103 protein-coding genes and 1 riboswitch (1 of these 104 cut by a window edge) are annotated in these 113,854 nt (G+C 73.3%); of the genes, 47 read left to right on the top strand and 56 right to left on the bottom strand.

Going from position 1 to position 113,854, the window contains the following annotated elements:
* From ACZ6N8_RS17545 to ACZ6N8_RS17535, 3 genes are all read left to right on the top strand, one after another.
* On the top strand, window positions 1–1,649 hold the 3' portion of the coding sequence (locus ACZ6N8_RS17545) for an NAD(P)/FAD-dependent oxidoreductase (RefSeq protein ID WP_466011066.1). The gene continues 19 nt to the left of window position 1, outside the view; the window shows 1,649 of its 1,668 coding nt (coding positions 20–1,668); the start codon falls outside the window, past its left edge; the stop codon is at window positions 1,647–1,649.
* Between the two features lie 232 nt (window positions 1,650–1,881).
* Window positions 1,882–3,339 (top strand): ATP-binding protein, encoded by a 1,458-nt coding sequence (locus tag ACZ6N8_RS17540; protein ID WP_466011064.1) that lies wholly within the window; start codon window positions 1,882–1,884, stop codon window positions 3,337–3,339.
* 75 nt (window positions 3,340–3,414) lie between these two features.
* On the top strand, window positions 3,415–5,355 hold the full coding sequence (locus tag ACZ6N8_RS17535) for an ABC transporter ATP-binding protein (protein ID WP_466011404.1): 1,941 nt from the start codon (window positions 3,415–3,417) through the stop codon (window positions 5,353–5,355).
* A 28-nt stretch (window positions 5,356–5,383) separates the two neighbouring features.
* Here the strand turns inward: ACZ6N8_RS17535 and ACZ6N8_RS17530 are convergent, their stop codons facing one another.
* Genes ACZ6N8_RS17530 through ACZ6N8_RS17505 form a run of 6 tightly spaced genes read right to left on the bottom strand, consistent with a single transcriptional unit; the run spans window position 5,384 to window position 10,532 of the window.
* Window positions 5,384–5,899 (bottom strand): NUDIX domain-containing protein, encoded by a 516-nt coding sequence (locus tag ACZ6N8_RS17530; RefSeq protein ID WP_466011063.1) that lies wholly within the window; start codon window positions 5,897–5,899, stop codon window positions 5,384–5,386.
* A 33-nt stretch (window positions 5,900–5,932) separates the two neighbouring features.
* The gene (locus ACZ6N8_RS17525) at window positions 5,933–6,574 is read right to left on the bottom strand and encodes an SRPBCC family protein (protein WP_466011062.1); all 642 of its coding nucleotides are present in this window, start codon (window positions 6,572–6,574) and stop codon (window positions 5,933–5,935) included.
* Window positions 6,574–6,939 carry an ArsR/SmtB family transcription factor gene (locus ACZ6N8_RS17520; protein ID WP_466011061.1) on the bottom strand — a complete coding sequence of 122 codons (366 nt, stop codon included), beginning with the start codon at window positions 6,937–6,939 and terminating at the stop codon, window positions 6,574–6,576. The genes ACZ6N8_RS17525 and ACZ6N8_RS17520 overlap by 1 nt, the downstream gene beginning before the upstream one ends.
* A 28-nt stretch (window positions 6,940–6,967) precedes the next feature.
* Window positions 6,968–9,058 carry a xanthine dehydrogenase family protein molybdopterin-binding subunit gene (locus tag ACZ6N8_RS17515; protein ID WP_466011060.1) on the bottom strand — a complete coding sequence of 697 codons (2,091 nt, stop codon included), beginning with the start codon at window positions 9,056–9,058 and terminating at the stop codon, window positions 6,968–6,970.
* Entirely contained in the window at window positions 9,055–10,038 is a 984-nt protein-coding gene (locus ACZ6N8_RS17510; RefSeq protein ID WP_466011058.1) for an FAD binding domain-containing protein, read from the bottom strand. The genes ACZ6N8_RS17515 and ACZ6N8_RS17510 overlap by 4 nt, the downstream gene beginning before the upstream one ends.
* Window positions 10,035–10,532, bottom strand: coding sequence for a 2Fe-2S iron-sulfur cluster-binding protein (locus ACZ6N8_RS17505; protein WP_466011403.1), 498 nt, complete (start codon window positions 10,530–10,532; stop codon window positions 10,035–10,037). The genes ACZ6N8_RS17510 and ACZ6N8_RS17505 overlap by 4 nt, the downstream gene beginning before the upstream one ends.
* 126 nt (window positions 10,533–10,658) lie before the next feature.
* On the opposite strand from ACZ6N8_RS17505, the gene ACZ6N8_RS17500 reads away from it, so the two are divergent.
* Window positions 10,659–11,240 (top strand): nucleotidyltransferase family protein, encoded by a 582-nt coding sequence (locus tag ACZ6N8_RS17500; protein ID WP_466011057.1) that lies wholly within the window; start codon window positions 10,659–10,661, stop codon window positions 11,238–11,240.
* On the opposite strand, the gene ACZ6N8_RS17495 is transcribed toward ACZ6N8_RS17500, so the two are convergent.
* From ACZ6N8_RS17495 to ACZ6N8_RS17475, 5 genes are all read right to left on the bottom strand, one after another.
* Entirely contained in the window at window positions 11,227–11,895 is a 669-nt protein-coding gene (locus ACZ6N8_RS17495; RefSeq protein WP_466011055.1) for a TMEM175 family protein, read from the bottom strand. The two genes, ACZ6N8_RS17500 and ACZ6N8_RS17495, sit on opposite strands and share 14 nt — an antisense overlap.
* Window positions 11,896–12,001: 106 nt before the next feature.
* Complete coding sequence (locus ACZ6N8_RS17490) at window positions 12,002–13,378, bottom strand: GH1 family beta-glucosidase (protein ID WP_466011053.1); 1,377 nt, start codon at window positions 13,376–13,378, stop codon at window positions 12,002–12,004.
* Window positions 13,379–13,407: 29 nt separating this feature from the next.
* Complete coding sequence (locus ACZ6N8_RS17485) at window positions 13,408–14,247, bottom strand: carbohydrate ABC transporter permease (protein WP_357981638.1); 840 nt, start codon at window positions 14,245–14,247, stop codon at window positions 13,408–13,410.
* A complete protein-coding gene (locus ACZ6N8_RS17480) occupies window positions 14,240–15,232 on the bottom strand; it encodes a carbohydrate ABC transporter permease (RefSeq protein ID WP_466011051.1) in 993 nt (330 codons plus the stop codon). The genes ACZ6N8_RS17485 and ACZ6N8_RS17480 overlap by 8 nt, the downstream gene beginning before the upstream one ends.
* A 70-nt stretch (window positions 15,233–15,302) precedes the next feature.
* Window positions 15,303–16,601 carry an ABC transporter substrate-binding protein gene (locus ACZ6N8_RS17475; RefSeq protein ID WP_466011049.1) on the bottom strand — a complete coding sequence of 433 codons (1,299 nt, stop codon included), beginning with the start codon at window positions 16,599–16,601 and terminating at the stop codon, window positions 15,303–15,305.
* Window positions 16,602–16,835: 234 nt separating this feature from the next.
* Between ACZ6N8_RS17475 and ACZ6N8_RS17470 the strand changes: the two genes are divergently transcribed.
* Entirely contained in the window at window positions 16,836–18,035 is a 1,200-nt protein-coding gene (locus tag ACZ6N8_RS17470; protein ID WP_466011047.1) for an ROK family transcriptional regulator, read from the top strand.
* Between the two features lie 229 nt (window positions 18,036–18,264).
* Window positions 18,265–20,898 carry a discoidin domain-containing protein gene (locus tag ACZ6N8_RS17465; protein ID WP_466011045.1) on the top strand — a complete coding sequence of 878 codons (2,634 nt, stop codon included), beginning with the start codon at window positions 18,265–18,267 and terminating at the stop codon, window positions 20,896–20,898.
* Window positions 20,899–21,009: 111 nt separating this feature from the next.
* Here the strand turns inward: ACZ6N8_RS17465 and ACZ6N8_RS17460 are convergent, their stop codons facing one another.
* The gene (locus ACZ6N8_RS17460; protein WP_466011043.1) at window positions 21,010–22,332 is read right to left on the bottom strand and encodes a flavin monoamine oxidase family protein; all 1,323 of its coding nucleotides are present in this window, start codon (window positions 22,330–22,332) and stop codon (window positions 21,010–21,012) included.
* 179 nt (window positions 22,333–22,511) lie between these two features.
* Between ACZ6N8_RS17460 and ACZ6N8_RS17455 the strand changes: the two genes are divergently transcribed.
* The 3 genes from ACZ6N8_RS17455 (at window position 22,512) to ACZ6N8_RS17445 (ending at window position 25,279) form a co-directional block, all read left to right on the top strand.
* Entirely contained in the window at window positions 22,512–22,868 is a 357-nt protein-coding gene (locus ACZ6N8_RS17455; RefSeq protein ID WP_466011042.1) for a YciI family protein, read from the top strand.
* A gap of 2 nt (window positions 22,869–22,870) precedes the next feature.
* Window positions 22,871–24,079 (top strand): RNA polymerase sigma factor, encoded by a 1,209-nt coding sequence (locus tag ACZ6N8_RS17450; RefSeq protein WP_466011040.1) that lies wholly within the window; start codon window positions 22,871–22,873, stop codon window positions 24,077–24,079.
* A 66-nt stretch (window positions 24,080–24,145) separates the two neighbouring features.
* Entirely contained in the window at window positions 24,146–25,279 is a 1,134-nt protein-coding gene (locus ACZ6N8_RS17445) for a carboxylate-amine ligase (RefSeq protein ID WP_466011038.1), read from the top strand.
* Window positions 25,280–25,291: 12 nt separating this feature from the next.
* On the opposite strand, the gene ACZ6N8_RS17440 is transcribed toward ACZ6N8_RS17445, so the two are convergent.
* Window positions 25,292–27,076, bottom strand: a complete 1,785-nt coding sequence (locus ACZ6N8_RS17440; RefSeq protein WP_466011036.1) for an N-acetylglutaminylglutamine amidotransferase — start codon at window positions 27,074–27,076, stop codon at window positions 25,292–25,294.
* A gap of 118 nt (window positions 27,077–27,194) precedes the next feature.
* Entirely contained in the window at window positions 27,195–27,626 is a 432-nt protein-coding gene (locus ACZ6N8_RS17435; RefSeq protein WP_364364406.1) for a MarR family winged helix-turn-helix transcriptional regulator, read from the bottom strand.
* Between the two features lie 96 nt (window positions 27,627–27,722).
* Between ACZ6N8_RS17435 and ACZ6N8_RS17430 the strand changes: the two genes are divergently transcribed.
* The 4 genes from ACZ6N8_RS17430 to ACZ6N8_RS17415 all read left to right on the top strand — a co-directional run bounded on the left by ACZ6N8_RS17430 (window position 27,723) and on the right by ACZ6N8_RS17415 (window position 33,004).
* Window positions 27,723–29,501 (top strand): ABC transporter ATP-binding protein, encoded by a 1,779-nt coding sequence (locus ACZ6N8_RS17430; protein WP_466011034.1) that lies wholly within the window; start codon window positions 27,723–27,725, stop codon window positions 29,499–29,501.
* A gap of 213 nt (window positions 29,502–29,714) precedes the next feature.
* Window positions 29,715–30,668 carry an endonuclease domain-containing protein gene (locus ACZ6N8_RS17425; RefSeq protein ID WP_466011032.1) on the top strand — a complete coding sequence of 318 codons (954 nt, stop codon included), beginning with the start codon at window positions 29,715–29,717 and terminating at the stop codon, window positions 30,666–30,668.
* A gap of 57 nt (window positions 30,669–30,725) precedes the next feature.
* Window positions 30,726–31,310: a hypothetical protein gene (locus ACZ6N8_RS17420; RefSeq protein ID WP_466011031.1), complete on the top strand. Its 585-nt coding sequence runs from the start codon at window positions 30,726–30,728 to the stop codon at window positions 31,308–31,310.
* 149 nt (window positions 31,311–31,459) lie between these two features.
* Complete coding sequence (locus ACZ6N8_RS17415) at window positions 31,460–33,004, top strand: NAD(P)-binding domain-containing protein (protein ID WP_466011029.1); 1,545 nt, start codon at window positions 31,460–31,462, stop codon at window positions 33,002–33,004.
* Here ACZ6N8_RS17415 and ACZ6N8_RS17410 read toward each other — a convergent pair.
* From ACZ6N8_RS17410 to ACZ6N8_RS17390, 5 genes are all read right to left on the bottom strand, one after another.
* Window positions 32,988–33,587, bottom strand: a complete 600-nt coding sequence (locus ACZ6N8_RS17410; RefSeq protein ID WP_466011401.1) for a nitroreductase family protein — start codon at window positions 33,585–33,587, stop codon at window positions 32,988–32,990. The genes ACZ6N8_RS17415 and ACZ6N8_RS17410 overlap by 17 nt on opposite strands.
* A 150-nt stretch (window positions 33,588–33,737) precedes the next feature.
* Window positions 33,738–34,889 carry a carboxylate-amine ligase gene (locus ACZ6N8_RS17405; protein ID WP_466011027.1) on the bottom strand — a complete coding sequence of 384 codons (1,152 nt, stop codon included), beginning with the start codon at window positions 34,887–34,889 and terminating at the stop codon, window positions 33,738–33,740.
* 47 nt (window positions 34,890–34,936) lie between these two features.
* The gene (locus ACZ6N8_RS17400; protein ID WP_466011025.1) at window positions 34,937–36,100 is read right to left on the bottom strand and encodes a M20 family metallopeptidase; all 1,164 of its coding nucleotides are present in this window, start codon (window positions 36,098–36,100) and stop codon (window positions 34,937–34,939) included.
* A 91-nt stretch (window positions 36,101–36,191) separates the two neighbouring features.
* On the bottom strand, window positions 36,192–36,755 hold the full coding sequence (locus tag ACZ6N8_RS17395) for a carboxymuconolactone decarboxylase family protein (protein ID WP_357989748.1): 564 nt from the start codon (window positions 36,753–36,755) through the stop codon (window positions 36,192–36,194).
* A gap of 230 nt (window positions 36,756–36,985) precedes the next feature.
* Window positions 36,986–37,792 (bottom strand): hypothetical protein, encoded by an 807-nt coding sequence (locus tag ACZ6N8_RS17390; protein ID WP_466011024.1) that lies wholly within the window; start codon window positions 37,790–37,792, stop codon window positions 36,986–36,988.
* Window positions 37,793–37,837: 45 nt separating this feature from the next.
* Here ACZ6N8_RS17390 and ACZ6N8_RS17385 point away from each other — a divergent pair, with 45 nt between their 5' ends.
* The 4 genes from ACZ6N8_RS17385 to ACZ6N8_RS17370 are packed head-to-tail and all read left to right on the top strand — an operon-like array spanning window position 37,838 to window position 40,038.
* Complete coding sequence (locus tag ACZ6N8_RS17385) at window positions 37,838–37,960, top strand: hypothetical protein (protein ID WP_466011022.1); 123 nt, start codon at window positions 37,838–37,840, stop codon at window positions 37,958–37,960.
* Window positions 37,957–39,186: a glycosyltransferase 87 family protein gene (locus ACZ6N8_RS17380; protein ID WP_466011020.1), complete on the top strand. Its 1,230-nt coding sequence runs from the start codon at window positions 37,957–37,959 to the stop codon at window positions 39,184–39,186. Before ACZ6N8_RS17385 ends, ACZ6N8_RS17380 begins: the two co-directional genes overlap by 4 nt.
* Before the next feature lie 59 nt (window positions 39,187–39,245).
* Window positions 39,246–39,695: a ribonuclease domain-containing protein gene (locus ACZ6N8_RS17375; RefSeq protein WP_466011019.1), complete on the top strand. Its 450-nt coding sequence runs from the start codon at window positions 39,246–39,248 to the stop codon at window positions 39,693–39,695.
* 34 nt (window positions 39,696–39,729) lie between these two features.
* Window positions 39,730–40,038 carry a barstar family protein gene (locus ACZ6N8_RS17370; RefSeq protein WP_466011018.1) on the top strand — a complete coding sequence of 103 codons (309 nt, stop codon included), beginning with the start codon at window positions 39,730–39,732 and terminating at the stop codon, window positions 40,036–40,038.
* Window positions 40,039–40,319: 281 nt separating this feature from the next.
* On the opposite strand, the gene ACZ6N8_RS17365 is transcribed toward ACZ6N8_RS17370, so the two are convergent.
* The 7 genes from ACZ6N8_RS17365 to ACZ6N8_RS17335 are packed head-to-tail and all read right to left on the bottom strand — an operon-like array spanning window position 40,320 to window position 49,255.
* A complete protein-coding gene (locus ACZ6N8_RS17365; protein WP_466011017.1) occupies window positions 40,320–41,048 on the bottom strand; it encodes an HD domain-containing protein in 729 nt (242 codons plus the stop codon).
* Between the two features lie 59 nt (window positions 41,049–41,107).
* The gene (locus ACZ6N8_RS17360) at window positions 41,108–42,448 is read right to left on the bottom strand and encodes a pectate lyase family protein (RefSeq protein WP_466011015.1); all 1,341 of its coding nucleotides are present in this window, start codon (window positions 42,446–42,448) and stop codon (window positions 41,108–41,110) included.
* Between the two features lie 14 nt (window positions 42,449–42,462).
* On the bottom strand, window positions 42,463–43,656 hold the full coding sequence (locus ACZ6N8_RS17355) for a Gfo/Idh/MocA family protein (RefSeq protein ID WP_466011013.1): 1,194 nt from the start codon (window positions 43,654–43,656) through the stop codon (window positions 42,463–42,465).
* A 28-nt stretch (window positions 43,657–43,684) separates the two neighbouring features.
* Window positions 43,685–45,178: a mannitol dehydrogenase family protein gene (locus ACZ6N8_RS17350; protein WP_466011011.1), complete on the bottom strand. Its 1,494-nt coding sequence runs from the start codon at window positions 45,176–45,178 to the stop codon at window positions 43,685–43,687.
* Window positions 45,169–46,473 (bottom strand): enolase C-terminal domain-like protein, encoded by a 1,305-nt coding sequence (locus ACZ6N8_RS17345; protein ID WP_466011009.1) that lies wholly within the window; start codon window positions 46,471–46,473, stop codon window positions 45,169–45,171. The genes ACZ6N8_RS17350 and ACZ6N8_RS17345 overlap by 10 nt, the downstream gene beginning before the upstream one ends.
* Entirely contained in the window at window positions 46,470–47,903 is a 1,434-nt protein-coding gene (gene uxaC, locus ACZ6N8_RS17340) for a glucuronate isomerase (protein ID WP_466011007.1), read from the bottom strand. Before uxaC ends, ACZ6N8_RS17345 begins: the two co-directional genes overlap by 4 nt.
* 23 nt (window positions 47,904–47,926) lie before the next feature.
* Window positions 47,927–49,255: a Gfo/Idh/MocA family oxidoreductase gene (locus tag ACZ6N8_RS17335; protein WP_466011005.1), complete on the bottom strand. Its 1,329-nt coding sequence runs from the start codon at window positions 49,253–49,255 to the stop codon at window positions 47,927–47,929.
* A gap of 237 nt (window positions 49,256–49,492) precedes the next feature.
* On the opposite strand from ACZ6N8_RS17335, the gene ACZ6N8_RS17330 reads away from it, so the two are divergent.
* Genes ACZ6N8_RS17330 through ACZ6N8_RS17305 form a run of 6 tightly spaced genes read left to right on the top strand, consistent with a single transcriptional unit; the run spans window position 49,493 to window position 55,466 of the window.
* Window positions 49,493–50,623, top strand: a complete 1,131-nt coding sequence (locus ACZ6N8_RS17330; protein WP_364364466.1) for a LacI family DNA-binding transcriptional regulator — start codon at window positions 49,493–49,495, stop codon at window positions 50,621–50,623.
* Between the two features lie 19 nt (window positions 50,624–50,642).
* Window positions 50,643–51,989, top strand: coding sequence for an ABC transporter substrate-binding protein (locus ACZ6N8_RS17325; protein WP_466011004.1), 1,347 nt, complete (start codon window positions 50,643–50,645; stop codon window positions 51,987–51,989).
* A gap of 31 nt (window positions 51,990–52,020) precedes the next feature.
* Window positions 52,021–53,001: a carbohydrate ABC transporter permease gene (locus ACZ6N8_RS17320; RefSeq protein WP_466011002.1), complete on the top strand. Its 981-nt coding sequence runs from the start codon at window positions 52,021–52,023 to the stop codon at window positions 52,999–53,001.
* Window positions 53,001–53,876, top strand: a complete 876-nt coding sequence (locus tag ACZ6N8_RS17315; protein WP_466011001.1) for a carbohydrate ABC transporter permease — start codon at window positions 53,001–53,003, stop codon at window positions 53,874–53,876. Before ACZ6N8_RS17320 ends, ACZ6N8_RS17315 begins: the two co-directional genes overlap by 1 nt.
* Window positions 53,860–54,576, top strand: a complete 717-nt coding sequence (locus tag ACZ6N8_RS17310; RefSeq protein WP_466010999.1) for a hypothetical protein — start codon at window positions 53,860–53,862, stop codon at window positions 54,574–54,576. Before ACZ6N8_RS17315 ends, ACZ6N8_RS17310 begins: the two co-directional genes overlap by 17 nt.
* Window positions 54,573–55,466: a DUF6807 domain-containing protein gene (locus tag ACZ6N8_RS17305; protein ID WP_466010997.1), complete on the top strand. Its 894-nt coding sequence runs from the start codon at window positions 54,573–54,575 to the stop codon at window positions 55,464–55,466. Before ACZ6N8_RS17310 ends, ACZ6N8_RS17305 begins: the two co-directional genes overlap by 4 nt.
* Here the strand turns inward: ACZ6N8_RS17305 and ACZ6N8_RS17300 are convergent.
* From ACZ6N8_RS17300 to ACZ6N8_RS17220, 17 genes are all read right to left on the bottom strand, one after another.
* Window positions 55,441–56,196, bottom strand: a complete 756-nt coding sequence (locus tag ACZ6N8_RS17300) for a hypothetical protein (protein ID WP_466010995.1) — start codon at window positions 56,194–56,196, stop codon at window positions 55,441–55,443. The genes ACZ6N8_RS17305 and ACZ6N8_RS17300 overlap by 26 nt on opposite strands.
* A gap of 21 nt (window positions 56,197–56,217) precedes the next feature.
* Window positions 56,218–56,679 (bottom strand): hypothetical protein, encoded by a 462-nt coding sequence (locus ACZ6N8_RS17295; protein WP_377598569.1) that lies wholly within the window; start codon window positions 56,677–56,679, stop codon window positions 56,218–56,220.
* Entirely contained in the window at window positions 56,676–57,605 is a 930-nt protein-coding gene (locus ACZ6N8_RS17290; RefSeq protein ID WP_466010994.1) for a carbohydrate-binding protein, read from the bottom strand. The genes ACZ6N8_RS17295 and ACZ6N8_RS17290 overlap by 4 nt, the downstream gene beginning before the upstream one ends.
* Complete coding sequence (locus ACZ6N8_RS17285; RefSeq protein ID WP_466010993.1) at window positions 57,602–58,117, bottom strand: phage tail protein; 516 nt, start codon at window positions 58,115–58,117, stop codon at window positions 57,602–57,604. The genes ACZ6N8_RS17290 and ACZ6N8_RS17285 overlap by 4 nt, the downstream gene beginning before the upstream one ends.
* A complete protein-coding gene (locus tag ACZ6N8_RS17280; protein WP_466010991.1) occupies window positions 58,098–60,746 on the bottom strand; it encodes a putative baseplate assembly protein in 2,649 nt (882 codons plus the stop codon). The genes ACZ6N8_RS17285 and ACZ6N8_RS17280 overlap by 20 nt, the downstream gene beginning before the upstream one ends.
* Complete coding sequence (locus ACZ6N8_RS17275) at window positions 60,743–61,177, bottom strand: GPW/gp25 family protein (protein WP_466010989.1); 435 nt, start codon at window positions 61,175–61,177, stop codon at window positions 60,743–60,745. The genes ACZ6N8_RS17280 and ACZ6N8_RS17275 overlap by 4 nt, the downstream gene beginning before the upstream one ends.
* Window positions 61,174–61,512, bottom strand: coding sequence for a hypothetical protein (locus ACZ6N8_RS17270; protein ID WP_466010987.1), 339 nt, complete (start codon window positions 61,510–61,512; stop codon window positions 61,174–61,176). Before ACZ6N8_RS17270 ends, ACZ6N8_RS17275 begins: the two co-directional genes overlap by 4 nt.
* Window positions 61,512–63,104 carry a contractile injection system protein, VgrG/Pvc8 family gene (locus ACZ6N8_RS17265; RefSeq protein ID WP_466010986.1) on the bottom strand — a complete coding sequence of 531 codons (1,593 nt, stop codon included), beginning with the start codon at window positions 63,102–63,104 and terminating at the stop codon, window positions 61,512–61,514. The genes ACZ6N8_RS17270 and ACZ6N8_RS17265 overlap by 1 nt, the downstream gene beginning before the upstream one ends.
* The gene (locus ACZ6N8_RS17260; RefSeq protein ID WP_466010984.1) at window positions 63,101–63,988 is read right to left on the bottom strand and encodes a CIS tube protein; all 888 of its coding nucleotides are present in this window, start codon (window positions 63,986–63,988) and stop codon (window positions 63,101–63,103) included. The genes ACZ6N8_RS17265 and ACZ6N8_RS17260 overlap by 4 nt, the downstream gene beginning before the upstream one ends.
* Complete coding sequence (locus ACZ6N8_RS17255) at window positions 63,988–65,424, bottom strand: hypothetical protein (RefSeq protein WP_466010983.1); 1,437 nt, start codon at window positions 65,422–65,424, stop codon at window positions 63,988–63,990. The genes ACZ6N8_RS17260 and ACZ6N8_RS17255 overlap by 1 nt, the downstream gene beginning before the upstream one ends.
* Entirely contained in the window at window positions 65,399–65,881 is a 483-nt protein-coding gene (locus ACZ6N8_RS17250) for a phage tail protein (RefSeq protein WP_357989723.1), read from the bottom strand. The genes ACZ6N8_RS17255 and ACZ6N8_RS17250 overlap by 26 nt, the downstream gene beginning before the upstream one ends.
* 1 nt (window position 65,882) lies before the next feature.
* On the bottom strand, window positions 65,883–67,112 hold the full coding sequence (locus ACZ6N8_RS17245) for a phage tail sheath family protein (RefSeq protein ID WP_357989722.1): 1,230 nt from the start codon (window positions 67,110–67,112) through the stop codon (window positions 65,883–65,885).
* 23 nt (window positions 67,113–67,135) lie between these two features.
* The gene (locus ACZ6N8_RS17240; protein ID WP_466010981.1) at window positions 67,136–67,834 is read right to left on the bottom strand and encodes a carboxypeptidase-like regulatory domain-containing protein; all 699 of its coding nucleotides are present in this window, start codon (window positions 67,832–67,834) and stop codon (window positions 67,136–67,138) included.
* Window positions 67,831–68,439, bottom strand: a complete 609-nt coding sequence (locus tag ACZ6N8_RS17235; protein ID WP_466010980.1) for a glycine zipper family protein — start codon at window positions 68,437–68,439, stop codon at window positions 67,831–67,833. Before ACZ6N8_RS17235 ends, ACZ6N8_RS17240 begins: the two co-directional genes overlap by 4 nt.
* Before the next feature lie 13 nt (window positions 68,440–68,452).
* The gene (locus ACZ6N8_RS17230; RefSeq protein ID WP_387118629.1) at window positions 68,453–68,788 is read right to left on the bottom strand and encodes a hypothetical protein; all 336 of its coding nucleotides are present in this window, start codon (window positions 68,786–68,788) and stop codon (window positions 68,453–68,455) included.
* Window positions 68,789–68,932: 144 nt separating this feature from the next.
* On the bottom strand, window positions 68,933–69,706 hold the full coding sequence (locus ACZ6N8_RS17225) for an LppM family (lipo)protein (protein ID WP_466010978.1): 774 nt from the start codon (window positions 69,704–69,706) through the stop codon (window positions 68,933–68,935).
* A 149-nt stretch (window positions 69,707–69,855) separates the two neighbouring features.
* The gene (locus ACZ6N8_RS17220; RefSeq protein ID WP_466010977.1) at window positions 69,856–71,019 is read right to left on the bottom strand and encodes an FAD-dependent oxidoreductase; all 1,164 of its coding nucleotides are present in this window, start codon (window positions 71,017–71,019) and stop codon (window positions 69,856–69,858) included.
* 68 nt (window positions 71,020–71,087) lie between these two features.
* On the opposite strand from ACZ6N8_RS17220, the gene ACZ6N8_RS17215 reads away from it, so the two are divergent.
* Window positions 71,088–71,717: a TetR/AcrR family transcriptional regulator gene (locus ACZ6N8_RS17215; RefSeq protein WP_466010976.1), complete on the top strand. Its 630-nt coding sequence runs from the start codon at window positions 71,088–71,090 to the stop codon at window positions 71,715–71,717.
* Between the two features lie 157 nt (window positions 71,718–71,874).
* Window positions 71,875–72,999, top strand: coding sequence for an FUSC family protein (locus ACZ6N8_RS17210; RefSeq protein ID WP_466010974.1), 1,125 nt, complete (start codon window positions 71,875–71,877; stop codon window positions 72,997–72,999).
* A gap of 9 nt (window positions 73,000–73,008) precedes the next feature.
* Here the strand turns inward: ACZ6N8_RS17210 and ACZ6N8_RS17205 are convergent, their stop codons facing one another.
* Window positions 73,009–73,998 carry a LacI family DNA-binding transcriptional regulator gene (locus ACZ6N8_RS17205; protein ID WP_466010972.1) on the bottom strand — a complete coding sequence of 330 codons (990 nt, stop codon included), beginning with the start codon at window positions 73,996–73,998 and terminating at the stop codon, window positions 73,009–73,011.
* A 163-nt stretch (window positions 73,999–74,161) separates the two neighbouring features.
* Here ACZ6N8_RS17205 and ACZ6N8_RS17200 point away from each other — a divergent pair, with 163 nt between their 5' ends.
* Window positions 74,162–75,427, top strand: coding sequence for an MFS transporter (locus tag ACZ6N8_RS17200; RefSeq protein ID WP_466010970.1), 1,266 nt, complete (start codon window positions 74,162–74,164; stop codon window positions 75,425–75,427).
* A gap of 73 nt (window positions 75,428–75,500) precedes the next feature.
* The gene (locus ACZ6N8_RS17195) at window positions 75,501–76,397 is read left to right on the top strand and encodes an aldo/keto reductase (RefSeq protein WP_466010968.1); all 897 of its coding nucleotides are present in this window, start codon (window positions 75,501–75,503) and stop codon (window positions 76,395–76,397) included.
* Window positions 76,398–76,408: 11 nt separating this feature from the next.
* Here ACZ6N8_RS17195 and ACZ6N8_RS17190 read toward each other — a convergent pair whose 3' ends face one another.
* The 5 genes from ACZ6N8_RS17190 to ACZ6N8_RS17170 form a co-directional block, all read right to left on the bottom strand.
* Complete coding sequence (locus tag ACZ6N8_RS17190; RefSeq protein WP_466010967.1) at window positions 76,409–77,074, bottom strand: hypothetical protein; 666 nt, start codon at window positions 77,072–77,074, stop codon at window positions 76,409–76,411.
* A gap of 17 nt (window positions 77,075–77,091) precedes the next feature.
* Complete coding sequence (gene helR, locus ACZ6N8_RS17185; RefSeq protein WP_466010965.1) at window positions 77,092–79,242, bottom strand: RNA polymerase recycling motor ATPase HelR; 2,151 nt, start codon at window positions 79,240–79,242, stop codon at window positions 77,092–77,094.
* Between the two features lie 140 nt (window positions 79,243–79,382).
* Complete coding sequence (locus tag ACZ6N8_RS17180) at window positions 79,383–79,868, bottom strand: hypothetical protein (protein ID WP_466010963.1); 486 nt, start codon at window positions 79,866–79,868, stop codon at window positions 79,383–79,385.
* Between the two features lie 74 nt (window positions 79,869–79,942).
* A complete protein-coding gene (locus tag ACZ6N8_RS17175) occupies window positions 79,943–80,650 on the bottom strand; it encodes a hypothetical protein (protein WP_466010961.1) in 708 nt (235 codons plus the stop codon).
* Window positions 80,643–81,224: an RNA polymerase sigma factor gene (locus tag ACZ6N8_RS17170; protein ID WP_466010959.1), complete on the bottom strand. Its 582-nt coding sequence runs from the start codon at window positions 81,222–81,224 to the stop codon at window positions 80,643–80,645. The genes ACZ6N8_RS17175 and ACZ6N8_RS17170 overlap by 8 nt, the downstream gene beginning before the upstream one ends.
* A gap of 121 nt (window positions 81,225–81,345) precedes the next feature.
* Between ACZ6N8_RS17170 and ACZ6N8_RS17165 the strand changes: the two genes are divergently transcribed.
* The 13 genes from ACZ6N8_RS17165 to cobA all read left to right on the top strand — a co-directional run bounded on the left by ACZ6N8_RS17165 (window position 81,346) and on the right by cobA (window position 98,354).
* Entirely contained in the window at window positions 81,346–81,681 is a 336-nt protein-coding gene (locus ACZ6N8_RS17165; RefSeq protein WP_364364542.1) for a hypothetical protein, read from the top strand.
* A gap of 260 nt (window positions 81,682–81,941) precedes the next feature.
* Window positions 81,942–82,118, top strand: a riboswitch (cobalamin riboswitch).
* A 264-nt stretch (window positions 82,119–82,382) separates the two neighbouring features.
* Window positions 82,383–86,051 (top strand): cobaltochelatase subunit CobN, encoded by a 3,669-nt coding sequence (gene cobN, locus ACZ6N8_RS17160; protein ID WP_466010957.1) that lies wholly within the window; start codon window positions 82,383–82,385, stop codon window positions 86,049–86,051.
* Window positions 86,048–88,246 carry a VWA domain-containing protein gene (locus ACZ6N8_RS17155; RefSeq protein WP_466010955.1) on the top strand — a complete coding sequence of 733 codons (2,199 nt, stop codon included), beginning with the start codon at window positions 86,048–86,050 and terminating at the stop codon, window positions 88,244–88,246. The genes cobN and ACZ6N8_RS17155 overlap by 4 nt, the downstream gene beginning before the upstream one ends.
* A gap of 91 nt (window positions 88,247–88,337) precedes the next feature.
* Window positions 88,338–88,949, top strand: coding sequence for a cob(I)yrinic acid a,c-diamide adenosyltransferase (gene cobO, locus ACZ6N8_RS17150; protein ID WP_466010954.1), 612 nt, complete (start codon window positions 88,338–88,340; stop codon window positions 88,947–88,949).
* Window positions 88,943–90,301, top strand: coding sequence for a cobyrinate a,c-diamide synthase (locus ACZ6N8_RS17145; RefSeq protein ID WP_466010952.1), 1,359 nt, complete (start codon window positions 88,943–88,945; stop codon window positions 90,299–90,301). Before cobO ends, ACZ6N8_RS17145 begins: the two co-directional genes overlap by 7 nt.
* Window positions 90,298–91,032 carry a precorrin-2 C(20)-methyltransferase gene (gene cobI / locus ACZ6N8_RS17140; protein WP_466010950.1) on the top strand — a complete coding sequence of 245 codons (735 nt, stop codon included), beginning with the start codon at window positions 90,298–90,300 and terminating at the stop codon, window positions 91,030–91,032. The genes ACZ6N8_RS17145 and cobI overlap by 4 nt, the downstream gene beginning before the upstream one ends.
* Complete coding sequence (gene cobM, locus ACZ6N8_RS17135; protein ID WP_466010948.1) at window positions 91,029–91,862, top strand: precorrin-4 C(11)-methyltransferase; 834 nt, start codon at window positions 91,029–91,031, stop codon at window positions 91,860–91,862. Before cobI ends, cobM begins: the two co-directional genes overlap by 4 nt.
* Window positions 91,859–93,010 carry a cobalt-precorrin-5B (C(1))-methyltransferase gene (locus ACZ6N8_RS17130; RefSeq protein WP_466010947.1) on the top strand — a complete coding sequence of 384 codons (1,152 nt, stop codon included), beginning with the start codon at window positions 91,859–91,861 and terminating at the stop codon, window positions 93,008–93,010. Before cobM ends, ACZ6N8_RS17130 begins: the two co-directional genes overlap by 4 nt.
* Window positions 93,007–94,224, top strand: a complete 1,218-nt coding sequence (gene cbiE, locus ACZ6N8_RS17125; protein WP_466010945.1) for a precorrin-6y C5,15-methyltransferase (decarboxylating) subunit CbiE — start codon at window positions 93,007–93,009, stop codon at window positions 94,222–94,224. Before ACZ6N8_RS17130 ends, cbiE begins: the two co-directional genes overlap by 4 nt.
* Window positions 94,221–95,948, top strand: coding sequence for a precorrin-3B C(17)-methyltransferase (gene cobJ / locus ACZ6N8_RS17120; RefSeq protein WP_466010944.1), 1,728 nt, complete (start codon window positions 94,221–94,223; stop codon window positions 95,946–95,948). The genes cbiE and cobJ overlap by 4 nt, the downstream gene beginning before the upstream one ends.
* Window positions 95,936–96,133, top strand: coding sequence for a DUF362 domain-containing protein (locus tag ACZ6N8_RS17115; RefSeq protein ID WP_466010942.1), 198 nt, complete (start codon window positions 95,936–95,938; stop codon window positions 96,131–96,133). Before cobJ ends, ACZ6N8_RS17115 begins: the two co-directional genes overlap by 13 nt.
* Window positions 96,130–96,726, top strand: a complete 597-nt coding sequence (locus ACZ6N8_RS17110; RefSeq protein WP_466010941.1) for a precorrin-8X methylmutase — start codon at window positions 96,130–96,132, stop codon at window positions 96,724–96,726. Before ACZ6N8_RS17115 ends, ACZ6N8_RS17110 begins: the two co-directional genes overlap by 4 nt.
* The gene (gene cobA, locus ACZ6N8_RS17105; protein WP_466010939.1) at window positions 96,723–98,354 is read left to right on the top strand and encodes a uroporphyrinogen-III C-methyltransferase; all 1,632 of its coding nucleotides are present in this window, start codon (window positions 96,723–96,725) and stop codon (window positions 98,352–98,354) included. Before ACZ6N8_RS17110 ends, cobA begins: the two co-directional genes overlap by 4 nt.
* Before the next feature lie 3 nt (window positions 98,355–98,357).
* On the opposite strand, the gene ACZ6N8_RS17100 is transcribed toward cobA, so the two are convergent.
* The 6 genes from ACZ6N8_RS17100 to ACZ6N8_RS17075 are packed head-to-tail and all read right to left on the bottom strand — an operon-like array spanning window position 98,358 to window position 103,363.
* On the bottom strand, window positions 98,358–100,514 hold the full coding sequence (locus tag ACZ6N8_RS17100) for an ABC transporter permease (protein ID WP_466010938.1): 2,157 nt from the start codon (window positions 100,512–100,514) through the stop codon (window positions 98,358–98,360).
* The gene (locus ACZ6N8_RS17095) at window positions 100,511–101,191 is read right to left on the bottom strand and encodes an ABC transporter ATP-binding protein (protein ID WP_466010936.1); all 681 of its coding nucleotides are present in this window, start codon (window positions 101,189–101,191) and stop codon (window positions 100,511–100,513) included. The genes ACZ6N8_RS17100 and ACZ6N8_RS17095 overlap by 4 nt, the downstream gene beginning before the upstream one ends.
* The gene (locus ACZ6N8_RS17090) at window positions 101,188–101,712 is read right to left on the bottom strand and encodes a PadR family transcriptional regulator (protein ID WP_357989655.1); all 525 of its coding nucleotides are present in this window, start codon (window positions 101,710–101,712) and stop codon (window positions 101,188–101,190) included. The genes ACZ6N8_RS17095 and ACZ6N8_RS17090 overlap by 4 nt, the downstream gene beginning before the upstream one ends.
* Window positions 101,713–101,762: 50 nt before the next feature.
* A complete protein-coding gene (gene crcB / locus ACZ6N8_RS17085; RefSeq protein ID WP_466010935.1) occupies window positions 101,763–102,125 on the bottom strand; it encodes a fluoride efflux transporter CrcB in 363 nt (120 codons plus the stop codon).
* Complete coding sequence (locus tag ACZ6N8_RS17080) at window positions 102,122–102,598, bottom strand: fluoride efflux transporter FluC (RefSeq protein ID WP_466010933.1); 477 nt, start codon at window positions 102,596–102,598, stop codon at window positions 102,122–102,124. Before ACZ6N8_RS17080 ends, crcB begins: the two co-directional genes overlap by 4 nt.
* Before the next feature lie 6 nt (window positions 102,599–102,604).
* Entirely contained in the window at window positions 102,605–103,363 is a 759-nt protein-coding gene (locus ACZ6N8_RS17075) for a class I SAM-dependent methyltransferase (RefSeq protein WP_466010932.1), read from the bottom strand.
* 243 nt (window positions 103,364–103,606) lie between these two features.
* On the opposite strand from ACZ6N8_RS17075, the gene paaK reads away from it, so the two are divergent.
* The 5 genes from paaK (at window position 103,607) to ACZ6N8_RS17050 (ending at window position 107,589) form a co-directional block, all read left to right on the top strand.
* The gene (paaK, locus tag ACZ6N8_RS17070) at window positions 103,607–104,914 is read left to right on the top strand and encodes a phenylacetate--CoA ligase PaaK (protein WP_466010930.1); all 1,308 of its coding nucleotides are present in this window, start codon (window positions 103,607–103,609) and stop codon (window positions 104,912–104,914) included.
* A gap of 50 nt (window positions 104,915–104,964) precedes the next feature.
* Window positions 104,965–106,071 (top strand): nucleotide disphospho-sugar-binding domain-containing protein, encoded by a 1,107-nt coding sequence (locus ACZ6N8_RS17065; RefSeq protein WP_466010929.1) that lies wholly within the window; start codon window positions 104,965–104,967, stop codon window positions 106,069–106,071.
* Between the two features lie 55 nt (window positions 106,072–106,126).
* The gene (locus ACZ6N8_RS17060) at window positions 106,127–106,693 is read left to right on the top strand and encodes a dienelactone hydrolase family protein (protein ID WP_466010928.1); all 567 of its coding nucleotides are present in this window, start codon (window positions 106,127–106,129) and stop codon (window positions 106,691–106,693) included.
* An 83-nt stretch (window positions 106,694–106,776) separates the two neighbouring features.
* Window positions 106,777–106,983 (top strand): hypothetical protein, encoded by a 207-nt coding sequence (locus ACZ6N8_RS17055; protein WP_466010927.1) that lies wholly within the window; start codon window positions 106,777–106,779, stop codon window positions 106,981–106,983.
* Between the two features lie 60 nt (window positions 106,984–107,043).
* Window positions 107,044–107,589 (top strand): YciI family protein, encoded by a 546-nt coding sequence (locus ACZ6N8_RS17050; protein WP_466010925.1) that lies wholly within the window; start codon window positions 107,044–107,046, stop codon window positions 107,587–107,589.
* Window positions 107,590–107,670: 81 nt separating this feature from the next.
* On the opposite strand, the gene ACZ6N8_RS17045 is transcribed toward ACZ6N8_RS17050, so the two are convergent.
* A complete protein-coding gene (locus tag ACZ6N8_RS17045) occupies window positions 107,671–109,689 on the bottom strand; it encodes an AAA family ATPase (RefSeq protein WP_466010924.1) in 2,019 nt (672 codons plus the stop codon).
* A 192-nt stretch (window positions 109,690–109,881) separates the two neighbouring features.
* On the opposite strand from ACZ6N8_RS17045, the gene ACZ6N8_RS17040 reads away from it, so the two are divergent.
* Complete coding sequence (locus ACZ6N8_RS17040) at window positions 109,882–112,782, top strand: helix-turn-helix transcriptional regulator (protein WP_466010923.1); 2,901 nt, start codon at window positions 109,882–109,884, stop codon at window positions 112,780–112,782.
* Window positions 112,783–112,919: 137 nt separating this feature from the next.
* A complete protein-coding gene (locus ACZ6N8_RS17035) occupies window positions 112,920–113,690 on the top strand; it encodes a DUF5995 family protein (RefSeq protein ID WP_139582057.1) in 771 nt (256 codons plus the stop codon).
* The last annotated feature ends 164 nt before the right edge of the window (window positions 113,691–113,854 follow it).

The raw sequence follows: 113,854 nt of genomic DNA, 5'->3' as shown, positions 1-113,854 counted from the left end.
CGGTGATCCTGACCGTCGACGACGACCCCGTGGTGTCCCGGGCCGTGGCTCGGGACATCAGGCGCCGCTACGGCGACCGCTACCGGGTGCTGCGCGCCTCGTCCGGCCCGGAGGCGTTGGACGCGCTGCGCGAGGTGAAGCTGCGCGGCGAACAGGTGGCGCTGCTGCTGGCCGACCACCGGATGCCGGAGATGACAGGCGTCGAGTTCCTGGAAGCGGCGATGGACATCTTCCCGGCCGCCCGCCGGGTGCTGCTCACGGCGTACACGGACACCGACGCCGCGATCGAGGCGATCAACGTGGTGGACCTGGACCACTATCTGCTCAAGCCCTGGCACCCGCCGGAGGAGAAGCTGTACCCGGTGGTGGACACCCTGCTGGAGGCGTGGTCGGTCACCCCGGACGCGGCGAGCGCCGAGATCCGGGTCGTCGGGCACCGCTGGTCCGCCCCGTCGTTCAAGGTCCGTGACTTCCTGGCCCGCAACCTGGTGCCGTACCGGTGGCTGCTGGCCGACGATCCGGAGGGTGCCCGGCTGCTCGACGCCGCCGGTGCCACCGAGGCGGACGTGCCGCTTGTGGTGACCGCCGAGGGCAAGGCGCTCGTCGCACCCAGCGAGGCCGAGTTGGCCGCCCTGGCCGGGTTGACTGTCGTGCCGGCGTCGGACTTCTACGACCTCGTGGTGATCGGCGGCGGCCCGGCCGGCCTGGGCTCGGCGGTGTACGGCGCCTCGGAGGGGCTGCGTACGGTGCTCGTCGAGCGCCGCGCCACCGGAGGGCAGGCCGGTCAGAGCAGCCGGATCGAGAACTACCTGGGTTTCCCCGACGGCGTCTCCGGCGCGCAGCTGACCGACCGGGCCCGGCGGCAGGCGGTGAAGTTCGGCGCCGAGCTGCTCAGCGCCCGGGAGGTGGTCGGGCTCAGCGAGGCGGGCGGCGCCCGGCTGCTGCGCTTCGGCGACGGCACCGAGATCGCCGCGCACACGGTGGTGCTGGCCACCGGTGTCTCGTACCGGGTGCTCGACGCGCCCGGGTTGGCCGACTTCACCGGCCGGGGCGTCTTCTACGGCGCCGCCGCGACGGAGGCGCCGAGCTGCGTCGACCAGGACGTCTACATCGTGGGCGGGGCCAACTCGGCGGGCCAGGCCGCGGTGCACTTCTCCAGGTACGCGGCCCGGGTGCACCTGCTGATCCGCGGCGCGGACCTGACCGCGTCGATGTCGCGGTACCTGATCGACCAGCTGGAGCGGATCGACCGGATCACCGTGCACCCGCACACGGCGGTGACCGGCGCGGCGGGGGAGGGGCATCTGCAACAGCTCACCCTCTGCGACACCCGTACCGGTCAGTCCCGCTCGGTGGACACGTCCTGGCTGTTCATCTTCATCGGGGCGGAGCCCCGCACCGACTGGCTCGACGGTGTGCTGGTCCGCGACGGGCGCGGGTTCATCGTCACCGGCCCGGATCTGCTGGCCGGGGGGAGGCGGCCGCCCGGCTGGTCGCTGTCGCGTGACCCGTACCACCTGGAGACGAGTGTGCCGGGGGTGTTCGCCGCCGGTGACGTACGGGCCGAGTCGGTCAAGCGGGTCGCCTCGGCCGTCGGCGAGGGCGCGATGGCCGTCTCTCTCGTGCACCGCTATTTGGAGGCCCAGTGAGTGCGAGGAGTGAGCCGGGTTTGCGAGCCCCGCAGTCGCGAACGAAGGAGGCCCGGTGAGTGCGAGGAGTGAGCCGGGTTTGCGAGCCCCGCAGTCGCGAACGAAGGAGGCCCGGTGAGTGCGAGGAGTGAGCCGGGTTTGCGAGCCCCGCAGTCGCGAACGAAGGAGGCCCAGTGAGTGCGAGGAGTGAGCCGGGTTTGCGAGCCCCGCAGTCGCGAACGAAGGAGGTCCAGTGAGCGGTCAGTCGGACCGGTTGACGCCGGCGCAGCTGCGTACCCTGTTCCTGTTCGAAGCTCTGGACGACGGTCAGCTCGACTGGCTGGCCGAGCGTGGCCGCGTCGAGCAGCGTGGCGGCGGCACCCTCGTGTACGGCGAGGGTGAGCCGGCGACGTGCTTCTTCGTGCTGCTGCGCGGTGCGGTGGCCCTGAGTCGGCAGGTGCGCGGCGACGATGTGGAGGTCTCCCGGACCGACCAGCGTGGCGTGTACGGCGGGGCCACTCAGGCGTACCTGGGCGACCAGGTCGATCAGACCTACCGCAACAGCCTGCGGGCGGTGACCGACGCGGATTTCTTCGTGCTGCCGGCTGAGGACTTCGCCTATGCCCTGCGGACCTGGTTCCCGATGCCCATGCACCTGTTGGAGGGGCTGTTCTTCGGCATGCGGGACTCGCAGACCATCGTCGGGGAGCGGGAGCGGCTGCTGGCTCTCGGTTCGCTCTCGGCGGGGCTGACCCACGAGCTGAACAATCCGGCGGCGGCGGCGGTGCGGGCCACCTCGGTGCTGCGTGACCGGGTCGCCGGTATGCGTCACAAACTCGCCATGATCGCTGACGGCCGGCTCGACGGCAGTGCCCTGCACGGCCTCGTCTCGTTGCAGGAGGAGGCGGTCGCCCGGGTGGCCACCGCGCCGAAGTTGACGCCGATGGCCACTGCCGACGCCGAGGACACGCTCACCGACTGGCTCCAGGAGCACGGGGTCGACGGCGCCTGGGATCTGGCGCCGATCCTGGTCGGCGGTGGGCTCGACTCGGCCTGGCTGGCGCAGGTGAAGGCGGCGGTCGGTCCGGCCGACCTGGAGGCGGCGGTGCGGTGGCTCACCTACACGGTCGACACCGAGCTGCTGATGCGCGAGATCGGCGACGCGGTCACCCGGATCTCCGGCCTGGTGGGGGCCGCCAAGCAGTACTCGCAGTTGGACCGCGCGCCGCACCGGGTGGTGGACGTGCACGATCTGCTCGACGCCACCCTGGTGATGTTCAAGGGCAAGATCCCCGCTGAGGTCAAGCTGGTCCGGGAGTATGACCGGAGCCTGCCGCAGGTGCCGGCGTACGCGGCCGAGCTGAACCAGGTGTGGACCAACCTGATCGACAACGCGCTGGGTGCGATGGGGGAGAAGGGCGTGTTGACCGTCCGCACCGGACGCGTCGACGACCTGCTGACCGTGGAGATCATCGACACCGGGCCGGGCATTCCGCCGGAGGTGCGTCCGCGCATCTTCGAACCGTTCTTCACCACCAAGCCGGTCGGCTCGGGCACGGGGCTGGGGCTGGACATCTCGTACCGGATCGTGGTGCACAAGCATCACGGCGACATCCGGGTGGAGACCGAGCCCGGGCGCACGACGTTCCGGGTGCTGCTCCCGGTCGCCGGGGGCGCACCGGACGCGCCGCACGACGCGCCGATCACCTAGAGACAGCACCTGGTTGCTGGCAGTAGTCTCGGCGCGATCGTGATGCCCGCCCCCCGAGGAGGGTCCGTGGAGTCGATGGCCCGCCAGCGCACCCCCGTCGAGGACGACGCCAACCTGGACGATCCACCGGACACGATGCTCCCGGAGCTGGAGGATCGCGAGTGGCTGCACCACGCCCAGGAGTTCGCGCACACCAGCTTCTGGGCGGTGGCCCGCCGGCTGCCCCGGCTGGTCCGCGAGGCGGTCGGGCTGGCCTGGTCCACCAACCGCCGCGACACGGTCGCCTCGATCGGCCTGAACATCGCGGCCGGGGTGATGACCACGTTCGGCCTGCTCGCCACGACGAGCGTGCTGCGGGAGCTGTTCGCCGCCGGTCCCACCCCGGACCGCGTCCGATCGGCCCTGCCGGCGCTGATCGTGGCCGCGTCGGCGGTGTCGGCGCGGGGCGGCCTCACCATCGCGGCGGGCTGGGCGCAGGCACGGCTGACCCCGCAGATCAACTACCAGGTGGAGCTGCGGCTGTTCGAGGCCACCACGGCGGTGGACCTCGCCGCGTTCGACGACGCCGGTTTCGCCGAGGAGATGGACCGCGCCCGTGACCGGGGGATGGCCGAGGCCGCGTGGATCGTCGACCACACGGTCAACCTGGTCACCGGCGTGGTCGGGATGCTCGCCACCGCCGTCGCGGTGACAGTCATCCAGCCGCTGCTGCTGCCGTGCCTGCTGCTCGCGGCGGTGCCCCAGGCGGCCACTGCGGTACGGATGGCCCGCCGGGAGTACCTGGCGATGCTGGCCCGGATCACCAGGCGCCGCCGGATGTGGATGCTGGCCCACCTGATGGCGAACAGGCGTACCGCGGCCGAGGTGCGCGCGTACCAGATGCGTGACTTCCTGCTCGCCGAGTACCGCGGGGTGATGGCCGTCGAGACCCGGGCCGAGCTGCGGCTGGTCCGTTCGCAGACCGGCACCCGGGTCGTCGGCGCGACGATGGCGGGGCTCGCCACCTTCGGGGTGTACGCGGTCCTCGGCGGGCTGCTGCTGGCCGGGATGGTCGCCCTGGCCGCCGCCGCGACCGCCCTGCTCGCCCTGCAGTCCGCGCGCACCAGCATGGGCGTCGCGGTGGTCGCCACCAACTCGCTGTACGAGGACGCCCTCTACTACCAGGACTACCGGGACTTCCTGGCTCGTGCCCACGCCCGGGTGCCGGTCGGCGGCGACCTGTCGACGGACGGTGTCGACGTGATCGAGCTGGACGAGGTGAGCCTGCGCTACCCGGACACCGACACCCCGGCGGTGGTCCGGGTAAGCCTCACCATCCGGCGGGGCGAGGTGGTGGCGCTGGTCGGCGAGAACGGCTCGGGCAAGACCACCCTGGCCAAACTGATCGCGGGGTTGTACCAGCCGACCGGCGGGGTGATCCGGTGGGACGGCGTGGACGCCGCCGAACTGGACCCGCGTGCTCTCGGCGCGCAGGTGGCCGTGATGACCCAGGAGTGGTGGAAGTTCCCGTTCACGGCCGGGCAGAACATCCGGGTCGGCCGGCACGACCGTCCGCCGGACCGACCCGGCCCGAGCGTGCAGGAGGCGGCCGGGGCGGCAGCCGCCCACGACATGATCGTCGGCCTGCCGCACGGCTACGACACGCTGCTCGACCGGGAGTTCAAGGACGGCCACGAGCTGTCCGGTGGCCAGTGGCAACGGTTGGTCGCCGCGCGCGGCCTCTACCGCGACGCGGCCCTGCTGATCTGCGACGAGCCGTCGGCCGCCCTGGACGCCCGCGCGGAGCACGCCCTGTTCCAGCACCTGCGCCGCCACCCCGACCGGGCGGTCGTGCTGATCACCCACCGGCTGGCGAACGTGCGGCACGCCGACCGGATCTTCGTGCTCGACCAGGGACGCCTCATCCAGCAGGGCAGCCACGACGAGCTGATGGCCGCCGGCGGCCTCTACCGCGAGCTGTTCGAGCTGCAGGCCGCCGGCTACCGGGCCGGGACCGACGAGGCCCTGCCCCGCTGACCCGTGGCCGTGCCGATGTCGGGCGGGATCAGGCCGGGTGGTCGGGGCGCAGGAAGTCGGCCAGGACCCGGGTGTGCGTGGAGAACGCCAGTTCGACCGGGTGGGTGAGCACCAGCCACTCGGTCGCCTCGTCGGTGGGCGCCGAGGGCGGCAGGTCCTCCGCCACCTGCTCGGGCAGCACCCCGAAGACCATCATGGTGCCGCCCGCCGGTGCGCCGTGCACCGCGAACAGGCGCGCGTCCCCGGCGGCGGCCACCAGCCCGGTCTCCTCGCGCAGCTCCCGCACGAGCGCGTCGGACCACTCCTCGCCGTACTCGATGAAGCCGCCGGGCAGCGCGAGCTGCCCACGGGCGGGTTCGATGTCCCGGCGGACCACCACCACGCCCAGGCCGGTGGCGGTGCGGACCGGCAGCACCGCCACCGCGACGGGCAGGGGGTTGCGCCAGACGGTCTCGCCGCAGACCGCGCAGACCCGCGGCCACCCGGCTGCCGCCGGGTAGGCCGCGCCGCAGTAGGAGCAGTGCGAGTACGGCGTACCGGTCATGCCCCAGCACGTTACCCGGCCGGCGGCGGCGCCTCAGGCGGCCGGCGCCCCGGTGTAGAAGGCGGTCGTGCGCTCGGCGGCGGCCCGCGCCTGGTCGGGGTCGGTGCCGGCGGCGACGCTCGCCTCGCCCCACAGTCGGCTGCTCAGCTCCATGGCCCGCCGGCCCTCGTCGGAGGCGATCCATTCGGCGCTGTCCTCCGGCCGGACGCCGCTGCCGTCGCCGGACAGGTGGGTGGCCAGGCCGAGCAGCCCCAGGTCCCAGCCGACGCCGACGGCGCCGGGCCCGAACTGGGCCCACCGGTCCTGGTCGACGTGGGCGATGTGGTCCAGCTCGAAGCGGGTCCGCTCCTCGTCCACCGGGGTGAGTCGCACCTCGATCCAGCTCACCTCGCCGCCGAACTCCCAGGTCGCGGTGAAGCGGTGCGGCGGGTCGCAGCTCTGCACGGTGCCCCCGGCGTTGCCCTCCAGCTGGTACGTGCCGTGCAGTCGCAGGTCGCCGCTGATCGGCAGGAACCAGCGCGGGATGCGTTCGGCGTTGGTGCAGGCGTCCCACAGGTCGTCGAGGGTCGCCTGGTAGGTCTGGCTGATCGTGGCCACCCGGGCCTCGCCGGCCTCCAGGGTGCGGTTGCCGACCTTCCGCTGGACGGCGTTGATCTGCTCGGTCGCGTCGAACATCAGGTGTTCCTCTCGTCGGGTGGGTCGGCCGACCCGCGCAGCCGACGCTCGCGTCGGCCCCGGGCCAGCTCGGTGGCGAGTGCTGCCAGGGGCGGGGTCCAGAACCGGCGGAAGTGCTCCAGCCAGCCGTCGACCTCGCGCAGCGGGCGCGGGTCGACCGCGTACAGCCGCCGGGTGCCTTCCGGTCGTACGGTGGCGAATCCGTTGTCCCGCAACACCTTCAGGTGCTGGGACACGGCGGGCTGGGAGATGCCGAACTCGTCGCGGATGACCGCGCTCACCGCGCCGGCGGTCTGCTCGCCGGCGGCGAGCAGTTCCAGGATGCGGCGCCGGACGGGATCGCCCAGCACGTCGAAGGCGTGCACGACGACAGTTGTATCATTACTGGCTTATTTAAGCCAAGTCTGAAACTCCGACGAGCTTGTCCAGTCGGATCGGCAGGTCCCGGATCCGGACGCCGGTGGCGTGGAACACCGCGTTGGCGACCGCCGCGGCGGAGCCCACGATGCCGATCTCGCCGATGCCCTTCACCCCGGCCGGGTTCAGCTCGCCGTCGTGCTCGTCCAGCCAGTACGCCTCGATGGACTCCACGTCCGCGCAGCCGGTGATGTGGTACGTGGCCAGGTCGTGGTTGACCCAGTCGCCGTAGCGTTCGTCGAGCAGACCCTCCTCGTGCAACGCCATCGACAGCCCCATCGTCATGCCCCCGATGAGCTGGCTGCGGGCCGTCGTCGGATTGACCACCCGGCCCGCCGCGAACACCCCGAGCATCCGGTTGAGCCGTACCTCGCCGGTGGTCGCGTCCACCCGGACCTCGGCGAACTGCGCCCCGTACGCGTACCGCGGCAGGCCGGGCTGTCCGCCGACCTCCTCGGAGGTGTCCGCCTCGGCGCTCACCTCGGCATCGGTCGGCACGCCGTCGCGCAGCTTCCCGCGCAGCGCCTGGCAGGCCCGGATCACCGCCCAACTCCAACTCGCGGTGCCCATCGAGCCGCCGGCCACCGGCGCGTTCGGCAGATCGCTGTCGCCGATGCTGATCCCGACCCGTTCCGGCGGCACCCCCAGCGCGTCGGCGGCCACCTGCCACAGCGCCGTCCGGGCGCCGGTGCCGATGTCGGTGGCGTTGATGCGGACGTGGAAACCGCCGTCGGGCCTCGCGGTGGCCGTGGCGCAGGACGGCCTGGCGCGGGCCGGGTAGCTCGACCCGGCCACACCGGACCCGACGAGCCAGCGCCCGTCGCGCCGCGCCCGGGGCGCGGGATCCCGGTCGGCCCACCCGAACCGCTGGGCCCCCTCGCGCAGGCAGGCCGCCAGGTGGCGGCTGGTGAACGGGCGCCCCTGATCGGGGTCGACAGCCGTGTCGTTGCGGATGCGCAGCTCCACAGGGTCGATACCGACGGCGACGGCCAGTTCGTCCATCGCCGACTCCAGGGCGTACGCACCGGGACACTCGCCAGGCGCCCGCATCCAGAACGGTGTCGGCACGTCGAGACGGACCAGCCGGTGGGTGGTGCGGCGATGCGGTGCGGCGTACATGCTGCGGGTGTAGACGGCGGTCTGCTCGGCGAACTCCAGGATGGTCGAGGACTGGCTCATCGCGTCGTGGCAGATCGCGGTGAGTCGCCCGTCGGCGTCGGCCGCGAGGCGGACACGCTGGATGGTGGGGGTGCGGTAGCCGACCGGCCCGAACAGCTGCTGGCGGGTCAACGCCAGTTTGACCGGACGGTCCACGTGCCGGGCGGCGAGGGCGGCCAGCACCACCGCCGCCTTCGCGTACCCCTTGCTGCCGAAGCCGCCGCCGACGTGCTCGGTGACCACCCGCACCGACTCCCGGGGCAGCTCGAACAACTCGGCCAGCGCCGCTCGCACCGACGACGCGCCCTGGTTGGAGTCGTGCACCAGCAGCCGCCCGTCCTGCCACCGCGCCGTGGTGGCGTGCGGCTCCATCGGGTTGTTGTGGTACGCAGGCGTCCGGTAGGTGGCATCCACCCGCACCGGGGCGGCCGCGTACCCGGCGTCGAAGTCGCCCTCCTCGGTGTCGGTCGGATAGCTGGGGTTGACGTGGTCCGGCTTGTAGAGGCCCGGGTGGTCCTCGGTGAGCGCCGTGCTGTGCGGTCCGGCGTCGTAGTCGATGCGCACCAGCCGGGCGCCCTCCCGGGCCGCCTCCAGACTGGTGGCCACCACGACGGCGACCAGCTCCCCCCGGTAGTGCACAGTCGGTTCCTGGAGCAGCCACAGGTCCGCCTCCAGGCCGGGCGCGAGCCGGGGCGCGTTGCCGTGGTGCACCACGGCCAGCACGCCCGGCGACGCCAGCGCCTCCGCCGTGTCGACCCGCGTGATCCGGCCCCGCACCACGGCCGAGGGCACCGCCCAGCCGTAGGTGACGCCATCGACCGGGTACTCCACCGCGTACCGGGCCGTGCCCGTGACCTTCTCCCGTCCCTCCAGGCGGGGGTACGCCCGGCCGACCGCGTCGGTGCTCATGACGACGCCAGTTCGGTGAGCACCCGTACGGTGATGGACCGGGTCAGCGGCAGCTTGAAGCCGTTGTGCCGCAGGGGACGCGCCGCGGCCAGCTCGGCGTCGGCGGCCGCCGCGGCCAGCTCCGCGTTGAACTGTCGACCGCGCAGTTCCTCCTCGGCCCGGTACGCCCGCCAGGGCCGGTGGGCCACCGCCCCGTACGCCAGCCGCACGTCGCGGACCACCCCGCCGTCCAGGTCCAGCACGGCCGCCACCGAGCCGGCGGCGAAGGCGAACGACGCCCGGTCGCGCACCTTGAGGTACGCCGAACGGCGCGCGGCCGGCAGCGCCGGCAACCGCACGGCAGTGATGAGCGCGCCCCGGGCGAGGATGGTCTCCCGCTCCGGATGGGTGCCGGGTGAGCGGTGCAGGGCGGCGAGCGGGACGTCCCGTGGGCCGTCGGTGTCGTGCACCTCCACCACCGCGTCCAGCGCGGCGAGGGCCACCGCGAGGTCCGACGGGTGGGTGGCGACGCACTGCTCGGACCAGTCCAGCACCGCCAGGTCGCGGTTCTGGCCGTGCAGGGCCGCGCATCCGCTGCCCGGGTCGCGTTTGTTGCACGCCTTGCCGGTGTCCTGGAAGTACACGCAGCGGGTGCGCTGCAACAGGTTGCCGCCGGTGGTGGCCAGGTTGCGCAGCTGCCCGGAGGCGGCGGCGAGCAGGGCGCGGGCCAGCACCGGGTAGTCGCGGCGGACCGCCGGGTGGGCGGCGAGGTCGCTGTTGCGCACCGTCGCGCCGATCCGCAGTCCGCCGTCGGGCAGCTCCTCGACGGTGTCCAGCGGCAGCCGGGTCACGTCCACCAGTACGTCGGGGCGCTGCACCCCGAGCTTCATCAGGTCGACGAGGTTCGTCCCGCCGGCCAGGTACGCCGCCTGCGGCTCGGCCGCGAGCACGGCGACCGCCTCCGCCACGTCGGCGGGCCGGTGGTAGCGAAAGGGCCTCACCGCGCGGCCGCCGTCGCCCGGACGGCCGCGACGATGTGCGGGTACGCGGCGCAGCGGCACAGGTTGCCGGCCATCCGTTCACGGATCTCCGCGTCGGTCAGCTCCGGCGGCGCGGCCAGGTCCTCGGTGACGGCGCTGGGCCAGCCCCGCTCGACCTCGTCGAGCATTCCCCGGGCGGAGCAGAGCTGCCCGGGGGTGCAGTAGCCGCACTGGAACGCGTCCTGCGCGATGAACGCGGCCTGCAACGGTGACAGCTCGTCCGGCCCGGCCAGCCCTTCCACGGTGACCACCGACCGGCCGTCCAGGGTGACGGCGAAGATCAGGCAGCTCTTCACCCGGCGCCCGTCGAGCAGGACCGTGCAGGAGCCGCACTGGCCGTGGTCGCAGCCCTTCTTCGCCCCGGTCAGGTCGAGGTGCTCGCGCAGCGCGTCGAGCAGCGTGGTGCGGTTGTCGAGCGTCACCTCGCGGGGGACGCCGTTGACGTCGAACGCCACCCGGGACGAGTGCCGCTCGTCGGTGGTCGTCGCGTTCTCCGGTCCGGCCTGCACCGGCCCAGACTAGCTTTGTCGGTATATCTCAGGGCGAATAACGCAAAGCACTCGGTACGGGAGGTGAGGCGGGTGACCGCCGGGTTGCTGCTGGCCGCCGGTGCCGGACGGCGGTACGGCCGCCCGAAGGCCCTCGTGGAGTTCGACGGCGAGCCCCTGCTGCGGCGGGCCGTCCGGCTGTTGGGCGACGGCGGGTGCGTACCCGTGCACGTGGTGCTCGGCGCGGGCGCCGACGAGGTGCCCGACGCGCCCGGCGCGGTGCCGGTACGCCACGACGGCTGGGCAGAGGGGCTCGGCTCGTCGCTGCGCCGGGGCCTGGCCTCGCTGGGCGCGGACGTGCCGGCCGCGGTGGTGGCCCTGGTGGACCAGCCGCTGCTCAGTCCGGTCGCGGTGCGCCGGGTGCGCACGGCCCACGCCGGCGGGGCGGTCGTCGCGGTCGCCACCTACGCGGGCCGGCCGGGGCACCCGGTCCTGCTCGGTCGGCAGGCCTGGCCGCTGCTGGACCGGTACGCCGTCGGCGACCGGGGCGCCCGCGACCTGCTGCGCGACCATCCGGACCTGGTGGTCGAGGTGCCCTGCGACGACGTCGGCTCCCCGGTCGACGTGGACACACCGGCCGACCTGCTGCGGCTACGGGCCCTCAGTGACGGGTGAGCCAGCGGGGCAGCCCCTCGCTGGTCACGGCGTGATAAGTGATCATGACGATGACGGCGATCAGACCGAGCAGCGGGTTGACGAACCAGCCGAGCAGGCCGCCCAGCCCGTACAGCACGAGCCCGGTGATCGGTCGCAGGCGCTGCCGGCGCGCGTAGTCGGGGGTGATCCGGCGGTGCAGCAGCGCCGGGTGACGGTGCAGGTAACTGAAGAACGCCAGCCACGGGGCCGACATCAGCGCGGCGCTCAGCGCGTACAGGGCCACGGCCGCGCGCTGGTCGTTGGTGTCGCCGTGGGTGAACGCCGACGCCAGCACCGCTGTGGGAAACGGAATGATCACCGCGCCGAAGAGGACGCCGAGGTTGATCCAGCTCAGCGTGAGGGTGGTGCCGCGGATCAGCCGCAGCAGGGCGTGGTGGTTGAGCCAGAGCACGCCGACGTAGACGAAGGACACCACGAAGGCCAGGTACGAGGCGCCCTCGCCGAGCAGGCCGTCCAGCAGTTCGCCCTCGTGGTACTCCGGCACCCGCAGATCGATGACCAGCAACGTGATGACGATGGCGAAGACGCCGTCGCTGAAGGCCGTCATCCGGTCGATCCCGGACACCCGTGCCCCGGCGTCGGGCTGCTCGACCTCGTCGGGTGCTGCGGACATTGCCGCAGGCTAGCCACTGCGGACGGCGGTCGGCGGCGTTTTTGTCCGATCCGGACGGGAGCGGCCGCCCGGGTCACCCCGGGCGGCCGGCCGAACGGCCCCCGTCTCACGCCACCGGCGCGGCCGCCCCGGTCGTCCCGGCGAGAGCCTGGTGGGCGCGGATCAGCTCGGCGTAGCGCAGACCGCTGGCCTTCACCGTGCGGCGCTGCGTGGCGTAGTCGACGTGCACCAGCCCGAAGCGCTTGTCGTAGCCGTACGCCCACTCGAAGTTGTCGAGCAGCGACCAGACGAAGTAGCCGTCCAGCGGCACGCCCCTCGCCACCGCCGCCGCGCAGGCCGCCAGGTGCTGCTCCAGGTGGTCGGTGCGCTCCTTGTCCTCCACGGCGCCCTCGGCGGTGACCTCGTCCGGCCACGCCGAACCGCTCTCGGTGACGATGATCCGGCCCGGCCGGTACTCCTCGTGCACGTCCACAAGCAGCCGCTCCAGGCCCGCCGGGTACACCTCCCAGCCCATCGCGGTCTCCACCGAGCCGGGCACCGGCACCTGCCTGGCGTACGGCGCCGCGCCGGTCGGGTCGTCGACGACGAGCTGACGGAAGTAGTAGTTCACGCCGAGGAAGTCGGTGGGCGTGGCGATCACCGCAAGGTCGTCGCCGCGTACCGGCGGTTCGACCCCGTACGTGGCCACCATGTCGGCGGGGTAGCCACGCTCGTGGATCGGGTCCAGCCACCACCTGTTGACGTGCCCGTCGGCCCGCCGCGCCGCCGCGACGTCCTCGGGGCGGTCGGTGGCCGGCTCGATCGGGCTGAGGTTGAGCACCAGGCCCACCGAGGCCGGGCGGGCGGCGTTGGCACGGATCGCCTGGGTCGCCAGGCCGTGCCCGAGCAGCACGTGGTGCGAGGTGTGCACCGCCCGGGTCAGGTCCCGTTCGCCGGGGGCCATGTTGCCCTCCAGGTGCCCGATCCAGGACACGCAGAGCGGCTCGTTGACCGTGCACCAGTCGGCCACCCGGTCGCCGAGACGGTCTGCGACCACCGCCGCGTAGTCGGCGAACGCCTCGGCGGTTGCCCGCGCCGGCCAACCACCCCGATCCTGGAGGATCTGTGGCAGGTCCCAGTGGTAGAGGGTGACGAACGGCCGGATCCCGTCGGTGAGCAGCGTGTCGACGAGTCGGTCGTAGAAGTCCAGCCCGGCGGCGTTGACCCGCCCGACGCCGTCGGGCATCACCCGGGGCCAGGCCACCGAGAACCGGTACGCGTCCACGCCGAGCCGGCGCAGCAGCGCCAGGTCCTCCGGCCACCTGTGGTAGTGGTCGCACGCCACCGCACCGGTGTCGCCGTTGTCGACAGTGCCGGGGGTCGCCGAGAAGGTGTCCCAGATGGACGGCGACCGGCCGTCGACGTCGACGGCCCCCTCGATCTGGTACGCCGCGGTGGCCACCCCCCAGAGGAAGTCGGGTGGCAGGTTGGACAGGTCGGGCACGGGACGGTTCTCCTCTGGGGTTGGATGGCTCACTTGACCGCGCCGGCGGTGAGGCCTGCGACGAAGTACCGCTGAAGGGCCAGGAATCCGGCGACGACCGGGATGCTGACCACAAGCGAGGCGGCCATGATCTGGTTCCAGTAGACGTTGAACTGGGTGGAGTAGCCCTGCAGGCCGACGGCCAGGGTGCGGCTGCCCTCGTCGGTCATCACCGAGGCGAAGAGCACCTCACCCCAGGCGGTCATGAACGCGTACACGGTGACCGCGACGACGCCCGGCACGGCGGCCGGCAGGATGACCCGGAACAGGATGCGCAGCGGCCCGGCCCCGTCGACCTGCGCCGCCTCGTCCAGCCCCCGGGGGATCGAGTCGAAGTAGCCGACAAGCATCCAGATCGAGAACGGCAGCGAGAACGTCAGGTACGTGATGATCAGGCCGGTACGGCTGGCGTACAGCTCGATGCCTGTCGCGTTGCCCAGGTTGACGTAGATGAGGAACAGCGGCAGCAGGAACAGGATGCCGGGGAACATCTGGGTGGACAGCACCGTCACCGAGAAGACCCCCCGACCCCGGAACCGGTACCGGCTGACCGCGAACGCGGCGAAGATGGCCACCGCCACCGAGCAGATCGCCGCGATGCTCGACACCACGAGGCTGTTCACCAGGTACCGGGCCAGCGGCACGGTGCTCCACATGTCGACGAACGGTTGCAGGGTGGGTCGACTGGGCCACCAGGTGAAACCGTTCTGCACGTCCTGCAACGGCTTCGCCGCCGAGGTGACCATCACGTACAGCGGGATGACGACGAAGAGGGTGAGCAGGGTCAGCACGATGCGCCGGCCCCAGCGCTCACCGGCGGTCTCACGCATGGTCGTCCCTCCGACGGTTGGTGATCAGCAGGTACGCGGCCGAGACGACGAGCAGGAACAGCAGCAGTGCCACCGACATGGCCGAGCCGGAGCCGAAGTCCCAGGTCTTGAAGGAGCTGCGGTAGATGTGGATGGAGATCAGGTCGGCCTGCTCCGGGGCGGAACCGCCGAACAGCACGAACGGCGTGTTGAAGTCGTTGAACGTCCACAGGAACAGCACCAGCAGCAGCACCAGGTTCACCGGCCGCAGCATGGGCAGGGTGACCGAGCGCAGCCGGCGCCAGAAACCGGCGCCGTCGATGGCGGCGGCCTCGTACAGCTCGCCTGGCACGTTCTGCAGGCCGGCCATCAGGCACAGGAACGCGAACGGCCAGTTGCGCCACACCGACACCACGAGCAGCGACCAGAAGCTGTTGTCGCCGATCAGCCAGAACGGCCGTTCGTTGAGCAGGCCGAGTTGGTCCACGAGGACGTGGTTGACCAGGCCGGTGTCGCGTTGCAGCAGGAAGCTCCAGGTGATCACCGCGGCGTAGACCGGCAGCGCGTACGGGGTGAGGAACAGCGCCCGCAGCAGGGCCCGTCCCCGGAACGGTCGTTGCAGCACCACCGCCGCCGAGATGCCGAGAAGCCAGGCGAACCCGACCGACAGCAGGCTGTACGCCAGGGTGATCCAGAACGAGTGCAGCAGTTCCTTGCCGGCGGCGCTGTTGATGTCGAGCGTCGCCCGGTAGTTGTCCCACCCGACGAAGGGTGCGGTGGACCAGTCGCGGATGTGGAACTGGGTCAGCTCCAGCAGGCTCATCCAGACCCCGACCACCATCGGGATCACGTGGACGGCGAGTTCCAGCACGACGGCCGGTGCGAGCAGCAGGTACGGCAGGAGTGAGCGGCGCGGGCCGCGGGGCCGGCGGGCCGGCTCCCGGGCAGGTTTCCCGGCCCGGGGTTCGCGCCGGCCGGCGTCCGGCGCGGTGGTGCTGGTTGCCATCGGGGTCCTCTCGGAGGCGGTGGCCGTGGCCGGGCTCGACGCCCGACCACGGCCACCTGTGACGCCTGGGTCAGCGCATCTTCTGCTGCGCCTCGGTCAGCTTGGCCTTCACCGATGCCTCGGTGACCGGCTTGCCGCTGGCCGCGTCGGCGAACAGCTCCTTCATCGCGGTGCCGACCAGGGTCTCGAAGGTGCTCTCCTCGGGCACCTGCGGCAGCGGCGCCGCGGTGGTGACCAGGGTCTCCTGGATGGTCTTCTGCTCCGGGGCGGTGAACGCCGGGTCGGAGCCCGCGGTCTTGACCGCCGGCAGCGAGCCGTACGTCTTGTTGAGGATCGTCTGCTCCTCGTCGCTGGTCATGAACTTCACGAAGCTCAGCGCGCCGTCCTTGTTCTTGGTGTGCTTGAAGACCGCCATGTTGATCCCGGCGACCATGCTGTTGACCTTCTTCCCGCCGGCCGGCGGGCTGGCCAGGAACGGCACCGGGGCCACCCCGTACGCGTCGGCGGGCATGTTCTGCGTCTTGAGGTTCGAGCCGGCGGACTGCCAGAGCAGCATGGCGGCCTTGCCGTTGGCGAAGTCGGAGACCGACTGGTTCTGCGCGTACTCGGCGTTGCTCGGGTTGGTGATCTTGTCTGCGGCCATGAAGTCGATGTAGCGCTTGATGGCCGAGACGTTCTGCGGGGTGTCGAAGGTCGGCTTGCCGGCCGAGTCGAACCACTCGCCGCCGTACTGCTGGCTGAAGGTGAAGGCGTGGTGCGCGTTCTCCGACGGGTTGGCCCCCTCGATCGCGAGGCCCCACCTGCCGCCGGTGGAGAGCTTCTTGCCGTACTCGGCGACCTGCTCCCAGGTGGTCGGCGGCGCGGTGATGCCCGCGTCGGCGAACATCTTCTTGTTGTAGTACAGGCTGTACGCCATGCTGTAGAGCGGCACGGCGGCCGGCGGCTTGCCGGGGGCGCCGGCGGCGGCGAGCGCGGCGGGCACGATCCGGTCCTTGCCGCCCACGGCCTGCAGGGTGGCGTCGTCGAACTCGACGAGCGCGCCGGTGGCCTGCAACGACGCCGACCAGGTGTTGCCGATGTTGACCACGTCCGGGCCCTTGCCGGAGGTGGCGGCGGCCAGCAGGCGGTTGAGCAGGTCCGACCAGGGGACCACCTCCACGGTGACCTTGATCCCGGTCTGCTTCTCGAACTTGTCCAGCTCCGGCTGGAGGATGGTCTTGTCCGCCTCCAGGCTGGCGCCCTGGTTGCTGGCCCAGTAGGTGAGCGTCTTGGGCGATGCGGCGGAGTCGTCGCCGGAGCCGCCGCAGGCGGTGAGCGATGCCGCTGCCAGTACGGCGGCGGTGAATATCCCGAGGTGTCGTCTCGACACGGTCTGCCCTTCCGGTGCGTGGTGGGGGTCCGCCGGCCTTCGTCACCGATAGGGGTGGGCGACGGGCGGCCGGCCGCGGACAGGGTTCGGGGGTGCGCCGTCGGGGTCCGTCGGCGTTTCCCGGGAGTTACATCACGGCTTAATTTATGTCGTCATTAAAGTTGCTGGTCGGTGGGTCGTCAAGCACGGGGCGGTTACAGTCGCCTCGAACGGCCGACGGGAACGAGGTGACGAGTGGAGCTGGCGCGTGCCACCAACCGCAGCGTGCGGCTGCGCAACAGGTCCGCCCTGCTGACCAGGCTCTTCCTCGACGGTCCGCTCACCCGTCAGGACCTGGTGCGCAGCACCGGGCTCAGCCAGCCGGCGGTGAGCAACGTGGTGGCCGACCTGATCGACGAGGGGCTGGTCGCCGAGGCGGGAGCCGCCGAGTCCGACGGTGGCCGGCCCAGCATGCTGCTGCGGATCGCGCCCCGCTTCGCGTTCGTGGTCGGCGTGGACGTCGGCGAGACCCGGGTCCGCGTCGAGCTGTTCGACTTCGCGATGACCCTGCTGGCCAGCATCGAGTACCCGCTCGACCCGGCGCGGACCGAGCCGGACGTCGTGGCCGGGCACGTGCTGGCCGGCATCGACGCGGTGACCGGGGAGGCCGGCGTGGCCCCCGCCGACGTGCTCGGCGTCGGCATCGGTGTCTCCGGTGTCGTCGAGCAGGGCGTCGAGGCTGTCGTGCACGCCCAGGCCCTCGGCTGGGACCGGGTGCCGCTGGAACGCCTGATCAGCGCGGGCACCGACCTGCCGCTGCACATCGACAACGGCGCGAAGACCCTCGGTCAGGCCGAGATGTGGTTCGGCGCCGGGCGCGGTGCCCGGCACGCCGTCTTCGCGCTTGTCGGCTCCGGGGTTGGCGCGTCGGTGGTGACCAACGGCGCCACCTACCGGGGGGCGTCCAGCAGCGCGGGGGAGTGGGGACACACCACGCTGGTGTACGGCGGCCGGGCCTGCCGGTGCGGTGCCCGTGGCTGCCTGGAGGCGTACGTGGGCGCGGAGGCGATCATCGAGCGCTACCGGGAGGCGCGTCGGGGGCGAGCGGTGCCGGGCGAGGACGAGGAGTCCCAGCTCGCCGCCCTGGTCGCCGCCGCGGACACCTCGGCCACCGCCCGGCGGGTGCTTGACGAGACAGCCGGCTACCTGGGTGCCGGGGTGGCCAACCTGATCAACCTGTTCAACCCGCAGCGGGTGGTGCTCGGCGGCTGGGCGGCGATGGCGCTGGGCGACCTGCTGCCGGCTGTCCGCGAGGCGGCCGGTCGGCAGGCGCTGCGCCAGCCGTACGAGCAGGCGTCGATCGAGCTGTGCCGGCTCGGCGTGGACGCGGTGGCGCTGGGGGCGGCGACGCTCCCGATCGCCCGCTTCCTCACCGAGGGCGGCGTCCGCCGCTGAGCGGGAGCGACCGCGCGGCCGACCAGCAAATTACACAAAAAAGCATCCTCGGGATAAATAACAAAGTTATAGATCGATGTCTTGACGTCGTCGCAATCTCGCCGCAACACTCCTACGAAAGCGCTCTCCGACCCGCGACGCCGCATCGGCGGCACCACCCACGGCGCCACGGGGCGAGCCGATCCCATCCGCGCGGCACCCCCGTAACCCCCTAGCGACAGGCAATGTCATGACATCTCGTGCTACATCCGTACGTTCGCGTCCCCGGCGTCCCGTCCGGCACCTGCTCGTCGGGCTCACCGTGGCCCTGGTCGCGGCGCTCACGCCGACCGGCGGCACCACCCCGGCGCAGGCCGCCCCCACCCTGCTCTCCCAGGGCCGTCCCGCCACCGCCTCGTCCACCGAGAACGCCGGCACCCCGGCCGGCGCCGCGGTCGACGGCAACACCGGCACCCGCTGGGCCAGCGCCTTCAGCGACCCGCAGTGGCTCCAGGTCGACCTGGGCGCACGGGCCACCATCAGCCAGGTCAACCTGCTCTGGGAGGGCGCCTACGGGCGGGCCTTCCAGCTCCAGACCTCCGACGACGGCGCCACCTGGACCACCATCTACTCGACCACCACCGGCGCCGGCGGCACCCAGAACCTCACCGTCACCGGCGCCGGCCGGTACGTGCGGATGTACGGCACCGCCCGGGGCACCGGCTACGGCTACTCGCTCTGGGAGTTCCAGGTGTACGGCGGGACCGGCGGCAGCACGCCTACCTGCGGCAGCACCAACGTCGCGCAGGGCAGCCCGGCCACCGCCTCGTCCACCCAGGACGCGGGCCTCGCGGCGTCCGCCGCCGTCGACGGCAACCCGGGCACCCGCTGGGCCAGCGCCGCCAGCGACCCGCAGTGGCTGCGCGTCGACCTCGGCAGCACCCGCACCATCTGTCGGGTGACGCTCACCTGGGAGGCCGCGTACGCTCGGGCCTTCCAACTCCAGACCTCGGCCGACGGGACCACCTGGACCACGATCTACTCGACCACCACGGGCACCGGCGGCACGCAGAACCTCACCGTCAGCGGCAGTGGCCGTTACCTGCGGATGTACGGCACCGCCCGGGGCACCACGTACGGCTACTCGCTGTGGGAGCTGGCGGTCAACACCACGGGCGGCACCAGCGAGCCCCCGGTCGGCACCACCGACCCGTACAACCCCAACCTCGGGTCGAACACGTTCGTCTTCGACCCCAGCACGCCGACCTCGACCATCCAGAGTCGACTGAACACCCTCTTCACCCAGCAGGAGACCAACCAGTTCGGCCCGCAGCGGTACGCCGTGCTGTTCAAGCCGGGCACCTACACGGCCGACGTCAACCTCGGCTTCTTCACCCAGGTCGCCGGCCTCGGCATGAGCCCCGACGACGTCAACCTCAACGGCCACGTCCGCACCGAGGCGTTCTGGATGGGCGGCAACGCCACCCAGAACTTCTGGCGGGCCGCCGAGAACCTCTCGGTCACCCTGCCCGCCGGGCAGACCGTGGAACGCTGGGCGGTGTCCCAGGCCGCGCCGTACCGGCGGATGCACCTGCGCGGCGCGCAGAACCAGATCCAGCTCTGGAACGGCGGCGACGGCTGGTCCAGCGGCGGTCTGCTGGCCGACACCCGCGTCGACGGACTGGTCGTCTCCGGCTCGCAGCAGCAGTGGTACTCGCGCAACAGTGAGTTCGGCAACGGCTGGACCGGCTCGGTGTGGAACATGGTCTTCCAGGGCGTCGTCGGCGCTCCGGCGCCGAGCTTCCCCAACCCGTCGCACACAGTCATCGCGCAGACCCCGCAGGTCCGCGAGAAGCCGTTCCTGTACGTCGACGGCAGCGGTGAGTACCGCGTCTTCGTGCCGGCGCTGCGCACCAACTCCACGGGCACGAGCTGGTACAACAAGACCCCGGCCGGCTCGTCCATCTCGCTGTCGCAGTTCTACGTCGTCCAGCCCGGCACCAGCGCCGCCACCATCAACGCGGCCCTCGCCCAGGGACGGCACCTGCTCTTCACCCCGGGCGTGCACCACGTCACCGAGCCGATCCAGGTCAACCGGGCCGACACGGTCATCCTCGGCCTGGGCCTGGCCACCATCCAGGCCGACAACGGCAGCGTCGGGATGCGGGTGGCCGACGTGGACGGCGTCAAGGTCGCCGGGCTGATGTTCGAGGCCGGCACCACGAACTCGCCGGTGCTCATGGAGGTCGGGCCGTCCGGGTCGGCCGCGAGCCACGCCAGCAATCCGACGTCGCTGCACGACGTGTTCTTCCGCATCGGCGGACCCCACGTCGGCAAGGCCACCAACACGTTGACCGTCAACAGCGACAACGTGATCGGCGACCACATGTGGCTGTGGCGGGCCGACCACGCGGCCAGCGGCGTGCCCACCGGGTGGACGCTGAACACCGCCGACACCGGGCTCACCGTCAACGGCGACAACGTCACCATGTACGGCCTCTTCGTCGAGCACTACCAGAAGTACCAGACCATCTGGAACGGCAACGGCGGCCGGACGTACTTCTACCAGAACGAACTGCCGTACGACCCGCCCAACCAGGCGGCCTGGATGAACGGATCGACCCGGGGGTACGCCGCGTACAAGGTTGCCGACTCGGTGACCAGCCACCAGGCGTTCGGACTGGGCAGCTACAGCTACTTCAACGTCAATCCCGCGGTGGTCGAGGAGCGGTCGTTCGAGGTGCCCGTCAACCCGAACGTGCGCTTCACGAACATGGTCACCGTCTCGCTCGGTGGCGTCGGCACCATCAACCGGGTGATCAACAACGCCGGTGGCACCGCGAACGCGGCCAACCAGACGGTGTACCTGACCACCTACCCCTGACCCGGGCGCCCGCGCCGACCTGATCGTCCCACGGACCGGGTCGGCGCCTGTCGCACCGAGGGCCGAGCCGGCCCGGTCCCGCCGAGACCGGGCCGGCCTCGGTCGTGCCGGTCACCGCGTCAGCACCTCGGACGCCGCCCGCTCACCGGCGCGCACCGCGCCCTCCAGGTAGCCGCTCCAACGGGTCGCCGTCTCGGTGCCCGCCCAGTGCACCCGCCCGACGGGTGCCCGCAAGGAGGGGCCGTACGCCCGCCAGGTGCCAGGGGTGAGCGCGCCGCCGAAGCAGCCACGGGTCCACGGGTCGGCCGACCAGTCGTACTCGACGAGGTCCACCGGGTCGGTGGCACGCGGCCCGATGACGGCCGAGAACGCGTCCAGTACGCAGCGTCGACGCTGCTCGGGGGACATCTCGCGCAGCGCGGCGGCATCCGAGGAGTAGCTGAATCCGGTCAGCACCCCGAGTGGCGAGCCCGGGAGGGAGTTGTCGACCGTCTCGGTGAGCGGTCCGGCGCTGCTGGTCGCCACGCCGGAGAGACCGTCGGCACGCCAGAACGGTTCCGGGTAGACGGCGTGCACCTTCAACGCCGACCCCATCGGCATCCGCTGGGTCAGCCCGTCGCGCAGGGCGGGCAGCGGCGGGTCGTACCGGATCCGTCCGGCAAGCGCCGGCGCGACGGCGACGACCACCGCGTCGCCGTCGACGCGTCCGGTGTCCGTGCGCACGGTCACCCCGTCGACGTTCTGCTCGATCGCCCGCACCGGCGTGGCCAGCGACAGCGCCCCCGGCGGCAGGGCGGCGGCCATCCGCTCGGCCAGCAGCGCCGGCCCGCCCACGATCCGGTCCTGCTGGGCACCGCCGGCCATGCCCAGCAGCGGCCCGGTGCCACCGGCGCTGCGCAGGTAGAACAGCAGGTGCAGCAGGGACACCTCGTCCGCGCCGGTGGCCAGCAGCCCGCCGGCGAGCAGCCGCCCCAGGTAGGCGGCGGTGTCGCAGTCCCCGGCAGTGGTGTCCAGCCAGGCGCCGAGGGTGGTCCGGTCCCACCGCGCGGCCTCCGGCGCCTGCCAGGGGGCGGCCGGGTCCAGTCGTGCGGCGTACTCGTCGAGCAGGCCGAGCACCCGAGCGGCCTGCGCCGGCGGCTCGGCCCGACGTCGACCGGCCCAGAGCAGGGTCGGTACGCCGACCGCCGCGGACGCGAAGGTGGTCAGTCCGTGCTCGGCGACCAGGGCGTACATCCGGTCCTGGGTCGGTCCGATCCACTGCGCGCCCAGGTCGAGCTGGGTGCCGTCGGGCAGCCATCGGGTCAGCACCCGTCCGCCGACCCGGTCGCGGGCCTCGACAACCCGCACGTCGGCGCCGGCCCGGGCGAGCGCGAGCGCGGCGGCGAGACCGGAGAAGCCGGCCCCGACCACGACCACCCGGATGCCGTCGGCCACACCGGCTTCTACCCGCAACCGTGGCGGGTATGGCTGGCGGCCGCGGTCGCGGCACCGCGCCACCGGGCTGGGCCGGCCCGGCCGCCGGGAATTTTCCACAGACGTGTCGATTCGGGCGGCGGCCGATCGTGTGGAGGATGAGAGGTCGGCGACGGGCCGGCCGCCCACGAGGAGGACCGATGACGTTGTACCTGCTCAGCCTTCACCAGCCGCAGGGCGAGCTGCCACCGGACCCGGAGTTCCTGGCCGGGGTGATGCGCCAGCTCGGCGAGCTGCGCGACGAGTTGGCGTCCACCGGGTCGTGGGTCTTCGGGCAGGGCCTGCACGGCCCGGAGACGGCCACCGTGCTGCGCCCCCGCGACGGCGAGGTCCTCATCACCGACGGGCCGTTCGTGGAGGGCAAGGAGTACCTGGGCGGCATCACCATCATCGACGTGCCGGACCTGGACGCCGCGCTGCACTGGGGTCGCCGCTATGCGCTGGCCACCACCCTGCCGATCGAGGTCCGCCCCTTCCAGGGTGGGACCGGGAACTGACCGTGCCCGACGTGGAGGCGGTGTTCCGCGCGGAGTACGGCCGCGCGGTCGCCGTCCTGGTGCGCCTCCTCGGCGACATCGACCTTGCCGAGGAGGCCGTCCAGGACGCCTTCACCGTGGCGGTGGCGCAGTGGCCGCGAACCGGCCCGCCGCCCAGCCCCGCCGGGTGGATCATCACCACGGCCCGGAACCGGGCCATCGACAGGCGGCGCCGGGAGGCGACCCGGGCCGACCGGCACACCCAGGCGGCACTGCTGTACGCCGCCGACCCACCCGGCGAGGAGGGACCGGTGCGTGACGACCGGCTACGTCTGATCTTCACCTGCTGCCATCCGGCGCTCGCCCCGACCGCCCGGGTCGCCCTCACCCTGCGCCTGCTCGGCGGCCTGAGCACCGCCGAGATCGCCCGCGCCTTCCTGGTGCCCGAGCCGACGATGGCGCAGCGGCTGGTCCGCGCCAAGTCGAAGATCCGCAACGCGGGCATCCCGTACCGGGTGCCCCGCGACGTCGACCTGCCCGACCGGCTGCACGCCGTCCTCGCGGTGCTCTACCTGATCTTCAACGAGGGGCACACGGCCAGCGGCGGACGGCACCTGGTCCGCGCCGAGCTGTGCGCCGAGGCGATCCGTCTGGCCCGCCTGCTGGTCGAGCTGATGCCCGACGAGCCGGAGGCGCTCGGCCTGCTCGCGCTGATGCTGCTCACCGAATCCCGCCGTCCGGCGCGGACCACCGCCGAGGGCGACCTGGTGCCGCTACCCGAGCAGGACCGAGGCCTGTGGGACACCGCCCTGAGCGCCGAGGGCCGGACACTGGTACGCCGCTGCCTGCGTCGGGGCCGGCCCGGCCCGTACCAGATCCAGGCCGCGATCGCCGCCGTGCACAGCGTCGCCGAGCGCGCCGCCGACACCGACTGGGCGCAGATCCTTGCGCTGTACGACCAGCTCACGGTGGCTGCCCCCGGCCCGGTGGTGGCGCTGAACCGGGCCGTCGCGCTCGCCGAGGTGGCAGGCGCGGCGGTCGCGCTGGCCGAGGTGGACCGCCTCGACCTGGCCGGCTACCACGTGTACCACGCGGTCCGCGCCGACCTGCTGGCCCGGGTCGGCCGCAGCGGGGAGGCCGTCGAGGCGTACCGGACAGCTGCCGCCCGGACGGACAACGCGGCCGAACGGGCCTTCCTCACCGCACGCGCGGCGGCCCTGGCGGGGGTCTGAGCGCGTTTGCCGCGCGGGCGGCCGGGAAACCGAGGCGCCGCCGCAGCAGTGGATGGGGGAGGGGACATGGCGTACCGCTCGACCGTCGTCGCCACCGTGCCGGACCTGTCCACCCTCACGCTCGGCGTCGAGGAGGAGTACCTGCTGATCGACCCGGACAGCGGCCGGAACCTGCCGGTGGCCGACCAGGTGCTCGCCGCACTGCGTGGGCCAGCCCGCGACCAGAGCCGCCAGGAGTTCCGGCACAGCATGGTGGAGATGGTCAGCCCGGTCTGCGCCGACCTCACCGAACTGCGCGCGCACCTGGTGACGCTGCGCCGCTCCGCCGTCGAGGCCGCCCGGTCGGCCGGCGCGCGACTGGTGGCGGTGGGCGCCACCCCGCTGGCCGAGCCGCACCGGACGGTGCCCGACGAGCCGCGCTACCACGCGATGTCGCGCCGGTACGGGCCGGTGGCGCACGACCCGGCGGTCTGCGGCTGCCACGTGCACGTCGGGCTGCCCGACCGGGAGCTGGCCGTGCAGGTCTGCAACCACCTACGGGTGTGGCTGCCCGTGGTGCAGGCGATCACCACCAACTCGCCGCTGCACGACGGGTACGACACCGGTCACGCCAGCTGGCGGTCGATGCAGCTGGAACGCTGGCCCAGCATCGGACCGACGCCGTACTTCGACTCCGCCGCCGACTACGACCGCACCGTGAACGAGCTGATCGCCGCCGGCATCATGCTCGACGCCGCGATGGTCTACTGGTACGCCCGGCCGTCGTCGGCGTACCCGACGGTGGAGGTGCGCGTCGGCGACGTCTGCCCGGACGTGGACGACACGGTGCTTGTCGCCGCGCTGGTCCGGTCCCTCGTCGCGACCCTCGCCGACGACGTACGCGCCGGTGTGACCGCCCCGCCCGTGCGGGACTGCCTGGTCGCCGCGGCGCACTGGCGGGCCGCCCACGACGGCCTCGACGGCGACCTCATCGACCTGCGCGCCGGCGGCGCCCGGCCCGCCTGGGAGCTGGTCGACGACCTGATGGCGGTGATCGCGCCGGCCCTGCTGTGCCACGGCGACCTGGGGTACGTGCTGGCGCAACTGGCCCGGCTGCGCCGCGACGGCACCGGCGCGACCCGGCAGCGTCGGGTGCTGGAGCGCACCGGCGACCTGCGTGCCGTCATCGACGACCTCGCCGCCCGCACCGCCGCCGGCTGACCTTCCCGGCGCTCAGCGAATGTCGTGGGTCTGGAGCCACAGCTCCAGCAGACCCAGCTGCCACAACTTGTTGCTGCCGGCTGCCGCCTCGGCCCGGTCCGGCTCGGCGAGCAACCGCGCCACGTACTCGCCGCGGAACAGCCCGCGCTCGCGGGCCGCCGGCGCCTGCAACGCCTCGGCGACCACCTCGCGGACGGGACCGTCCACGTTGCGCAGCGCCGGCACCGGGAAGTAGCCCTTCGGCCTGTCGATCACCTCGGCCGGCAGGACCTGCCGGGCGACCTCCTTGAGGACGCCCTTTCCGCCCTGGGCCACCTTGTGCTGCGGCGGGCAGTGCGCCGCGAGGGTCACCAGGTCCTGGTCGAGGAACGGGGTGCGCACCTCCAGGCCCCACGCCATGCTCATGCTGTCCACCCTCTTGACCGGGTCGTCGGGCAGCATCAGGTGGGTGTCCAGGCGCAGCACGGCGTCCAGCGCCGTCTGCGCCCCGGGCGCGGCGAGGTGTTCGGTGAGCAGGTCCCGGCTGGCGTCGTGCTCCAGCGCGTACGCCGGGCCGACGATGCGGCGCAGCTCGTCGTGGTCCCGGTCGAAGAACGCGGCGGCGAACGTCTCGGCGGCGCTGTGCCGGGGCGCCTCGATGAGCGGCTGGTGGTAGCCGTAACCGGCGAACACCTCGTCCGCGCCCTGACCCGACTGGGCCACCTTCACGTGCCGCGCCACCTGCTCGGACAGCAGGTGGAAGGCGACCACGTCGTGGCTGCCCATCGGCTCGGTCATCGCCAGCACGGCACGGCGTACGGCGGGCACCAGGTCGTCGTCGGCGAGCCGGATCCGGTGGTGGTCGGTGTCGTACGCCCGGGCCACCAGGTCGGAGTAGTGGAACTCGTCGCCGGACTCGTCGCCCCGGCTGTCGAAGCCGATGCTGAAGGTGCGCAGGTGCTCCTGGCCGGCCTCGGCGAGCAGTGCCACGATGAGGCTGGAGTCCAGCCCGCCGGAGAGCAGCACCCCCACCGGCACGTCGGCGACCAGCCGTCGGCGTACCGAGGTGCGCAGGGCGTCCCCGACGGCGTCCCGCCACTCGGCGGCGTCCATCCCCGCGTCGGCCGGCTCGCGGACGTAGTCGGGCCGCCAGTACACCTCCTCGCGGCTGCGCCCGTCCGCCTCGATCACCCGCAGGGTGGCCGGCGGCAGCTTGCGGACGCCGCGCAGCACGGTCCTCGGCGCGGGGACGATGGAGTGCCAGGACAGGTAGTGGTGCAGGGCCACCGGGTCGATGCCGGTGTCCACGTCGCCGGCACGCAGCAGCGCGGGCAGGGTGGAGGCGAACCGCAGCCGTCCGGGCGTCTCGGCGAGGTAGAGCGGTTTGATGCCGAGCCGGTCGCGGGCCAGGACGAGGCGCCGCCGGTTCCGGTCCACCAGCCCGATCGCGAACATGCCGACCAGGTGGTCGACGAACCGCTCACCCCAGTGCGCGTACGCCACCAGGATCACCTCGGTGTCGCTTGTGGATCCGAAGGTGTACCCGGCGTTCTGGAGCTCCTCGCGCAGTTCCGGGTAGTTGTAGACGCACCCGTTGAAGACCAGCGCCAGACCCAGGTCCTCGCGGACCATGGGCTGTCCGCCCGCGTCGGACAGGTCGATGATGGTGAGCCGGCGGTGCCCGAGGGTCACCCAGCCGTCGGTGAACAACCCCTCGTCGTCCGGGCCGCGCGAGCGCATCGCCTCGGTCATCCGGGTGACCGCCGCCGCGTCGGGTTGCCGGCCGTCGAACCGCGCCTCCCCGCTGATCCCGCACATCAGGTGGTGTGGTGGTGGTTCAGGGCAGACATGAGCGCCTCCTGTCGCGTATCCCCGGCTGGTGGTGGCGGGGGTCCGGCGAACGAACGGGGCGGCTGGCTACCCGCGCGCGGCGCGGTTATGCGCGAAGGGTGCGCAGGATGCGGGCCAGTTCGGCGCGGTCGGCGTCGGGCAGGTGGCCGAAGAAGCGGTCGGCCTCGGCTCGGCGGGCGGCCCGGATGGCGGTGCTGATCCGGTCGCCCTCCTCGGTGAGGGCGACCAGGGTCGCCCGCCGGTCGGCCGGGTCGGGTCGGCGCTCGACGAGCCCTCGGGCCTGGAGGTCGTCGATGACCTCGGTGGCCGAGCGGGGCGCGATGCGCAGGTGCTCGGCGAGGGTGCCGGGGCGTACCTCGCCGTGGCGGGCCAGCACGCCGAGGGCCCGGGACTGGCTGGGCGTGACATCCCAGGGCGCCAGCGAATCCCGCGTCTGACGGCGCAGACGGGACGCGACGGCCCAGAACGTCTCCGCCAGGCTCTCGTCGTCCGCGCTGTCGGCGGTGTCCCCGATCACCGGAATACGGTAGCAGCCGATCCGGTTGTACCCTCATGTTGAGGTAACCTCAGCATGTCACCCACGAAAGGCAGTGCCCCTTTGGAACCCACCCCCATGGGCCGCGACCGCGGCCACCGCACCGTCAGCGACGAAGAGAAGGCCCAGGCCCGCCAGGTGTCCCTGCGCCGCATCGGCCGCCTGTTCACCCCCCACCGACCCGCGCTGGCGGCCGTCACCGCGATCATCGTGCTCTCCTCGATCATCGCGATGGCCAGTCCGTTCCTGCTGCGAGAGACGATCGACACTGCCCTTCCGCAGGGCGACGTGACACTGCTGGTCTGGCTGGTCCTCGGCATGGTCGCCGTCGCGGCGGTGACCTCCGCCCTCGGCGTCGTGCAGACCTGGATCTCCACCCAGGTCGGGCAGCGGGTCATGCACCGGCTGCGCACCGACGTCTTCAGCCACCTCCAGCGCCAGTCGCTCGGCTTCTTCACCCGCACCCGCACCGGCGAGGTGCAGTCCCGGATCACCAACGACATCGGCGGAATGCAGTCGGTGGTCACCTCCACCGCCACCGCCGTCGCGGCCAACCTCACCACAGTTGTCGCCACCGCCGTCGCCATGATCGCCCTGTCCTGGCAGCTCTCCCTGGTCTCCCTCGTCGTGCTCCCACCGGCCATCTGGCTCACCCGCCGGGTCGCCCGGATGCGCCGCGAGATCACCGCCCAGCGCCAGCGCGAACTCGCCGACCTCAACGTCACGGTCGAGGAGGGCCTGTCGATAAGCGGCGTACAGCTCGCCAAGACCCTCGGCACCGGCCCCGCGCTCATCGACCGGTTCACCGCCTCGTCGGAGCGCCTTGTCGACCTGGAGTTGCGCAGCGAGCTGGCCGGCCGCTGGCGGATGGCCTCGATGAGCATCATCTTCGCCGCCGTACCCGCGGTCATCTACCTCGCCGCCGGCCTGCCCGGCGCCGCCGGCACGCTGAGCATCGGCACCCTCGTCGCCTTCACGGCCCTGCAGGGTGGGCTGTTCCGACCGCTGATGGGCCTGCTCAACGTGGGCGTCTCGCTCACCGCGTCGCTGGCGCTGTTCGCCCGGATCTTCGAATACCTCGACCTGCCGGTCGACGTGGCCGACCCCGCCGAGCCGGTCCGCATCGACCCCACCCGGGTCCGGGGGCACCTGCGACTGGAGGACGTCACCTTCGGCTACCCGAGCAGCGACACCGCCGCGCTCGCCGGGATCACCCTCGACGTGCCCGCCGGCACCAGCCTCGCCCTGGTCGGCGAGACCGGCTCGGGCAAGAGCACCCTCGCCGGGCTGATCAGCCGGCTGCACGACCCGAACGCCGGCCGGGTCACCATCGACGGTGTCGACCTGCGGGACCTGCGCCTGGCCGACCTGGCCTCCATCGTCGGCGTGGTCAGCCAGGAGACGTACCTGCTGCACACGACGGTGCGGGAGAACCTGCGCTACGCCCGCCCGGACGCCACCGACGCCGAGATCGAGGACGCGGCCCGCGCCGCCCAGATCCACGAGCTCATCGCCGGGCTGCCCGACGGGTACGACACGGTCGTCGGCTCGCGCGGCCACCGGTTCTCCGGCGGGGAGAAGCAACGCCTGGCCATCGCCCGTACGCTGCTGCGTGACCCGCGCGTCCTGGTCCTCGACGAGGCCACCAGCGCGCTGGACACCGAGACCGAACGCGCCGTGCAACGGGCCTTCGACGCGCTCGCCGAGGGGCGCACCACGATCACCATCGCCCACCGGCTGTCCACGATCCGTGACGCCGACCAGATCGCGGTGCTCGACCACGGCCGCATCGTCGAGACCGGCGACCACGACAGCCTGCTGGACCGCAACGGCCGCTACGCCACACTGGCCGCCTGACCACGCCGCCCCGAGTGATCGCCTCTCTTGATCATTCCGCCCTCTTGATCGTTGGCGGTTGGGCGACACGACAAGCCGGGAGCTGCGCTGCTGAGCTGCCACCGATCGTCGAGGGCTAGCAGAACGTGGTCGCACGTGGGGTTTTCCACATGGGGAGCGCCATCCACAGAAGCCGACGGGGGTCCTTGCGGCCCTCGGGGGCGGAGCCGCACGGTGCGGGGTGTGAACTCGGTGCTGCGGGAACTTGTGACACGGTCCGGAGGGCTGGTGACCCGCGCGGCGGCGACACAGGTGGTGCCGGAGTGGACGCTGGAGCATGCCTGCCGCGGCGGTGAATTGGTACGGGTGCTGCCGGAGGTTTTCGTGGCGGCGCACTTGGTGCACAGTCGGGCGGGCACCCCGGTCCTGATGCGGCTCGACCCGAGCGTCGCCCCGCTCGCGGCTCTCGCATGGGCACGGGGTTGCGCCGCACTCAGCCATGTCAGCGCACTGGCCCGATGGGGCCTGTACGCGCCGACTGCCAACGAGCCACTGCACCTCAGCGCACCGGTCAACGCCGGCATACGGTCGCGCCCGGGAGTGGTGGTGCACCGGCGCAGTGGTCTCATCATCGAGCCGCCGCACGTGGTCGTCCGCAGAGGGCTGACGGTGACCCGCCTGGAGCAGTCCATCATCGACTCGTGGCCGATCCTGCCGCCCGCCGAGCGACGGGCGCCGGTGATCCGGGCGGTGAACGACTGGCTGACCACCCCCGATCGGCTGACGATCGCCCTCACCAACGTGCCCAAGCTGACCGACCGGGCAGCGTTGCGGATCCTGCTGACCAGGCTCGGCGAGGGATGTCGCAGCCCGCTGGAGATCTGGGGCCACGAGCACGTCTTCACCGGCCCGACCATGCCGGAGTTCCGCCGGCAGGTGCGCGTGCGTATCGAGCGGCGCACGGTGTACCTCGACATGTTCGCAGAGCGGGAACGGGTCAACATCGAACTCGACGGCGCCACCACCCATGGCGACTCCCGCCAACGGGAGGCCGACCTGCGCCGGGACGCTCTGTTGGCGACCGTCGGAATCCTGGTGGTCCGCTTCGCTCATCGCCGCCTGGTCAACGAGGCGGACGACGTACGCCGGGAGACCTTGGCGATCCTCGCGACGCGCCGTGCGGTCTGACGGACGGCGCGTCGCGCGGGGTGGTTGGGTTTGCGCGGTCCTGGCAGCCTCGGCGGGGTGGGCACGCTTCTGACGCAGCTTCCGGCGCTCCTCGGCGTGCTGGTCGGCACCTTGGGGACGATCCTCGCCACCTCGCTCGCCGATCGCGCCCGGTGGCGGCGTAGCCAGAGCGTGCGCTGGGACGAGCGACGCCTCGACGCGTACGTCGAGTACGCGCACGCCCTGAAGAAGAGCCATGCGGTGGCGCTGCGGATGACCGCCCATCTGCGGCCCGGGTCCTACAGCCACCCGATCGACCGGGAGGAAGGCCTCGCCCAGCTCGCCGAGTCGGACGCGCGACGCACCATCGTGTGGGAAAACCTGCTGCTTCTCGGCGACGAGTCGACGGTCCTGGCCGCCGCGAACTGGCGCGACGCGATCTGGCGGCTGGAGCGGATTGCCCGCGGGATCGCCAAGGCGCCAAAGGACATCTCGGAGCAACTCGCCCACGTCGACGAGGCGCGGGACGGCTACTACCGGGCGGCCCGCCAGAGCCTCGGCGTCCGAGGTGGGTCGGTCGAGCAGTCCGCCGCGCTGCGTCGGGCGCTCACGGGCCGGACAGCCGCGGGGTCCGCTGGCAGGATGATCACCGATGACGGCTGACGTATCCACCTGGGTTGCGGCTCTACCCTGCCTGCCGGCAGACGGTGTGTGGGTGCGGGGTTGGCGGTCCTCGTCCGGCGAACGGGATTGACATAGATCGCTTGGCATCCCATGGTCGATGGATCATCACTCCGTCGAAGGGCCGCAGGATGGTCAGCAGCGAACACCGGTACGTCATCGTCGGCGCGGGACCTGCCGGACTCCAACTGAGCTACTACCTCCAGCAGCAGGGTGCCGACTACCTGACCCTCGAACGCGGCGACCAGCCCGGTGACTTCTTCCGGCGGTTCCCCCGACACCGCCGGCTCATCTCGCTGAACAAGGTCCACACCGACAGCGACGACCCGGAGATCCGCCTGCGCTGGGACTGGAACTCGCTGCTCAACGACGACCCGGACCTGCTGTTCCCGCGATTCAGCAAGGAGTACCTGCCGGGCGCCGACGACCTGGTCCGCTACCTCGCCCAGTTCCAACGCGTGCACCAGCTCAACATCCGCTTCGGCACGACAGTCGAGCGGATCACCCGTACCGGCGACGGTTTCACGGTGAGCACCGACCAGGGGGAGGTGCGGGCGCGCTGCCTCGTCGTCGCGACCGGCTGGGGCAAGCCGTTCGTGCCGGCCATCAAGGGCATCGAACACGCCATCGGGTACGAGGACATGGTCGTCGACCCCGCCGCGTACGAGGACCAGCGTGTGCTGATCATCGGCAAGGGCAACTCCGCCTTCGAGACCGCGTCGTCAATCCTCGGCCGTGCGTCCATGGTGCACCTCGCCAGCCGGCAGCCCCTGCGCCTCGCCTGGAACACCAAACACCCCGGCGACGTGCGGGGCCAGTACGGCGCGATCCTCGACAGCTACCAGTTCAAGACCCTGCACTCGGTGCTGGACTGCACCATCGACGAGATCCGACCCGTCGACGGGCGGTTCCGGGTGTCGATCACGTACACCCACGCGCAGGGTGAGACCGCCGAACTCGACTACCACACGGTCCTGAGGTGCACCGGTTTCCGGATGGACACGAGCCTGTTCGACGAGACGGCCCACCCGGACATGGTGCGCGACGGCCGGATGCCGGGGCTACGCCCCGACTGGCAGTCCAGCAACGTCGACGGCCTGTACTTCGCCGGCACCATCGCCCAGGCCCGGGACGTCAAGCACGCGTCGTCGCCCTTCATCGACGGCTTCCGGTACAACCTGCGCACGTTCACCCGGATCCTGCGGGAGCGGTACGACGGCGTGCCGCTGTCGTACGCGACGACGCCCGCCGACGCCGCCTCGCTTGCCAAGCTGATGCTGGACCGCGTCAACTGGTCCTCGGCGCTGTGGACCCAGTTCGAATACCTGTGTGACGTCTTCGTCCGCGACGACGCGACGGGCGACTTCCACCACTACGAGGACCTGCCTGAGGACTACGCCGTGGAGCGCTTCGCGGACGCGACCCAGTGGTACACCCTGGCGTTGCGCTGGGGCCGCGACGACTACGGCGACGTCTTCGCCATCGAGCGGCACCCGACCCCCGACCGGGCCCGGGAGAGCGCCTTCATCCATCCGGTGATCCGGCGCTACCGCGGCGCCGAGCTGCTCGCCGAGCAGCACCTGCTGGAGGACCTGCTGGCCGAGTGGCGACGCCCGGACCGGCACGTCGAGCCGCTTGTCGAGTTCCTGGGCGCGGACCTCACCAGCGCACCATGACCTCGTCGAGGGGTTTGCGGGTCAGGTCCGGGACGTGGGCGTCCGGCGCGGGATACCCGACGGGCATCACCACGTAGGGGCGTTCCTCCGGCGGCCGCTCACACACCTCGTTGAGGAACCGCATCGGGCTGGGCGTGTGGGTGAGCGTGACCAGACCGGCGTGGTGCAGCGCGGTGATCAGCAAGCCGACCGCGATTCCGACGGACTCCTTGACGTAGTAAGGCTTCGGGCTGTTGGGGCCCTGGTGCACCTCGAACACGACGATGACCGCCGGTGCGGTCTCCAGGAACGGCTTGCGCCAGTCGGTGCCGAGCCCGGCGATCGCACCGAGCCACTCCTTCGACGCGCGGCGGTCGTAGAACTCCCGTTCCTCGGCCTCCGCGGCCTCGCGGAGGCGGCGCTTGCGGGCCGGGTCGGTGAGCACGACGAACCGCCACGGCTGGATGTTGGCGCCGCTGGGCGCGGTCGACGCGGCCCGCACCGCCGCCTCGACCACCCCCTCGGGCAGCGGATCGCTGGCGAAGTCCCGCACCGAACGGCGCTGCGCCATCCGGTCGGCGAACGCCTCCACCTCGCGCACCATCTCCGCCGGAGGCCGTCGCCGGTGCCGGATGGGGACCGTGGGTAGCAGGTCCGCGTCGTTCACCTGTGTGGCCTCCCTCGATCGGGTGTGCCGGGTCACGGCGGGGCCGCCCGGCCGCCTCCAGCATCGCGGAGAACGGGCCGCCTGTCCTTACGCCCGCGTGCTCTCTTCGCCCGTCAGCACACCGGGCGCGGTCCAGGCTGCGATGTCGTCGACCACGTCGGTCAGTCGTCCGCGCCGTGCCGCGGCGGCCCGCTGACGCGTCGCGCCGTCACCGTCCGCCGTCAGCCCCTTGCGCCAGGCCTCCACCCGCTCACGGTCGCCCGCCTCGTCCAGCGCCGGTCCGGCGCGCTCGACAAGCCGATCGGCGAGGACCGCCGCCGGCAGCAGCCGGCCGGTGCCGACGTCCACGCCGTGGCCGCCCATCCCGTCGCGGGCGGCCCGCCAGTACGCGAGCCGCATCAGCTCCGCGCTCAACTCCGGCCCCTCGTCGCCCCTGTCGACAGCCTCCCCGGCAACGACCACCAGGGCGCGCACCAGGGCGGCGAGCGCCGCCGACTCGACGGACGTCAGGGGTACGTCGGCGACCCGTACCTCGATCGTGGGGTGGGTCCTCGACAGGCGTAGATCCCAGAAGATCGTGCCGTGGTCGACCAGCGCGCCCGCGTCGAGCAGCATGTCCACGTGGTCGTCGTACTCCCGCGCGGACCGCAGGAACGGCGGCGGGCCGGCCACCGGCCAGCGCCCCCACGTGACGGTCCGCCAACTCGCGTAGCCCGTGTCGCGCTCGGACCAGTAGGGCGAGTTGGCCATCAGGGCCACGAACACCGGCAGGTGCTCGCGCAGGTGGTTGCCGATCAGCACGGCGCGATCCCGGTCGGGCTCCTGCACGTGGACGTGCACGGCGCAGATCGCCAACTCGTCGTGCAGCCCACGGAAGGTGGCGGTGCCCTGGTCCTGGCGCGGGCCCTCCGTGATGGGCGGCGGCACGGCACAGCCGAGCACCGGCGAGCCGCTGGCGATCACCCGCAGGCCCGCCGAGCCGGCCGCGCGCTGCACGGCGGCGCGACAGTCGGCGAGCTGCGCCGAGAGGTCGTCGACACTCAGGCACGGGTCGGTGCGCGTCTCCACCTGGAGCTTGGTGATCTCACCACCGACCCGGGCGCCGAGCGTCGGGCGGGCGCCGTCCACGACAGTCGCCGCCCGCGGCACGACCTCGCCCCGGTCGGCGTCGACCACGAGGAACTCCTCCTCGACGCCGAGCAGGGGAATTGACGATGCCGAACGCTGTCCCGTAGTCATGCCGACGATGACCCCTCGCTGCCGGTCGTTCGCCGGCAGTGAGCACGTTACGGGATCTCGTCGATGGGTCGCGATCCGAAACGCTCCATGTTGGACAGCGCCTCGACGAGCCCGGCCAGCAGCGCGGTCCGCTCGGGCATCCGGTCCAGGCAGACGTACTCCTCGGCGGAGTGCGCCCCACCGCCGACCGCGCCCAGTCCGTCAAGCGTCGGTACGCCCAACGCGGCGGTGAAGTTGCCGTCGGACGCGCCGGCGGCGTACGCGCCGACGAGGCCTGTGATGCCCAGCTGGCCGGCGATCGCCTGGGCCAGTTCCAGCAGCGGCCGCGACAACTCCGCGGACATCGGATAGCGGTTGATCCCGCCCTGCACGTCGAGCGTCGCCTCGGGCAGGACCGGCACCAGCTCACGGATGGCGCTGTCGACGCGTTCCAGCTCGTCAGTGGTCCAGGCCCGCACGTCCACCGCCAGGCTGGCGCGCTCGGGCACCGTGTTCGTCGTCGTGCCCGCCGAGAGCAGGGTCGGGGTGACCGAGGTGCCGCCGCTGTCCGCCGCGCCGAGCGCGCCCAGTGAGAGCACCTGGTGGGCGACCTCGACCGTGGCGTTCACCCCGCGCTGCGGCTCCACGCCCGCGTGCGCGGCGCGACCGGAGACGATCAGGCGGTAGACCGACCCACCCTTGCGGGCGACCTTCACGTGCCCGTCAGGGGTGGCCGCCTCCAGGACGAGAACCGCGCCCGAACGCCGCGCCTCCCGTTCGATGAGCGGCCGTGACGTGACGGACCCGGACTCCTCGTCGCAGGTGAGCAGCACACCGACAGTCGAGGTGTCGCCGACCAGGCGCAGCGCCGTGAACATCTGCACGATGCCGGCCTTCATGTCGCACACGCCCGGCCCGGTCGCGACATCCCCACTGACGGTGAACGGCCGGGACCCGATCGTCCCGACCGGGAACACGGTGTCGAAGTGGCCGAGCAGCAGCACCCGCTGGTCGACGGCCGGCCACAGCAGGTGTGGCAGGCCGTCCACCACGACCCGACGGGCCGGCCGGCCGAGCACCTCCTGCCCCCAGCGGGCGAGCAGGTCGGCACAGGACTCCAGATGGGGCAACGAGCCAGGTGCCGACTCGCGTGCGACGAGCGTGCCCAGCCGGTCGACCATGTCGGTGTGAAGCCGCTCAGCGACGTTCAGCAGACTGCGTGGGTGATCCATCGGTCCCTCCGACTGCACGGCTGATGGGCCTGGCCAGGCATCTCCATCGACAGTTGCAGAGGGAACGGACAGCGGTCACCCTCGACCGTGCTCAGGCTGCCGGAGGTCGGGCCGCCGCCCCGTAACCGACCTCGATGATCCGGCGGGTCGTCTCGGCGTACGCGTCCTGACCGGTCGGCGCGAAGGTCCCCAGACCGTCGACGTACCTGTTGAACATGCAGAACGCGGCGGCGATCAGAACCGTGTCGTGGATCTCCACGTCGGTGGCACCCTGGGCGCGGGCGCTCTCGACCAGCTCGGCAGTGACGTTCCGGCCGCTGATCTGCACCGCGCCCGCGATGCGCAGCAGCGCCCGCAGCTTGGCTGAGATCGGAGCGCTGTCGAGGTCCGCGCGTACCTGGTCGACGAGGTCCATGCCCTCGTCGAGCTGCGCCGCCGCGAACGCCGAGTGCGACGCACAGCAGAACGTGCACTCGTTACGCCCGGACACGTACGCCGCGATCAGCTCCCGCTCACCTGCCGGAAGCGAGTTCGGGGAACGCAACAGCACCTCGGCCAGCTCGTTGAGTGGCTTCGCGGTCTCCGGACGGTACATCATCGGACCGGTGATGCCGGGGAACTGCTTCTCGTCGACCCCGAGATCGATGTGCGCCATGTGACATGTCCTCCAACCGTTGACCGGGCCCGACCGGACGACGCCTCAGCGCGGACGACTGTCCGATGGGGACGGCGCGGCAGACGCCGTGCAGTCACGATCTCATCCCGTACGTCGTTCGTGTTCCTTCCTTCGTGCTGTTTTCATCGATCGGCCGACATGTCCGTCGGCGTCCAAGCCGGGCGCGGAGGAACGCCCGCAGGTCCCGTTCCCTGGATGGAAGTGGCGAATCAGGAGGCGGTGGGGCGGCGTTGGGGCGGGGCGTTCACCGGGTCCGGGTGTTCGTTGTGGTTGTGGAGCAGTTCGGTGATCCATCGTGCGGCTTCGCGTTGGGTGCCGAGCAGGTGGTTGCGGGCGTCGGCCACCTCCTGGTCGTCGGCGTCGTCGCCGAGGAGCGCGACCCATCGTCGACTCAACTCCTCGGCGTACCGGGCTCTGCGCATCTGCTCGTCGAACTGGTACTCCAGCTTCACCATCCGGTCGACGTGCGGCTGGAGCGCCGGCATGATGCGGTCGTCGAGTCGGACGGCGGCGTCGGGCCGGCAGGTGATGGTGATCTCGCCCCGTCGGTAGGTCCACTCCGGATCCTCGGCGAGAGCCTGCTGCAACGCCACCTCCAGGTCGCCCGCCCGGTGTGGCGGCAGGTCCCGGGCGGCGTCGGCGGCGAGCCGGGTCAGCCGTTGGATCGCGTGGGGCTGGAAGTACTGCACGTACCAGCTCAGCACCTCGGAGCGCAGGCTCGCGGGCGACGACCAGGCGAACGTGGCGCGGACGTGGAACGAGTACACGTAGCCTCGGGCCGGGACGGTGATCAGCCGGGGCGCGTCGCGTTGTTCGACGAGGGGGCCGGGCGGCGACGGGTCGGCCCCGGACCCCACGGGAGCCTCGTCCTGGAGGGCCGCGACCAGCCGGTCCCAGCTTCGCGCCCACCACCGCCACCCACGGACGCTCACGTCGCGGACGACGGCGAGCCCGCGTACGCCGCGCTGCCGCCACTGGTCCGCGGGTCTCGGCCTCCCATCGGGGGCGTCCGTCATGGCACCCCTCCATGGTCACGGATCCGCACGCCACGCTAACAACAGGTGACCGATATGTCCGCCGCCACGCCGCACGGCGGGGTCGCCCGCGTGACCTTCTCGTCCCTGCAACCGGTCGCCGGCGCGCACAATGAGGCGATGACGCTGGGGCTGTTGGTGACCGGGTGAGCAGACTGCGGACCGGGCGGCGGGTGGCGACGGTGGTCGGCCTGGTCACCGTGCTGGCGGTGGTGATCGCGATGCTCCCCGGGCGTCGGGGCTGGTTCGACGTCGGGGTCTACCACGGCGCGGTCGGGCACTGGGTGCGCGGCGGCGACCTGTACGGCTGGACCACCCACAACGGGTATGGCTTCACCTATCCGCCGTTCGCCGCGGTCAGCATGTCACCGATGGCGGCACTGGCCTGGTATCCGACGATCGTGGCGCATCTGCTGCTCACCGTGCTGGCCGTCGCGTTCCTGCTGCGCCTGCTGGTGGACCCGTTGGCGCGGCGACACGGCTGGAGCCGCTGGTACGCGCTCGCGTTGACGTGCTGCCTGCTCGCGGGGCTGAACCCGGTCCGGGACACCGTGGGCTTCGGGCAGGTCAACCTGCTGCTGGTGGCGCTCGTCTATCTGGACCTGTGGCTGCTGGAGCGGGGCAGTCGGCTGGCCGGCATCGGCACCGGGCTGGCAACGGCGGTGAAGCTCACCCCGGCGGTCTTCGTCGGGTACCTGCTGGTCACCGGGAGGTGGCGGGCGGCGGGTACGGCAGTGGCCAGCGCCGTCGGCGCCACAGTCCTCGCGGTGGTGCTCGCCCCGCGGGCCAGCCGGACGTTCTTCACCGACACGCTGTGGGACACCGACCGGATCGGGCGGTTGGAGAACGTGGCGAACCAGTCGCTGCTCGGCCTGGTGGCCCGGCTCGACCCGGCGCACCCGGACCGGCGACTGTGGCTGGTGCTGGCCGTCGCCGTGTTGGCGGTGTGGGTGGTGCGGGTGCGCCGGGCCGTGCGGCTGGGCGACGAGCCTGCCGGTTTCGCGTTGACAGGTGTCGCCGCGTGCCTGCTCAGCCCGATCACCTGGGTGCATCACCTGGTGTGGCTGGTGCCGGGGCTGGTGGTGCTCGTCGCGTCGACGCTGCCCTGGCCGCCGGTGGACCGGGCGGCGCGTTGGCGGCTGGGCGGCGTCGCTGCCGCGTACGTGGTGCTGTGCAGCGGGCTGGTCTGGATGTTCAGCAGCGGCTGGGCCGGGCCTGTGGGTTTCGTCGGCGCGAACGCGTACCTGTGGGTGAGTGTCGGAATGCTCGTGCTCCTGCCGGTGGGACGGGCCGCGGGGGCGGATCATCCGGGGTTCACCGAGCATTGTGGAGGCGTTGTGCCGCGAAGGGGTGTCGCCGTCGACCGCCAACGGTGAGACTGGGTCCGATCCGACAGTCACGCGGATCGATGGATTGGATGGTCTGGAGGCAACCTGTGTCCACCCCCGTGTCCCCGCTGGCCACGCTCGGCGCGATCCGCCGGCGTACCACCACCGTCGCCCTGCTCCTCGCCATGGTCGCCGCCGCGCTGGTCGGCCCGTCCGTGGTGGCCCCCCGGCTGACCGAGTCCGCCTCGGCGGCGGTCTACAGCTCGTGCACCGTCAGCCGCTGCGCCGACGCCCGTACCGCCCGCTCGGGATGGTCCGCCAAGGGCTTCCCCACCAGTCGGGGCTGGTATTCCTGGAGCGGAGGGCTGTCCAACTTCGCCGGCGGCCGGTTCTACAACTACGAGGGACAACTGCCCACCAACGCCACCTACTACGAGTACGACGTCTACCCGCGCACCCAGGGCGCGGCCCGCGACGCGTACCGGATCGTGGTGAACCGCAGCACCGGGGTCACCTGGTTCTCGCCCAACCACTACACCGACTTCTACCGGCTCTGACCTACCGGTGGCCGGCCGGTCCGGGAGGCACGTGATGATCGATGAGGACGACGGGTGGGCCGGCGCGGTGGTGCTGGCCGGGGCGGCGGCCCGGACCCGGCCCGCGCTGTTCGCCGCGCTGGCCGGGGCGCTGGCTCTGCCGGCCTACCTGGGGAACACCTGGGACGCCCTCGCCGACGTGCTCCGGGACCGGCTGGACGCCGGCCCCCTCACCCTGCTGGTCACCGACGCCGGTCAGCTGCTCGCCGACGAGCCCGCCGATCAGTACGCCCTGCTGCTCGCCGTGCTCGACGACCTCACCAGCACCGCCCCGCACCCCCTGCGTGTCGTGCTGCGCTCCTGACCGGCCTCACGGCTCACGTCTCGCGTGCTCCCGGTCCGCGGCGGCGCGCATTTCCCGGTGGCTCGCGGCACGTGTCCGGATCAGCGTCATGACTCCCAGGTATGACTATGACTCCGAGGTATATCGCTCTCCCGAGTAACACGGCCGCGCGCCGGCCCCACCCTCCCCAGGCGACCGAGCGAGCTGTGCGGGTGCTGGGTTCCCGACAGTCCGGCCGGACGGCCGGGGGTATCCCCGGGATCTGAGGACGTGTCGCAGAACCCGGTGATGCCCTGACCTGGTCAGGAAGGGCGGGCAGGCTGGTCCAGGATGGCGCTGAACCGCTCCTCGGCCAGGTCGAGCTGGCCGAAGATGTGCCGCTTCACCGCCGGCGACAGCGGGGTGTCCGGCCGGCCGACCAGATCGCGGAACAGCGGCACCAGCGGCCGGTACTTGCGGGCCGAGGAGACCACCTTCGGCCCGACCGTGTGGATCACCCCGACGCCGTTGTCGGTGAAGTCCGACACCTTGATCACCCGCGCCCACGGCTCCCGCTCCAGGCTGACCGCCAGGTGCTCCCGGTACTGGGTGTTCCGGTCACGCTCCGGGTCGTACGCCGGGTTGGTGACGGCGGCGACCAGCGCGGCCACCCGCGGCCCGAACCGCGCGGCGAGCGCGTTCAGCGCGGCCTCGGTCTGGTCGGTGCCCGCCTCGCCGTCGGCCAGCTCGGCCGGATGGTCCTCGACCGAGTCGTGCAGCAGACCGGCGACGATCACGTCCACGTCGCGCACCTGGTAGTGGTGCATCAACCGGATGGCCACACGCAGCAGGTGGTTCAGGTACGGCTCGCGCACCCGGCGGTCGTCGCGGTGCAGGTCGGCCGCGAGGCCCAGCGCGGCGGTGAGCCTCGCGCGGGCGTCGGCGTCGAACTGCTGGATCTCCAGCCGGAAGCGTTCCAGCAGACCCGGCTCACCGTGGATCTCCGTGATCGCGTGCATCGGCATGCTGCCCAGGTGCGGCGGGAAGTCCATGCGTCACTTATAGCCGATCTTCAGCACATCGATGACCCCGGCACGGGTGGTTCGGCTGTTCACATCGGTAGGCGGTCGGCGCCGGCGAGGGGACCGACCACGAGGGGGACAAGCGGGGCCGGCAGGACCGGCTCCCGGCGCAGGGTGGGCGTCCAGCCCGCGTCGGCGCCCAGGTCGGGGTCGTGCGCCGCGTTGTACGCCGCCAGCAGGTCGACCGGCCGCGCCACGCCGCCGCCCTGGCGTACCCAGGTGCCGCGCTCGGTGAGCGCGGTGCCACCCCAGTCGTAGAGCAGGTCCGCCGGGTCGACGGTCGCGTCCAGCGTGAAGAAGTTGTCCTGCGCGTAGATCGTCGACTGCACGCCGACGCCCAGCGCGTACTGGAAGCCGTCGCCGCCGAGCCGGTAGTGGTTGTTGTAGACGTCGACCTGGCCGAAGCGCACCCGGGGCAGCCGTTGCAGGACGCCGTCGAAGAGGTTGTGGTGCAGGGTCACCCTCAGTCGCCCCACGTCCGGGCCGACGGTGTTGGACGAGCCGATCAGCATCAGCTTGTCCCGCCCGGTGAAACGGTTCCACGAGGCGGTGACTCCGCTGGCGGTGTGCGTGACGTCCAGCGAGCCGTCGTGCACCTGGTACGGCCGACCGAAGTGGATCGGCTGGGCGCTGTCCGGGTTGTCGCCGTCGGTGAAGGTGTTGTGGTCGACCCAGACGTTCTCGCCGCGGCGTACGGAGATCTGGTCGTACTGGCTGTTCCAGTTGCCGGCCTCGCCGTCGGTCGGTGACCAGGCGGGGAAGCAGTCCCGCGCGTCGACGAGGGTGAGGTTGCGGACGATGACGTTCGACGCCCGGTCGATCATGAGGGTGAGGCCGGTCAGCCGTGCGCCGCGCAGCCCGATGACCGTCGTGTTGGGGCCGACGTTGATCTGCGTCTGGCGGGTCTGGTTCGCCACCGACCGGACCCGGGCCTCCTCCAGCGGGCCCGCCGGTGGCACCCGACCCCACACCGCGGGGTCGTACGCGGCAAGGTAGGCGTCCAGCCGGTACCCGGGGTCGGCCAGGTCGCCGCAGTCCAGCGACGTGCCGTCGGGTCCCTCGAACCCGTCGACGTCGCCCTTGACGTAGATCAGCTTCGGGGTGGCGTCGGTGGCGTTGCTCGCGTTGTCGCCGCCCAGGGCGGCCACCAGCTCGGCGCGGCTGCCGACCACGCGGGTGCGGTCCGGGGTGGCCGCCGACCCGCCGGTGGTGCCGGGGCCGCCGGCCGCCCAGCCGTCCCGGTCGGGCAGGGTCTGCCGCCCGATCTGCTGGGCCATCCAGCCGAGCCGGTCGGGTCGGGCCGCGGCCCCGGCCGGCGCGGCGACGAGGAGCAGGGCGGTCACCGTGGCGCCCGCGAGGATTCTGCGCATCGGTCTCTCCCGGATCAGTGGTGGTGGGTGGGGCGGCTGTCGGTCAGTTCGGCGCGGTACGCGGGCACCGCCCACGGCACACCCAGTTCGCTGGGCAGCGCTCCCTGCTCGGCGGACCGGCGCAGCACGTCCACGACACCCCGCAGGTGGCGGACCCGATCACCGCCGTCGCCCACCCCGACGACCAGGTCGCCGTCGAGCAGTCGTGGCTCCGGCGCGGCCCGCAACGCGTCAAGCAGCGCGGTGAACGGGGCGGTACGGGCCAGCGGCGCGATGAGCGGAGCCCTGAGCGGATCGGCCCGGTGCGCGAGCAGGTTCTCCAGCAGACCGTGCCGGCCGGGGACCTGGCGGGTCACCACGTCCCCGGGCAGCCGCAGCCGGTCGGTCGGGTACTCCAGCACCGCCCGCCCCCCGGTGCCGGTCACCACCACCTCACCTGCCACGAACTCCTCTGCGGCAAGTGTGACCGCGGCGAGCACCGCAGGGCCGGCGCGGAACCGGACCCGCAGCACCGCGGTGTCCTCCACCTCGATGGGTCGGACCCGGTAGCGCTCCACCTCGATCGCGACCGGCCAGGGCGGCGCCCCACCGAGCGACTCGGCGACGGCGAGGCACTGCATCACCGCGTGCGCCAACGGGTTGGCCAGTGCGCCGTCCAGCACCGGCCGCCCGTTCAGGGTGCGCCGGCCGGCCCAGGCGGAACGGGCGTAGTAGGCGTCCGGGCGCTGCCAGGCGGCGACTGTGGCGATCCCGGTGACCGTGCCGAGACGGCCGGCGACAAGCGCGTCGGCCAACGCGGTCAGCGCCGCCGAACCGAGCGCCTGGAAACCGACCTGGGCCACCCGACCGGCGGTGGTCAACGCCCAGGTCAGCTCGTCGTGCTCGGCCAGGGACAGCACCGGCGGTTTCTCCAGCAGCAGGTCCGCGCCGGCGGTGAGGGCGTCGCGGGCGATCGGCAGGTGCGTGTGCGGCGGGGTGCAGATGACCACCACCTGCGGCCGGGTGGCGGCGAGCATCGCCCGATGGTCGGTGAACACCTGGACCCCTGGCGGCAGTGGCGCCTCCGGGTCGTCCTGCACCGGCTCGACGTCAACGAGCGCGACCAGACGCAACAGGCCGTCGGCGTGCAACGGCGCGATCACGCGTCGGTGCCACCGGCCGTGCCCGTTCGCCCCGATCACCGCCACCCGCGTCGGCGCCCCGTTCACCGGGCACCGGCCGGCGGGAGCTGCCCGTTCACCTGACACCGGCCAGGGTGGCCTCGACGCCGTGGCGTGCCAGGGCGGTCAGCCAGGCGGTCACCTCGGCGCGTACCTCGTCGTCGCCGGCCACCTCGGCCGGGATGACCTCGCGTAGCGCGAACACCGCGTCCACCGCGCCGGCCGGGCTCTGCGCGCCGGCGTCCAGCGCGGCCCGGATCGGCCCGGCGAGAGGGTCCTGGAACGGTAACGGCCGGCCGTCGTCGGCGTACCCCAGCGCGAAGCGCAACCAGGCCGCCACGACAAGCGCGCCCCAGCGCGCGGACCGGCCGGCCGCGCGCAGGTCGGCGATGGTGTGCAGGACCCGCTGCGGCAACTTCTGCGAGCCGTCCATCGCGACCTGAAGGGTGCGGTGCCGGATCGCCGGGTTGCCGAACCGGGCGAGGGCCTGCTCGCCGTAGTCGACCACCCGCACCCCGTCGGGCGGCGTGAAACTGGGCGCGACGTCCTCGGCGATCAGGCGGCGCAGCACGTCGGTCAGGTGCGGGATCTCCAGGGCGTCGGCGATGGTCTCCCGGCCGGCCAGGGCCCCCAGGTACGCCACGGCCGAGTGCACCCCGTTGAGGCCGCGCAGCTTCAACCGCTCCCAGGGGCCGGCGTCGTCGGTGAGGACCGCTCCGGCGTGCTCCCAACCCGGCCGTCCGCCCGGGAAGTCGTCCTCGATGACCCACTGCGCGTACGGCTCGGCCGCAACCGCCGCCAGGTCGGTCACGCCCAGCGCCCGCCGGGCCGCGTCGATCGTGTCGGGGGTGCTGGCCGGCACGATCCGGTCCACCATGGTCCCCGGGCAGGTGACGTTGCCGGCCACCCAGTCGAGCAGCCCGGCGGGCACACCTGCCGCACGGCCGACCGCCTGGTCCACCAGACCCCGCAGCCGGCGACCGTTTGCGGGCAGGTTGTCGCAGCTCACCAGGGCCAGCGGTCCGGCGTCCGCGGCGGCCCGGGCGGCCAGCCCCCGCAGCAGCAGCCCCGGTACGGTGGTCGGCGGGCGGCCACCGGCCAGGTCCGCGGCGAGCGCCGGATCCGGGGACAGGTGGCCGGTCACCGGGTCGAGCTGGTACGCCTTCTCGGTGACGGTGAGCGTCACCACCCGCACCGCCGGGTCGGCGAGCAGCGCCACCACCGCGTCCGGGTCGCTGGCCGCGTGGCGTACGCCGCTCAGCGCGCCGACCACCCGCGTCGTGCTGCCGGACGCCGAGAGGGTGCTGACGCTGAACAGGTAGTCCTGCCCGGCAAGAGCCTCCACCAGCGCGGTGCTGCGTGGGGCGACCGCCACGATGCCCCAGTCGCCGCCGACCGCGCCAACCGCCGCCTCGGTGTAGACGGCCTGGTGCGCGCGGTGGAACGCGCCCAACCCCAGGTGGACGACGCCGGCCGGCACGGTGCCCGGCCGGATCAGCGGACGGGCCTCGAAGGGCAGTCGGCGCAGCACACCCACGCCGAGCCGGGAGGCGCCGACGGTCACCGCCACGCCGGACCGTCCGGGAAGCGGAACTCGGCGACCGACGCCTGCTTCATGGTGGCGCTGTAGCCGGGCTGCTCCGGCAGCAGGTACCTGCCACCGCGGGTACGCACCGGGTCGACGAAGTGCTCGTGCAGGTGGTCGACGTACTCGATCATCCGTCCCTCCAGGCTGACGCCCACCCGCAGGTAGTCGAAGACGGCCAGGTGCTGGACGTACTCGCAGAGCCCGACACCGCCGGCGTGCGGGCAGACCGGCACGCCGAACTTGGCCGCGAGCAGCAGCTCGGCGAGTACCTCGTTGACGCCGCCGACCCGGCACGCGTCGACCTGCATCACGCCTATCGCCTCGGCCTGGAGCAACTGCTTGAAGATCACCCGGTTGGCGGCGACCTCGCCGGTGGCCACCCGGCACCGGCCGCCGGTCAGCTCGGTGACCGCGCGGGCGATCCGGGCGTGGCCCAGGATGTCGTCGGCGTGCGTCGGCTCCTCGATCCAGTACGGGTCGACCTCCGCGAGGGCAGTCATCGCGGTGATCGCCTCGTCGACGTCCCAGACCTGGTTGGCGTCCATCATCAGCAGCGCGTCCGGGCCGATCTCCTCCCGGATGATCCGCGCTCGGCGTCTGTCGTCGGCGAGCGGGCCGCCGACCTTCATCTTCATCGCCCGCCAGCCGTCGTCGTACGCCCGCCGGGTCAGCGCCCGCACCTTGTCGTCCGGGTAGCCGAGCCAGCCGACCGAGGTGGTGTACGACGGGAAGCCGTCGCGCTCCAGCGTGGCCAGCCGGTCGGCCAGGCCGTCGCGTCCCTTCTCGAGGATGGCCGTCGCCTCGTCCGCTGTGAGCGCGTCGGTGATGTGGTGGAAGTCGACGCTGGCGACGAGCTCGTCGGTGGGCAGTTCGGCGAGGAACCGCCACATCGGTTTGCCGGCCACTGTGGCCCGCAGGTCCCACACCGCGTTGACCAGAGCGCCTGTCGCCATGTGGATGACACCCTTCTCCGGGCCCAGCCAGCGCAGCTGCACGTCGGCGCTGAGCGACCGCCAGAACGCCACAGGCTCGGCCGCGATCTCCTCGATCGTGCGTCCCCGTACGTGGTGGGCCAGCGCGCGCACCGCCGCGCAGGTGATCTCGTTGCCCCGGCCGTTGGTGAAGGTGAACCCCGCGCCGACCGGGCCGGCATCGGTGCCCAGCTCGACGTACGTCGCCGAGTAGTCACCCCGGTTGATGGCGTCGGAGCCGTCACCCCGGGCGGCGGTCGGGAACCGCACGTCGTGCACGTCGACGGACGTGATGGTCGTGGTCACTTGTTGTCGCCTCCGAAGTTGAAGACCCGCTTGGGCAGCCGGTACGCCAGGTCGACGATGGTCTCGGCGGCCTCGTCCATCGGCAGCCGGTGTTCGGCGACGAGCCGGGCCAGGAAGCCGGCGTCCACCCGGCGGGCCACGTCGTGGCGGACCGGGATGGAGCAGAACGCCCGGGTGTCGTCGACGAACCCGGTCGTGTTGTAGAAGCCCGCGGTCTCGGTGACCGTCTCCCGGAACCGGCGCAGCACCTCGGGGGAGTCCAGGAACCACCAGGGCGCTCCGAGCAGCAGCGCGGCGTACCCGCCGGCGAGGGGCGCCAGCTCGCGGCTGAAGGTGTCCTCGTCGAGGGTGTACAGCACCAGCCGCAGCCGGCTGTCGTTGCCGTACCGATCCAGCAGTGGCGCGAGTGCGTGCACGTACTCGGTGGCCTGCGGGACGTCGCCGCCCACGTCGCGGCCGTGCCGGGCGTGCAGCGAGCGGTTGTGGTTGCGTACCGCACCGGGGTGCAGTTGCATGACGAGGCCGTCGTCGAGCGACATGCGGGCGAACTCCATGAGCATGTGCGCCCGGAAGGCCTCCGCGTCGGCCGCGTCGGCCTCGCCGCGCAGGCCCCTGTCGTACAGGCGTGCGGCCTGGGCCGGGGTCAGGTCGAGGGTGCGCGCGGTGGGATGCCCGTGGTCCGACGAGGTCGCCCCGGCGGCGATGAACGCGGCCCGGCGGACGCGCAGCGCGGCCAGGTAGCCGGTGTACGTGCCGGTGTCCTCGCCGGCCAGCTCGCCGAGGCGCCGCACGTTCGTCGTCCAGCCCTCGAACTCCATGTCCACCACGTCGTCCGGGCGGAAGGTGGTGACGACGCGGCCACCCGGTCCGCCCCAGCCGTCGGCGGCGAGCTTGGCGTGCTGCCCCAGGTCGTCCAGCGGTGACTCGGTGGTCGCGAGGACCTCGATGTTGAACCGTTCGAACAGTGCCCGGGGCCGGAAGTCCGGCTCGGCGAGCCGGGCCGCGATCTCGTCGTAGACGTCGTCGGCGGTGGCCGGGCCGAAGGGGGTTCGCACGCCGAACACGGTGCGGAACGTCCTGTCCAGCCACAGCCGCGACGGGGTGCCCCGGAACAGGTGCCAGTGCGCGGCGAACCGTCGCCAGATCACCCGGCCGTCGGTCTCGGTCGGGCTGCCGTCGCGGGTGGGCACCCCCAGGTCGGCCGGGGGTACGCCCTGGCTGAGCAGCATCCTGGTCAGGTAGTGGTCCGGCACGATGAGCAGCCGCGCCGGATCGGGAAAGGGCTGGTCCTCGGCCAGCAGGGCCGGGTCGACGTGCCCGTGCGGCGAGATGATGGGTTGCTCCGCCGCGAGGGCGTACAGCTCCCGGGCCAGCGCGCGGTGGCCGGGCTCGGACGGCAGGAGCAGGTCGGTGTGGTCGGACGTCGGCACGGGGCGGGGCTCCTCGTCGGTGGTCAGGAGAGGGTGAGCAGGTCGGCGACCCGGACCGGTTGGCCGGTCTCGAAGGACCGGTTTGCGGCCAGGCCGGTGAGCAGGGCCGACGCGCCGTCGTCGGCGGTCGCGGCGCGGTCCAGCGGGTCGGGTCGGCCGCCCAGGAGCACGCCTGTCATCCGGGCGTCCGCGCCGCCGTGGCCGTGCCGGGTACGGCCCTCGACGGGGATCTGCCGTGGTGGCTCCCAGAACGGGCGCAGCGTGAGTGTCGCGCCACCGCCCTCGGCCGGCGCCTCGGCGCCGTGCAGGGCTGCGCCCTTGACCGCGCCGGCGGTGCCCCGGTCGACGAAGTCGTTCTCGGTGACCTCCAGCTCCAGCCGGCCCCGACTGCCGTTGACCATCACCCGGTAGCCCTCCCAGGGCGCGTACGCGGTGAGGTGGTAGGTCATCGTGGCGCCTGTGGAGTAGCGGGCGAGCACCGCCATGTCGTCCTCGATGCTCACGCCCGGGGCGAAGACGTTGCGGTCGCGTTGGTAGCCGTCCTCGGCCTCGGCGTCGAGGTACAACTCGCGCAGCCGGGGGTGCGCGTCGAGTCGCAACGCGAACGGGTCGTCGACGGCGGCGGGGGAGCCGTACGCGCGTTCGTAGTCGCGGGCGTAGCCGTGCCGACGGCCACCGTCGCCGTAGAAGAAGAGCCGACCGGCGGCGTACACCTCGACCGGGGTGGCGGCCAGCCACCAGTTGACCAGGTCGAAGTGGTGGCTGGCCTTGTGCACCATGAGCCCGCCGGAGGTGGCCTTGTCGCGGTGCCAGCGGCGGAAGTAGTCGGCGCCGTGGCGTACGTCGAGCAGCCACTCGAAGTGCACCGAGCCGATCTCACCGACCGCGCCGTCGGCGAGCAGCCGCCGGACCTGTTCGTGCAACGGGTTGTAGCGGTAGTTGAAGGCCACTGTCACCCGGCCGCCGGTCTCGGCCACCGCGTCGAGGATGCGCCGGCAGCGGGGAGCGTCCACCGTCATCGGTTTCTCGGTCACCACGTCCCGGCCGGCCCGCAGCGCGGCCACCACGTACTCGTCGTGGGTGACGTCCACGCTGGTGACCAGGACGACGTCGACGCGTTCGGAGTCCAGCATGGTCGCGAAGTCCCCGGCCTGGTACGCGGGCACGCGACGGTGGCCCAGCTCGGCCAGCCATCGGTTGTGCGCGTCCATCCGGGCCTTGTTGGTGTCGGCGAAGGCGACCAGCTCGGTGGTGTCGGGGTGGTCGAGCACCAGGGCCCGCACGAACATCTCGGCCCGCGCGCCGGTGCCCACGACTGCGTACCGGACCCGTCCGCCGGCTCTGGATGACATTCGGTGGCCTCCCGGTGATCCTGCAAAGGTTTGCAGTGAAGTAATCACGGTCGATCCGATGACGTCAACGCCGACGGCGTAATCAGCGGTAAATGTTCCTATTTATGGGCCTGTAGATCACCAATGGGAGCCTCGGCGCAACAGAACCGTAACCATCCACCGTTGACACTGGAGCAACCGTTTGCATTAATTGGCGGCACCCACGTGACCGCCGCCACATCGGACGAAAGGGCCGCCGTGCCAGTCACCATCCGGGACGTCGCCCGGGCGTCCGGTGTGCACATCTCCACCGTGTCCCGCACCTTCTCCGCGCCGCACCTGGTCAACCCGGAGACCCGGGTACGCGTGCTGGCCTGCGCGGAGGACCTGGGCTACCGGCCTAACCGGGCCGCCCGTGCCCTGATCACCGGCCGTACCCACAACATCGGGCTGATCATCGCCGACATCGCGAACCCGTTCTTCCCGCCGCTGATCAAGGCGGCGGAGAGCCAGGCCCGGCACCGCGACTACCACGTCTTCGTGGCCGACACCAACGAGGACCCGACAGCCGAGGAGGAGCTGGTCCACGCGCTTGCCAAACAGGTGGACGGGGTGCTGCTGTGCAGCCCGCGGATGAGTAACAGCCTCATCGAGCAGCTCAGCCGCGAGGTGCCGCTGGTGGTGGTGAACCGCCAGGTCACCGGCCTGCCCTGCGTCCTGATGGACGTCGGGCAGGGCGCCCGCGCGGCGATCGAACACCTGATCGGCCTCGGCCACCACCGCATCGCGTTGCTCGGCGGGCCGCGCAGCTCGTGGACCAACCGGGAGATGCGCCGCGCCGCCGCCACGGCCGCCCGCGCCGGCGGCGCCGAACTGACCATGCTCGGCCCGAACGCGCCCACCGAGACCGGCGGCTCCGCCGTCGCCGAGCAGGTCCGGCGCAGCGGCGTGTCGGCAGTGCTCGCCTACAACGACCTGATGGCGATCGGCCTCATCGAGGGGCTCGACGCGCTCGGGGTCCGGGTGCCGCAGGAGGTGAGCGTCGTCGGGGTCGACGACATCGCCCTGAGCCGGCTCACCCGACCCAAACTGACGACGGTGGCCACACCCACCGCGGCCGCCGGCCGGACGGCCGTCGACATGCTGCTGCAACAGGACATCGAGTCACCGCGCGGCGCGCGGGGGCTCGGCGCCGGCACGGCGCTCGGCGTCCGTCGTACCACCGCACAGGTAATGCTCCAGACCGACCTGGTCATCCGCGACTCGACCGGCCCGGGCCCACGGGCCCGACCGGCACGTCCCCCGGCCGCTTCGCGTGGCCCGGACCCGCATTGCCCTGCGGGCCCGGGCACCCCGACCACGGCCACCGGTGACGCCGTCGCCTCCTAATGCCGAGGAGTGAGCGCTCATGCACCCCGCAACGCCCCCCACCACTGACACGCCCGTCGGGCGTCATCACCGTACCCCGCTGCCCAGGCGACGGCTGCTGCGCGGCCTGCTCGCCGCGACCGTCGCCGCGCCACTGATGTTCGGTGCCGCCGCGTGCGGAGACGACGGCTCCGCCGCCGACCCGAACGCCCCGGTCAAGCTCTCCATCTTCTGGTGGGGCGGCGACGCGCGGGCCAAACTGACCGAGGACGCCCTCGCGCTCTACACCAAGAAGCACCCCAACGTGACCTTCGAGACGACCTGGCAGGCCAACCAGGGCTACTTCGACAAGCTGGCGACGCTCACCGCCGGCGGCAACCCGCCGGACCTGTTCCAGATCGACGACAACTACCTGTCCGAGTACGCGGCCCGCAGCACCACGCTCGACCTGACCTCCTACCAGAAGTCCGGCAAGCTGGACACCTCCAAGTTCCCCGAGAGCCTCTGGCAGTACGGCGTGGTGGACGGCAAGCTCGCCGGCCTGGCCGCCGGGGAGAACACCCAGGGACTGGTCTACAACAAGACGCTGCTGACCAGGAACAACCTGCCCGAGCCCACCACCGGGATGTCGTGGGAGGAGCACATCGCCTGGGCCGAGCAGGTCACCGCCAAGACCAAGGTGCCAGGCACGCAGGACCCGAGCGCCGACTACAAGGCGTTCTGGGTGTGGCTGCGCCAGCAGGGCAAGGACCTCTACCAGGGCAAGGAGCTGGGCTTCACCGCCGAGGACGTGACCAGGTGGTTCGACCTGTGGAAGGGCGCCCGGGACCGCAGGGCCACCCCGAGCGCCGACGTGATCCACGAGGGCAACTCCAGCGACGTCACCAAGCAGCTGGTGGTCACCGGCAAGTCGGCCACCTCCTGGGTCTGGGCCAACCAGATGCCCGACCTGAAGAAGAACACCAAGGACGAGCTGGGCGTGGTCGCCTACCCCGGTGACCCGAGCGCGCAGTGGGCCCGGGCCTCCATGTACTGGTCCGTGTTCAAGGGCAGCAAGCACAGGGACGTCGCCGTCGACGTGATCAACTTCCTGAACAACGACCAGGAGGCGGTCAAGCTGCTCGGCACCGACCGCGGTCTGCCGTCCAACCTCGACCTGCGGCGGGTGGTCAGCGACGACACCACCGACCCGGCCATGAAGCAGTCCATCGCCGTCGAGGCCGAGCTGACCCAGAAGTTCGGCAAGTCCCCGCAGGTGCCGATCAAGGGCCACAGCAAGGTCAAGTCCGAACTGATCAAGGCCGCCGAGAACGCCCAGTACGGCCGGGCGACCCCCGCCGCGGCCGCCGCCCAGTTCGTCGAGGCGTGCAAGGCCGCCATCGCCTGACCGCCCCACCAGGCGAGGAGAGGAGCTGCTCGTGGCGTTGACCACGGCACCCGACCCGACCCGACGCGGCCCCGGACCGAACCGGGCCCACGCCGGCAGGCGTGGGCCCGGCCTCCGGCACAGCGAAGGTCTGGCGGGGTACGTCTTCCTGTCGCCGTGGCTCATCGGCCTGATGGGTGTCACGGCGGTCCCCATGCTGCTGTCGCTCTACCTGAGCTTCACCAACTACGACATCCTCACCCCGTTCTCCGAGGTGCGGTGGGTGGGGTTGGCCAACTACGAGCGGATGTTCACCTCCGACCCGTCGTACTGGCACGCCGTGCGGGTCACGGTGACCTTCGCGCTGGTCGCCGTACCGCTCAAGCTCGCCGCGGCGCTCGGCGTGGCACTGCTGCTCAACCGCGCCTGGCGCGGCGTCGGGCTGTTCCGCGGCCTGTTCTACCTGCCGTCGCTGCTCGGCGGCAGCGTCGCGCTGGCCATCGTCTGGGTCAACATGTTCAATCGCGACGGCGCGTTCAACTCGTTCCTGAGCCTCTTCGGCATCCAGGGCAAACCCTGGGTGAACGACCCGGACTGGGCCCTTCAGACGCTGATGGTGCTGGCCATCTGGCAGTTCGGCGCACCCATGGTGATCTTCCTGGCCGGTCTCAAGCAGGTGCCCACCGAGCTGTACGAGGCCGCCTCGGTCGACGGGGCCGGCAGGTTCCGCCAGTTCCGCAACGTCACCCTGCCGATGCTCTCCCCTGTCATCTTCTTCAACCTGGTCCTGGAGACGATCAACGGATTCCAGGGCTTCACCGCCGCGTTCGTGCTCAGCAACGGCACCGGCGGCCCGGTCGACTCCACACTCATGTACACGCTGAACCTCTACATCACCGGCTTCACCGACCTCGAGATGGGCTACGCGTCGGCCATGGCCTGGGTGTTCCTGCTCGCCATCGCGGTGATCACCGCGATCTTCTTCAGCACCGGGCGGTTCTGGGTGCACTACTCCGACGGGGAGGACCGGTGATGGTGGCGGTGACCCAGGTGCCGGCCGCCCGGCGACGCCCGACCGGGCGCTCGCTGCTGCGACTGCTGATCCTGGTGGCGATCGTCGCCGTGGTGCTCTACCCGCTGATCTGGATGGTCGGCACGTCGGTGAAGTCCCAGGAGGAGATCGTCAACAACATCGGGCTGCTGCCGGAGCGGTTCACCCCGGGCAACTACACCGCCGGGTGGTCCAACTTCGACGTCAGCTTCGGCCGGTTCTTCGTCAACAGCGCGATGGTCAGCCTGCTCACCGTCGTCGGCAACGGGCTCTCCTGCCTGCTCGCCGCGTACGCCTTCGCCCGGCTGCGGTTCCGGCTGCGGGGCGTGTGGTTCGCCGTCATGATCGGCACGCTGCTGCTGCCCCAGCACGTGCTGATCGTGCCGCAGTACATCCTGTTCCGCACGCTCGGGCTGGTCGGCGGCGAGTGGCCGTACCTGCCGCTGCTCATCCCGCAGTTCCTGGCCACCGAGGCGTTCTTCGTCTTCCTGATGGTGCAGTTCATGCGGGGCGTGCCACGGGAGCTGGACGAGGCGGCCCGGATCGACGGGGCCGGCCCGTTCGGCATCTTCCGGCACATCATCCTGCCGCTGAGCCGCCCCGCCCTGGTCACCACAGCGATCTTCTCCTTCATCTGGACGTGGAACGACTTCTTCCGCCAGCTGGTCTTCCTGTCCCAGTTGGAGGACTACACGGTTCCCGTCGCGTTGACCCTGTTCATCGACTCGACGAGTCAGAGCGCGGTGGGGCCGATGTTCGCCATGTCGGTGCTGTCGCTGCTACCGGTCTTCCTGTTCTTCGTCGCGTTCCAGCGGATGCTCGTCGAGGGGATCAACACCAGTGGCATCAAGGGCTGAACCGGCCGACGGTGGCGGACGGCAGGACTGGCGCGACGTCGTGCGTGACGCCGCCGACCTGGCGCTGCTCGGCATCCTGCTGACAGTCGCCGCGCTGCCCGTGCTCACGCTCGCCGCGGCGGCCGGCACGGCCAGCGCGGCCCTGCACGACTGGACGCGTACCGGCAACTGGCCGTCGGCGCGGACCACAGTGCGCCGCTTCGGCCGCGCGGCGCTGCCCGGTGTGCCGGTCAGTCTGCTCGCGCTCGCCGTGGCCGGGCTGCTCGCCGCCGACCTGGCGGCGCTGGCCGCCGGCCGGGTGCCAGGCGGCCCGGTGGCGTTGCTGGTGACGGCACTGGTCGTGGCCGGCCTGGTCGGGTACGCCGGGCTGGTCGTGGTCGAGGTGGGCGGCAACGGGGGCGGGCGGTGGCGGGCAGCGGCCCGTTCCGCCGCCCGCGCCTGTCTCGACGCGCCCGCCCCCTGGGCCGCGCTCACCGGGGTCGTCGCGCTTGCCGGGTTGCTCGCGCTCCTGGTCACCCCGGTCGCGGTGCCGATCCTCGCCGGATACACACTGGCCGCCCTGCACGCCGTCGCCCGCCGCCGGCCGGTCGCTGCCGACCTCACCGGAGGCCGGTCGGCCACCGTCGACCGCGCCGACCGCCGGCTGGCCGCCGTCGACTCCGCCGGTCGGGCGGTGCCCGCGCACCCGGAGTTGCCGTGAGCGGGGCGCAGGAGCCGGCGCGGCTGCTGGTCTACGGGACCGAGGTGGCCCGGTACGTGCTCGACCCGGCGCTGGACGCGCGGCACGGTCCCCGGCCGTACCTGCACCCGGTACGCACCCTGGGCGGCACAGTGGTCACCGACGCGCTGCCCGCCGACCACGTGTGGCACCTCGGGGCCTCCCTCGCGGTGCAGGACGTCAACGGCACCAACCTCTGGGGCGGACGCACCTACGTGCGCGACGTCGGCTACACGTGGCGCGACGACCACGGGGTCATCGCCCACACCTGCTGGTCGGAGCGGGCCGACGAGCAGGTGGCGCACGAGCTGCAGTGGCGCGACCCGCACGGGCGAACGCTGCTCACCGAGCGGCGTCGGCTCGCCGCGTCGGCCCTCGCGCCTGACGTCTGGCGACTCGACCTGGACTCCGCGCTCACCGCCCCGCCCGAGGAGGAGGTGCGCCTGGGCAGCCCGGCCACCAACGGTCGCCCCGGAGGGGCCGGGTACGGGGGGTTCTTCTGGCGGGCCGCCGCCGACGGCGGACCGGAGGTGTTCACCGCCGACGCCACGGGGGAGGAGGCGGTCAACGGCAGCGCGGCGCCGTGGCTCGCGTTGACCGGCACCGGGCCGGGCGGCGGGGCGTACACCCTGGTCTTCGCGGGGCTCGGCCCCGGCGACAGGTGGTTCGTGCGGACCGCGATGTACCCGGGGGTCTGCGTGGCGTTCGCGTTCGACAGGCCGGCGGTGGTGCCGGCCGGCGCGACCCGGCACGGCAGCTACCGGGTGTGGGTGGTCGACGGGACGGTCGACCGGGAGCGGGCCGCGACACTTGTCGCCCCAACGCTCGGACAACCCGACGGCGGGGTCAGCGGGTGGGCAGGGCGGCGGTGACCCGGACGGCCTTGACGATCGCCGGGATCGAGCCGATGAGCAGCACCAGCCCCCAGATGATCGCGATGATCGCGAAGACCAGTGCGGCCACGTCGTCGACGATGCTGACCAGGATCACCGGCACGAGGTTGTGCAGGAACTCCAGCACGACCGTGCACAGCAGGGTGGTGAGGATCAGCAGGACGAGGCCCTTGTTCTGCAGGAAGCGCGGCTGGGCCGCCACCAGCAGCCCCGCCCAGAGCAGCTTGAGCAGCAGCACCAGCCCCAGCAGCACCGACGCCTCGCCGACCGGGAAGAACCCCCACAGGGCCAGGTACGCCAGGGTGCCGAACGGGACGGCCAGGAACAGCGACACCATGATCATTAGCTCGACGAACGCGATGACCAGTGCGACCAGCCCGACGATGATCAGGATGATCGAGAAGATCAGGCTGGCGATGCCCTGCACGCGGCCCTGGACGCGTTCGGGCAGGAGCAGACCCAGACAGAACAACCCGGTGCTCCAGACCGCCACCGCGTCGATCAACGCCAGGTGGCCGGTGCCCCGACCGGACGGCTCGCTGACCCCTGACACGTCGTCGATCTCCACGTCGAGCGCGCCGGCACTGTCGGCCAGCGCCGAGCTGGCGTCGGCGCCGCCGAGCAGCAGCCCGGCGCCCAGCTCCACACCGATGGCCAGCACGACGGCGAGCATCGCCAGCAGCAGGAACGGCTTGCGCAGGTCACCCACGGCGGCACCCCCTCCCGGTGTTCACGACGTGACCACGACGACGACGCAACTGCCCAGGCCGGGGCAGCGCAGGCCCACCTCGGTGGCCCGGTCGACGGCGACCTTCGCCACCGCAGACGTACCGTCCGTGGCCGGCTCCACCTCGTCGCGGACGGTCAGGTCGGCGTCCCCGGGAGCCGGCGCGACGACAGTGAACCGCCCCGGGCTGCGCAGTACGAGGGTGCGCAGCCCGCCCGGGTCGGGGACCCGCACCACGCAGGCGCCGGAGAACACCAGCCGGCCCGCGTCGTCGGCGCAGTCGGCGCTCACCGTCGCCGGGTCCACCGCGAATCGCTCGCCGCCCAGCGCGCCCAACCGGTCCACCAGCCCGTGCCGCGCCCCCGGATCGCCCCGGTCGTCGCCGCCCGCGCCGGCCGCGACCACGAACAGCCCCACCAGCGCGGCGGCGAGCAGCCCCAGCAGCGCCTTCTGCCGGCCGCTCATCGTGCGACGGCCTGCGCAACGAGCTCGGTGAACCGGATCTCGTCGACGCCGGCGAAGTAGCGGTTGGTGCCCTGCGTCTTGCCGACCACCAGCAGGGTGACCCGATGCGGCCCCTTGGTCAGCCGGACCGTTCCGACGTCCAGGAAGTCCGTCTTCTGCACCTTCGGTGTGAAGCCGAGGAACGTGCCGCCAACCTGGCTGCCGTCGATGGTGAAGACGGTGTTGGCGTAGTCGAACGACGTTGTCCGCACCGCGGCGAACCGCCACGTGCCGTCCGCCGGGATCTGCACCGTCACGGTGACCTGGTCGCCGATGGCCAGCCCCTGGAAGAACAGCTGCTTGTCGCCGGACCAGGTCACCCCGCAGCAGTTCGGCTGCGCGACCACCGCCGCGCCGCTGGTGCTCGGGGACTGCACCACCGCACCGTCGATCAGGCTCTCCGCCTCGACCGTGACCACCCGTGGCTCGCCGGGCGCCGGGTCGCCGCCGCGGGTCAGCAGCACCACCCCGACGGTCACCACCACCAGCACCATCGCCGCCGCCGCGGCGATCCACAACCAGGGGGTACGCCGGGGCGGGGCGACCGCCTTCACCTCGTAGGTGACCCGACCACTGGACCGGGAACTCTCCTCCGGCGCGGTGTTCGCCGAGTACGCGAACCCGGTCATGTCGTAGCGCCGGGGCGCAGTGCCCGCCGGCACGGCAACCTTGACCAGGAACGACACCGAGCCCTGCCCGGGCACCACCCGCTGGGGCTCGGCCACAGTGAACCACGCCCGCTGCGAACCCTCGCCGGGCGCCACGTCGAACACCACGGTGTCCGGCGCGTTGCCCGGATTGGAGACGGTGAACGTCAGCTCCCCGCTGTTGCGCGGGTCGAGGGTGAACTGCTCGGCGGCGGCGACTACCGCCCACTCGGTGGTCATGACGACTCCTCTTCCACGACGATGTCGACGGTGGTCGAGGCGGGCTTCTCCGCCTCGACGATGCGGGTGATCACGGCGAGCTGGTCGGCGGCGGACGCCGGCACCCGTACCACGATGTGGAAGGGCCGCTCGGCGGGCTCGTCGATGACGAACCCCGCCGCCCCGGTGGCGAGTTCCAGGGCACGGCGCATCCCGTACGGGGTGCCCCGCCACCGGGCCAGCAGCGCGCCGTTGGCCACCAGGTCACGCAGCCGGCCCACCGGCAGCGGCAGCGGGGCGTCCGGTCGGGGCGACGCCACCACGTGGTCCATCGCCACCCAGCGGGTCAACCGCACGACCAGGTGCTCCGGCGCGCGGTACGGGTCGAACAGAGCGTCCACCTCGGCGAGGATGGCCTCGTCCGGGGCGTGCAGGTGCTCCATCACGTCCAGCAGCGCCCAGAGCACGCTGCCCGGCACGCAGGCCCGCTGGTAGGCGGCGGGCAGCAGCCGTTCAATCGCCGAGCGTCGCATCCTGGCGCACCACCTCGATGTCGTGCTCGCCTGAGCAGAGCAGCCACGTGTCCGGGACGGTCACCACGTCGGCGGTGGCCTGGTTGGCGCTGGGCGTCCACTCGACGGCGTCGACGCTGCGGTGCACTCCGCGTTCGCCGCCGGCCAGGATCAGCCGCTCCGCCGGGTCGCCGCCCGCGCCGCCGCCTGCGCCGCCGGTCGCCGTTGCCGGACCGGCCACGGCGATGGCGTCCACCGGCACGAACCGGGTGCGGTCGCGCAGCGGCAGGCCGCAGTTGACCGACACCGGCAGCCACTGCGGTTGAGCGGCCAGGGTGTCCAGCCGCACCACACCGCCGCTCTGCGTGGCCGCCACCGCCTGCTGCCCGGCGAACGCCAGCTCCCGGCAGGTGCCGCCGATCCAGCCGGCCTGCATGGACTGCCACTTCACGTCCGACTCGAACAGCCGGGCGCGGTGGCAGCCCTGACCGGGCTTCTTCGGGTCCGGCTCGCCCGCGCCGCTCCACAGCAGTGTGGCCGGCCCGTCGTACTGCACGGCGAGGACGCGGTTGTCCACGTTGGCCAGACCGACGTGCGTGAAGCTGCCCGGCCGGCCGCCGGCTGTCGACAGGTACACCCCGAAGCCGGCCTGCGCGGCCACCGCCACACCTGGCGCGCCCCGCTCGGAGACGAACGCGCGCACCGCGTAGAACCCCCGGTCCGCGTCGGACGGGTCCACCAGGATCTGCAACGGCACCGCCCCGGGCAGCAGCGACACCTCGTACAGGCCGGTGTCGGTGGCCACCAGCAGCGCGCCCGCGCCGTCGCGGTCCAGCCAGGCCACGTCGGAGATCCGCGAGTCCAGGTCGGCGAGCAGCGACCACGTCTCACCCAGGTCGGTGCTCAGGTGCACCCGCGAGCCGCCGGACGCGCGCAGCGTCACCACGGCCACCGCGCCGGCCCGGGGCACGATGCCCGGCCGCACCGGCGCCGGCGCGGGCGCGACCCGCAGCACCGTCTCGGTGTCGAACCGGCCGGTCGGCTCCCAGCCCGCCCCGGCGTTGCTGGATCGGAACAGCACGGCGCCGCGACCGGCGTACCAGGTGCGGGGCTGGTACTGGTCGACGGCGAGGGCACGGACGTCGGCGTCCGGGGCCTCGTCCACCACGAACCGGACCGACTCGACATACCGCACGCCCGGCTCGGCGTGCTCCAGCATCCGGTACACGTTCGACGCGCGCAGCGGCTCACCGAACGGCCAACCGGTCGGGTTGAGCGCGGTGGGCAGCGGACTCAGCGTCTGGTGCAGCCGGTCGTGGATCCGCCGACGGACCGCGTCGACGTCCTCCTCCCGCCGCACCACCACCCGGGCGCGGACCGACACCGCCTTGAACCGGGCCCAGGTGGCCCGGGACCGGATGCCTACCATCCGGCGCTGCTCCAGGTCCGTCTCCACCCGGTGCCGCGCCTCGGGCACCTCGTGCTCGCGCAGCACCGCCACCGGCAGCCGGCCACCCGGCCGGGCGGTCTCCGGTACGTACGGCACCAGCACCACCTCGACCTCGCCGGGGCGGGCGAAGCTGTACACGGCCGCGCGGGTGAACGCCCGGGCCCGCGCCACCGCGCCGGAACCGGTGGCCAGCACCTCGAAGTCGCGGGCGGTGACCGCCCGTTGCTGGGCGAAGAACTCGTACGGGCCGCGCAGCAGCACCGACTCCAGCGCCTCCATGTCCCGCCCGCCGGCGGCCGGCGCCGGGTTGTCCACCCGCACCCCGGGCAGCGGATCGCGCAGGCTGGTCAGGGTGCCCGCCGCCACGTTGCCGGTCGGCCCGCCCCCGGCCCGGTACCAGAGCCGCACCTGACGCCCGGCCGGCGGCACCGCCGCCACGGTCACCGGCGCCGCCGCCGCGCCCTCGCCCGCCGGGGCGGGGGAGCGCAGGTCGAGGGCCGGGGCGAAGGTGACGGTGCCTGAGCAGCGGTCTACCAGGTACGCCTTGGCCTGGGGGCCGAGCCCGGCGAAGTTGTCCACCGGCCGCCAGATCTCGAACGTGCGGCCGTCGTGTTCCCGGGCCGCCGCGCCCAGTTCCACCGTGCCGGCCGGCACCTCGACGCCGAGCAGCAGGTCCAGCGGCTCGGCGGTGTGCGCCAGGGGAGCGCGGGCCGCCCGTAGCACCTGCCCCGGCTGGCCGGTGCCGACGCCGAGCAGCTCCGCGTCGACCGGCTCGCAGTGGTGCATCCGAACCAGCACCGACGCCTCACCGGCGGGCAGCACCGCCGGTTCGGTGGTGACGAACACGACAGGCCGCGGGTCGGCGCCCCGGGCCGCCGCGACCCGCAGCCCGGCCGGGATCCGCACCGCCGCGCGGTCGGTCCCGCCGCGCGTGAACAGGACGTCCGCCCAGGCCGCGGTGGGCGCGTGCCGGGTGGCCCCGAGCAGGTTCAGAAACGAGACGTACGCCTTCTCCGGCAACTGGTTCAGCCGGTAGATCATCACCTCGGTCAGGTGCGCGAACGCCTCCACCAGGGCCATCCCCGGGTCGTGCGCGGACAGGTCGGTCCACGCCGGGCAGGACTGCCGGATCCGTTCCCGGGCCTCGGTGACGAGGTCGAGGAACCCACGGTCGTCCAGGTGCGGCACGGGCAACGTCATGACGATCCTCCCTGCTCGGGTTCGTCGGCCGGCAGCAGATCCACGGAGAAGACCAGCTGCCCGGGGGTGAGGCTGGCCCGCACGCGGTAGTCCAACCGGATCACCAGCCGCCACGCGTCGTCCGGATCCGGCCCGGCGTCGACGTCGATGACCTCGACCCGGGGCTCCCACCGGGCGATGGCCTGCCTGACGTAGTGGATGGCCAACCCGGCTGTCGTGTCGTCGTTGGGCGCGAACAGCAGCCGGTGCAGCCGCGAGCCGTACCCGGGCCGCATCAGCCGCTCACCAGGTGTCGTCGACAACAGCAGGAACAACGCTTGGCGTACGCTCTCGTCGCCGTCGGTCATCGCCAGGCCGCCGGCCGCGGTGAGCGCCAACCCACCGGTACGGCCGGCGTCGAAACCGGCGCCGACGAACCGGAACGCCCTCACCGGTCCGCCCTCAGGAACCGCTGGCGCGGGTCGCGCACCGTGTGATGGACCGCGTTGGGCGGCGTCCCGTTGGTGAACCCCTCCAGGTTGTCCAGCACCACCCGCTGCCCGTCGACCCGCAGCCAGTCGCTGTAGCCGACGCGCAGGGACTCCGTCTTCGTGCACGGTTTGATGGTCGGGCCGTAGTTCGGACAGGCGATGATCTTCCGTCCCTCCGGGTCGTCGTCCACCAGCACCGGCACTGCCGAGACCGTCACCCACTGCTGCGACGGGCGGTTCTCGACCCGGCCGTCGTGGTCACAGGTGATCACCGAGTCGCGGTGGATCCAGCGCATCAGCCGCCTCCTTCGTGGTGGGCGCGGGCGAGCGAACGGGCCTGCCGCGCCGCGGTGGTCGGGTCCTCGGTCGACTCGGCGTGCAGGAAGTCCACGCCGCGGGCGCGTACCACAAGGGCCCGCCCGGGCGCGGAGATCACCAGGTCGGACGCGGCGTGCAGGGTGGCCAGATCGGGCGTCAGCTCCAGGAAGCTGCCGTCCTCGGTGCCCAGGCGCAGGCTGCGCCGTACGTCGTCGACGACTATCGACTGGCCGCCGGCGGTCCGCAGTGTCCAGCGGCGGGCCCTGCCGTCGTCGATGCCCGCGTCGTACGGCTCGACGGCGCCGAACAGCGAGCCGAGCACGATGCCCGAGGCCGGCTCGCCGCCGGGCAGCACCACGAGCACCGTGTCGTCCGGATCGGGGAGCGCCACCAGGCCCTTGCCGCGACCCGCCCCCGGGCAGAGCACGCCCAGCCACCCGGCGTCCAGATCCCCGTACGTCGGCAGGGTCAGGCGGACCCGACCCAACCCGTCCGGGTCGGCGACGTCGGTGACCGTGCCGAGGGTGACCACCGCGCCCGCCGTCGCGGCCGGCGGGACGGTCGGCGGCACAGTGGAGAACCGGGTGAGGTGCCCGTCGCCGTCCACCGTGTGCACCACCTCGGTCAGCACGTACGCCCCGGCGACCGCCTCGGGCACCCCGCTCAGGTCGATCCGCCGGCCGGGTCGCAGCGCCGGGTCGCCCTCGGCCACACCCTCGGCGGTGACGAGTGCCGCCGCCCGGGTGTCCAGTCGCGCCTGGGCCAGCGCCGCCAGCTCGTCGTCGCTGCGCCCCGGCTGGTCGACTGCGGTGCGTACCCCGTCGGCGCCCACGTCGGCCGGGTCCGGCCGGTCGCCGGCAGGCCTGGCGCACCGCGCCTCGTCGGCCTGCTGGCTGATCGGTTCGGCCCGCTGCGGATGCCAGCCCAGCGCGGCGCTGGCGCCGCTGGCCTGGTCGGCGTTGGTGGACAGCCGCAGGCTGTGCACGCCCGCGCCGAGGGCCAGCGCGACAGGCTCGCCGTAGCCGGCCAGGGTCACCAGCCGCACCGTGTCGCCGTCGACGGCCAGGTGCAGCCCGGCCCGGCCGGTCACCTCGCGCAGCAGCTCCAGATCGCTGTGCCGGTGCTGGAGCAGCCGCTCCAACCGGGGCCCGTCGGCCTCCGCCGCCACGTCCAACCCGACCTCGCCGCACAGCTCGCCGGCCAGGTCGGCGGCGGTCACCGACGTGAAGACCCGCAAGCCCTGACGCTTGCGCAGTCGATGCAGCGCGTCGTACGCCCGCAGCCGCAACAGCGCCACGCCGTCCGCCGCGTACTCGACCTCGACGGCGGTGACCTCCCCGACGAACAGCGCGTCCGGGTGTCCGGTGAGCCGTACGTCGAGTGTCGTTCCGGGGCGTACCGCCGGGTCGAACGCACCGACCCCGGCGGTGGCGGCGAGCACCAGCTCGGCCTGGGTGGGCTGGTCCAGCCGTGCCGCCACCCGCAGCGAGCGCAGCCGATGACGGGCCGCCGCGGCCAGTTCGACATTGTCCAGCAGGACGATGAGCGCCCGGGGCGCGACGCTTGTCACGGCGTACCTCCCGGAGCTGTGCCGGCCGGACCGGTGCCGGTCGGCGCGGCACCGGCCGGGGCGGGCGTCGAGCCGGCCCAGCCAACCGCGGCGGCGATCGACGCGCCCACGAACGACGTGCCTGCGGCGACAGCCCGCGCGAATTCGGTAGGTGCCGCCGCGGATGGGCCGCCGGCCGCGGACGGAACGGCGAGGGTGGTACCGGCCGGCACGGCGAGCGGGTCGGTGATCCGGTTGTGTTCGGCCAGCAGCCGCCAGCGCAGCGGTGAGCCGAGCGCGTCGTTCGCCAGCAGGTCGAAGCGCACTCCGGAGCGGCCCGGCTCGGCCGCGCCGTCACCGGCGGCGACCACGGCGCTGCCCGGCGCGGCGCTCGGGGTGCTCGCGGCGGCCAGCTCCTCGGCGAACCCGGCCTGCGCCTGGTCGGCCGTCTCGGCGGCCCGCACGAGCTTGAGCCGAAGCCACGACCGCCGGGGCGACCCGGTGCCGGTGAACGCGTCGAACCGCTCCGCCACCGCGACGATCACACCTGGCACGTTCCACGTCTTGCCCCAGACCAGCCGGACCAGCGGTGGCCGCAGCCAGCCGTGCTCGGCTGTGGAGTTCTCCGCGAGCATCCACAGCGGACGCGTCAACATCCGCACGTCGGTGGGCCGGACCTGCGCCTGGACGAAGTCGACGTCGAACAGCAGGTCGAGCACCAGCTCGGTGCGGCCGCCGCCGGTGAACACCAGCGGGTCGTCGGCCAACCCCGCCCCGGTGAGCTGCCCGTCGGCGGCACCCCGACGGCGTACGCCGGCGAGCCGCGTCACCTGCACGGTCTCCGGGTTGAGCAGGCAGTCGACACGTTCGCCGGAGGAGTCGATGAGAAAGGCCACGCGTTCCATCAGTCGCCCGCCTGTTCCCGGTCGAGGCGGGCCAGCCGCGCCGCGTCCGAGGCCGGAGCCGGAGTCGTCCACAGCGGTTCGTCGTCCGGAAGCGCCGGCCACGGGTCGGCGGCCGACGCCCCCGGCGCGAACTCCGGACCGCCCGGCCAGGTCCCGCTCCGAGGCTCGGGGCCGGTCGCGTAGCCCCGTCCGTTCCCGCCGCCCGGCCCTGCGGCGCGGCCGGACGCACCGGGGGATCCCGCAAGGGAACCGCCCTCGCAGGGGCCGACATCCTTTGCGATCCCGAAAGGCCTGGTTCGGGGGTGGAACGACGTCGGTCGGGCTGTCGCCTGCTGATCCGTGTGCGACGACAGGGCTCCGTGCGCATCGGACGTTCCGGAGGTGTCACGGCTGCCGGTCGGGCCGGCGCTGCCGACCTCCGGGCCGCCGACGCGCGCACCCGCTCCGGGCCGGCGTTCCCGCCTGCTCGTCGACAGCCCCCGGTCGATACTCAGCGGCGGCGAGGATTCGACGCGGTGGTCCGTGCCGAGGGCTCCGGAGCGCTCCGCTGGTGGCGTGCGCTCAGCTGACCTGGAGCGCACCGATTGGGTGAGCCAGCCGGTCCCGAACGCGCCCGTCGGCGGGTCGCCCGCCGTTCCGAACTCGCCCGCCGTTCCCGGTTCGCTCGCCGCGTCGGTCTCGGTGGAGCCGCCCGCCGTCCCCTGCCCACCTGTCACGCCGGTTCTCGCTGATCCGTTGGCCGTACCGGGGGTTGGCCGGCCGCTCGCACCGGGTCGGCTGGGCCGTGCGACCACGGCCGACAGCCACCTGTCGCCACATGCCGGGCCAGGTGCACCGCCCGCGTCGAAGGCCGCACCCCCGCCGGGCGCACGGCTGCCGGAGACGCCGCTCGTGCCGCTCGTGCCGCTCGGGCCGGTCATGCCGGTCGGGCCGCTCGTGCCGCTCGTGCCGGTCATGCCGCTCGCGCCGGTCGGGCCGGTCGGGCCGCTCGCGCCGGTGGTCGGAGGACCTCCGCTGTCGACGAAGGACCAGGGCCCGGCACCGGGTGGGCCGGCCGGGAGACCGGGCCCGCCGTGCGGCGGCGACGCCGTCGCACCGGCTCCGAACCTGGCGAGCCGGTCGTCGTGCGGCCCGGTGTCACCGCGCGCGTCGACGCCCGGGACGGGCGGCGGGCCAGCGCCCAGGTCCGGCGGCCGGTCGAGGTCCACGTCGTGCAGCAGACCCGGCGCGTGGGCGGTGACCAGGTCCAGCCAGTGCTGCGGCGGCTGTCCGAAGCGACGCGGCACCTCCGGCGGGCGCGACGCGACCCCGGCCGGCTCGACCCCGGCGAACTCGACCCCGGTCGGCTCGACCCGGGCGGCGAGGCGGTGCACCGCCCCGGCCCCCGCACGCAGCCGGTCGGCCAGCCAGCTACGCGGGTGTCGGCGCGGTGGCACCGCCGGTCTCCAGCTCCAGGCCCTCGTAGCGCAGGGTCAACGAGGCGATGGCGATCTCGTGGCTGAGCGTGTTGAGGTGCGCCCCGCGCCACCGGGTGGGCCAGGCGTCGATCAGGTTCCACCGCAGCACCTCGGCGGTGCCCACGGAGTCGAGCAGCACCACCGAGATGTTGCGGCGGTTGACGGTGCCCTGGGCGGTGGCGTTGACCCAGTCCCACAGCTCCCGGGACGTGGTGAGTCCGAAGTGCAGGGTCACCGGCTCGTACTCGGCCTGCCCCGGCACCATCCGCATCCGGCCGACGCCGTGCTCCCGGTACGGCTGCCCGGGAATGTTCACCTCCAGCCCGCTCATCTCGGTGAAGTGGCCGTTGGTGACGCCGTTGATGAGCAGCCTGAAGTTGTACGCCCGGTACGGGTCGACAGGTGCGCCGGGTTGCGGGGCGGCCGTGGTCGGCATGTCAGCCTCCGATCGTCTCGGTCTCGGTGCCGCCGGCCCACTGGCTCAGCTTGAACACCACGAATTCGGCGGGTTTGACGACGGCGATGCCGATGTGGGCGATCACCATGCCCGCGTCGCGGACGTCCGGCGGGTTCGTCTCCTCGTCGCACTTGACGAAGAACGCCTCCTCGGGGCTGCGTCCGAGCAGCGCGCCGTCGCGCCACACACGGGTCAGGAAGGCGCCGATGTCGCGGCGGATCGAGCGCCAGAGGGTGAAGTCGTTGGGCTCGAAGACCATCCACCGGGTGCCGTTGGCGATGGCCTGTTCGATGGCGATGCTGAGTCGCCTGACGTTCAGGTAGCGCCATTCGCTGGCCTCGGCGGCGAGCGTCCGGGCGCCCCAGACGCGGATGCCCTCGCCCGCGAAGTAGCGGATCACGTTGACGCCCCTGGGGTTGAGCACGTCGTGTTCGGGTCGGGTGACGAGGTAGCCCAGGTCGACGGCGCCCCGGACGGGCTCGTTGGCGGGCGCCTTGTGGACGCCGCGAAGGGCGTCGGTGCGGGCCCAGATGCCGGCCAGGTGCCCGCTCGGCGGGGTCAGTTCCAGGTCCCCGCTGATCGGGTCGCGGACCTGTAGCCACGGGTAGTAGAAGGCGCCGTACTCGGACTGCCGGGGCCGGTACGCCGGCGGTCCCTCCCCGCCGCCCGGGCCCGGGGCGGCGGCCGTACCCTCGGCGGGTTTCGGGGGTTTCCCGGAGGACGGCGTGGCGACGCGCGTCAACGCGGAGATGTCGTCGATGTCGGGGGCGGGGTCGCAGATCGCGACCATGGTGCGGGTGCGTTCGGCCATGCTCAGCAGCGCCTCGTGGGTCACCACGTCGTAAAAGCCGGGCGCGGCGATGATGGAGATCTCGTCGATGGCCTCCAGCAGTTGCAGACCGCCGCGTTGCTTGCCGGTGCCGCTGATCGCGCCGCCGTCGCCGACGTTCACCACCCAGCAGCGGGCGCCGCCGTTGTCGAGGAAGCCGAAGACCGCCCGGGCCAGCGCGGTGCTCTCCACCTGCTCCCCGTCGGCGAAGAGCCGGAGGAACTCGGTCCAGTTGTTGACGGGTACCGCCTTGCCCAGGTGGGCGTTGCGGTTCGGCGCGACGCCGACGAACGCGGCGATGCTGGTGCTCGCCGGTCCGATGGGTCGGGCGCCGCTGGGGACCTCCTCGACGTAGATGCCGGGGGAGAAGTAGCTGGGCATCGGTCCTCCTGTGCCGTTGGGCGTCAGTGGGTCGGTGGCGCGCAGACGATGACGATGTCGTCGTCGTCCGCGTCGACGTCGGCGGTGAGCACGAGCCCCCGTCCGGCCAGTCGCAGCCGTACCGGTGCGGGGTTGTCCGGGTCGTGCGGGACGCCGACGATCAGGAACCGGCCGTCGGAGTCGGTGTGGGTGGCGGACGGGCTGCCCGGCAGTTCGACGCGCATCGCCGCGAGCGGCTGGTTCTCGGGGCCGACCACCCGGCCGGCGAGGGCGCGTACGTCGAGTTGGCGCAGCCGCAGGGGGCGCAGCACCGGTGGCGCGGCAGCTGTCGGATGGTCCACCTGAGCGGGTACGTCGATGAGCAGCGCCGGTCGGGGCGCCGCGCCGAACGCCGTCCACAGGGAGGCGTCGCCGGCCTCCAGCACCACCGGGTAGCTGCCGTCCCGTGTCGCGGCGGTGAGCACCCGGTCGAGGTGGCCCAGCCCGCCCGGCCCGGTGACGCAGAGCAGGTAACGGACTGTGAACCGGTACGGTTCGCGAACCGCGCCGCTGGAGCGGGTCTGTCGGGCCGGGCGCAGTTCGAGGGGCCAGAGGGTGAGCCCGTCGACGTCGCCGCCGGTGCGGGGCGGGCCGATCGGGACGGCTTGCCCCGCCGCGCTGGTCAGCCAGGTGGCCAGCGCGGCGGTGGCCGTCTCGATCGGTCCGCGCCCGTCGGTGGTCATCGCGGCGGCGTCCCCTGGATCCGGTACGCGATGGCCTCGTTCCACACGTGCGGGTAGACGCCGATCTCGAAGTAGCGGGTGAACCTGTTGATCGGCGCGTTGGTGTGGTCGTGGTAGAGCAGCCAGATCGGGGCGATGGTGAACAGCACGTAGTTCGCCAGCACCAGTGGGATGTAGAGCGGCCCGAGCAGGCGCGCCTGGAAGATGTGCACGTCCTCGTGCCGCTGGATGCCGGAGTTGGAGCCGGCGCAGACGGTGCCGATGGTGGTGGCGTACCGCGGTGAGACGCCCTCCACCACGCTGACCCGGCCGCTGCCCAGTGAGGTGGCCCGGTCCAGCGAGTGCCCGAAGATCAGGTGGACGGCCAGGTAGATGGCCCCGACCACCGTGTTCAGCAGGCTCCAGGTGTGGTCGACGACGAAGAGGAAGATGCCGCGCGCGTCCGGGGCGTACACCCCGGCGGAGGCCACCGCCCAGCCGAAGACCGCGCCGACCAGCAGGCCCACGACGGCGCCGATGAGCAGGCCGACCGGGCCGCCGGCCAGGAGGCCCACGACGGCGCTCATGCCGACCAGGACCGCCGCGCTGAGAATTCCGAAGATCATGACGACATCCCCCTCAGACCCAGGAGCGGAAGACTCGGGGCTCGCGACCGCTCGCCACCTGGGTCGGCGTCGCCTGCCGGTTGCCGGGCGGGAACTGGTTGACGCCGAGCGCGGCGGAGAAGATGACGAGCGCGTTGAAGAACGCGATGATCCACTTCTCGCCGCCGACGTCGTCGGCGAACGCCGCCGTCACGTAGGACAGCAGCAGTGCGATGGCGATGGCGATCCACTTGCGGAGCTTGTCGCCGCTGGGCCCGATCAGCCCGCCGATGACGTTGGTGGCCAGCAGGGTTGCGGCGCTCGCGCCGGCAAGGCTGCCCAGGGCGGCCCAGGTGAAGAGATCGTTCACGGCGATCCCCCTTTTCTGCGATGGTGCGACCGGGATGTGGTGGTGGTGAGGTCCGGCGCCCCCGTGGGAGCGCCGGGGCCGGTCGCCGTCGTCGCGGGGCGGCCGGGGCCGGGCGTGGCCGGCCGGAGCCGGCCACCGGATGGATCAGCCGGGCCCCGCCGCGGCCGGGGGCGGGGCCGGCGAGGTCGGACCGGGCGCCGCCGGCGCCGTCGGGCGGCGGCGACGCAGAAGGAGTACGCCCACCGCGGCGAGCAGCACCACGACCAGGACGCCGCCGACGACAAGCAGCCACGGGAACCCACCGTCGTCGCCGGCGGCGGCCGGCGAGGTCGACGGTCGGGGTGGCGCCTCGGCGACCGCGCGCAGTTCGGCGGGCTTGTCCTGGTTGGAATCCACCTTCCAGCTGACGGACCGGCCGTTGACAGTGCCATTGCTGTCGATCACCCGGCCGGGAAATGTCACCGAGATCTCGAACGACATCAACTTGAGGAACGCCTGCTGGTTCTGTGGATTCTGTTCCGCGACCTTTCCGCCGTATTTCTTCGGATCCAGTGGCAGTGAGAAGCGGTACAGGTCGTCGTCGCGGACCAGTTTCACGCTCTCCGTGTCGAAACCGGCGAGCGGCGCCTTGCGGTAAACGATCTGGGTGCCGAAGAGTTTGTCGTCCTCGTACCCGACCTCTTCTCCCGCCGGCAGCGCGGGAATGTTCTGCCGCAGCTCGGCGAAGGCGGCCGGGATGTTCTTGTTCCGCGAGTTCAGCAGGGACTTCTGGGCCGTCAGCAGCAATTGCCCGTCGACCGTGTCGTCGGCGTTGACGGTGAGCCCCATGTTGAGTTGCATGCAGCCGCTGAGCGCGGCGAGAAGAAGGAGGCACACCGCGACGCGGAGTGCCCTACCGCGGTTGACTCTCCCGTTCATGGGATCAGTGTGTGTGATCGCTTTCACCATCAGCAGTCAGCGATCAGTCACAAGGCAGTCGCCGATTGTACCGGCGAACTGTCGTCTTCGCCCGGGCCGCCGACACGCACACCGAACTACTCTGGAGTTTTGGGTCGAGATCGGCTTTCTCAGCCCGCCGGTGGCCGCCAGTCGGCGTGCCGGGCCATGCCCCGCAGCACCGCCCAGCCGGGTGTGAGCCGCAACGCGGCACCGCGCACCGCCAGGGCGAGCGGACTGCGCAGCTGCTGCCCGTACCGGCCGGCCTGGTAGGAGGCTCGCGCGACGGCCTGGCTGCGGGGGCGGCGCTGCTCGTCGTACGACGCGAGGGCGGTCGCCAGCCCGGACGCGCCGCCGGAGCAGGCGGCGCCGAGCACCACCGCGTCCTCGATGGCCTGCCCGGCGCCCTGCCCGAGGTTCGGCGTCATCGCGTGGGCGGCGTCGCCGAGCAGCGCCACCCGCCCCCGCACGTACGACGGCAGCGGCGTGGCCAGGTGGTGGATGTCGTTGCGCAGGACGACCCCGGGCGGGGTCGCCGCCAGTAGGGCGGGGATGGGCTCGTGCCAGCCGCCGAAGTGCTCCCGTACGGCCTCCAGCTCGTCCGGTGCGTGGCCCCCGGGCGCTCTGGTGCGGGCGGCGAACCAGTAGACCTGGCCGCCGCCGAGCGGCACCATCCCGAACTCGGCGGCCGGCCCCCAGGTGATCGCCGCCGGAACCGGTTCGGGGAACGCGATGGCGGCCCGCCAGGCCGTGGAGCCCGCGTACACCGGCGGGGGCAGTTGGGGCCAGAGCTGGGCGCGCAGCCGGCTGCGCAGGCCGTCGGCGCCGACCACCAGATCGGCGGCGAGGGTCCGCGGGCCGTCGGACCCCTGGAAGCGCACCTCGGCGGCGTCCGGGCCGGACTCCACGTGCCGCACCTCGGCGCCGGTCCACAGGGACGACGCGGGCAGCGCGTCGCGCAGGACGCGGTGCAGGGTGACCCGGTGGACGCCGAGCGCTGTGGTGCCCAGCTGGCGGGTCATCTGCGCCGCGTCCACCCGGGACAGCCACCGACCGCGCCGGTCGCGGATCCCGCCGGGCGCCTCGGCGTGCGCGCCCCGGCGCAGGGCCGTGCCGAGGCCGAGGGCGTCCAGAGCGCGCAGCGCGTTGGCCATCAGGGTCAGCCCCGCGCCCACCTCGCGTGGTTCGGTGCCGCGTTCCAGGACGGTGACCCGCCATCCGTGCCGACGCAGGGCGATCGCCGCGCTCAGACCGCCGATGCCGGCGCCGACCACCACCGCGTGCGGGTCGTCCATGTCGTCCGCCCTTCTACACCTGTAGAAGGGCGATACTACAGGCGGACCTCGGAAAGGGGGAGGGCGTCGTGACGGCCCGCACGAACCGGATCGCGCTGCTGACCGACGCGGCCATCGAGCTGATCGCCGACGGCGGAATGCGGGCGCTGACCCACCGCGCTGTCGACGGCAGGGCCGGGATGCCACCCGGCACCACCTCCGCGTACCTGCGCACCCGGCAGGCCCTCATCGAGGCGGTGGTGGGTCGGCTCGCCGAACGCGACCGCGACGACCTCACCGCGTACGACCTGCCCACCGGCCCACCACCCCCGCCGCCCGGCCCCCGGCTCGGCGCAGCAGACCTCGACCGGCTCGCCGACGGCATCGCCGAGGTGCTGGACCGCTGGCTGACCAGCGGACGGAGCCGGACCCTGGCCCGCTACGCCTGCCTGCTGGAGGCGGTGCACCGGCCCGAACTGCGCGGCATCCTGCACCACGGCACCGGCCTGCGGGTCCAGTCCCGGGACCTGCTGGCCCGGGCCGGGGCGGCAGATCCCGAGCGGCAGGGTGACCAGTTCGTGGCGTTCGTCGACGGTCTGCTCTTCGACCGCCTGGTCGGCGCGGGCGCGCTCACCGCCCCGCCACCGGGGAGTCCGGCCAGCCGCGCCGACCTGGCCGCCGCCGTCCGTACGCTGCTGCGCGCCCTCACCGGAACCTGACAGTCGCGGTGCGGTTGTCCCACGGGCCGCGCCGGGCGACGCGAAGCGGCCCGGTGGGCAGGCCCGTCGCACGGTGAGAGACGATCACCTCGGGTGCCGTGCGCCGACCGGCGGGGTGCCGGTCCGGCAGGCTGCGGCGCGCGGGGGAGGTGGGTGGATGCTGCGGCTCAGTGGGCTGCGGGTGGCCGGCGGGAGGCTGCGGCACGGCTGGCGGCCGGTGCTGGAGGCCACCGTCGCCGCGACAGTGGCCTGGCTGCTCGCCACCCGGCTGCTCGGACACCCGCAGCCGTTCTTCGCGCCGGCCGCCGCGCTCATCGTCCTCGGGCAGGCCCGGGGGCAGCGCATCCGCCGGGCCGTCGAGGTCGTCCTCGGGGTGGCCGCCGGGGTGCTGGTCGCGGACCTGGTGGTGCAGGCGCTGGGGCCGGGCAGCACCTGGACCGTCTTCACAGTCATCCTGCTCACCGTCCTGCTCGCGGTCGCCTTCGGCGCCACCGGCGTGACGCTGGTGCAGGCCGCCGTTTCCGCGCTGTACCTGGTGGTGGTCGCGCCGCCGGACGGGTCGCTTGTGCCGTTCCGCTTCGTCGACGCCCTGATCGGCGGGGTGGTCGCCCTCGCCGCCAGCCTGCTTGTCGACGCCCGGCGCCCGCTGGCCCCGCTTGTGGCCGAGGTGCGCCTGACGTTCGACGAGCTGGCCGGCCTACTGGGCGGGATCGCCGACGCCCTGGACCACCGTGACGAGTCGGCCGCGATGGCCGCGCTGACGCAGGCCCGGGGGATGGACGTCCGGGTCGACGGACTCCGCGAGGGTGTGCTCGCCGCCGGTGAGGCGCTACGGCTCAACGTCCGCAGGCGTCGGCACATCGGACGGCTGCGGTCGGTGGACGAGTCCATCCGGCAGATCGACTACGCGGTCCGCAACGTCCGGGTGCTGGCCCGGGCCGGGGTGACGCTCAGCCGGCTGCACACACAGGTGTCGCCGGAGCTGGGCGTGGCGCTGCGCTCGCTCGCCGAGGCGGTCCGCGAGGCCGGCGGGGCGCTCGCCGCGGACCTGGAAGGCCGGGACCAGGTCGCCGACAGGCACGCCAGCCGGGCCGACGAGGCGGCGCTCGCCGCCGTGCACACGGCCGGACAGCTCTTCGGCCCGACGCAGGCGCTCCCTCTCGCCATGATCATCGGCCAGGTCCGGGCCACGGCCATCGACCTGCTCCGTGGGGTCAACCCGGACGACGACGTCGCCGTCCTGACCCGCGTGGACGAAGCCCTCGGCCTGCCCACCCTCTGAGCGTCGGCGTCAGGCGCTGGCCCGGGCCACCAGGGCGGACGGGAAGAGCGTCACCGGCGCGGCCGGACGCCCGTCCAGCAGGGCGGTGGCCGCGGCGGTCGCGATCCGTCCCACCGGATGGCTGGCCGTGGTCAACGACGGGGCGGTCATCGCCGCGAGCGGGATGTCGTCGAAACCTGCCACCGCCACGTCGCCGGGCACGCGTACGCCCTCGTCGCGCAGCGTCGCGATCACGCCGAGAGCGGTCTCGTCGTTGATCGCGTAGATGGCGTCGACGTCCGGCCAGCGGCGCAGTACGCCCCGGGCCGCCGCGCGCCCGCTCGCCGCCGAGAAGTCCCCGGGCAGCACCCGCTCCGGCAGACCCGCCTGGCGCATCAGCTTCCGGTACGCCTCGACCGGGCGCTGCGAGCACGGCAGCCACTGCGGGCCGGTGACCATTGCGATCCGGCGGCGACCCGTGTCGTACAGATGGCGCAGCACCTCGCCCGCCCCGGCGGCGTTGTCGACGTCGAACGACGGCACTGTCGGCGAGCCGACGCCGATGGAGACCACCCGACCAGGCAGCGACCGGGGTACGGCGTCCAGCAACTCCTCGGTGGTGTTGACCAGCACCACGCCGCACACGCTGCGGTCCCGGGCGAGCTGGTCCAGGCCGGTCGGATCGTCGAGCGGCAGCCAGTGCAACGCCACCCCGACACCGGCGGGCGTGCACACCCGGGCCGCCGACCCGACCACCCGGTGCACGTACGGGTCGTCCAGCACGTCGGCGCTGCTCCCGGTGACCGCCACCACCAGGCGTACGCCGGCGCCGCGGACCAGCGCGCGGGCCGCCGGGTTGGGCACGTAGCCGAGCCGGTGCACGGCCGTCGCGACCCGTTCGCGGGCGTCCGGTGAGGCGAACCCGGTGCCGGCGATCACCCGCGACGCGGTGGATCGGGACACCCCGGCGAGCCGCGCCACGTCGTCCAGGGTCGCCGCCCGGTGTGCCGCTGTCGTCATGCGTCGCCTCCCCGTTGCGGTCCGTCCGGGCGGACGAACGCCTGTTCGCATCATCCCCCGGTCGGACCGTAGCCGGTAAGGGGCGGTGGCGGCTTGTGGTGGTAGCGCTCTCAGGTGTGCGATCGTGCCAGCAGATCACCGTCGAGGAAGAGGACAAGCCGTCGTGAGCGCCCCCACCAGCCGCCCCGTCACCCTGGACGTCGCCCCCGCGCCGTCGCGGGCGGTGCGGCTCGCCCGCAACGGCGTGGCCGTTACCTTCACCCTCAACGGTTTCGCCGTCGGCAGCTGGTTCTCCCGGGTGCCGGCGGTCCGCGAGGCGTTGGACCTCTCGGCCGGCCGGCTCGGGTTGCTCCTGCTGGCGATGAGCGTCGGCGCGCTGCTCGCCATGCCCACCTCCGGCCTGCTCGCCCAGCGTCTCGGGGCGGCCCGCACCGTGACGTTGGCCACCGTGCTGGTCGCGATCGGCCTGACCGTGGCCGGCCTGGGCGCGACACTGACCGGGTCGTTCGTCGTCGTGGCGATCGGCCTGGTGGCCCTCGGCTACGGGTCCGGCGCCTGCGACGTGGCCATGAACATCGAGGCCGCGGCGGTGGAACGGCGGCTGGGACGGACCATCATGCCCCGCTTCCACGCGGGGTGGAGCCTCGGCTCGGTGGCCGGCGCGGGCCTCGGCGCCGCGGCGGCCCGGCTGGACGTGGCGGTCGGCGCGCACCTCTGCGCGGTGGCGCTTGTGGTGGTGACCGGCACCGCGCTCGCCGCGCGGACGTACCTGCCGGCGTCGGCCCACGACCCGGACGGCGACCCGGCGGACGCGACCCCGGCCGGCCGTCGCCGGGCCCAGCTCGCCGCCTGGCGGGAGCCGCGCACCCTGTTGATCGGGCTGTTCGTACTGGTGGCGGCGTTCACCGAGGGGGCCGCAAACGACTGGCTGGCTGTCGCGTTCGTGGACGGTCGGGACCTGAGCGAGGCGGCCGGGGCGGCGGTCTTCGCCGTCTTCGTCGTCGGCATGACCCTCGGGCGTACGGCGGGCACCGTCGCGCTGGACCGGTGGGGCCGGGTGCCGGTGCTCAGCGGCACCATCGGGCTCGCGGTGCTCGGCGCGGCTCTGGCGGTGCTGGCCGGCTCGGGACCGCTGGCGATCGTCGGCGTCGCGTTGTGGGGTCTCGGGGCGTCGCTGGGCTTCCCGGTGGGGATGAGCGCCGCCGCCGACGAGGAGGCGCACGCGCCGGTGCGGGTCAGCGTCGTCGCGGTGATCGGCTACACCGCGTTCCTGGCGGGGCCGCCCCTGCTGGGGCTGCTCGGCGACCACGTCGGCACCCTGCGCGCCCTGCTGGTGGTGCCGCTGCTGCTGGTGCCGACCCTGCTGCTGGTGCCGGTGCTGCGCCCGCCGCACCCCGGAGAACAGGCTCCGTCAGCCCACCAAAACTAACCCAGACCGCCGGAGAGCGGTATCGGGTGCGCGGCCGACTGCGCCGCGCGCCCCGGCTCGCTACGGTCGCCCGATGCCAACCGACGAGATCGCCGCCGCCGCGGCGGGCACCTGGACCCTCGGCGACCGCACGGTGCACCGGATGGGCTTCGGCTCCATGCGGATCACCGCGAACCCCGACCGCGACCGCGCCGTGGCGCTGCTGCGCCGCGCCGTGGAGCTGGGCGTCAACCACATCGACACCGCCGCCTTCTACGTTTCGCCGGGTGGAACGTTGCGCGTCGGGACCGGCCCGGTCCGGTACGCCACCGAGCTGATCCGCGCGGCGCTCGCCCCGTATCCGCGGGATCTGGTGATCGTCACCAAGGTCGGTTTCGGGTACGACCCGCAGGCCGGCTTCACCGAGGCGTTCACCCCTGCGCAGTTGCGCGCGCAGGTGGAGGAGAACCTGCGTCGGCTCGGCCTCGACCAGCTGGACGTGGTGAACCTGCGCCTCGGCCGGGGGCCGGGCCCGGTGCCGCTGGTCGACCGGTTCGGCGCCCTCGCCGAGCTGCGCGCCGCCGGGCTGATCCGCCACCTCGGGCTCTCCAACGTCCGACCCGAACAGCTGGACGAGGTGGCGGGCATCGCGCCTGTCGTCTGCGTGCAGAACAACTACGGGGTCGACGCGTACCGGGAGCAGGACCCGTTCGTCCGCACCTGCGGCGAGCGGGGCATCTCCTACGTGCCGTTCTTCGCGGTCGCCGGCACCGGCCGGGAGAAGGGCGCGAGCGCCGACCAGGGCGAGGCCGTCGAGGCGGTCGCGCGGGCCCACGGCGTCACCCCCCATCAGGTACGCCTGGCCTGGACCCTGCACCAGGGCCCCCACGTGCTGGCCATCCCCGGCACCGGAGACGTCGCGCACCTCACGCAGAACATCGCCGCGGCGTCCCTGCGCCTGACCCCCGAGGACCTGACCCGTCTGGGCTGACCCCGGCCGGGTCAGGGGTGCAGCCAGACCCGCAGGGGGCCCAGCGGGGCGAAGCCGGCCTCGACCGCGAGGGCCAGGTCCGTGCCGGATTCGTAGCCGACAAGGGCGACGCCGGGCAGCGTGGCGAGCACTCCCCGCCAGATGTCAGCGGGATCTCCGGTGCGGGTGAACACGTTGGAGACCCCGACGACACCCTCGCCGCTGACCACCGCACCACCGGTGACCGCGCCCCGCTCGTCGTAGCGGGCCAGCACCCGTACCCGGGGGTTGGTCAGCAGTCGCGGGCGGAACAGCTCCCCACCGCCGTGCGCCGCCGCCCAGACGGCCAGCCGTTGCGCCGTGTCGACAGGCGCGAGTGGCGTGCCGGCTGGTCCGTCGGTGGGTGGACGGTGGATCCACTGGGCGTCGAAGAGCACCTCGAAGCCGTGGCCGGAGAGATCGAGGTCGGCGAAGCTGTCCTTCACCGACGCGCCGGGACCTCCCTCGATCCGGGACAGCAGGGCCTCGGGGTCGGCGCCGGGGCGCCTGGTGACCGCGTCCGGATACCACTGTGGGGAGCGGCGGGGGACCGACCAGGCGTCGGCGTCGATCCGGCCGACCGACCCGTGGCTGGCGCAGAGGGCGGCGCACCAGTCGGCGTTGTCGCGGGCCGCCGCCTCCCGCACGTCCCGGGGCACGCCCCGCAGCCTAGGACTCACGGCGTGAGGACTACCAGTTGCTGGGTCGCGCGGGTCATCGCGACGTAACGGTCGACCGCCCCCTCGATCCCGTCGCCCAACGAGTCCGGGTCGACCAGGACGACCAGGTCGAACTCCAGGCCCTTGGCCAGCTCCGGGGTCAACGACCGCACCCGCGCCGTCCCGGTGAACGTGGGGTCGCCGACGACGCAGGCGATCCCGTCGGCGTGTGCGGCGAGCCAGTCGTCGAGGACCGCGTCCCGGTCGGCCACCGACCGGTGTACGACGGGAAGACCGTTGCCGCGGACGGAGATGGGGACGTTGGCGTCCGGCAGCACGGCCCGGATGACCGGCTCCGCCTCCCGCATGACCTCCTGCGGCGTGCGGTAGTTGATGCTCAGCGACGCCAGCGTCACCCGGTCGAGCCCGATCCGTTCCAGCCGTTCCTGCCACGACTCGGTGAACCCGTGTCGGGCCTGGGCGCGGTCGCCGACGATGGTGAAGCTCCGCGACGGGCAGCGCGACAGCAGCATCTGCCACTCCGCGTCGGTCAGCTCCTGGGCCTCGTCCACGACGATGTGCGCGAACGGGCCGGCCAGCAGGTCCGGATCCACGCTGGGCAGCGCGGACTCGTCGACAAGGGCGTCCTGCAGGTCCAGTTGGCGCAGGCTGGCCAGGACGCCCTCACCGTCGTCATAGGTGTGGGCCTCGATGAGCTCGTCGACGACCGAGGCCATGCGCGCGCGTTCGGCGGCGACCATCGCCTCGTGCCGACGGTCGCGCCGCGACGCCTCCGGGTCCCCGAGCCGCTGTCGTGCCGCGTCCAGCAGGGGCAGGTCGGCCAGGGTCCAGGCCCGGGCATCGGCACGCCGGAGCCGGCCGACGTCGTCGGGGCCGAGCCAGGGGGCGCACCTGCGCAGGTACGCGGGCACCGACCACAGGTCGGCGACGATATCGGTCGCGTCGAGCAGCGGCCAGGCGCGGTTGACGGTCGTCCGCAGTTCACTGTTGGAGAGCAGCGACGCGCGGACCACGTCGTCCGGCTCGTCCCCGTCGTACCTCTCCAGCAGGATCGTGAGCAGTTCCTCCCAGATCTCGTCACGCGCCTCGTTGTGCGGGGTGCCCGGTCCGGGTGCCCGGAACGCCTCGGCCCAGTCGTCCGCGTCCAGCCGGATGTCGGCGTCGCCGGTCGTGACCGTCAGCGGCTGGTCCGGCGGCTCCTCGTAGAACCGGACGGCCTCCTCGATCGCCGTCACCAGGCGGGCGGAGGACTTCAGCCGGGCCACCTCCGGGTCCGCCTCGGCCACCGCAGTGGCACCCTCCGGGACGAGGTCCCGCAGGGTGCAGGTCTGCACGTCCTCCTCGCCGAGGCTGGGCAGGACGTCGGAGACGTACGCCAGGTAGGGCTGGTGCGGCCCGACGAACAGCACGCCGCCTCGCCGTTGGCCCAGGCGGGGGTCGGAGTAGAGCAGGTAGGCGGTCCGGTGCAGGGCGACGACGGTCTTGCCGGTGCCCGGGCCGCCGTCGACGACGAGGGCGCCCCGCGAGCCCGCCCGGATGATGGCGTCCTGGTCGGCCTGGATGGTGCCGAGCACGTCGCGCATCCGGGCCGACCTGTTGCCGCCGAGGGTGGCGATGAAGGCCGACTGGTCGTCGAGGGCGGCGTGCCCCTCCAACCCTTCCGGGGTGAACACCTCGTCCCAGTAGTCGCTGATCCGGCCGCGCGTCCAGCGGTAGCGGCGACGGCTCGCCAGTCCCATCGGGTTCGCGTGGGTCGCACCGAAGAACGGCTCGGCCGCCGGGGAACGCCAGTCCAGCAGCAGCCGACGCCCCGCGCCGTCGGTGAGGCCGAACCGTCCGACGTACACCGGCTCGGGGTCGTCCGCGTGGACGATCCGTCCCAGGCACAGGTCCAGGCCGAAGCGGCGCAGCGCCCGCAGGCGGGCGGTCAGCCGCCGGACCTCCTCGTCCCGGGCCACCGCCTGCCGTCCCTTGCCGGCGGGTGCCCGACGCTCGACGTCGAGGCGGTCGGACAGCTCGGCGATCGACCTGTCGAGACTCTCCGCGATGGCCGCGAAGTGCTGCTCGTCGCGGGCGATCAGCGCCGGGTCCGCCTTGGGGGAGAGGTGGTCGGGAAGGTCGAACACGCTGGCGATCTGGTGGCTCACGCCGTCTCCCGTTTCCGCAGGTCATAGGTCCGAGGCGCAATTCTGCGGTACGTACCGGGCCTTGCGGCAAGTCCCCCTATGCGGTATATGTTGGCAATGGAGGGGAGTGGGGTGGTCGCTCTCCTGTCCGATAAGCCCGATCAGGGCGTCCGCTCCGCGTAGACCAGGTCCATCGTGTCGGTGTGCCCGGCCCAGCGCAGGTCGAGGTGCCAGCACCCCGCCCGCGGCATGTCGATGATCGACGGGCCCGGACCGCCGGCGACCTCGTGGGTCACCCGGGTGTCCGTGCCGTCCAGCGTCGCGGTGATCACCAGGGTGGACGGCTCGGTGGTGCGGGCCACCCAGAGGATCTTGTTGGTCGACCCGTCCGGCCTCGCCTGCGCCAGGGGGTGGGTGAACAGCACGGCCAGGATGTCGCCCTTCGCGCCGAAGACGTGTGGGGCGCGGGTGTCACCGTGGAACCCGGTGTCCGCCCAGTCGGGCAGCGCTCCCGTCTCGACGCGCGAGTGACAACCCGCGCCCGTCGAGCCCGCTCCGGGCGTGACAGGTGTCGCCGGTCGGTCGCCGGCCGCACACCCCGCCAGCAGGAGCGCCGACCCCAGCGTGAACCTGACCCAGGCAGCCATGTCGCCCTCCGGTACGTCGAGGAAACCACGTCGTGTGTCGCACCTTCTCGACACCGCTCGGGGCCGGCGGGTTCCTACGTCATCGACTGGGCGATGTCGATCGCCTCCAGCTTGGTGAGGTCCCCCTCGAGCCGGTAACTCACGCCGTCCGCCTGCCAGATCAGGGTCGAGGCGGCCAGCCGGGCGGTCTCCCGGCGTACCTGCCCGGCACGGTCCACGTAGGACAGGACGTGTGGGTTGGCGACCCAGACGGCGAAGTCCCCGTTGACCTGGACCCACTCCGCGTCCGGTCGGACTGTCTCCTTGTGGAACGACAGGTTGAGGCGGCCGTCGAAGGCGTCGACGCGCAGCGCGCCCCCTCGGTAGAGCAGCGTCGCGACCCGGTGGGCCCCGGTGGCGTCGGGGTCGGCGACAAGCACCTGCTCGGGCGGGCCGAGCTTCGCCGGTACGCGGATCGGAAAGCGCACCGCCCGTTGCGCCTCGTCCAGCGCCGACGTCCGCTGCGACGGCAACGGCGACGGGGTGCCGGCGGGCCGGCCCGCCGACGGGGAGATGCTGACTCCCGCGAAGCGCAGCAGACCGCCAACGGCGTCGGCGACGGCGGCCCGTGCCGGCGGCAGCACCGCCACCAGCAGGGCGGCGAGTGCCGCGGCGGCGTACGCGCGCCACAGGTGTCGCCGGGGCGCGGCCAGCCGGGCGCGCACGCGTGCTGTCACGTCCGGCGGGTCGGGCGTCTCCAGCCAGGCGGCGAGGTCGCGGAGGTCCTTCTCAAGGTCATCCATGCCGAACCTCCTCGCGGTCCAGCAGGCCGCGGAGTTTCGCCAGCGCCCGTGACGTCCGTGACTTCACCGTGCCCCGGGGCCAGCCCAGCGCCTGCACGGTCTCCTCCTCGCTGAGGTCGAGGAAGAACCGGCAGACGATCACCTCGCGGTCGCGTACCGGAAGTTGGCGCAGTGCCCCCACGAGCGCCGCGCGCCGTTCCCCGGCGAGGACCGCGCCGACCGCCCCGTCCTCGGCGGCCTCCGACGCCGGGCTGGCGGCCACCGCGCGCAGGAAGAGCCCCTCCCGACGGCTGCGCGTACGGTGCAGGTTGCGCGTCTCGTTGGCGACGATCGCCAGCAGCCAGGACCGGAAGGACGACTCACCGCGATAGCGGGCGAGTTTGCGGTACGCCTTCACGAACGCCTCCTGGACGATGTCCTCGGAGTCCGATCCCGCACCGAGCAGCACCGCCGTCCGGTACGCGGACGCGGTGTGCCGGGCGACCAGGAGGTCGTACGCCTCCAGGTCACCTGCCCGGGCGCGGGTGACGAGAACGTGGTCGTCCAGGGGAGCCTCCGGTTCGATCACCCTCATGACACCGCACGGGGGCTGCGGGTTCCATCCGCGCGCGGGTCAGCTTGCTCCCATCCGACGTGCAGGGTGTTGCCAGGAATCGGTGCTGCACTGGGGGGAGCGTCGAGGAGAGGGGTGGGCCATGGGCTGGTTCAGTAGGCGGGCACGGGGTGCCGAGGCGACCCCGACGAAGCTGGACCGGGAGGCGACCCGCGACGACCTCGCCGCGCTGGAGGCGTTCGTCACCAGCCGGCGGGGGGTGGAGTTCTACCTGGAGCCGGAGACCACCGCCACCGACACGACAGTGGTGGCGATCGCCCACGACGGGGAGTGGATCCGTCGCCGCACCGGCACGCCACGGGCGGCGGGCGCCATCGCCCGCAAGCACGCGGTGCCGCTGTACGAGGCGGGGCGTACCGGCTACCCCGAGCGGATGCGGGTGTGGAGCCGGGCCCACCCGGAGCGCCACGCCCGCTGAGACTCCTTTGCCCAGAAGCCCAGCACCGCCGGGCCAGCGCGGCGGGGCCAGAGTGCCCTGCCCATCCTTTGCTCTGCTTACCGATGCGCGGCAGTAACGCTCAATTTCTGTTGCGTATCGGTAAGCAGAGCAAAGGATGTCGGACATTGATCCGGGGTATCGAGGTCGGATGATCCGCTGTCGCGGCGACGGCTGAAGATCGGTGACGCACACCCGCTCGGCCGGTCGGAGCGGCGTTGACCCGCAGCGCAGGGGTGTGGCAGCATTCGCAGCCTGACGGCAGTGAAGGAAGTCGGTGCGAATCCGACGCGGTCCCGCCACTGTCACCGGGGAGCGATCCCCCCTCGTGAGTCACGGCCGTGTGTCTGCGGTTGGAAGGCCGGGGGAGAGCGTCGATCCGGAAGCCAGGATACTTCGGCCGTCGGATGTACCCCAGGGCGTGGACACCCGAGGAGGACCCGATGACGCAGGGCGTCTCTGTCACCGACGAACACCGTCGTGACCCGAGCGGCGACCGATTCGCCGCACCCGTAGCCGCGCACCCTCCCGCCGTTCGTCGCTGAGTTCCGTACCGCGTCGCCCGTCGTCGCCGGCCCCGCGCCGGTGAGCCGGCCGGATCGCGGTACCCGCCGAACGCTGCGCCCATCCCACGTCGACAGCCGCCTCCGCGAGCCTGTGGACGTTACTGTCCGGAGCCTGCCGTGCGCACTCTGCTACTCTCCACAGCCGACACCGATCTGCTGGCCGCCCGCGCCAGCGACGCCGACTACCGCCTCGCCAACCCCGCACGGGTCGCGGCCGACGAGGTGCCCGCCCTGCTCGACGGGGTCGACCTGGCCGTCGTACGCCTGCTCGGAGGCCGACAGGCGTGGTCCGACGGGCTCGCCGCGGTGCTCGCCAGCGGACTGCCCACTGTCGTGCTCGGCGGTGAGGCGACGCCCGACGCGGGGCTGATGGCCCTGTCCACGGTGCCGTCCGGGGTGGCCACCCAGGCCCTGGCGTATCTCGTCGAGGGCGGGCCGGACAACCTGGCGCAGCTCGCCCGGTTCCTCGGCGACACGGTCCTGTTCACAGGCGAGGGCTTCGCCCCGCCGGCACGCACACCGGCGTACGGCGTGCACGGCGCGCACCTGGCCGACCCGTACCTGCCGACAGTGGGGATCGTCTTCTACCGGGCACACGCCCTGGCCGGCAACACCGGATTCGTCGACGTGCTCGCCGACGCGGTACGCGACGCCGGCGGGAATCCGCTGCCGATCTACTGCGGCTCGCTGCGCGGGCTGAGCGCCGGCACCGAACCGCTCGGGCTGTTCACCCGCTGCGACGCACTGCTGGTCACCGTCCTCGCCGCGGGTGGCGCGGTCGCCGCCGACGCCTCCGGCGGCGGGGCCGAGGACGCCTGGGACGTGGGAGCCCTCGCCGCCCTGGACGTGCCGGTCATCCAGGCGCTCTGCCTCACCAGCACCCGTGAGCAGTGGGCCGGCAGCGACGCCGGACTGTCCCCGTTGGACGCCGCGATGCAGGTGGCCATCCCCGAGTTCGACGGCCGGATCGTCACCGTGCCGTTCTCGTTCAAGCAGATCGACGCCGATGGCCTCTCCGTCTACGCCGCCGATCCCGAACGGGCCGCCCGGGTCGCCGGGATCGCGGTGCGCCAGGCCCGCCTGCGGTACGTGCCCAACGGCGACAAGCGGATCGCCGTTGTGCTCAGCTCGTACCCCACCAAGCACTCCCGGGTCGGCAACGCCGTCGGGCTGGACACCCCCGTCTCGGCGGTCCGGCTGCTCGGCGCGCTCGCCGAGGCCGGCTACCACCTGGGCGACGCGCCAATGCCCGACGACGGCGACGCGCTGATCCACGCGCTGATCGCCGCGGGCGGGCACGACGTGGAGTGGCTCACCCCCGAACAGTTGGCCGCCGCCGAGGCCCGGATACCAGGGCGGACGTACCTGCGGTGGTTCGAGGCGGTGCCGGCCGAGCTGCGCGATCGGATGCGGGAGCACTGGGGGGAGCCGCCCGGCGAGCTGTACACCGACGGCGGCGACATCGTGCTCGCCGGACTGCGCTTCGGCAACGTGGTGCTGCTCATCCAACCGCCGCGCGGCTTCGGGGAGAACCCGATCGCCATCTACCACGACCCGGACCTGCCGCCGAGTCACCACTACCTGGCCGCGTACCGCTGGCTGGCCGCGCCGGTCGCGGACGGCGGCTTCGGCGCGGACGCCGTGGTGCACCTGGGCAAACACGGCACCCTCGAATGGCTGCCCGGCAAGGGCCTCGGCCTGGCCGCCGACTGCGCACCCGACGCGGTCCTCGGCGACCTGCCGCTGGTCTACCCGTTCATCGTCAACGACCCCGGCGAGGGCACCCAGGCCAAGCGCCGGGCGCACGCGGTGGTCGTCGACCACCTGGTGCCGCCCATGGCCCGCGCCGAGACGTACGGCGACCTGACCAAGCTGGAGCAGCTGCTCGACGAGTACGCGACAGTGCAGGCACTCGACCCGGCGAAGGTGCCCACCGTGCGGGCGCAGATCTGGGACCTCGTACGCGCCGCCGAACTGCACCACGACCTGCACGCCGAGGCGATGCCCGACGCGGACGACTTCGACGAGTTCGTGCTGCACCTCGACGGGTACCTCTGCGAGGTCAAGGACGTGCAGATCCGCGACGGACTGCACATCCTGGCCGACGCGCCCACCGGTGGGCCCCGGGTCAACCTGGTCCTCGCGGTGCTGCGCGCCCCGCAGATCTGGGGCGGCGCCCACGCCCTGCCCGGTCTGCGGCAGGCACTCGCCGCCGCCTACGGCCTCGACGAGCAGGAACTGCTCGCGGCACCGGGAGAACGACTGGCCGTGCCCACGGCGCTTACCGACGCGGTGGACGGGCCGGCCGGCACCGCCGCCGACGCCGTCGACCTGATCGAGGCCCTCGCCCGGCGGCTGGTCGTCGGCATGGAGACCCTGCACTGGGACGTGGACGCCGCCGACGCCGTGGTCGTCGAGGTGACCGGCCAACCGATCCCGGACGCCGTCGCGGTGCTGCGCTTCGCCGCCACCGAACTGGTGCCCCGACTCGCGCGGACCACCGACGAGCTGACGAACACCCTCGGCGCGCTCGACGGCCGGTTCGTGCCGCCCGGACCCTCCGGCTCACCCACCCGGGGCCTGGTCAACGTGCTGCCCACCGGCCGCAACTTCTACTCCGTGGACCCGAAGGCCATCCCCAGCCGCAACGCCTGGGACGTCGGCGTGGCCCTGGCCGACTCGCTGCTCGCCCGGCACCTCGCCGACACCGGGGCGTACCCCCGCTCGGTGGGGTTGACCGTGTGGGGCACCAGCGCGATGCGCACCCAGGGCGACGACATCGCCGAGGTGCTCGCGCTGCTGGGCTGCCGACCGGTCTGGGACGAGCGGTCCCGGCGGGTCACCGGCGTCGAGGTGGTGCCGACCGCCGAGCTGGGCCGACCCCGCGTCGACGTGACAGTGCGCATCTCCGGGTTCTTCCGCGACGCGTTCCCGCACGTCGTGGCCCTGCTCGACGACGCCGTCCGACGGGTCGCCGTCCTCGACGAGCCGGACGCGGACAACTACCTGCGCGCCCACGTCAACGCCGACCTCGCCGAACACGGCGACGAGCGGCGGGCCACCGCCCGGATCTTCGGCTCCAAACCCGGCGCGTACGGCGCCGGTCTGCTGCCCCTGATCGACGCCCGGACCTGGCGTGACGACGCCGACCTGGCCGAGGTGTACGCGGTCTGGGGCGGCTACGCGTACGGCCGGGGCCTGGACGGGCGGGAGGCACGCGCCGACATGGAACGCTCGTTCGCCCGGATCGCGGTGGCCGTGAAGAACCAGGACACCCGCGAGCACGACATCGTCGACTCCGACGACTACTTCCAGTACCACGGCGGGATGGTGGCGATGGTCCGCCACCTCACCGGCACCGCCCCGCAGGCGTACGTGGGTGACTCGGCGATGCCGCACGACGTACGGACCCGCACGTTGGGTGAGGAGACCCGGCGGGTGTTCCGGGCCCGGGTGGTCAACCCGAAGTGGATCGCCGCGATGCGCCGGCACGGCTACAAGGGCGCGTTCGAGCTGGCCGCCACAGTGGACTACCTGTTCGGCTACGACGCCACAGCCGGCGTCGTCGACGACTGGATGTACGAGCACCTGGCCGCCGCGTACCTGTTCGACGAGACGACCCGGGAGTTCCTGGAGCGGTCCAACCCGTGGGCGCTGCGCGGCATCACCGAGCGGCTGCTGGAGGCCGCGGACCGGGGGCTGTGGGCCGAACCCGACCCGTCCACCCTGGACCGGCTCCGCGATACGTACCTGGCCAGCGAGGGTGACCTGGAGGACCGGACATGAGCGCCGTCACTTACCCGTTCAGTGCCGTGCTCGGCATGGCCGACATGCGGTTGGCGCTGCTGCTCAACGCGGTCTCCCCGGCGATCGGTGGGGTCCTCGTGCGTGGCGAGAAGGGCACCGCCAAGTCGACGGCCGTACGCGCCCTCGCCGCGCTGCTGCCCCCGGTCCGCCGGGTCGCCGGCTGCCGGTTCGGTTGTGACCCGGCCGAGCCCGACCCGGCCTGTCCGGACGGCCCGCACCCGGTCGACGTGGCCGCCGAGACCCGTCCAGCCCGGCTCGTCGAGCTGCCGGTCGGTGCCGCCGAGGACCGGGTGGTCGGGTCGCTGGACCTGGAGAGGGCCATCGGCGAGGGGGTACGCGCCTTCGAGCCGGGTCTGCTCGCCGCCGCCCACCGGGGCGTGCTCTACGTCGACGAGGTCAACCTGCTGCACGACCACCTCGTCGACCTGCTGCTGGACGCGGCGGCGATGGGCCGCAGCCACGTCGAACGCGAGGGCGTCTCGGTCAGCCACGCGGCCCGGTTCCTGCTGGTGGGCACCATGAACCCGGAGGAGGGGGAGTTGCGCCCGCAGCTGCTCGACCGGTTCGGGCTCACCGTCGAGGTGGGGGCGAGCCGGGACCCGGCGGTGCGGGTCGAGGTGGTCCGCCGCAGGCTCGCGGCCGACGCCGACCCGGCCGGGTTCGCCGCCAGCTGGGCCGACGCCGACGCCGACGTGGCCCGGCAGGTGGCCGCCGCCCGCCGCCGGCTCCCCGGGGTACGACTGCCGGACGCCGCGCTGCGGCAGATCGCCGAGGTGTGCGCGGCGTTCGACGTGGACGGGATGCGCGCCGACATCGTCACGGCCCGCACGGCCCTGGCGCACGCCGCCTGGCTCGGCCGGGACCGGGTCACCATCGACGACGTACGGGTGGCCGCCCGGCTGGCGCTGCCGCACCGCCGCCGCCGCGACCCGTTCGACACGCCGGGGCTTGACGAGGAGCGCCTCGACGAGGCGTTGCGGCAGGCCCAGGACGCCCACCCCGACGACGACCCGGACGACGCCGGCCCCACCGACAGCGGCCCGGACGGCGGCGGTCCACGAGGAGGCGGCGGCCCGGGCGGCGACAGCGAGGGACGCGACCCCGACGGGAGCGGCCCGGGCGGTGACCGGGACCGGACCGATCCCGGGCGGGGCAGGGCCGGGCAGTCGGCAGTCGGCGACACGGGTCCTCAGGGACGAGACGATCGGGACGGTGGGTGGCCGCAGGACGGCAGTGACGACGGGGGCGGCTCCGATCGGGACGGGGGCCGGCGCGGCGCCGGAGGCGATGACATGGCCGGCGGGTCGGTCGACGGCGACCCGAGCCGTGCCGGGGCGTACGCCCCGGCGGGCGCTCAGCCGGTGGCCGTACCCCGTGGTGGGTTGCGGGCGCGGCTGCTCACCGCGCCCGGCGTGGGTGACGGGGTGCCCGGCCGGCGGTCACGGGCCCGCACCGGGAGGGGCCGCACCACCGGCGCGCGGGTGCCGGCGGGTCGGGTCGGGGCGCTGCACCTCGCGGCGACGGTCCGGGCGGCCGCCCCGCACCAGGCCGCCCGGGGGCGGCTCGCCGGGCCGCTGCGGTTGCGCGGCGACGACGTCCGCGAGGCGGTGCGCGAGGGTCGCGAGGGCAACCTGGTGCTGTTCGTGGTGGACGCCAGCGGTTCGATGGGCGCCCGTCAACGGATGGCGACAGTGAAGGACGCGGTGCTGGCCCTGCTCACCGACGCCTACCAGCGGCGGGACAAGGTCGCAGTGGTCGCCTTCCGGGGCGCCGACGCGCGGACGCTGCTGCCGGCCACCTCGTCGGTGCTGGCCGCGTCGACCCGGCTGGCGGAGCTGCCCACGGGTGGGCGGACGCCGCTGGCCGAGGGCCTGCTCGCCGCCGCGGACCTGCTGCGGACGGAGCGCCTGCGCGACCCGAAGCGTCGCCCGCTGGTGCTGATCGTCACCGACGGCCGGGCCACAGCCGGCACCCGCCCGCTTGACCGCGCGGCGGCGGCGGCACAGGTCCTGGCGGCGACGCGCGCCCCCTGCGTGGTCGTCGACTGCGAGACCGGCCCGGTCCGGCTCGATTTGGCCGCCCGCCTCGCCACCCAGCTCGACGCCCCCCTGCACCCCCTGGCCTCCCTCACCCATCCCCACCCCCGCGATCGTGCGATCCCGGTGGCGACATGACAGGACGACGTGCGCGGATGACCGACAGAAACCGCAAGATCGCGGAGAACGGGAGCGTGTTGGTGGGCGTGGTCACGACGGGGGAACGCTGATGCCGCAGGGACAGCCGAGTCAGGTGCCCGCTGACGGGTTGACCACCCGGCAGCGGCGGCACCGGCCACTGCTGATCGTCCACACCGGACAGATGAAGGGCAAGTCGACGGCAGCCTTCGGGTTGGCCCTGCGGGCGTGGACGGCCGGGCTGCCGGTCGGGGTGTTCCAGTTCGTCAAGAGCGCCAAGTGGCGGGTGGGGGAGGAGAACGCCTTCCGCGCGCTCGGCGAGGTGCACGAACGTACCGGCCAGGGCGCCCCGGTCACCTGGCACAAGATGGGTGAGGGCTGGTCCTGGATCCAGCGCGGCGGCGACGCCGACCACGCCGCCGACGCCCTGGAGGGCTGGCGGCAGATCCAGCGCGACCTGGCCGCCGAGCGGTACGGGCTGTACGTGCTCGACGAGTTCACCTACCCGATGAAATGGGGCTGGGTGGACGTCGACGAGGTGGTCGCCACCCTGACCGACCGGCCCGGCTTCCAACACGTCGTGATCACCGGCCGGGACGCCGACCCGCGCCTGGTCGCCGCCGCCGACCTGGTCGCCGAGCTGACCAAGGTCAAGCACCCGATGGACGCCGGTCAGAAGGGCCAGAAGGGCATCGAATGGTGAGCGCCGAGCCGTGGCCGCTGCCCCGGGTGGTGGTCGCCGCGCCGGCCAGCGGCCACGGCAAGACGACTGTCGCCACCGGGCTGCTCGCCGCGCTGCGCCGACGCGGCCTGACGGTCAGCCCGCACAAGGTCGGCCCGGACTACATCGACCCGGGCTACCACGCCCTCGCCGCCGGCCGCCCCGGACGCAACCTCGACCCGTTCCTGGTCGGCGCGCAGCGCATCGCGCCGCTGCTGTGGCACGGCGCGAGCGTCCCCACACCCGCCGACGTCGCCGTGGTGGAGGGCGTCATGGGCCTGCACGACGGCGCGGTCGGCCGCCGCGACTTCGCCTCCACCGCGCACGTCGCCCGGCTCATCGACGCGCCGGTGCTGCTCGTCCTCGACACCACCGCGCAGGGCCGCTCGGCCGCCGCGCTGACCCTCGGCATGGCCGCCTTCGACCCGGCGGTGCGGATCGGCGGGGTCATCCTCAACCGGGTCGGCTCGCCCCGGCACGAGACGCTGCTGCGCGACGCCCTCGCCGAGGTGGGCGTACCGGTGCTCGGGGCGGTCACCCGCGCCGCCGAGGTCGCCGCCCCGGCCCGGCACCTCGGGCTGGTCCCGGTCGCCGAGCGGGCGCCCGAGTCCCTGGCGATCGTCACCGCCCTGGCCGAACTCGTCGAGGCCACAGTAGACCTCGACGCGGTGCTCGACCTGGCCCGCAGCGCCGCACCGCTGACCGCCCCGGCCTGGGATCCGGTGGCCGCCGTCGGCGGGCCGGGCGGCGTCGAGCGCCCACGGGTCGCGCTCGCCGGTGGTCCGGCCTTCACCTTCTCGTACGCGGAGACCGCCGAACTGCTCACCGCCGCCGGTGCGGACGTGGTCACCGTCGACCCGCTGCGTGACCCGGCGCTGCCCACCGGCACCCGCGCGGTGCTGATCGGCGGCGGGTTCCCCGAGGCGTACGCCCAGGCGCTGGCCGGCAACGCGACGCTCCGCGCCGAGCTGGCCGACTTCGACGGGCCGATCGTCGCCGAGTGCGCCGGGCTGCTCTACCTCGGGCGGTCCCTGGACGGCGTACCGATGTGCGGCAGGTTGGACCTGACCGCCCGGATGACAGGCCGCCTCACCCTCGGCTACCGCGAGGCCGTGGCAGTGGCCGACTCCCCGGTGGCCCGCGCCGGTCAGCCGGTACGCGGCCACGAGTTCCACCGCACCACCACCGACCCCCGGTACGGCGAGACGCCGGCGTGGCGGTGGGACGGCACCGGACACGGCTTCGTCACCGGTCGGGTCCACGCGTCCTACCTGCACACCCACTGGGCCGGGCACCCCGACGCGGCCCGCCGACTGGTCGAGGCGTGCCGATGAACGCCACGCTGACCGGGGTCGGGGTCGGGCCGGGAGACCCCGAACTGCTCACCGTCAGGGCGGTGCGGATCCTGCGCGAGGCCGACGCGGTGTTCGTACCCGTGGTGGCTGACCGACCGGACACCGGGCGGGCCGAGGCGACAGTGCGGGAGTACGTGGCGGCGGACCGGCTGCGCCGGCTGCCGTTCGCCCTGGACGACAGGGGTGGGGTGACCGCCCGACGGACGGCCGCCTGGGACGCCGCCGCCCGCGCGGTGGTCGAGACGATCGACGGCGGCGGGCAGTCGGTGGCCTTCGCCACCATCGGCGACCCGAACGTCTACTCCACCTTCGGCTACCTGGCGCAGAGCGTCCGGGCGGTACGCCCGACGGTGCGGGTGGCGACCGTGCCGGGAGTGACCGCGATGCAGGAGCTGGCATCGCGCAGCGGCGTCCCGCTCTGCGAGGGACGCGAACCGCTCACCCTGCTGCCGGCCACCGCCGGCCTGGCGCTGTTCGCCGACGCCCTCGCCGGGCCGGGCACCGTGGTCACCTACAAGGGCTGGCGGCGTCACCCGGAACTGCTCGCCGAGCTACGCCGGCAGGGCCGCCTCGACGACGCGGTGCTCGGCCGCGGCCTCGGCCTACCCGGCGAACACGTCGGACCTGTCGACGACACCGACCACGACCTGCCGTACCTGTCGACGCTGCTGGTCCCCGCCCGCCGCGAGCACCGAGGAGGAAAGCTGTGACCAGCGACGGCACTGTGTGGTTCGTCGGGGCCGGCCCCGGCGCGGCGGACCTGCTGACCCTGCGGGCGGCCCGGGTGATCGCCGAGGCCGACATCGTGATCTGGGCGGCCAGCCTGGTGCACGCCGACGTCCTGGCCCACGCCCGCCCCGACGCGGAGATCGTCGACTCGTCGCAGCTGCCCATCGAGGGGGTGCTGCCGCTCTACCGGCGGGCCGCCGAGCAGGGGCTGACGGTGGCGCGGATCCACTCCGGCGACCCGGCCCTCTGGGGCGCGGTGCAGGAGCAACTGGACCTGTGCCGGGCACTCGGCCTGGCCGTCGAGATCGTGCCCGGGGTGTCGTCGTTCACCGCCGTCGCGGCGATCGTCGGTCGGGAGCTGACAGTCCCCGAGGTCGCCCAGTCGGTGATCCTCACCCGCCTCGAAGGTGGCAGGACCCCCATGCCGCCCGGTGAGCGGGTCCGCGACTTCGCCCGGCACGGCACCACGATGGCGCTGTTCCTCTCCGCCGCCCGGTCCGGTCAGGTGCAGGCCGAGCTGCTGGCCGGCGGCTACCCGGCGACGACCCCGGCCGTGGTGGCGTACCAGGCGACCTGGCCGGACGAGCTGGTGGTGCGCTGCACTGTCGGCACCCTGGAGGCGACTGTGAAACAGCACAGGCTGTGGAAGCACACACTCTTCCTGGTCGGGCCGGCCCTGGCCGCCGAGGGCACCCGCTCGCACCTGTACCACCCCGGGCACTTCCACACCTTCCGCCGGGCCGAGCCGGCCGCCCGCGCCGAGCTGCGCCGACAGGCCGGCTCCCGCGCCGGAGGAACAGGCACACAGTGACGTACGCCGAGCCGCCGCTGCGCGAGCCGGACCTGCCGCGTACCGCGAAGGTCCGGCCCACCGCGCTGCGCACCGGCTGGACCACGGGCGCCTGCGCGACGGCGGCGGCGAAGGCCGCGGTCACCGCGCTGGTCACCGGCGAGGTGCAGCCGGAGGTGGAGATCGGGCTGCCCGCCGGGCGGCGGGTGCGCTTCCCTGTCGAACGCTGCGAGGTGACCGGCACCCCACCGGTGCGCGCCGAGGCGGTGGTCGTCAAGGACGCCGGCGACGACCCGGACGTCACCCACGGTGCCGAGCTGACCGCCACCGTGGACTGGACCGACGTGCCCGGACTGCGCCTCGCCGGCGGCGCCGGCGTCGGCACCGTCACCAAGCCCGGTCTCGGGCTCACCGTCGGCGGTCCGGCGATCAACGACACCCCTCGCCTGATGATCGGCGAGGCGGTCGCCGAGGTGGTCGACCTGGGCGAGGTCGGCGTCCGCGTGGTGATCAGCGTGCCCCGGGGCGAGATCATGGCCCGCAAGACGACAAACCGGCGGCTCGGCATCGTGGGCGGCATCTCGATCCTCGGCACGACGGGGATCGTGCGGCCCTTCTCCACCGCCTCCTGGCGGGCCAGCGTGGTGCAGGCGGTGCACGTGATGGCCGCCCAGGGCGAGCGGACAGTGGTGCTGTGCACCGGCGGGCGTACCGAGCGGGCCGCCCGCGCGCTGCTGCCGGACCTGCCCGAGGTGTGCTTCGTCGAGGTCGGCGACTTCACCGGAGCGGCGGTGACCGCCGCCGTGGGTGACGACATGACCGCTGTGGTCTTCGTCGGCATGGCCGGCAAACTGGCCAAACTCGCGGCGGGAATCCTGATGACCCACTACACGCGCTCCACAGTGGACCTCTCCCTGCTCGGCGCGGTGACCGCCGAGGCCGGCGGTGACCCGGCGCTGGTCGCGGCCGTGACCGAGGCGAACACCGGGCGGCACGCGTACGAGCTGTGGGAGGCCGCCGGACTGCTCGCTCCGGCGGGGGATCTGCTCTGCCACCGGGTCCGTCAGGTGCTGCGGCGCTTCGCCGGGCCGACGGTCACCGTCGACGTGGCGATGGTCGACTTCACCGGCTCGCAGGTGGTGGCCTCGTCCGGCCGGCGGCCCCGATGACCCCGGCGACAGGCGTCACGGTGGTCGGTCTGGACGCCGCCGGCGCCCCGCCGCACCCCGCGCTCGCGCCGGTGCTGGCCGCCGCCGGGCTGGTCGTCGGGGCCGCCCGGCACCTGGCCTCGGTGCCCGTACCGGCCGGCGCCGACACCGTCGCCCTCGGGCCGCTCGCCCCCGCCGTGCGGCGGTTGACCGGGGCTGTCGCCGCAGGCGTGCCGGCCGTCGTGCTGGCCAGCGGGGATCCCGGCCTGTTCGGCATCGTCAGGCGGCTGCGGGTGGCCGGGCTGCCGCTGCGGGTGGTGCCCGCGGTGTCCAGTGTGGCCGCCGCGTTCGCCCGCGCCGGGCTGCCCTGGGACGGCGCCGTCGTGGTCACCGCGCACGGGCGTGACCCCCGGGCCGCGGTCAACGCCTGCCGGGCGCTGCCGCTTGTCGCCGTACTCACCGCGCCCGGCGCCGGTGCGGCCGAGCTGGGCGCCGGCCTGCTCGGCTGGTCCCGCCGCCTGCTCGTCGCCGAGCACCTGGGCACCGACGCCGAACGGGTCCGCGAGGTGACGCCCGAGCAGGCGGCTGCCGAGACCTGGTCCGACCCGCACGTGCTGCTCAGCATCGCCGACGCGGCCGACGCCGGCGCCATGCGGTCGGACAACCAGCCCGCCGCCGCCCCCGCCCACGGGTGGGCGCTGCCGGAGACCAGGTACGCCCACCGCGCCTCGATGATCACCAAGTCGGAGGTGCGCGCCCTCGTCGTCGCCCGGTTGCGTCCCCGCCTCGGCCGGCTGATCTGGGACGTCGGCGCGGGCAGCGGCTCGGTGGGCATCGAGTGCGCGTCGCTGGGCGCGGCAGTGCTCGCCGTCGAACGGGACGCCGACTCCGCAGCGACGATCCGGGCGAACGCCGCCGCGCACGCCGTCGACGTCCGGCTGGTCGTCGGGCGGGCGCCGGAGGCGCTGGCCGGGTTGCCCGAGCCGGACGCGGTCTTCGTCGGCGGTGGCGGGGCCGACGTCCTCGCCGCCGTGGCATCCCGCCGACCGGACCGGGTGGTGGCCACCCTGGCCGCCCTGGACCGGGTCGGGCCGGCCGTGGGCCTGCTGCGCGCCGCCGGCTACACGGTCGACGGCTGCCAGCTCTCCGCCGCCCGCCTCGCCGACCTGCCCGGCGGGTCCATCCGCCTCGCGGCCACCAACCCGGTGGTCGTCCTCACCGGGGAGCGCCAGTGACCGACCAGAACCCGCCGGCCCGCATCGGCCTGGTGGCGGCCACCGCCGCCGGCCGGCGGCACGCCGACACCGTCACCGCCGCCTGGCCGCACGCCCGCCTCATCGAGGGGGAGACCGTCGCCGACGCGCTGCGCGGCGCCTGGGCGGAGTGCGACGCCGTGATCGCGTTCCTGGCCACCGGCGCGGTGGTACGGATCCTCGCGCCGCTGCTCGACGACAAGCGCACCGACCCGGCGGTGGTGGTCGTCGACGAGGCGGCCCGGCACGCGGTGGCCCTGCTCGGCGGGCACGCCGGCGGCGGCAACGCTCTCGCCGAGGCCGTGGGCGCCCTGCTGGACGCCCGCCCGGTGATCACCACGGCCACCGACGCGGTCGACCTGCCGGGACTGGACACCCTCGGCTGGCCGGTGCGGGGCGCCGTCGCCGCGGTGTCCCGGGCCATCCTGGACGGTGAGCCGGTCCGGCTGGTCGCCGACGCCGACTGGCCGCTGCCCGCCCTGCCCCCGAACGTGCGCGTCACCGACGAGGACACGCCTGACGACGGGTACCGGCTGCTGGTCACCGACCGGGTGGTGCCGCTCGACGGGCGGACCGCCGTGCTGCGGCCCCCGTCGCTTGTCGCCGGGGTGGGCGCGAGTCGGGGCGTACCGGCCGCCGAGGTGGCCGAGCTGCTGCACCGGGTGCTGGCCGAGGCAGGCCTCGACCCGGCGAGCCTGGGCAGCCTGGCCAGCGCCGACGTCAAGGCCGACGAGGCGGGCATCCGCGACACCGCCGACGCGCTCGGCGTACCCCTGGTGACCTGGCCGGCGACGCGGCTCGCGGCGGTCGACGTGCCACACCCCAGCGAGGTGGTCCGCGCCGCGGTCGGCACGCCGAGCGTCGCGGAGGCCGCCGCGCTGCTCGGCCCGCACGGCCGGGCCGACGACGCCACGCTGCTGGTCGGCAAGACCGCGTCGGCGATGGCCACCGTGGCGGTGGCGCGGCACGCGCCGCGCGGCCGGCTCGCCGTGGTGGGGCTCGGGCCGGGCGCCGCCGACCTGCGCACCCCGCGCGCGGTCGCCGAGCTGCGCCGCGCCGCGGTGGTGGTCGGCCTGGACCAGTACCTCGACCAGGTCCGCGACGTGCTGCGCCCGGGCACCCGGGTGCTGTCCAGCGGGCTGGGCGCGGAGGAGGAGCGGGCACGCGCCGCCGTCGCCGAGGCCGCCGCCGGCCGCGCGGTCGCGCTGATCGGATCGGGCGACGCCGGGGTGTACGCGATGGCCAGCCCCGCAATGGAGTACGCCGACGAGCGCATCGACGTGGTGGGCGTGCCCGGGGTGACGGCAGCCCTCGCCGCCGGCGCGCTACTCGGCGCTCCCCTCGGCCACGACCACGCCTACGTGAGCCTGTCCGACCTGCACACCCCGTGGGAGGTCATCGAGCGGCGGGTGACGGCGGCTGCCGAGGGAGACTTCGTGACGCTGTTCTACAACCCGCGCAGCCGGGCGCGCGACTGGCAGCTCGGCAAGGCGCTCGGCATCCTCGCCGCGCACCGGCCACCGGACACCCCTGTCGGCGTGGTGCGCAACGCCAGCCGCCCCGGCGAGCGGGTACATCTGGCCACCCTGGCGACCCTCGCCACGGGGATCGTCGACATGTACAGCGTCGTGGTGGTCGGCAGCAGCGACACGAGAGTGGTCGCCGGCCGGATGGTCACGCCCCGGGGGTACCGGTGGCGCTCGTGACGATCGGCGCGTGCCAGGGCTGCGGCGCCTGCCTGCTCACCTGCCCCACGCACGCGATCCGGCCGGTCCCCGGCGGCCTGGCGGTCCGCGCCGACCGCTGCACCGGCTGCCTGGAGTGCCTGGAGATCTGCCCGGTCGACGCGATACGCGTGCTCGACCCCGACAGGCGTGGAGGAACCCGATGAGCCGGGTGGCGCACCCGATCGAGGTGGAGTCGTACCGCATCCTGCGCGAGCGCGTCGACCTGTCGCACCTGCCGCCGCTGAGCCGCGCCGTGACCGAACGGGTGGTGCACGCCAGCGCCGACCTGGCGTACGTCGACGACCTCGTCTGCGACGAGACCGCCCTGGAGTCGGGCCTGGCCGCGCTGCGCGCCGGCGTACCAGTGGTCACGGACGTGGCGATGGTCGCCGCCGGCATCACCCGGGCCGGCCTGGAACTGGTCTGCCCGGTCGCCGAGCCGGCCGCCGCTGAACTGAGCCGCGCCGCGGGCATCACCCGCTCGGCCGCGGCCGTGCGGATCGCCCGGACCCGGGTCGGACCCGGCGCGGTCTGGGTGGTCGGCTGCGCGCCCACCGCGCTCGTCGAACTGCTCACAGTGGACGCCGCGCCGGCGCTGGTTGTCGGCCTGCCTGTCGGCTTCGTGGGCGCCGCCGAGTCGAAGGCGGCGCTGCGGGCCAGCGGCCTGCCCGCCGTGTCCAACGTGGGCGAGAAGGGTGGCTCGGCGGTCGCCGCCGCCGCCCTCAACGCCCTGCTCTACGTCGAGGAGAAGTCATGACCGGATTGGTGATCGTCGGGCACGGTACGCGCAGCGCGGCCGGGGTCGACCAGTTCGCCGCGCTCGTCGAGCGGGTCCGCCGCCGCGGCGAGGTCGGCGATGTCGAGGGCGGCTTCATCGAGCTGTCCCGCCCGCCGCTCACCGACGCGGTCGGCGCGCTCGTCGCACGCGGGCACCGGGCGCTTGTGGCGTTGCCGCTGGTGCTCACCGCCGCCGGGCACGGCAAGGGCGACATTCCCGCCGCGATGGCCCGTGAGCAGGAGCGTCATCCCGGGCTGACCTACCGCTACGGCCGTCCGCTCGGCCCCCACCCGCTGCTGCACGACGCCCTCGAACAGCGCATCGACGCGGCACTGGCCGGCGCCGACCGGGCCGGCACGTCTGTCGCGTTGATCGGGCGGGGGTCCACCGACCCGGACGCCAACGCCGAGGTGGCCAAGGTCGCCCGGCTGCTCTGGGAGGGACGCGGCTACGCGGGCGTCGAACCGGGATTCGTCTCCCTGGCCGAGCCGTCGGTGCCGGCCGTGCTGGAACGGCTGCGCCGCCTCGGCGCGCGGCGGATCGTCGTCGCCCCGTACTTCCTGTTCGCCGGGGTGCTGCCGGACCGGATCGTGGCCCAGTCGGCGGAGTTCGCCGCCGCCCACCCCGACCTCGACGTCCGTGTCGCCGAGGTGATCGGCGACTGCGACGCCCTCGCGGATCTGGTGCTCGAACGCCACGCCGAGGCGCTCGGTGGGGACATCCGGATGAACTGCGACACCTGCGCGTACCGGGTGTTGATGCCCGGCTTCGCCGACAAGGTGGGCCGCCCGCAGCAACCGCACGACCACCCCGACGACCCGGTCGGCCACCACCACCATCACCACGGGCACGACCACCACCGCCACGACCGGGGGTCGGTCGCCGTGGTGGGCGGCGGGCCGGGACCCGACGACCTCATCACGGTACGCGGACAGGCGCTGCTCGACGCGGCGGACGTGGTCGTCGTCGACCGCCTCGCCCCGCAGGGGCTGCTCGCCGCGCTGCGCCCCGACGTGCTCGTGGTCGACGCCGCGAAGGTGCCCCGGGGCCCGTCAATGTCCCAGGACGCGATAAACGCGGCCCTGGTGGCACACGCCCGCGCCGGCCGCCGGGTGGTCCGGCTCAAGGGCGGCGACCCGTACGTCTTCGGACGCGGCCACGAGGAGGTGCAGGCATGCGCGGCGGCCGGTGTGCCGGTGACCGTGGTCCCCGGGGTGAGCAGCGCCCTCGCCGCGCCGGCCCTGGCCGGCGTGCCGGTGACGCACAGGGGTGTGGCGCACGACGTCACGGTCGTGTCCGGGCATCTGCCGCCCGGGCACCCCGACTCGCTCGTCGACTGGGCGGCGCTGGCCCGCTCCCGGGGCACCGTCGTGCTGCTGATGGCAGTCGACACCATCGCCAAGATCGCGGCGGTGCTGGTCGAGCACGGACGCGCCCCGCAGACCCCGGTGCTCGCGGTGCAGGACGCGGGACACCCGGGCCAGCGGTCGGTGCCCGCCCGGCTGGACGAGATCGGCGCGGTCGCGGCCCGGGAGGACATCCGCCCGCCCGCCGTCTTCGTGCTCGGCCCGGTGGTCGCGCTCACGACCACCGGGCCGACGGGCTGACGGCTACTCGCTGCGGGCGGTCTCCGGGCCGGTGATGCGTTCCAGCAGCGGCAGGGTGGAGGCGATGACGCCGAGGCAGGCGGCCAGGCCGACGACGACGATCACGTAGAAGCGTGGCTCCGGCGCGACGAGCGTGTAGTCCATCTGCGCCCGCAGGAACAGGTGCGCGGCGAGCAGGCCCATCCCGATGGCGACGGCGGCGACGGCGAGCATCGGTACGGCGCTCTCCAACGCGACCACCCGGCGCAGGACCCGCACCGGAGCCCCGCTGAGGCGCAGCAGGCTGAACGGACGGCGGCGTTCGGTGAGGCCGCCGATGACGCTGACCGCGAGGCTGCACCCACCGAGAGCGAGGCTGGCGATGATGATGACGTTGGCCAGTTGCTCCCAGCCGCGCAGCGTGTTGGCGAAGTCCGACTCGAAGTCGCCTGGCACGTTCGGCCCCACCCAGAAGGTCGGGAAGGCGATCTCGAGCACGGTGCGGGTGCGTTCGACGGCGGCGGTGGAGCCGTCAGTGCCGACGACCATCGCCACCACCGGAAGTCGCCCAAGCTCGTCGAGGGTGAGCGACGCGGCGGGCCAGACCGTCGCGGGCGACGCCGACTCCCGCCAGCGGCTCAGGCCCAACGGCACCTCGATGACGCTCGCACCCTCGGCGCACCTGCCGTACGCGCTCGGCAGGTCGGTGCACGCGATCACGCCGACCTCGCCGGAGGTGGTCAACTCCGGGTTCTCGCGGATGGCGGTCGCGGACCGCACCCCGCTGATCGCCCGCAGCTCGGCGAAGAGCGTGTCCGGCACCGACGTCGTCTTCTCGTCGAAGACGGTGGTCACCGTTGCCGCGTCGGTCGAGCCGACCGGCGCCGGGCCGCGGTTGTCGATGATCGTCGTGATCACACCGACGGCGACGCTTGTGACGAAGAGCGCGAGCATGATGCCGCTGATCGCCCGGAAGCCGGCCTTCGGGTTGTCGGCGAGCCGTCGCGCGGCGATGAGCGTGGCCGGGCGGCTGGCGTACCGGGCCATGACCCGGGCGCCGACCATCGTCAACCACGGGCCGGCGAAGACCAGGCCGGCCATGATGAGCAGCAGGCCGGGCAGGAACACGGCGGTCTGGCCGTCGGACGTCTCGGGCCGGAAGCCGAGGGCGAAGAACAGCACCGCGACACCGAGCAGGGCAGGGATCAGCCGGTACGCGCGCGGGGCGCGGGGGGTGACCCGGCGGGTGACACCCAGCGGCGAGATCCGCACGCGGCGCAGCGAGACGCGGGCCGCCACCGCCGCGCCGGCCGGGACGCCGAGCGCCACGAGCAGGACGTCCAGCACGCCCAGCGACATGTCGGTGGGGAAGAACGGCATACCTGTGAACGGGATGCCGGCGAGTGGTGCCCGGAAGGCGTAGAACAGGCCGAAGCCGACGGCGGTGCCGGCGACGGCCGCGGCGGCCGCCTCGACGGCGGCGACAGTCGAGATCTGCCGGGGTGTCGCGCCGACCAGCCGCATCGCGGCGAAGCGTTGCTCCCGTCGGGCGGCGCTGAGCCGCGTGGCGGTGCCGATGAAGATCAGCACCGGGAAGAGCAGCCCGCCGGCGATCACACCGAGGATGAGGTTCACAGTGGTCTCGGGGAGCGCGGGAGTGTCGCCGACGCTGGCGACCCGCTTCGCGTTGGGCAGTGCGGCGACCTGCTCGGGTGTGCCACCCACGATGGCGAGCAGCGTGTCGGGTGAGGTCAGCCCGGCCGGGCCGACGGTGCCGAGGTCGCGCCCCGGGTAACGGGCGGCCAGTTGGTCGGCCGGGTGGGCGGCCAGCAGGTCACGCAACGCGGGCGAGGCGTAGAACTCGCCGGGGCCTGGAGTGGCCGGGATGCCGACCGGGGTGGGCGAGCGTTGTCCGCTGGCGGCGACGTCGATCCGGATGATCTGCCTGCCGTGGAAGTAGTCGTCCCGGGTCGACCACCACAGCGGGTCGGCGTCGCCGCCCGTCGAGGCGTTGGGGTAGATCGACGCGTACCGGGTGAGCTGCGCGTTCGTGGCGTTGACGCCGGCAAGTGTGGTCAGCAGCAGACCGCTGCCGACCGCGACGGCGGCGGCGATGACGATCAGCCGGGTGAGCGCCTCCCGGCCGCCGGCCACGGCGAGGCGGAGCCCGAAGGCGATCACGAGGCGATCCGGTCCGGCGCGTTCACGCGCCCGTCGCGGACCATGACCTCGCGGTCGGCGTACGCCGCGATCCTCGGTTCGTGGGTGACCAGGATGACTGTGGTGCCCTGCTCGCGGGCGGCACCGACCAGCAGGTCCATGACGTGCTCGCCGGTGAGCGAGTCGAGCGCCCCGGTCGGTTCGTCGGCGAAGAGGACCTGCGGCCCGGCGACCAGACCCCGGGCCAGGGCGACGCGCTGCGCCTGCCCGCCGGACAACTCACCCGAGCGCCTGTGCTCCAGGCCGTCGAGGCCGAGGCGCGCGAACCAGGCCCTGGCCGTCGGCAGCGCCCGTGACCGGCGTACGCCGCTGAGCAGCAGAGGCAGGGCGACGTTCTCCACGGCGGTGAGTTCGGGAACGAGCTGGCCGAACTGGAACACGAAGCCGAACCGGTCCCGGCGCAGACTGCTGCGCTGGGTCTCGTGCAGCGCGTCGACCCGGACGCCGTCGAAGAGGATCTCGCCGGAGTCGGGCACGAGGATGCCGGCCAGGCAGTGCAGCAGGGTGGACTTGCCCGAGCCGCTGGGGCCCATGACGGCGAGGATCTCACCGGCGTCCACGGCGACGCTGGCGCCGCGCAGGGCGGGCGTCTGGCCGAAGGCGAACGCCACGTCGCGGGCCTCGATGACGACGCTCATGGCCGCACCTCCTTGCGTAGGGCGTCCAGCCGGGCGCCGGTCATCTCGATCCACCGGAGGTCCGCCTCCAGGTGGTACAGGCCGTGGTCGGCGAGCAGCGCGTCGACCAGGCCGCCGGTGCGCTTGATCTCGGTGAGCTCGCGCATCCGGTGCAGGTGCGCCCTGCGCTGGGTGTCGAGGTACTCGTCGGCGGGACGGTCCAGCATCAGCGCGAGCACGACCTTGGCGAAGAGCACCGTCTGCAGGTGCGGTTCCGGGTCGACCGGCTGGGTCAGCCACTGCTCGACCTCGGTCGCGCCGAGGTCGGTGATGATGTAGCGCTTGCGGTCGGGGCCGGAGCCGGGCGCGACGTCGCTGATGACCACCTTGCCGTCCCGGGCCAGGCGGCTGAGGGTGGAGTAGACCTGGCCGAACGGCAGGGGCTTGCCCCGGCCGAAGAAGGCGTCGTAGTCGCGCTTGAGGTCGTATCCGTGGCTGGGCTCTCGTTCGAGGAGGCCGAGCAGGGTCAGTGGCACGCTCATGCCAGGAGACTACACCGAGGGTATACCTCGCGTATATACCCTCGGTATTGTCATCCGGCCAGGACGCGGGCCAGGGCGTATCCGAGGAAGGCGGCGGCGAGCCCGGCGGCCACGCTGCCCAGCGCGTTGGCGAGGGCGAGGAGCCGGTGATCGCCCCTGACCAACCGCAGGGTCTCGTAACCGAAGGTGGAGTAGGTGGTCAGCGCGCCGCAGAATCCGGTGCCGAGCAGCGCGCCGGTCGCCGCCCCGACGGGCCACCCGACGAGGACGCCCAGCAGCAGTGACCCGATCACGTTGACGGTGAACGTGCCCCACGGGAACGCGGAGCCGTGCCGGGACTGCACAGCCCGGTCGGTGAGGTAGCGCAGCGGTGCGCCGGCGGCCGCCCCCAGGGCGATGAGCAGCACCGTCACCGGGCTGCCCGCCGTCGCAGCAGCGCGGCGGTGCCGGCGTCACCCGACCCGACCGCGACGAGCGCCCCGAGCAGCGTCGCGGCCAGGTACGCCACAGCGGTGCCCGGGGCGCCCGCGACAAGCGCCTGCTGGACGTCCACCGCGTACGTGGAGAAGGTGGTGAAGCCGCCCAGCACCCCGACCCCGAGGAACGGTCGGGCCAGGGGGTGTCCACCGCCGACGTGCGTGAGTGTCGCCATCAGTACGCCGATCAGCAGGCAGCCGGAGAGGTTGACGCCGAACGTCGCCCACGGGAACCCGGTAGGCGCGTGCGGTGCGAGGTGCTGAAGGCCGGCCCGGGCCAGCGCGCCGAGCACCCCGCCGGCCGCGATGGTGCCGAGAACCGTCGCCGGGCGGACGGCCAGCTCTCTCCGGTCGGCGGGGACGCGAAGGTCGACGTCGGGGTCGGTGCGCGGGTCCGGCGGCTCTGACACGGGTCCTCAGCGTAGTGCGGCCACGGCGGCGTCCGGGCCGCCGCGCCACAGCGTGCCCACCTCGCGGTATCCGGCGTCGGTGAGCGCGGCGAGGTGCCAGGAGGCCGGCGGGTTCCACTCCGGGCTGTGCCCGGTCGGGTAGATGGCGTGCCGCCGGGCCACCAGGGGGGCGAGCGCCGGGTCGGCGCCGGCCCGCTCCCACCACTGCGACCAGGACAGCGCCGATCCGGCGGCGTACCGGGCGTCGCGCCGCTCACGTGCCCGGTCCATGAGTCGTTTGGTCAGCTCCGGCAGGGTGTCCTCGGGCATGTGGTCGGCGTTGACGAAGACCCCGCCCGGTCGCAGCACGTCGCGCAGTTCGGCGTAGAGCGCGCCGAGCCGCTCGGCGGGCAGCCAGTGCAGGGCGGTGGCGGTGAGGACGGCGTCGTACCCGTCATGGGGGAGTGCGGCACGCCACTCGGGGGTGCCGAGATCGGCGGTGACGATTGTGGCGCGGTCGCCCAGCGAGGCCCCGGCGATGGCGAGCAGCGCCGGGTCGAGGTCCACGAGTGTCACCTCGGCGCCGGGGAAGCGTGCAAGCGTCCGCAGCGAGATGCTGCCGGTGCCGCCGGCCAGGTCGAGCAGGCGCGGTGGCCGCCCGTCGAGGACGGCGTCGACGGCGTCGAGCATCGTGGCGAGGCGGTGTTCCCGGTCCGGTAGGTAGGCCTCCTGCTGGAGGTCCCAGCTCTCCTGCCATGCCGACGCATCCGTGATGTAAGGAGTCATGGTGCTGAGGCTAGTTACTCCACCGCCCCGGGTCCAGAACTTGTTGCATATCTTTTGCAATTGCCAGAGGATGGTGGGGCGATGATCAGAGCGACGCCGGACCGGGCGCCACGCCCGGTCCGGCGCCCCTCACCCGCACGCGCCCCACCGCCCGTCGACACGGCGTCCACCGACCGCCCCGGGCGACGGCGGCGTACGGTACCCGCAGCCCCACCGGGACCGTCGCGCCAAGGGAGACAGGCGATGCAGGACCGCACCCCTCGTCCCGACGAGCTGGAGCCGGTCGAGCGCGCCGGCATCGACGAGCTGCGTGCCCTGCAACGGGAGCGGCTGCGCTTGTCGCTGCGGCACGCGTACGACAACGTGCCGCACTACCGCCGGGCGTTCGACGCGGCCGGGGTGCACCCCGACGACTGCCACGACCTCGACGACCTGGCCCGCTTCCCGTTCACCGGCAAGGCCGAGCTGCGCGACAACTACCCGTTCGGCATGTTCGCCGTACCCCGGGAGCGGATCGCCCGACTGCACGCCTCCTCCGGCACCACCGGCCGGCCGACGGTGGTCGGTTACACCCGCGACGACCTGCGCACCTGGGCCCGACTGATGGCCCGGTCCATCCGGGCCTCCGGCGGCCGACCGGGCGACCGGGTGCACGTCGCGTACGGCTACGGGCTCTTCACCGGCGGCCTGGGCGCGCACTACGGCGCCGAGGAACTGGGCTGCACCGTCATCCCGGTCTCCGGCGGCATGACCGAACGCCAGGTGATGCTGATCCGCGACTTCGAACCCGAGGTCATCATGGTCACACCCAGCTACATGCTCGCCATCGTCGACGAGATGCAGCGCCAGGGCGTCGACCCGCGCGCCACCTCGCTGCGGGTGGGCATCTTCGGGGCGGAGCCGTGGACCGAGGACATGCGCCACGAGATGGAACAGCGCCTGGACATCCACGCCGTCGACATCTACGGGCTCTCCGAGGTGATGGGCCCGGGCGTGGCCACCGAGTGCGTCGAGACCAAGGACGGGCTGCACGTCTGGGAGGACCACTTCTACCCGGAGATCATCGACCCGGTCACCGGGGCGGTGCTGCCCGACGGTGAGCGGGGCGAGCTGGTGATCACCTCGCTGACCAAGGAGGCGATGCCAGTCGTGCGCTACCGCACCCGCGATCTGACCCGGCTGCTGCCCGGCACCGCCCGCCCGATGCGCCGGATCGAGAAGATCACCGGTCGGACGGACGACATGATGATCGTGCGCGGGGTGAACGTCTTCCCCACCCAGATCGAGGAGCTGATCCTGCGGACCCCGCAGCTGTCACCGCACTTCCAGTGCGTCCTGGGCCGGCAGGGTCGGCTGGACACCCTCACCGTACGGGTCGAGCGACGGGCCGGGGTCGCCGTGGACGCCGCCGAGCGGGCCGGCGCGACGCTTGTCGAGCTGGTGAAGAACACGGTCGGCGTGAGCGTCGCGGTGCAGGTGCTCGCACCGGACGCGGTGGAGCGGTCGATGGGCAAGATGCGCCGCATCGTCGACCAGCGCCGGGCCGGCTGAAGGCGCCGAGGGGCAGTCGGCGTCGCCGCCGTCGACATAGGATCCGGCTCATGCGCGTGCTGGTGGTCTCCGCGCCACTCGTCGGCCATGTCTTCCCGCTGGTGCCGCTCGCGGTCGCGCTGCGCGACGCCGGCCACGACGTGCTGCTGGCCACCGGCGGCGGTGCGCTGGCCGCCGCCGACGCCGGTCTGCGGGTGCACGACGTCGCGCCGGGCTTCGACTTCGGCCGGATCGCGCTGCGGGTCCTTCCCCGCCACCCGCTTGTCGCGCGCGCCGAGTTGACCGGCACGGCCGGCACCCGGGGCGCCGGCCTGCTGTTCGGCGCGCTCAACGACCAGCTCACCGATCCGGTTGTCGCGCTCGCCGACAGGTGGTGCCCGGATCTGGTGCTGCACGAGCCGTTCGCGGTCGCCGGCGCGGTGGCCGCCGCGCGGCTCGACGTGCCGGCCGTCCGTCAGGAGAACTCCCTCTTCGACGGCCGTGAGCTGGTCCGCGCCACAGGCGCCCGCCTCGGTGCCACGCTGCGCCGGCACGGCCTGACCGAACTGCCGCCACCCGCCGCCGCCCTCGCCGTGGCCCCGCCCAGCGTGGCCGTCCAGGACGGGTGGCCGATGCGGTACGCCTCGTACGTCGGCGGCGGCGAGCTGCCGTCCTGGCTGCGCGAGCCGGGTGAACGGCCCCGCGTCCTGGTCACCCGCAGCACCCTGACCGGCCCCGGCGACAGGGGTCCGATGCCCGCCGTGGTGGCCGCCGCCGCCCAGGTGGACGCCGAGTTCGTGCTGGTCCGCCCGGACGGGCGCTCGGCGCGGTCGCTGCCCGGCAACGTACGGGTGGTCGACTGGATTCCCCTGGACGAGGCGTTGCCGGCAAGCGCGGCGCTGGTCCACCACGGCGGCGCGGGCAGCGCCCTGGGCGCCCTCGCCGCCGGTCTGCCCCAGCTGGCCACCGTGGGCCCGGGGGACCGGCGGCACAACGCCGAACTGGTGGCCCGCCGGGGCGCCGGCCTGGCGCTGCGCCCCCGGGACATCACCGCGGAGGCGCTGACCCGGCTGCTCACCGACGACGGCCTGCGCGCCGCCGCCGGGCAGGTCAGCCGGGAGATCGCCGCGATGCCGGCACCCGCCGACCTCGTCCCGCGGCTGGCCGCGCTGGTCTGACATCCGTCCCGCGTGGCCACACCTGACCGGCGACCGGCTGCGGCAGGATGACCGGATGCGACACGTCGTGCTGTTCCACTCCGTGTACGGGCTGCGCCCCGCCGTGCGCGCCGCCGCCGACCGGTTGCGCGCCGCCGGGCACCGGGTCACCACCCCCGACCTGTACGGCGTCGCGGCCGCCGACACCGTCGAGGAGGGCTTCGCGCTGCTCGACAAGGTCGGTCAGGAGGTGGTGCTCGACCGGGCCCGGGCGGCGCTGCGTGACCTGCCACCCGAGACGGTGCTCGCCGGCTTCTCGATGGGCGCCGGGGTCGCCGGGGCGCTGCTGGCCGAGCGCCCCGACTGCGCCGGACTGCTCCTGCTGCACGGCACCGGTGGCGCACCGGACGCGGTACGCGCCGGACTGCCGGTGCAGCTGCACCTCGCCGACCCGGACCCGTACGACGCGCCGGACGAGGTCGACGAGTGGGAACAGGCGATGACCGCCGCCGGAGCCGACCTGACGGTGTTCCGCTATCCCGGCGCGGGGCACCTGTTCACCGACCCGGACCTGGCCGAGTACGCCCCGGACGCGTCCGCCGCGCTGTGGCCACGGGTGTCGGCTTTTCTGGCCGCGCACTGACCGATCAGCAACGGCGAGGGTGTGCGGCGTCTCCGGTCCGATATCGTTGCCGCACCACCAAGATCCTCTGAACGGGTGTGGTCATGACGACGACGGCCTTCGACGACCACGAGCGGTCCCGCTGGGCCGGGCGCGCGGCGGCGTACGACGCCAGCCTCGCCGCGCTCTGCGCCCATCCCACGCCGTCGTTGCTTGCTGCCGCCGCCGTCGGTGCGGGCGTGCGGGTGCTCGACGCCGGCTCCGGCTCCGGGACCGTGGCCGTGCTGCTGGCCTCGGCGTCCGTGCCGTAGGGCGACCGGCCAGGACCCCGGCCCTCCTGGCCGTGCGGCACCGCGTCGAGAATGCGGGCCATGGACTTTCTGTGCTACCACCGTGACCGGCCCGGCTCGGCGACGCTGCGGGACGAGCTGTGCGAAGAGCACTGGTCCTACATGGACCGGTACGCGGAGACGATGATCGCCCGTGGCCCGACCTTCGTCGGCGACACGCCCACCGGCAGCGTGCACATCGTCGGCGTGACCGATCCGGCCGCCGCTCGGGCGTTCGCCTTCGACGAGCCGAACTACCAGGCCGGCGTGTACCGGGATGTGCTGCTGCGCCGGTTTCACAACGCGCTCGGCCGGACGATGTGGGACTTCCCCGGAGGCCGGACCGGCGGCGACCGGTACCTGGTGCTCGGCCTCGGCCGGGGGGAGCCCGCCGACCTGGCCGTGCCGCCCGACTCGGACGACCTGATCGCGTACGGGCCGCTGGTGTCCGACGACGCGGCCACGTGGCTCGGCACCGCCGCACTGGTCCGGGCGCCGGACGCGGGTGCGGCGCGCGCCATCCTGACCCGGGAGCGGTACGCCGACATCGAGGTGCACAACTGGCAGTTCGGCGGGCGGCCGTCCTGACCCGCTGCGGGAGGATCTCGCGCACCTCGTGCGCCGGGACGGCGTGCTGCGTCGGGGCCGCGCCCGGCCGCCCACGGGTCCTCAGGCGGCGGCCAGACCGTCCGGTCGGCGAATCAACGGCGGACCGGGCAGGGTGGCGGGCGGCCCGGACGAGTGGGCTGGCGTGGCGCCGGCCGTCGGGACGGCTCGCAGGCGACGGGCGGCCGGCGGACCGCTGGTCCCGGGAGTCGGCGTGGCTGCCCGGGTGAGCACCGTCGGGGCGGCGATGCGTTGGCGCAGCGACAGGGGTTCGCCCTCCTGCACCTGGGCGGCGGTGGCACGAACGGCGCCTGCGCGATCGTCGCGCCGCACGGAACCCTGGCGGACCGGTTCCAGGTGCGGGGCGTCGGCGGCCCGGCCGGCGAAGAGGGCCCGCAGCGCACGGGGCAACCGCTCGGCCGCGACCTGGCGCAGCGCGGGCGCGGCGAACACGTACCCGCCGGTGCGGTGGGGAAGCAGCAGCCCGGCGGCGGCCAGGGCGCGCAGCGCCGACGCGGATCGGCCGGGCGCCCAGCCCAGCACCCGGTCCAGCGTCGCCGCGGAGACCCTGCCGCCCACTGTCGCGGCGGCCATCAGCGCCGCCCGCCGCTCGCCGTCGAGGCGGTCCACCTCCGCGCCGACGGCCCGGCGTACCGGCTCGGGCAGCGCCACCGGGTCGGCGCCCGCGACGACCGACGCCACGTACGCGGCGGCGTGCCCGGGTCGGCCGCCCACCAGCGGCAGCAGCCGGTCGACAAGGGCCACCGGCTGCCCGGCCCGGGTCAGCAGGTGGCGCAGCAGCCGCCCGGACTGCACCGCCGCGAGGGGCCGGATCGACATCCGCCGGGCATGCCCGGGTCGGGTGTCGGCCCACTGCGGCTGGTGCACGGTGAGCACGGCCACCGGCAACCTGCGTGTCGTGGCGGCGGTGAACAGCGCGTGCAGGAACCGGCTCACCTCTGGCGCGGCCCGGTCCACGTCGTCCACGGCGACGACAAGCGGTCGGACGGCGGCCAGGCGCAGCAGGACGTCGCGGCAGACCGCCGCGCCGGCGAGCGCCTCCGGCGATCCGTCCGGGGTGGCCAGCAACCGGCGCAACGCCGGAACCGCCTCGGCGACCCCGGTCGGTGGGAGCAGCGGCGTCAGCGCGGCGACCAGCCGGTCGCCCACAAGCGCCGGTCCGTCGCCGTGGCGGATTCCGACGAGGCCACGCAGCAGTTCCGCCACGGGCGCCAGGACCTGATCGGGGTACGGCGGGCAACTCACCACGCACCAGCGCACCGCGCGACCGTCCACCGTGTGCAGTGCGCGGGTCAGCTCGTGCAGCAGCCGGCTGCGGCCACTGCCGGTGGGGCCGACCAGGGAGACCCACTGCGGCTGGTGTTCGCGGATCGCCCGGGTCACCAGGTCGGTGATGGCGGCCAGCTCGCGGCGGCGACCGATCAGCGGGCCGTCGTGCCTGTCGGTGCCCGGACGGACCGGCCCGACGGCGTGCCAGACCGGCATCGGCGGCACCCGGCCGGCGACAGGCACCGGCGCCAGTTGACGCTGGGCGATCAGCCCGGCGGTGGCCCGGGCGGTGGCCGCACAGAGCGCCACGGCGCCGGGCGGGGCGTACTCCTGGAGGCGGGCCGCGGTGGTGATCACCGCGCCGCTGGCCACGCCGTGGCCGCCGCTGACGGCACCACCCAGGTCGACGACGACCTCGCCGGTCGCCACGCCGACGCGTACGCGCAGCCGGACGTCCCCGACCATCGGCCGGCGGTCGAGCGCCGCCTGGATCTCCAGTCCGGCCCGCACCGCCCGGTACGCGTCGAAGCCGTCGGAGTGCCGGGCGCCGAAGAGTGCCATCACCGCGTCGCCGACGTACTTCTCGACGACGCCGTGCCAGCGGTGCAGGACGGCGGCGACGGTGTCGAAGTAGGCCCGTTGCAGCTCCCGCACGTCCTCCGGGTCCAGTCGGTCCACCAGAGCGGTGGAGCCGACGATGTCGGCGAAGAGCACGGTTACCGTCCGTCTCTCCTGCGGTACCGGCCAGTGTGTGTCCGGGGCCCGCCGGGCGTCGATGATGGTGCTGGTCATGGTTTACGCACCGGCCTTTCCCCGCTGGTGGTTGACGACCATCGGAGATTGGCACCCCTGGGCCGACAGGGGATCGGCAGAACGACGTATGTCGGCCACTCGCAACCTTTAGTCGCAATGTCGACGCGAGGAGTACCACAAGCGGCAGATGGCCGTAGAACGGTACGGGGGCGTGTGATTAGGCTGCGTGCCATGGCCAGCGATGTGGACACCGCACCGCTCGTGGGTCGGGCCGAGCTGGTGCAGACGGTTCGGTCCGCGCTGCTCGGTGACGTCGCGCACGGGCAGACCGCCGCCGTCTTCCTGACCGGCGAGAGTGGTGTGGGCAAGACCCGGCTGCTCGGCGAGATCGGCGACCGGCTGCGTGACCAGGGCGCCCTGGTGCTGACCGGCGGTTGCCTGGACATCGGTGACGCCTCACCGCTGCACCCGTTGCTGCAGGCGTTGCGCCGCTTCGACGCGGATCTGTCGGCCGCGCAGGCCCGCACCTCCTCGGCGGTGCGGGGCCTGCTGCAGATGTTCGCCGACGAGACCGCCGGCCCGGACGGCGCGGGCGCGCTGCTGGAGCGGGTCTCCCGGGGGCTGCACCTGATCGCCGAGGGCCGGCCGCTGGTGCTGATCCTCGACGACCTCCAGTGGGTCGACCGCAGCACCCGCCAACTGCTGCTCTACCTGCTCGCTGGCCTCGGCGACCTTCAGCTGTCGGTGCTGGCCGCGGTACGCGCCGAGTCGTTGCAGGGCGCGCATCCGCTGCGCCGGGTCCTCACCGAGCTGCGTCGGCTGCGGACGGTGCGGGTGCTCGACCTGGCGCCGCTGGACCGCGCCGGCACCGAGGAACTCGCCGCGGCGGTGGTCGGCCGGGCGCTGCCGGCCGAGGCCGCCGAGCAGGTGTGGCAGCGCAGTGGCGGCAACCCGTTCGTCATCGAGGAGCTGGCCCGTGACCTGCGCGACGGTCGGGTAGGGCTGTCCGAGACCCTGCGGGAGATCTTCCTCGACCGGGTCGACGCTCTTCCCCAGCACGCGCACGCGGTGGTGCACGCGGTGGCCGCCGGGGTCGAGCCGGTGCAGCACTGGCTGCTGGCCGAGGTGCTGCGGCTGCCGGAGGAGGAGCTGATCGAGGCGGCCCGGGCGGCCGTGGCGCACCGGCTGCTGGTCGGCGCCGACGACGGCTATCGGCTGCGGCACCGTCTCGTCGCCGAGGTGCTGGCGCACGAGCTGCTGCCTGCCGAACGCTCCGGGCTGCACCGCCGGTACGCCGAGGCGTTGACCGCCGCGCCGGGCGAGCTGCACCAGGCCCGGTTGGCGCACCACTGGCGGCTGGCCGGTGAGCCGGCGCGGGCGCTGCCGGCGGCGGTGGCCGCCGCGCAGGAGGCCGAGCGACTGCACGGTTACGCCGAGGCGCACCGCCACTGGTCGGTGGCGTTGCAGCTGGCCGGCGACTCCGGCTCGCTCGACGTGGACCGGGTCGAGCTGCTCGGCAACGCCGCCGAGGCGGCCCACCACTGTGGGGAGCACGCCCGGGCGCTGACCCTGCTGGAGGAGCTGGCCGAGGTGCAGGGGGGTGCGCCGACCTGCGCGCTGCACATCCGTCGGGCCCGCTACCTGGCCGCCGCCGGGCGGTCGGCGCTGGCCGAGGAGGAGTACCAGCGGGCGCTGGAGGCGGCCGACTGCTCTCCCCGCGACCGGGCCACCGCCGCCGCCCGCCTGGCCGAGCTGCTGCTGTACCTGGGCCGCTACGCCGACGCCGGTCGGCGGGCCCGGGAGGCGTTGGCGTTGGCCGCCGACGCCGAGGACTCCGCCACCGAGGTGGTGCTTGCCAGCTCCGCGCTGGGCTTCAGCGACGCCTACCTGGAGGACCCGGACGCCGGGCTGGCGGTGATGCGCGACGCCCTCGACACCGCCGAGCGCGCCGGTCAGCCCGAGGACGTGGCCTGCGCGTACCTGCACCTCGCGGAGCTGTTGACCGGGCCGCTGAACGTCCTCGAGGAGGGCGTCGTGGTGGCCCGGCGCGGCGCCGAGCGGGTGGCCGAGCTGGGACTGGGCCGCACCTGGGGGACCCGGCTGCTCGCCATCGCCATCAACGGCCTGTTCCGGGTGGGCCAGTGGGCCGAGGCGGAGAAGGTGGTGGCCGCCGCGCTGCGGCACCGACCGTCCGGTGCGGACGCCGTCGAGCTGCTGCTGGCCCGGTGCCGGCTCTCGGTGGGGTACGGCGACATCGACGCCGCCAGCCGGGACCTCGACGCGGTGGCGACGCTGCTCGCGGGTGGCGGGGCGCGGCACGTCATCCCGTTGCTCACCCTGCGCTCCGGGCTGGCCATGTGGGAAGGCCGGCACGACGTGGCCCGGCAGGCGGTGCAGCGGGGCCTGACCGAGAGCCGCTCGGACGACGTGACGATCCTGTCCGCGCTGGTCTGGCACGGTCTGCGGGCCGAGGCCGAGGCGCACGCCAGCCGTACCGTGGCGGTGGACCCGACGGCGGTACGTCGACTGCGGGACGTGGCCGAGCGGGTGGCCCGCAAGAGCGCGTCCGCGGCCGGCCCGGTGCGGTCGGTGGTGGACGGGTTCCTGGCGTTGTGCGCAGCCGAGGTGAGCCGCCTGGACGGCAGCGATCCGGAGTTGTGGGCGGCCTCGGTCGCCGAGTGGGACAGGCGTAACCACCCCTACCCGGCGGCGTACTCGCGGCTGCGCCAGGCCGAGGCGCTGCTGGCCCGGCGCAGCCGGGTGGCCACCGCGGGCAAGCTGCTGCGTGCCGCGTACCAGGTCGCGCAGGGGTTGGGCGCGGTGCCGTTGACCTCGGAGATCCGGGAGCTGGCCGGGCGGGCGCGGGTGTCGCTGGAGGAGCGCGAGCAGACCGACACCGCCCGGGGCGCCGGGCCGGGCGAGGCGGCCGACGACGAGCTGGCCACGCTCACCGCCCGCGAGCGCGAGGTGCTCGCCCTGGTCGCCGAGGGGCTCACCAACCGGGAGATCGGCCAGCGGCTGTTCATCAGCGAGCGGACCATCGGCGTGCACGTGTCGCACATCTTCGACAAGTTGCAGGTCCGCACCCGCGTGCAGGCCAGCGCGATCCACCTGCGTAACAGGCGCGGCTGACCGACCCCCGTCGGGCGATCACCGGGCGTGTGCGCGCCGGGATACGTCGTTCTACTGATCCGGTGCTCGGTGTCGGCTGAGAGGCTGAGCCCCGTCGACGGCGGCACGGGGGTGCCGCGGACCACCATGGAGGAGAGATGACCGAACCGGTCTGGGGGCCCGTGCACCGGGACATCGTCGACCTGCTCGCCGACCATCCCGCGGACGTGCCTGCCGTGGTCGATCACCTCACCAAACTCCAGGACCTGCTGGTGCGGCTCCCTCCGCTGGAGGAGAGCTGCCCCCTGGCCGACTTCAACAAGCTCTACCTGACCATCACCAGCAGCGTGCTGGACGGCCTGTACGACGACCGTTTCGTCGACCCGGTGTTCCTGTCGCGGCTGGACGTCGAGTTCGCGGCGCGGTACTTCGACGCGATGCGGATGTGGACCGACTCCAGCCCCGGCACGCCGAAGGCGTGGTCGTGCTTGTTCGAGCGGATGCGCGGGCCGGACGCCCGGCCGTTGCCGTCGGCTGCGGCGGGTGTCAACGCGCACATCAACTTCGACCTGCCGTTCGCGCTGGTCACCACGTTCGACCACCTGGAGTCCGAACCGGTCGACGGCAGCGACCAGCACCACGACTACCTAGAGATCAACAACATCTTCGCCGACAAGATCCCCGGCCTGCGCCGGGGCTACCTGGAGCGGTGGCAGCTGCTCATCGACATGCTCAACGGCGACATCGACGACTGGTACCAGGGGGAACTGGTCGAGTACACACGCGATGTCGCCTGGCGCAACGCGCAGAAGATCTGGCGGTGCCGGCACGATCCGGACGCCCGCGAGTGTGAGCGCACGCGGTTGGACGACAACGCCGCGGCGCTCGGCCGGCTGCTGCTCTCGCCCCTCGGGGCGTTCCTGCAGTAGCCGGGACGGGGGGCTCCCGCGCTCCGCCCCGTGGGGGGCGGCGGAGCGCGGGAGCGCGTCCCACCCCGCCGGTCCGCCCACGCGTGTGGACGGCGGGGACGGCCGGTCGGCCCGGGGGGTGTCGACCGTCTGCCGCCGTCGGCCGGGGAGGCGGCGCCGGCGGT

The organism is Micromonospora sp. NPDC047521, from assembly GCF_055587305.1.
The sequence above is the reverse complement of the archived record's forward strand: the minus strand, read 5'-3'. Positions and strand labels throughout refer to the sequence as shown.

What these genes read in the sequence shown, in the direction of transcription:
- ACZ6N8_RS17535 (WP_466011404.1), top strand. Translation starts at nt 3,415, where the DNA reads ATGGCCCGCCAGCGCACCCCCGTCGAGGACGACGCCAACCTGGACGAT.
- ACZ6N8_RS17530 (WP_466011063.1), bottom strand. Translation starts at nt 5,899, where the DNA reads ATGACCGGTACGCCGTACTCGCACTGCTCCTACTGCGGCGCGGCCTAC.
- ACZ6N8_RS17525 (WP_466011062.1), bottom strand. Translation starts at nt 6,574, where the DNA reads ATGTTCGACGCGACCGAGCAGATCAACGCCGTCCAGCGGAAGGTCGGC.
- ACZ6N8_RS17515 (WP_466011060.1), bottom strand. Translation starts at nt 9,058, where the DNA reads ATGAGCACCGACGCGGTCGGCCGGGCGTACCCCCGCCTGGAGGGACGG.
- ACZ6N8_RS17495 (WP_466011055.1), bottom strand. Translation starts at nt 11,895, where the DNA reads ATGTCCGCAGCACCCGACGAGGTCGAGCAGCCCGACGCCGGGGCACGG.
- ACZ6N8_RS17485 (WP_357981638.1), bottom strand. Translation starts at nt 14,247, where the DNA reads ATGCGTGAGACCGCCGGTGAGCGCTGGGGCCGGCGCATCGTGCTGACC.
- ACZ6N8_RS17480 (WP_466011051.1), bottom strand. Translation starts at nt 15,232, where the DNA reads ATGGCAACCAGCACCACCGCGCCGGACGCCGGCCGGCGCGAACCCCGG.
- ACZ6N8_RS17465 (WP_466011045.1), top strand. Translation starts at nt 18,265, where the DNA reads ATGACATCTCGTGCTACATCCGTACGTTCGCGTCCCCGGCGTCCCGTC.
- ACZ6N8_RS17455 (WP_466011042.1), top strand. Translation starts at nt 22,512, where the DNA reads ATGACGTTGTACCTGCTCAGCCTTCACCAGCCGCAGGGCGAGCTGCCA.
- ACZ6N8_RS17445 (WP_466011038.1), top strand. Translation starts at nt 24,146, where the DNA reads ATGGCGTACCGCTCGACCGTCGTCGCCACCGTGCCGGACCTGTCCACC.
- ACZ6N8_RS17440 (WP_466011036.1), bottom strand. Translation starts at nt 27,076, where the DNA reads ATGTGCGGGATCAGCGGGGAGGCGCGGTTCGACGGCCGGCAACCCGAC.
- ACZ6N8_RS17430 (WP_466011034.1), top strand. Translation starts at nt 27,723, where the DNA reads ATGGGCCGCGACCGCGGCCACCGCACCGTCAGCGACGAAGAGAAGGCC.
- ACZ6N8_RS17415 (WP_466011029.1), top strand. Translation starts at nt 31,460, where the DNA reads ATGGTCAGCAGCGAACACCGGTACGTCATCGTCGGCGCGGGACCTGCC.
- ACZ6N8_RS17410 (WP_466011401.1), bottom strand. Translation starts at nt 33,587, where the DNA reads ATGGTGCGCGAGGTGGAGGCGTTCGCCGACCGGATGGCGCAGCGCCGT.
- ACZ6N8_RS17405 (WP_466011027.1), bottom strand. Translation starts at nt 34,889, where the DNA reads ATGACTACGGGACAGCGTTCGGCATCGTCAATTCCCCTGCTCGGCGTC.
- ACZ6N8_RS17400 (WP_466011025.1), bottom strand. Translation starts at nt 36,100, where the DNA reads ATGGATCACCCACGCAGTCTGCTGAACGTCGCTGAGCGGCTTCACACC.
- ACZ6N8_RS17395 (WP_357989748.1), bottom strand. Translation starts at nt 36,755, where the DNA reads ATGGCGCACATCGATCTCGGGGTCGACGAGAAGCAGTTCCCCGGCATC.
- ACZ6N8_RS17390 (WP_466011024.1), bottom strand. Translation starts at nt 37,792, where the DNA reads ATGACGGACGCCCCCGATGGGAGGCCGAGACCCGCGGACCAGTGGCGG.
- ACZ6N8_RS17370 (WP_466011018.1), top strand. Translation starts at nt 39,730, where the DNA reads ATGATCGATGAGGACGACGGGTGGGCCGGCGCGGTGGTGCTGGCCGGG.
- ACZ6N8_RS17365 (WP_466011017.1), bottom strand. Translation starts at nt 41,048, where the DNA reads ATGGACTTCCCGCCGCACCTGGGCAGCATGCCGATGCACGCGATCACG.
- ACZ6N8_RS17360 (WP_466011015.1), bottom strand. Translation starts at nt 42,448, where the DNA reads ATGCGCAGAATCCTCGCGGGCGCCACGGTGACCGCCCTGCTCCTCGTC.
- ACZ6N8_RS17335 (WP_466011005.1), bottom strand. Translation starts at nt 49,255, where the DNA reads ATGTCATCCAGAGCCGGCGGACGGGTCCGGTACGCAGTCGTGGGCACC.
- ACZ6N8_RS17325 (WP_466011004.1), top strand. Translation starts at nt 50,643, where the DNA reads ATGCACCCCGCAACGCCCCCCACCACTGACACGCCCGTCGGGCGTCAT.
- ACZ6N8_RS17315 (WP_466011001.1), top strand. Translation starts at nt 53,001, where the DNA reads ATGGTGGCGGTGACCCAGGTGCCGGCCGCCCGGCGACGCCCGACCGGG.
- ACZ6N8_RS17295 (WP_377598569.1), bottom strand. Translation starts at nt 56,679, where the DNA reads ATGAGCGGCCGGCAGAAGGCGCTGCTGGGGCTGCTCGCCGCCGCGCTG.
- ACZ6N8_RS17290 (WP_466010994.1), bottom strand. Translation starts at nt 57,605, where the DNA reads ATGACCACCGAGTGGGCGGTAGTCGCCGCCGCCGAGCAGTTCACCCTC.
- ACZ6N8_RS17285 (WP_466010993.1), bottom strand. Translation starts at nt 58,117, where the DNA reads ATGCGACGCTCGGCGATTGAACGGCTGCTGCCCGCCGCCTACCAGCGG.
- ACZ6N8_RS17280 (WP_466010991.1), bottom strand. Translation starts at nt 60,746, where the DNA reads ATGACGTTGCCCGTGCCGCACCTGGACGACCGTGGGTTCCTCGACCTC.
- ACZ6N8_RS17270 (WP_466010987.1), bottom strand. Translation starts at nt 61,512, where the DNA reads ATGCGCTGGATCCACCGCGACTCGGTGATCACCTGTGACCACGACGGC.
- ACZ6N8_RS17260 (WP_466010984.1), bottom strand. Translation starts at nt 63,988, where the DNA reads ATGGAACGCGTGGCCTTTCTCATCGACTCCTCCGGCGAACGTGTCGAC.
- ACZ6N8_RS17250 (WP_357989723.1), bottom strand. Translation starts at nt 65,881, where the DNA reads ATGCCGACCACGGCCGCCCCGCAACCCGGCGCACCTGTCGACCCGTAC.
- ACZ6N8_RS17245 (WP_357989722.1), bottom strand. Translation starts at nt 67,112, where the DNA reads ATGCCCAGCTACTTCTCCCCCGGCATCTACGTCGAGGAGGTCCCCAGC.
- ACZ6N8_RS17240 (WP_466010981.1), bottom strand. Translation starts at nt 67,834, where the DNA reads ATGACCACCGACGGGCGCGGACCGATCGAGACGGCCACCGCCGCGCTG.
- ACZ6N8_RS17235 (WP_466010980.1), bottom strand. Translation starts at nt 68,439, where the DNA reads ATGATCTTCGGAATTCTCAGCGCGGCGGTCCTGGTCGGCATGAGCGCC.
- ACZ6N8_RS17225 (WP_466010978.1), bottom strand. Translation starts at nt 69,706, where the DNA reads ATGAACGGGAGAGTCAACCGCGGTAGGGCACTCCGCGTCGCGGTGTGC.
- ACZ6N8_RS17220 (WP_466010977.1), bottom strand. Translation starts at nt 71,019, where the DNA reads ATGGACGACCCGCACGCGGTGGTGGTCGGCGCCGGCATCGGCGGTCTG.
- ACZ6N8_RS17210 (WP_466010974.1), top strand. Translation starts at nt 71,875, where the DNA reads ATGCTGCGGCTCAGTGGGCTGCGGGTGGCCGGCGGGAGGCTGCGGCAC.
- ACZ6N8_RS17205 (WP_466010972.1), bottom strand. Translation starts at nt 73,998, where the DNA reads ATGACGACAGCGGCACACCGGGCGGCGACCCTGGACGACGTGGCGCGG.
- ACZ6N8_RS17195 (WP_466010968.1), top strand. Translation starts at nt 75,501, where the DNA reads ATGCCAACCGACGAGATCGCCGCCGCCGCGGCGGGCACCTGGACCCTC.
- ACZ6N8_RS17180 (WP_466010963.1), bottom strand. Translation starts at nt 79,868, where the DNA reads ATGGCTGCCTGGGTCAGGTTCACGCTGGGGTCGGCGCTCCTGCTGGCG.
- ACZ6N8_RS17175 (WP_466010961.1), bottom strand. Translation starts at nt 80,650, where the DNA reads ATGGATGACCTTGAGAAGGACCTCCGCGACCTCGCCGCCTGGCTGGAG.
- ACZ6N8_RS17170 (WP_466010959.1), bottom strand. Translation starts at nt 81,224, where the DNA reads ATGAGGGTGATCGAACCGGAGGCTCCCCTGGACGACCACGTTCTCGTC.
- ACZ6N8_RS17165 (WP_364364542.1), top strand. Translation starts at nt 81,346, where the DNA reads ATGGGCTGGTTCAGTAGGCGGGCACGGGGTGCCGAGGCGACCCCGACG.
- ACZ6N8_RS17155 (WP_466010955.1), top strand. Translation starts at nt 86,048, where the DNA reads ATGAGCGCCGTCACTTACCCGTTCAGTGCCGTGCTCGGCATGGCCGAC.
- cobO (WP_466010954.1), top strand. Translation starts at nt 88,338, where the DNA reads ATGCCGCAGGGACAGCCGAGTCAGGTGCCCGCTGACGGGTTGACCACC.
- ACZ6N8_RS17145 (WP_466010952.1), top strand. Translation starts at nt 88,943, where the DNA reads ATGGTGAGCGCCGAGCCGTGGCCGCTGCCCCGGGTGGTGGTCGCCGCG.
- cobI (WP_466010950.1), top strand. Translation starts at nt 90,298, where the DNA reads ATGAACGCCACGCTGACCGGGGTCGGGGTCGGGCCGGGAGACCCCGAA.
- cbiE (WP_466010945.1), top strand. Translation starts at nt 93,007, where the DNA reads ATGACCCCGGCGACAGGCGTCACGGTGGTCGGTCTGGACGCCGCCGGC.
- ACZ6N8_RS17110 (WP_466010941.1), top strand. Translation starts at nt 96,130, where the DNA reads ATGAGCCGGGTGGCGCACCCGATCGAGGTGGAGTCGTACCGCATCCTG.
- cobA (WP_466010939.1), top strand. Translation starts at nt 96,723, where the DNA reads ATGACCGGATTGGTGATCGTCGGGCACGGTACGCGCAGCGCGGCCGGG.
- ACZ6N8_RS17095 (WP_466010936.1), bottom strand. Translation starts at nt 101,191, where the DNA reads ATGAGCGTCGTCATCGAGGCCCGCGACGTGGCGTTCGCCTTCGGCCAG.
- ACZ6N8_RS17090 (WP_357989655.1), bottom strand. Translation starts at nt 101,712, where the DNA reads ATGAGCGTGCCACTGACCCTGCTCGGCCTCCTCGAACGAGAGCCCAGC.
- ACZ6N8_RS17075 (WP_466010932.1), bottom strand. Translation starts at nt 103,363, where the DNA reads ATGACTCCTTACATCACGGATGCGTCGGCATGGCAGGAGAGCTGGGAC.
- paaK (WP_466010930.1), top strand. Translation starts at nt 103,607, where the DNA reads ATGCAGGACCGCACCCCTCGTCCCGACGAGCTGGAGCCGGTCGAGCGC.
- ACZ6N8_RS17065 (WP_466010929.1), top strand. Translation starts at nt 104,965, where the DNA reads ATGCGCGTGCTGGTGGTCTCCGCGCCACTCGTCGGCCATGTCTTCCCG.
- ACZ6N8_RS17060 (WP_466010928.1), top strand. Translation starts at nt 106,127, where the DNA reads ATGCGACACGTCGTGCTGTTCCACTCCGTGTACGGGCTGCGCCCCGCC.
- ACZ6N8_RS17055 (WP_466010927.1), top strand. Translation starts at nt 106,777, where the DNA reads ATGACGACGACGGCCTTCGACGACCACGAGCGGTCCCGCTGGGCCGGG.
- ACZ6N8_RS17050 (WP_466010925.1), top strand. Translation starts at nt 107,044, where the DNA reads ATGGACTTTCTGTGCTACCACCGTGACCGGCCCGGCTCGGCGACGCTG.
- ACZ6N8_RS17045 (WP_466010924.1), bottom strand. Translation starts at nt 109,689, where the DNA reads ATGACCAGCACCATCATCGACGCCCGGCGGGCCCCGGACACACACTGG.
- ACZ6N8_RS17040 (WP_466010923.1), top strand. Translation starts at nt 109,882, where the DNA reads ATGGCCAGCGATGTGGACACCGCACCGCTCGTGGGTCGGGCCGAGCTG.
- ACZ6N8_RS17035 (WP_139582057.1), top strand. Translation starts at nt 112,920, where the DNA reads ATGACCGAACCGGTCTGGGGGCCCGTGCACCGGGACATCGTCGACCTG.